At 72.2% G+C, this 115343-nt stretch carries 97 protein-coding genes (2 of these 97 cut by a window edge); 54 read left to right on the top strand and 43 right to left on the bottom strand.

Annotation, left to right across the window (positions count from 1 at the left end):
* Positions 1 to 604, top strand: partial view of an acyltransferase gene (locus tag N3K63_RS13590; protein ID WP_261580731.1) — the final stretch only. 1058 nt of this gene lie to the left of the window's left edge; only the last 604 of its 1662 coding nucleotides appear in the window; its start codon lies beyond the left edge, outside the window; the stop codon is at positions 602 to 604.
* Between the two features lie 651 nt (positions 605 to 1255).
* On the opposite strand, the gene N3K63_RS13585 is transcribed toward N3K63_RS13590, so the two are convergent.
* The 7 genes from N3K63_RS13585 to N3K63_RS13555 all read right to left on the bottom strand — a co-directional run bounded on the left by N3K63_RS13585 (position 1256) and on the right by N3K63_RS13555 (position 8787).
* Positions 1256 to 2233 (bottom strand): Gfo/Idh/MocA family protein, encoded by a 978-nt coding sequence (locus N3K63_RS13585; protein ID WP_261580730.1) that lies wholly within the window; start codon positions 2231 to 2233, stop codon positions 1256 to 1258.
* On the bottom strand, positions 2233 to 3687 hold the full coding sequence (locus tag N3K63_RS13580; protein WP_261580728.1) for an HAAS signaling domain-containing protein: 1455 nt from the start codon (positions 3685 to 3687) through the stop codon (positions 2233 to 2235). The genes N3K63_RS13585 and N3K63_RS13580 overlap by 1 nt, the downstream gene beginning before the upstream one ends.
* Positions 3684 to 4043, bottom strand: a complete 360-nt coding sequence (locus N3K63_RS13575) for a PadR family transcriptional regulator (RefSeq protein WP_261580727.1) — start codon at positions 4041 to 4043, stop codon at positions 3684 to 3686. The genes N3K63_RS13580 and N3K63_RS13575 overlap by 4 nt, the downstream gene beginning before the upstream one ends.
* A gap of 59 nt (positions 4044 to 4102) precedes the next feature.
* Positions 4103 to 5254: a cystathionine gamma-synthase gene (locus N3K63_RS13570; RefSeq protein ID WP_261580726.1), complete on the bottom strand. Its 1152-nt coding sequence runs from the start codon at positions 5252 to 5254 to the stop codon at positions 4103 to 4105.
* A gap of 1 nt (position 5255) precedes the next feature.
* Positions 5256 to 6233, bottom strand: coding sequence for a PLP-dependent cysteine synthase family protein (locus tag N3K63_RS13565; protein ID WP_261580725.1), 978 nt, complete (start codon positions 6231 to 6233; stop codon positions 5256 to 5258).
* A 147-nt stretch (positions 6234 to 6380) separates the two neighbouring features.
* The gene (locus tag N3K63_RS13560; protein ID WP_261580724.1) at positions 6381 to 7814 is read right to left on the bottom strand and encodes an O-acetylhomoserine aminocarboxypropyltransferase/cysteine synthase family protein; all 1434 of its coding nucleotides are present in this window, start codon (positions 7812 to 7814) and stop codon (positions 6381 to 6383) included.
* Positions 7815 to 7929: 115 nt separating this feature from the next.
* Positions 7930 to 8787: a sulfurtransferase gene (locus N3K63_RS13555; RefSeq protein ID WP_261580723.1), complete on the bottom strand. Its 858-nt coding sequence runs from the start codon at positions 8785 to 8787 to the stop codon at positions 7930 to 7932.
* Between the two features lie 140 nt (positions 8788 to 8927).
* Between N3K63_RS13555 and N3K63_RS13550 the strand changes: the two genes are divergently transcribed.
* Positions 8928 to 9497 (top strand): flavin reductase family protein, encoded by a 570-nt coding sequence (locus N3K63_RS13550; protein WP_261580722.1) that lies wholly within the window; start codon positions 8928 to 8930, stop codon positions 9495 to 9497.
* 63 nt (positions 9498 to 9560) lie between these two features.
* Entirely contained in the window at positions 9561 to 10265 is a 705-nt protein-coding gene (locus tag N3K63_RS13545) for a GTP pyrophosphokinase (RefSeq protein ID WP_261580869.1), read from the top strand.
* 139 nt (positions 10266 to 10404) lie between these two features.
* Here N3K63_RS13545 and xylB read toward each other — a convergent pair whose 3' ends face one another.
* Together xylB and xylA are read right to left on the bottom strand one after the other, a co-directional pair.
* On the bottom strand, positions 10405 to 11688 hold the full coding sequence (xylB, locus tag N3K63_RS13540; RefSeq protein ID WP_261580721.1) for a xylulokinase: 1284 nt from the start codon (positions 11686 to 11688) through the stop codon (positions 10405 to 10407).
* Between the two features lie 135 nt (positions 11689 to 11823).
* A complete protein-coding gene (xylA, locus tag N3K63_RS13535) occupies positions 11824 to 13011 on the bottom strand; it encodes a xylose isomerase (protein WP_261580720.1) in 1188 nt (395 codons plus the stop codon).
* 59 nt (positions 13012 to 13070) lie between these two features.
* On the opposite strand from xylA, the gene N3K63_RS13530 reads away from it, so the two are divergent.
* Positions 13071 to 14225, top strand: a complete 1155-nt coding sequence (locus N3K63_RS13530) for an ROK family transcriptional regulator (protein WP_261580719.1) — start codon at positions 13071 to 13073, stop codon at positions 14223 to 14225.
* Positions 14226 to 14288: 63 nt separating this feature from the next.
* On the opposite strand, the gene N3K63_RS13525 is transcribed toward N3K63_RS13530, so the two are convergent.
* Positions 14289 to 15296, bottom strand: coding sequence for a LacI family DNA-binding transcriptional regulator (locus N3K63_RS13525; RefSeq protein ID WP_261580718.1), 1008 nt, complete (start codon positions 15294 to 15296; stop codon positions 14289 to 14291).
* 176 nt (positions 15297 to 15472) lie between these two features.
* On the opposite strand from N3K63_RS13525, the gene N3K63_RS13520 reads away from it, so the two are divergent.
* The 5 genes from N3K63_RS13520 (at position 15473) to N3K63_RS13500 (ending at position 22241) form a co-directional block, all read left to right on the top strand.
* Positions 15473 to 16762 (top strand): ABC transporter substrate-binding protein, encoded by a 1290-nt coding sequence (locus N3K63_RS13520; protein ID WP_261580717.1) that lies wholly within the window; start codon positions 15473 to 15475, stop codon positions 16760 to 16762.
* Positions 16763 to 16770: 8 nt separating this feature from the next.
* Complete coding sequence (locus N3K63_RS13515; protein ID WP_261580716.1) at positions 16771 to 17793, top strand: carbohydrate ABC transporter permease; 1023 nt, start codon at positions 16771 to 16773, stop codon at positions 17791 to 17793.
* A complete protein-coding gene (locus N3K63_RS13510; protein WP_261580715.1) occupies positions 17790 to 18677 on the top strand; it encodes a carbohydrate ABC transporter permease in 888 nt (295 codons plus the stop codon). Before N3K63_RS13515 ends, N3K63_RS13510 begins: the two co-directional genes overlap by 4 nt.
* Entirely contained in the window at positions 18674 to 20953 is a 2280-nt protein-coding gene (locus N3K63_RS13505; RefSeq protein ID WP_261580714.1) for a beta-xylosidase/alpha-l-arabinosidase, read from the top strand. Before N3K63_RS13510 ends, N3K63_RS13505 begins: the two co-directional genes overlap by 4 nt.
* A gap of 106 nt (positions 20954 to 21059) precedes the next feature.
* Positions 21060 to 22241, top strand: a complete 1182-nt coding sequence (locus N3K63_RS13500; protein WP_261580713.1) for a sensor histidine kinase — start codon at positions 21060 to 21062, stop codon at positions 22239 to 22241.
* 200 nt (positions 22242 to 22441) lie between these two features.
* On the opposite strand, the gene N3K63_RS13495 is transcribed toward N3K63_RS13500, so the two are convergent.
* From N3K63_RS13495 to N3K63_RS13485, 3 genes are read right to left on the bottom strand one after another with little or no spacing between them, the layout of a single operon-like run.
* A complete protein-coding gene (locus tag N3K63_RS13495) occupies positions 22442 to 24937 on the bottom strand; it encodes a glycoside hydrolase family 3 C-terminal domain-containing protein (protein ID WP_261580712.1) in 2496 nt (831 codons plus the stop codon).
* Positions 24934 to 27222, bottom strand: a complete 2289-nt coding sequence (gene yicI / locus N3K63_RS13490) for an alpha-xylosidase (protein WP_261580711.1) — start codon at positions 27220 to 27222, stop codon at positions 24934 to 24936. The genes N3K63_RS13495 and yicI overlap by 4 nt, the downstream gene beginning before the upstream one ends.
* Positions 27219 to 29285 carry a beta-galactosidase gene (locus tag N3K63_RS13485; protein WP_261580710.1) on the bottom strand — a complete coding sequence of 689 codons (2067 nt, stop codon included), beginning with the start codon at positions 29283 to 29285 and terminating at the stop codon, positions 27219 to 27221. Before N3K63_RS13485 ends, yicI begins: the two co-directional genes overlap by 4 nt.
* A gap of 186 nt (positions 29286 to 29471) precedes the next feature.
* Between N3K63_RS13485 and N3K63_RS13480 the strand changes: the two genes are divergently transcribed.
* From N3K63_RS13480 to N3K63_RS13470, 3 genes are read left to right on the top strand one after another with little or no spacing between them, the layout of a single operon-like run.
* Complete coding sequence (locus N3K63_RS13480) at positions 29472 to 31937, top strand: glycoside hydrolase family 95 protein (RefSeq protein ID WP_261580708.1); 2466 nt, start codon at positions 29472 to 29474, stop codon at positions 31935 to 31937.
* Positions 31934 to 32935: a LacI family DNA-binding transcriptional regulator gene (locus tag N3K63_RS13475; protein WP_261580707.1), complete on the top strand. Its 1002-nt coding sequence runs from the start codon at positions 31934 to 31936 to the stop codon at positions 32933 to 32935. The genes N3K63_RS13480 and N3K63_RS13475 overlap by 4 nt, the downstream gene beginning before the upstream one ends.
* Positions 32936 to 32937: 2 nt before the next feature.
* Positions 32938 to 33582 carry a YesL family protein gene (locus tag N3K63_RS13470; RefSeq protein ID WP_261580706.1) on the top strand — a complete coding sequence of 215 codons (645 nt, stop codon included), beginning with the start codon at positions 32938 to 32940 and terminating at the stop codon, positions 33580 to 33582.
* 1508 nt (positions 33583 to 35090) lie between these two features.
* Here the strand turns inward: N3K63_RS13470 and N3K63_RS13465 are convergent.
* The 4 genes from N3K63_RS13465 to N3K63_RS13450 form a co-directional block, all read right to left on the bottom strand.
* Positions 35091 to 36845 (bottom strand): ABC transporter substrate-binding protein, encoded by a 1755-nt coding sequence (locus N3K63_RS13465; protein WP_261580705.1) that lies wholly within the window; start codon positions 36843 to 36845, stop codon positions 35091 to 35093.
* Between the two features lie 34 nt (positions 36846 to 36879).
* Positions 36880 to 37800: a carbohydrate ABC transporter permease gene (locus N3K63_RS13460; protein WP_261580704.1), complete on the bottom strand. Its 921-nt coding sequence runs from the start codon at positions 37798 to 37800 to the stop codon at positions 36880 to 36882.
* A gap of 10 nt (positions 37801 to 37810) precedes the next feature.
* Entirely contained in the window at positions 37811 to 38806 is a 996-nt protein-coding gene (locus N3K63_RS13455) for an ABC transporter permease (protein WP_261580703.1), read from the bottom strand.
* Positions 38807 to 39004: 198 nt separating this feature from the next.
* Entirely contained in the window at positions 39005 to 40522 is a 1518-nt protein-coding gene (locus tag N3K63_RS13450) for a glycoside hydrolase family 43 protein (protein WP_261580702.1), read from the bottom strand.
* Between the two features lie 272 nt (positions 40523 to 40794).
* Here N3K63_RS13450 and N3K63_RS13445 point away from each other — a divergent pair, with 272 nt between their 5' ends.
* From N3K63_RS13445 to N3K63_RS13415, 7 genes are all read left to right on the top strand, one after another.
* Positions 40795 to 41982 (top strand): ABC transporter ATP-binding protein, encoded by a 1188-nt coding sequence (locus tag N3K63_RS13445; RefSeq protein ID WP_261580701.1) that lies wholly within the window; start codon positions 40795 to 40797, stop codon positions 41980 to 41982.
* 114 nt (positions 41983 to 42096) lie between these two features.
* Complete coding sequence (locus tag N3K63_RS13440; RefSeq protein WP_261580700.1) at positions 42097 to 43281, top strand: polyamine ABC transporter substrate-binding protein; 1185 nt, start codon at positions 42097 to 42099, stop codon at positions 43279 to 43281.
* Positions 43274 to 44272, top strand: a complete 999-nt coding sequence (locus N3K63_RS13435) for an ABC transporter permease (protein WP_261580698.1) — start codon at positions 43274 to 43276, stop codon at positions 44270 to 44272. The genes N3K63_RS13440 and N3K63_RS13435 overlap by 8 nt, the downstream gene beginning before the upstream one ends.
* A gap of 44 nt (positions 44273 to 44316) precedes the next feature.
* Positions 44317 to 45177 carry an ABC transporter permease gene (locus N3K63_RS13430; protein ID WP_390895273.1) on the top strand — a complete coding sequence of 287 codons (861 nt, stop codon included), beginning with the start codon at positions 44317 to 44319 and terminating at the stop codon, positions 45175 to 45177.
* Between the two features lie 132 nt (positions 45178 to 45309).
* Positions 45310 to 46974, top strand: coding sequence for an amidohydrolase (locus tag N3K63_RS13425; RefSeq protein ID WP_261580696.1), 1665 nt, complete (start codon positions 45310 to 45312; stop codon positions 46972 to 46974).
* 173 nt (positions 46975 to 47147) lie between these two features.
* A complete protein-coding gene (locus tag N3K63_RS13420; protein WP_261580695.1) occupies positions 47148 to 48578 on the top strand; it encodes an NAD(P)/FAD-dependent oxidoreductase in 1431 nt (476 codons plus the stop codon).
* A gap of 5 nt (positions 48579 to 48583) precedes the next feature.
* On the top strand, positions 48584 to 48916 hold the full coding sequence (locus N3K63_RS13415; protein WP_261580868.1) for a cupin domain-containing protein: 333 nt from the start codon (positions 48584 to 48586) through the stop codon (positions 48914 to 48916).
* Positions 48917 to 48974: 58 nt separating this feature from the next.
* Here the strand turns inward: N3K63_RS13415 and N3K63_RS13410 are convergent, their stop codons facing one another.
* The gene (locus tag N3K63_RS13410; protein WP_261580694.1) at positions 48975 to 50519 is read right to left on the bottom strand and encodes a PucR family transcriptional regulator; all 1545 of its coding nucleotides are present in this window, start codon (positions 50517 to 50519) and stop codon (positions 48975 to 48977) included.
* Positions 50520 to 50690: 171 nt separating this feature from the next.
* Here N3K63_RS13410 and N3K63_RS13405 point away from each other — a divergent pair, with 171 nt between their 5' ends.
* The 8 genes from N3K63_RS13405 (at position 50691) to N3K63_RS13370 (ending at position 60729) form a co-directional block, all read left to right on the top strand.
* The gene (locus tag N3K63_RS13405) at positions 50691 to 52178 is read left to right on the top strand and encodes a CoA-acylating methylmalonate-semialdehyde dehydrogenase (protein ID WP_261580693.1); all 1488 of its coding nucleotides are present in this window, start codon (positions 50691 to 50693) and stop codon (positions 52176 to 52178) included.
* 8 nt (positions 52179 to 52186) lie between these two features.
* Positions 52187 to 53572 (top strand): aspartate aminotransferase family protein, encoded by a 1386-nt coding sequence (locus tag N3K63_RS13400; protein WP_261580692.1) that lies wholly within the window; start codon positions 52187 to 52189, stop codon positions 53570 to 53572.
* Positions 53569 to 55005, top strand: coding sequence for an aminobutyraldehyde dehydrogenase (locus tag N3K63_RS13395; RefSeq protein WP_261580691.1), 1437 nt, complete (start codon positions 53569 to 53571; stop codon positions 55003 to 55005). Before N3K63_RS13400 ends, N3K63_RS13395 begins: the two co-directional genes overlap by 4 nt.
* Positions 55002 to 56366: an NAD(P)/FAD-dependent oxidoreductase gene (locus N3K63_RS13390; protein WP_261580690.1), complete on the top strand. Its 1365-nt coding sequence runs from the start codon at positions 55002 to 55004 to the stop codon at positions 56364 to 56366. The genes N3K63_RS13395 and N3K63_RS13390 overlap by 4 nt, the downstream gene beginning before the upstream one ends.
* A gap of 72 nt (positions 56367 to 56438) precedes the next feature.
* The gene (locus N3K63_RS13385; RefSeq protein ID WP_261580689.1) at positions 56439 to 57821 is read left to right on the top strand and encodes an aspartate aminotransferase family protein; all 1383 of its coding nucleotides are present in this window, start codon (positions 56439 to 56441) and stop codon (positions 57819 to 57821) included.
* A 45-nt stretch (positions 57822 to 57866) separates the two neighbouring features.
* Positions 57867 to 58880 (top strand): aldo/keto reductase, encoded by a 1014-nt coding sequence (locus tag N3K63_RS13380; protein ID WP_261580688.1) that lies wholly within the window; start codon positions 57867 to 57869, stop codon positions 58878 to 58880.
* Positions 58877 to 60064, top strand: coding sequence for a sensor histidine kinase (locus N3K63_RS13375; RefSeq protein ID WP_261580687.1), 1188 nt, complete (start codon positions 58877 to 58879; stop codon positions 60062 to 60064). Before N3K63_RS13380 ends, N3K63_RS13375 begins: the two co-directional genes overlap by 4 nt.
* Entirely contained in the window at positions 60052 to 60729 is a 678-nt protein-coding gene (locus N3K63_RS13370; protein ID WP_261580686.1) for a response regulator, read from the top strand. Before N3K63_RS13375 ends, N3K63_RS13370 begins: the two co-directional genes overlap by 13 nt.
* Here the strand turns inward: N3K63_RS13370 and N3K63_RS13365 are convergent, their stop codons facing one another.
* Positions 60730 to 61674, bottom strand: coding sequence for a hypothetical protein (locus N3K63_RS13365; protein WP_261580685.1), 945 nt, complete (start codon positions 61672 to 61674; stop codon positions 60730 to 60732).
* 168 nt (positions 61675 to 61842) lie between these two features.
* Between N3K63_RS13365 and N3K63_RS13360 the strand changes: the two genes are divergently transcribed.
* Both N3K63_RS13360 and N3K63_RS13355 read left to right on the top strand, forming a co-directional pair.
* Positions 61843 to 62655, top strand: a complete 813-nt coding sequence (locus N3K63_RS13360; RefSeq protein WP_261580684.1) for a CPBP family intramembrane glutamic endopeptidase — start codon at positions 61843 to 61845, stop codon at positions 62653 to 62655.
* A gap of 175 nt (positions 62656 to 62830) precedes the next feature.
* Positions 62831 to 63559 carry an HAD-IA family hydrolase gene (locus N3K63_RS13355; RefSeq protein ID WP_261580683.1) on the top strand — a complete coding sequence of 243 codons (729 nt, stop codon included), beginning with the start codon at positions 62831 to 62833 and terminating at the stop codon, positions 63557 to 63559.
* 10 nt (positions 63560 to 63569) lie between these two features.
* On the opposite strand, the gene N3K63_RS13350 is transcribed toward N3K63_RS13355, so the two are convergent.
* Together N3K63_RS13350 and N3K63_RS13345 are read right to left on the bottom strand one after the other, a co-directional pair.
* Positions 63570 to 63878, bottom strand: a complete 309-nt coding sequence (locus tag N3K63_RS13350) for a hypothetical protein (RefSeq protein WP_261580682.1) — start codon at positions 63876 to 63878, stop codon at positions 63570 to 63572.
* Between the two features lie 77 nt (positions 63879 to 63955).
* Positions 63956 to 65062 (bottom strand): PQQ-dependent sugar dehydrogenase, encoded by a 1107-nt coding sequence (locus tag N3K63_RS13345; protein ID WP_261580681.1) that lies wholly within the window; start codon positions 65060 to 65062, stop codon positions 63956 to 63958.
* Between the two features lie 177 nt (positions 65063 to 65239).
* Between N3K63_RS13345 and N3K63_RS13340 the strand changes: the two genes are divergently transcribed.
* Both N3K63_RS13340 and N3K63_RS13335 read left to right on the top strand, forming a co-directional pair.
* On the top strand, positions 65240 to 65410 hold the full coding sequence (locus N3K63_RS13340) for a CsbD family protein (RefSeq protein WP_261580680.1): 171 nt from the start codon (positions 65240 to 65242) through the stop codon (positions 65408 to 65410).
* Between the two features lie 11 nt (positions 65411 to 65421).
* Positions 65422 to 65616, top strand: a complete 195-nt coding sequence (locus N3K63_RS13335; RefSeq protein ID WP_261580679.1) for a hypothetical protein — start codon at positions 65422 to 65424, stop codon at positions 65614 to 65616.
* A gap of 63 nt (positions 65617 to 65679) precedes the next feature.
* Here N3K63_RS13335 and N3K63_RS13330 read toward each other — a convergent pair whose 3' ends face one another.
* A complete protein-coding gene (locus N3K63_RS13330; protein WP_261580678.1) occupies positions 65680 to 66006 on the bottom strand; it encodes a DUF7882 family protein in 327 nt (108 codons plus the stop codon).
* A 96-nt stretch (positions 66007 to 66102) separates the two neighbouring features.
* On the opposite strand from N3K63_RS13330, the gene N3K63_RS13325 reads away from it, so the two are divergent.
* Complete coding sequence (locus N3K63_RS13325; RefSeq protein ID WP_261580677.1) at positions 66103 to 66480, top strand: protein-L-isoaspartate carboxylmethyltransferase; 378 nt, start codon at positions 66103 to 66105, stop codon at positions 66478 to 66480.
* Here N3K63_RS13325 and N3K63_RS13320 read toward each other — a convergent pair.
* Together N3K63_RS13320 and N3K63_RS13315 are read right to left on the bottom strand one after the other, a co-directional pair.
* On the bottom strand, positions 66443 to 66814 hold the full coding sequence (locus N3K63_RS13320) for a peptide ABC transporter permease (RefSeq protein WP_261580676.1): 372 nt from the start codon (positions 66812 to 66814) through the stop codon (positions 66443 to 66445). The genes N3K63_RS13325 and N3K63_RS13320 overlap by 38 nt on opposite strands.
* On the bottom strand, positions 66811 to 67155 hold the full coding sequence (locus N3K63_RS13315; protein WP_449288830.1) for a DUF7882 family protein: 345 nt from the start codon (positions 67153 to 67155) through the stop codon (positions 66811 to 66813). Before N3K63_RS13315 ends, N3K63_RS13320 begins: the two co-directional genes overlap by 4 nt.
* A gap of 183 nt (positions 67156 to 67338) precedes the next feature.
* Between N3K63_RS13315 and N3K63_RS13310 the strand changes: the two genes are divergently transcribed.
* Positions 67339 to 67827, top strand: a complete 489-nt coding sequence (locus N3K63_RS13310) for a MarR family winged helix-turn-helix transcriptional regulator (protein WP_261580674.1) — start codon at positions 67339 to 67341, stop codon at positions 67825 to 67827.
* An 18-nt stretch (positions 67828 to 67845) separates the two neighbouring features.
* On the opposite strand, the gene N3K63_RS13305 is transcribed toward N3K63_RS13310, so the two are convergent.
* On the bottom strand, positions 67846 to 68331 hold the full coding sequence (locus N3K63_RS13305) for a MarR family winged helix-turn-helix transcriptional regulator (RefSeq protein ID WP_261580673.1): 486 nt from the start codon (positions 68329 to 68331) through the stop codon (positions 67846 to 67848).
* Here N3K63_RS13305 and N3K63_RS13300 point away from each other — a divergent pair.
* The 6 genes from N3K63_RS13300 to N3K63_RS13275 all read left to right on the top strand — a co-directional run bounded on the left by N3K63_RS13300 (position 68238) and on the right by N3K63_RS13275 (position 74830).
* Complete coding sequence (locus tag N3K63_RS13300; protein ID WP_315943096.1) at positions 68238 to 69821, top strand: flavin monoamine oxidase family protein; 1584 nt, start codon at positions 68238 to 68240, stop codon at positions 69819 to 69821. The genes N3K63_RS13305 and N3K63_RS13300 overlap by 94 nt on opposite strands.
* 102 nt (positions 69822 to 69923) lie before the next feature.
* The gene (locus N3K63_RS13295; protein WP_261580672.1) at positions 69924 to 70781 is read left to right on the top strand and encodes a pyruvate, water dikinase regulatory protein; all 858 of its coding nucleotides are present in this window, start codon (positions 69924 to 69926) and stop codon (positions 70779 to 70781) included.
* 35 nt (positions 70782 to 70816) lie between these two features.
* Positions 70817 to 73201, top strand: a complete 2385-nt coding sequence (ppsA, locus tag N3K63_RS13290; protein WP_261580671.1) for a phosphoenolpyruvate synthase — start codon at positions 70817 to 70819, stop codon at positions 73199 to 73201.
* A 130-nt stretch (positions 73202 to 73331) separates the two neighbouring features.
* Entirely contained in the window at positions 73332 to 73700 is a 369-nt protein-coding gene (locus tag N3K63_RS13285) for a YidH family protein (protein ID WP_261580670.1), read from the top strand.
* Positions 73697 to 74041 carry a DUF202 domain-containing protein gene (locus N3K63_RS13280; protein ID WP_261580669.1) on the top strand — a complete coding sequence of 115 codons (345 nt, stop codon included), beginning with the start codon at positions 73697 to 73699 and terminating at the stop codon, positions 74039 to 74041. Before N3K63_RS13285 ends, N3K63_RS13280 begins: the two co-directional genes overlap by 4 nt.
* Before the next feature lie 66 nt (positions 74042 to 74107).
* Positions 74108 to 74830, top strand: a complete 723-nt coding sequence (locus tag N3K63_RS13275) for an L-ribulose-5-phosphate 4-epimerase (RefSeq protein WP_261580668.1) — start codon at positions 74108 to 74110, stop codon at positions 74828 to 74830.
* Positions 74831 to 74987: 157 nt separating this feature from the next.
* Here N3K63_RS13275 and N3K63_RS13270 read toward each other — a convergent pair whose 3' ends face one another.
* On the bottom strand, positions 74988 to 76742 hold the full coding sequence (locus N3K63_RS13270) for an FAD-binding protein (RefSeq protein WP_261580667.1): 1755 nt from the start codon (positions 76740 to 76742) through the stop codon (positions 74988 to 74990).
* A gap of 73 nt (positions 76743 to 76815) precedes the next feature.
* Between N3K63_RS13270 and N3K63_RS13265 the strand changes: the two genes are divergently transcribed.
* Positions 76816 to 77445, top strand: coding sequence for a TetR/AcrR family transcriptional regulator (locus N3K63_RS13265; protein ID WP_261580666.1), 630 nt, complete (start codon positions 76816 to 76818; stop codon positions 77443 to 77445).
* On the opposite strand, the gene N3K63_RS13260 is transcribed toward N3K63_RS13265, so the two are convergent.
* Entirely contained in the window at positions 77421 to 78284 is an 864-nt protein-coding gene (locus N3K63_RS13260; RefSeq protein WP_261580665.1) for a GTP-binding protein LepA, read from the bottom strand. The two genes, N3K63_RS13265 and N3K63_RS13260, sit on opposite strands and share 25 nt — an antisense overlap.
* Positions 78285 to 78499: 215 nt before the next feature.
* Here N3K63_RS13260 and N3K63_RS13255 point away from each other — a divergent pair, with 215 nt between their 5' ends.
* A complete protein-coding gene (locus tag N3K63_RS13255; protein ID WP_261580664.1) occupies positions 78500 to 80152 on the top strand; it encodes a thiamine pyrophosphate-binding protein in 1653 nt (550 codons plus the stop codon).
* 488 nt (positions 80153 to 80640) lie between these two features.
* Here the strand turns inward: N3K63_RS13255 and N3K63_RS13250 are convergent, their stop codons facing one another.
* A complete protein-coding gene (locus tag N3K63_RS13250; RefSeq protein WP_261580663.1) occupies positions 80641 to 82533 on the bottom strand; it encodes an FAD-dependent monooxygenase in 1893 nt (630 codons plus the stop codon).
* A 61-nt stretch (positions 82534 to 82594) separates the two neighbouring features.
* Positions 82595 to 83989, bottom strand: a complete 1395-nt coding sequence (locus N3K63_RS13245) for an MFS transporter (RefSeq protein WP_261580662.1) — start codon at positions 83987 to 83989, stop codon at positions 82595 to 82597.
* Positions 83990 to 84124: 135 nt separating this feature from the next.
* On the opposite strand from N3K63_RS13245, the gene N3K63_RS13240 reads away from it, so the two are divergent.
* From N3K63_RS13240 to N3K63_RS13210, 7 genes are all read left to right on the top strand, one after another.
* Positions 84125 to 85651 (top strand): fumarylacetoacetate hydrolase family protein, encoded by a 1527-nt coding sequence (locus N3K63_RS13240; protein WP_261580661.1) that lies wholly within the window; start codon positions 84125 to 84127, stop codon positions 85649 to 85651.
* The gene (locus tag N3K63_RS13235) at positions 85648 to 86373 is read left to right on the top strand and encodes a GntR family transcriptional regulator (RefSeq protein WP_261580660.1); all 726 of its coding nucleotides are present in this window, start codon (positions 85648 to 85650) and stop codon (positions 86371 to 86373) included. Before N3K63_RS13240 ends, N3K63_RS13235 begins: the two co-directional genes overlap by 4 nt.
* Entirely contained in the window at positions 86370 to 87899 is a 1530-nt protein-coding gene (gene hpaE, locus N3K63_RS13230; RefSeq protein ID WP_261580659.1) for a 5-carboxymethyl-2-hydroxymuconate semialdehyde dehydrogenase, read from the top strand. Before N3K63_RS13235 ends, hpaE begins: the two co-directional genes overlap by 4 nt.
* A 392-nt stretch (positions 87900 to 88291) precedes the next feature.
* Complete coding sequence (hpaD, locus tag N3K63_RS13225; RefSeq protein ID WP_261580658.1) at positions 88292 to 89482, top strand: 3,4-dihydroxyphenylacetate 2,3-dioxygenase; 1191 nt, start codon at positions 88292 to 88294, stop codon at positions 89480 to 89482.
* Positions 89479 to 90267, top strand: coding sequence for a 2-keto-4-pentenoate hydratase (locus N3K63_RS13220; protein WP_261580657.1), 789 nt, complete (start codon positions 89479 to 89481; stop codon positions 90265 to 90267). Before hpaD ends, N3K63_RS13220 begins: the two co-directional genes overlap by 4 nt.
* The gene (locus N3K63_RS13215; protein ID WP_261580656.1) at positions 90252 to 91055 is read left to right on the top strand and encodes an HpcH/HpaI aldolase family protein; all 804 of its coding nucleotides are present in this window, start codon (positions 90252 to 90254) and stop codon (positions 91053 to 91055) included. The genes N3K63_RS13220 and N3K63_RS13215 overlap by 16 nt, the downstream gene beginning before the upstream one ends.
* Before the next feature lie 422 nt (positions 91056 to 91477).
* Entirely contained in the window at positions 91478 to 92083 is a 606-nt protein-coding gene (locus N3K63_RS13210) for a TetR/AcrR family transcriptional regulator (RefSeq protein ID WP_261580655.1), read from the top strand.
* A 139-nt stretch (positions 92084 to 92222) separates the two neighbouring features.
* Here the strand turns inward: N3K63_RS13210 and N3K63_RS13205 are convergent, their stop codons facing one another.
* From N3K63_RS13205 to N3K63_RS13190, 4 genes are all read right to left on the bottom strand, one after another.
* A complete protein-coding gene (locus N3K63_RS13205; RefSeq protein ID WP_261580654.1) occupies positions 92223 to 93347 on the bottom strand; it encodes a Gfo/Idh/MocA family protein in 1125 nt (374 codons plus the stop codon).
* Positions 93344 to 94108, bottom strand: coding sequence for a sugar phosphate isomerase/epimerase family protein (locus tag N3K63_RS13200; protein WP_261580866.1), 765 nt, complete (start codon positions 94106 to 94108; stop codon positions 93344 to 93346). Before N3K63_RS13200 ends, N3K63_RS13205 begins: the two co-directional genes overlap by 4 nt.
* A 179-nt stretch (positions 94109 to 94287) precedes the next feature.
* Entirely contained in the window at positions 94288 to 94584 is a 297-nt protein-coding gene (locus tag N3K63_RS13195) for a Dabb family protein (protein WP_261580653.1), read from the bottom strand.
* A 39-nt stretch (positions 94585 to 94623) separates the two neighbouring features.
* On the bottom strand, positions 94624 to 95262 hold the full coding sequence (locus N3K63_RS13190; protein WP_261580652.1) for a DUF1684 domain-containing protein: 639 nt from the start codon (positions 95260 to 95262) through the stop codon (positions 94624 to 94626).
* A 243-nt stretch (positions 95263 to 95505) separates the two neighbouring features.
* Between N3K63_RS13190 and N3K63_RS13185 the strand changes: the two genes are divergently transcribed.
* A complete protein-coding gene (locus N3K63_RS13185; protein WP_261580865.1) occupies positions 95506 to 96384 on the top strand; it encodes a helix-turn-helix transcriptional regulator in 879 nt (292 codons plus the stop codon).
* A gap of 350 nt (positions 96385 to 96734) precedes the next feature.
* On the opposite strand, the gene N3K63_RS13180 is transcribed toward N3K63_RS13185, so the two are convergent.
* The 9 genes from N3K63_RS13180 to N3K63_RS13140 form a co-directional block, all read right to left on the bottom strand.
* Positions 96735 to 98060, bottom strand: a complete 1326-nt coding sequence (locus N3K63_RS13180) for an ATP-binding protein (RefSeq protein WP_261580651.1) — start codon at positions 98058 to 98060, stop codon at positions 96735 to 96737.
* Positions 98057 to 98779 carry a LytR/AlgR family response regulator transcription factor gene (locus tag N3K63_RS13175; protein WP_261580650.1) on the bottom strand — a complete coding sequence of 241 codons (723 nt, stop codon included), beginning with the start codon at positions 98777 to 98779 and terminating at the stop codon, positions 98057 to 98059. Before N3K63_RS13175 ends, N3K63_RS13180 begins: the two co-directional genes overlap by 4 nt.
* Positions 98780 to 98798: 19 nt before the next feature.
* Positions 98799 to 99854: a glycosyltransferase family 2 protein gene (locus N3K63_RS13170; RefSeq protein WP_261580649.1), complete on the bottom strand. Its 1056-nt coding sequence runs from the start codon at positions 99852 to 99854 to the stop codon at positions 98799 to 98801.
* A complete protein-coding gene (locus N3K63_RS13165; RefSeq protein ID WP_261580648.1) occupies positions 99851 to 100486 on the bottom strand; it encodes a hypothetical protein in 636 nt (211 codons plus the stop codon). Before N3K63_RS13165 ends, N3K63_RS13170 begins: the two co-directional genes overlap by 4 nt.
* Positions 100486 to 102996 (bottom strand): glycoside hydrolase family 3 C-terminal domain-containing protein, encoded by a 2511-nt coding sequence (locus N3K63_RS13160; protein ID WP_261580647.1) that lies wholly within the window; start codon positions 102994 to 102996, stop codon positions 100486 to 100488. The genes N3K63_RS13165 and N3K63_RS13160 overlap by 1 nt, the downstream gene beginning before the upstream one ends.
* A 223-nt stretch (positions 102997 to 103219) precedes the next feature.
* A complete protein-coding gene (locus N3K63_RS13155; protein WP_261580646.1) occupies positions 103220 to 106177 on the bottom strand; it encodes a glycoside hydrolase family 3 protein in 2958 nt (985 codons plus the stop codon).
* A gap of 97 nt (positions 106178 to 106274) precedes the next feature.
* Complete coding sequence (locus N3K63_RS13150) at positions 106275 to 106703, bottom strand: hypothetical protein (protein ID WP_261580645.1); 429 nt, start codon at positions 106701 to 106703, stop codon at positions 106275 to 106277.
* Positions 106704 to 106842: 139 nt separating this feature from the next.
* Entirely contained in the window at positions 106843 to 109557 is a 2715-nt protein-coding gene (adhE, locus tag N3K63_RS13145; protein WP_261580644.1) for a bifunctional acetaldehyde-CoA/alcohol dehydrogenase, read from the bottom strand.
* A gap of 169 nt (positions 109558 to 109726) precedes the next feature.
* Positions 109727 to 110764 (bottom strand): FUSC family protein, encoded by a 1038-nt coding sequence (locus N3K63_RS13140; protein ID WP_261580643.1) that lies wholly within the window; start codon positions 110762 to 110764, stop codon positions 109727 to 109729.
* A gap of 149 nt (positions 110765 to 110913) precedes the next feature.
* Between N3K63_RS13140 and N3K63_RS13135 the strand changes: the two genes are divergently transcribed.
* A complete protein-coding gene (locus N3K63_RS13135) occupies positions 110914 to 112053 on the top strand; it encodes an alpha/beta fold hydrolase (protein WP_261580642.1) in 1140 nt (379 codons plus the stop codon).
* Between the two features lie 46 nt (positions 112054 to 112099).
* Here the strand turns inward: N3K63_RS13135 and nrdI are convergent, their stop codons facing one another.
* Positions 112100 to 112588: a class Ib ribonucleoside-diphosphate reductase assembly flavoprotein NrdI gene (nrdI, locus tag N3K63_RS13130; RefSeq protein ID WP_261580641.1), complete on the bottom strand. Its 489-nt coding sequence runs from the start codon at positions 112586 to 112588 to the stop codon at positions 112100 to 112102.
* A gap of 159 nt (positions 112589 to 112747) precedes the next feature.
* Here nrdI and N3K63_RS13125 point away from each other — a divergent pair, with 159 nt between their 5' ends.
* The 4 genes from N3K63_RS13125 to N3K63_RS13110 all read left to right on the top strand — a co-directional run.
* Complete coding sequence (locus N3K63_RS13125; RefSeq protein WP_261580640.1) at positions 112748 to 113128, top strand: hypothetical protein; 381 nt, start codon at positions 112748 to 112750, stop codon at positions 113126 to 113128.
* A complete protein-coding gene (locus N3K63_RS13120) occupies positions 113125 to 113694 on the top strand; it encodes a hypothetical protein (protein WP_261580639.1) in 570 nt (189 codons plus the stop codon). The genes N3K63_RS13125 and N3K63_RS13120 overlap by 4 nt, the downstream gene beginning before the upstream one ends.
* Positions 113691 to 115145: a carboxylesterase/lipase family protein gene (locus tag N3K63_RS13115; RefSeq protein WP_261580638.1), complete on the top strand. Its 1455-nt coding sequence runs from the start codon at positions 113691 to 113693 to the stop codon at positions 115143 to 115145. The genes N3K63_RS13120 and N3K63_RS13115 overlap by 4 nt, the downstream gene beginning before the upstream one ends.
* Positions 115146 to 115213: 68 nt before the next feature.
* Positions 115214 to 115343: the 5' portion of a TfoX/Sxy family protein gene (locus N3K63_RS13110; RefSeq protein ID WP_261580637.1), read on the top strand. Its footprint extends 209 nt past the window's final position; the window shows 130 of its 339 coding nt (coding positions 1–130); its start codon is at positions 115214 to 115216; its stop codon lies beyond the right edge, outside the window.

Raw genomic sequence — 115343 nt, 5'->3', positions numbered from 1 at the left:
CGCGTGGAACGCCGGGCACTGGGTGGATGCCGTCGGCACCGCGCTCCTGTGGACCCGTCGCCGCGGCGACGCCGTGCCGGCCGGGGTGCCCGAGGCGCTCGTCGGGTGGCTGGCCACCCGCGTCGACCCGCGCACGGGGCTGTGGGGCTCGGCCGCGCCGGGAGAGGGCGACCTCGAACCGGTCAACGGGTTCTATCGCGCCAGCCGCGGCACGCTCGCCCAGTTCGGCCTTCCGGTGCCGCATCCGGAGCGCGTGATCGACACGGTGCTCGCGCACGCCCGCGACCCGCGGTGGTTCACCGACGACCGGCTCGACGCGTGCAACGTGCTCGACATCGCGCATCCGCTCTGGCTCACCCGCGCCTCCGGCCACCGCGCCGACGAGGTGCGCACCCTGGCGACCGCCCACCTCGACGGAGCGCTCCGCCGCTGGGTCGACGGCGCCGGCTTCGCCTTCCGCGTCGGCGGCGATCCCGGGCTGCAGGGCACCGAGATGTGGCTGGCGATCATCTGGTACCTCGCCGACCTGCTCGGCCACGCCCCCGCCCTCGGCTACCGCCCCCGCGGCGTCCACCGCCCCTCCCCCGCCGACACCCTCCCCTGAGGTGGGGCTGGGGTCTGGGGGTGAGGGGGCTGGGGTCCGGGGTCGGGGGCCCCGGTGCCGTATGCCCCGGGCTGCTCCGCCCCCCTGCGCCGACTGCACGGCTTACCGCCGAACGCACGGCCGCGAGCCCGCGCGTATGCCGTTCGCTCGGCGCTACCTCGTGCACTCGGCGCCCGGTGGCTGGCGGTCGGGGCCGGAGGGTGATGGCATCCGACGGCGCGGCCGCGGCCGGCCGCCAGCTCAGAGTACGTGGAGCGGCACGCGCACCCCGAGCCCCACCCCTCGCCGACTGCACGGCTTACCACCCAGCGCACGACCTTTGATCGGTGCGGATGCCGTTCACTCGGCGCTACCTCGTGCAGTCGGCGCGGGGGGGGGCGGGGGCGGGGCCGAGCAGGGTTGCGGGCGCGACGGCATGCGGGGCGCGGCACAGACCGGGCCGACAGCTCACCGCATCCGAAACGGCACGAACACGCCGAGCCCCACGCCGAGCCCTTCGCCGAGCCCTTCGCCGAGCCCTTCGCCGAGTGCACGGCTTACTGCCCGATGCACGACCTGAAGCGCGTGCGGATGCCGTTCACTCGGCTCTACCTCGTGCACTCGGCGCACAACGGGCACCGAGACCCAGCACCAGCACCAGCACCAGCACCCTCACCCCAGGGCGGCGCGCCAGTCGTCGAGGAGGCGGGCGATGGTGCGGGTCTGCGACCACGGGATCTCGGGGGCTTCGGTGCGGCCGTCGCGGAGCGCGCGGATCGTGGCGTCGGCTTCGGCGGCCATCGGGCTGACGGTGCCGGTGCGGACGGCCTCGGTCGAGCCGTCGGGGCGGCGGATCAGGGCCTCGTCGGCCGAGTCGGTGCGGCTGCCCCACACGTTCGGGATCTCGAGGTCGCCGGCGGTGCCGCGGATCACGACGCGGCGGGGCGTGTCGGCGGTGATCGCGCAGCGCACGCGCGCGCGGATGCCGTCGAGGTCGAGCACCGCGTCGGCCTGTTCGTCGACCTGGTCGACGACACCGTCGGCGGAGACGAGCCGGGCTTCGCCGGAGCGTCCGGCCCAGGCGGCGATGCCGACGGCGAGGGAGATCGGGTAGCAGCCGACGTCGAGGATCGCCCCACCGGCGGTCTCGGGGTCGAACAGGCGCCCGGTGCGCTCTCCGGCGCGGAAGCCGAGGCTCGCTTCGATCTCGGTCACCTCGCCGATCGCGCCCTCCGCCAGCAGCGCGCGCAGGCGGTCGGGGAACGGCCCGAACCGGTACTTGAACGCCTCGACGACGGGGAGGCCGACGCGGGCGGCGTGCTGCAGCACGGCATCCGTGTCGGCGGGGCTCGTGGTCAGCGGCTTCTCGCAGAGCACCGCCTTGCCGGCATCGAGCGCGGCGTGGGCGAGCTCGGCGTGGGTGGTGTGCACGGTGCCGATGTAGACGGCGTCGACGTCGTCGCGGGCGAGGATCTCGTCGTACGTGCCCGCGACGGGCGCGCCGTGCTCGTCGGCGAACGCGCGGGCACGGCCGGCATCGCGGCTGCCGACCGCGTGCAGCGCGCCGAGGCGGGCGAAGGGCAGCGCGGTGACGAAATCACCCGAGATGCCGCCGGGACCGAGAACCGCCCAGCGGGCTCCATCACTCATCACTCCACCGTATCGGGCTCGAACCGCACCAGCAGCCAGACCGCGACGACCACCTCGACGGCTGCGAACACGCCCCACGCGAGCGTCGCCTCGGGCCGCTCGAGGGTGCCGCCCGGCAGGAGCGGGTTGTCGCCGGCACCGGCCACGGCCAGCGGCGTGGTGAGGGGCACCGCGACGAGCAGGGGCAGGATGCCGCTGGCGAAGGCCCGGTCGATGACGGTCCACCCGGCGGTGCGCCACAGCAGCACGATGCCCGTCGCCCAGAGGGCGAGCGCCCCCAGCGCACCGAGAGCCCAGAGGGCTCCCGCCGGCTCGAAGCGGGCCATGAGCAGCAGCGGGAAGCCGAGCGCCCCGACCACGACGAGCAGCACCACTGCGAGCGCCTGCGGCCGCCGCATCCGCAGCGCCGCGTCTCGGCCCGGCGCGCGGAAGGCGACGGCGGCGACGACCGCGTGGGCGAGCAGCGCCGGGATCACCCCCTGGATGAGCAGCTGCGCCGCCGGCGGCGCCGCGATGCCGATGAACGGCTGATCGCACGCGTACGCCGTCGAGCTCGCCGTCGCGACGACCGAGCAGATGAACCCGCCGGGCGTGATGAGCACGGTGGCCAGCAGGGTCAGCGCGACCGCAACGCTCAGCAGCGTGCCGACGACGGATGCCGTGCGCGACCACCCCCGCGAGCGCCACTGCACGACGGCTCCGACAGTCAGGGCGATGGCCGCGGCGAGGATGCCGGTAAAGAAGGAGCGCGGCGCGGCGTTGAGCGCCCACGGCCCGAACGCGGCGACGGCCACGGTGGGAGCGGCGATCACGGTCACCAGCGCGGGTCGCCCGTCGATCCAGCCGCGCGCGCCGCCGCGCGTCGCACCCCCCGCGCCGACCCCCACGCCGACCCGCGCCCCCACCCCCGAGCGCGCGCCCGACAGCCCGCGCACGAGCAGCCAGATCCCGGCGATCACCGGCAGGATCAGGCTCACGACGATGAGCGCGTGCCCGGCGCCGACCACCCCGAGGGCGGGGGCGACGGCCACGCTCAGCAGGGTCGCCGGCCACACCGCCGTGCCGATGATCTTGTCGGCCCGGGTCCACCGGGTGGTGCTCCACAGCAGGATCATCGCGGCCGCCCAGCCGACGAGGGTGAAGACGAACGTGCCGATGGTCAGCAGCAGCACGGCCACGCCCACCGCGGCCGCGGAGTCGACGAACCGGCCGTGCGGCGGGGCGGCCGGCGCCGGTCGCGGCTCGACGGCCGCGGCGATCAGCGCGGGATCGCCGAGATCGGCGATGACCTCGTCGACCGCGCTGCCGTCGGCGACGGCCTCGCGCACGTGGTCGGCGACCCCCTGCAGCACGGCGTCGGCGGCGTCGGGGTCGACGGCGGCGACCTCGCGGTGCAGCTCGAGGAGGTAGGCGCGCACCCGCGGGTCGCGCAGCACCTGGTCGACGTCGGTCATGTCTGGGCCTCTTCCCCGTCTCGTGGCGCGCCGGCGAGGGCCTGGTCGACGGATGCCGAGACCTCGCGCCACGTGTGCTCGAACCCTGCCACCGCGTCGCGGCCGGCATCGGTGAGCCGGTAGTAGCGCCGCGGCGGACCGCTGGCCGACTCGACCCAGTGCGTCTGCACCCACCCCGACTCGCGCAGCCGCGACAGCAGCGGATACAGCGACCCCTCGCTGGCGAGCAGCCCCAGGGCGGTCAGCTGCCGGGCGAGGTCACGACCGTAGACGTCGCCGCCGCGCATCACCGCGAGCGCGCACCACTCGAGCACCCCCTTGCGGAGGTTGGTCTGCACGCGATCCGCCGGATACATGCATCACAAGGTACCCGGCGATCCCTTCTAGCTCAATGCCCGGGAACCACGGGCGTCGGTCACACCCGCAGCGCCTGCTCCACATCGTCGAGCAGGTCGGCGGCGTCTTCGACGCCCACCGACAGGCGCACGATCTCGACGGGCACGGCCGCTTCGGTGCCGCGCACCGAGGCGTGGGTCATGGCGTCGGGATAGTTCACGAGCGACTCCACGCCCCCCAGCGACTCGGCCAGCTGGAACACCCGCGTGGCTTCGGCGAAGCGGCGCGCCGCCGCGCCCGACTCGAGCGCGACGGTCACGATGCCGCCGAAGCCCGACATCTGCCGCGCGGCCAGCTCGTGCCCCGCGTGCGAGGCGAGCCCCGGGTAGTAGACGCGGGCGACGCGTTCATGCCCTTCGAGGAATGCGGCGACGGCGGCGGCGTTCTCGCTGTGCCGCTGCATCCGCACCGCCAGGGTCTTGATGCCGCGCGTGGTGAGCCACGCGTCGAGCGGGCCCGACACCGCCCCCACGGCGAACTGCAGGAAGCCGACCTTCTCGGCGAGGGCGTCGTCGCGCAGCACCAGCGCACCGCCGACCACGTCGGAGTGGCCGCCGAGGTACTTCGTGGTCGAGTGCACGACGACGTCGGCGCCCAGGGCGAGGGGCTGCTGCAGCGCGGGGGTGGCGAAGGTGTTGTCGACGACGACCAGGGCGCCGGCGGCGTGGCCGAGCTCGGCGAGACCGGCGATGTCGGTGATGCGCAGCAGCGGGTTCGACGGGGTCTCGACCCACAGGATGCGGGGCGGCCGGGCCGCGATCGCCGCACGCACGGCATCCGGGTCGCTCATGTCGACGACCCGCAGCTTCACGCCCCACGGGCCGAGCACGCGCGAGAGCAGCCGGTGGGTGCCCCCGTAGACGTCGTTGCCCAGCAGCACCTCGTCGCCCGGCTGCAGCACGGCGCGCAGCAGGGTGTCTTCGGCGGCGAGGCCCGACGCGAACGAGAACGCGTGGGCGCCGCCTTCGATCGCGGCCAGCTGGGTCTGCAGCGCGGTGCGGGTGGGGTTGCCGCTGCGGCCGTACTCGTAGCCGCCGCGGAGGCCACCGATGCCGTCTTGGGCATATGTCGTGGAGAAGTGGACCGGGGGGATCACGGCGCCGGTGGCGGCGTCGGCATCCTGACCGGCGTGTACGGCGAGGCTCGCGAAGCGGTGGGCGGGAACGGTCATGTCAGGCTCCGGTCGAGGTGGTGTCGAGGGCGACGCCGCGGGCATGGAGCCACTCGTCGTCGTACAGCTTGGAGAGGTAGCCGCGGCCGTGGTCGGGCAGCACCACCACGACGACGGCGTCGTCGGGGAGGTCGCGGGCGGTGCGCAGCGCCGCGACGACCGCCATGCCGCTGGAGCCGCCGACGAACAGCCCCTCCTCGCGGGCGAGCCGGCGGGTCATCGTGAAGCTCTCGGCGTCGCCGACGCGCTCGTAGCGGTCGACGACGGCGGGGTCGAAGGTCGCGGGGTAGAAGTCCTCGCCGACGCCCTCCACCAGGTAGCCGTGCAGCGGGCCGCCCGAGTAGATGGAGCCCTCGGGGTCGGCGCCCACGACGACGACCTCACCGGCCGAGGCCTCTTTGAGGAAGCGCCCGGTGCCGCTGATGGTGCCGCCGGTGCCGATGCCGGCGACCAGGTGGGTGACCCGGCCGTCGGTGTCGCGCCAGATCTCGGGGCCGGTCGTCTCGTAGTGCCCGCGCGGGCCGTTGAGGTTCGCGAACTGGTTGGGCTTGAACGCCCCGGGGATCTCGCGGGCCAGGCGGTCCGAGACGCTGTAGTACGAGTCGGGGTGCTCGGGCGGCACGCTGGTGGGGGTGACGACGACCTCGGCACCGTAGGCGCGCAGCACGGCCATCTTCTCGCCGGCGAACTTGTCGGGCACGACGAAGACCATCCGGTAGCCGCGCTGCAGGGCCAGCAGCGCCAGGCCCACGCCGGTGTTGCCGCTGGTGGGCTCGACGATCGTGCCGCCGGGTTTCAGCAGCCCGTCACGCTCGGCGGCCTCGATGATGTTGCGGGCGATGCGGTCTTTGGCCGAGCCGCCCGGATTGAAGTACTCGACCTTGGCGAGCACCGTGGCCCGGATGCCGTCGGTGACGGCGCCGAGGCGGACGAGCGGGGTGTTGCCGACGAGGTCGGCGATGTGAGACGCGTAGCGCATGAAGGGTCCTGTGGGTGTGGCCGTGCACGCAGAGGCACGGCGGTCTGTCGGGGTCGTCGAAGGAGTGCGGGAGCACTCAGCGACAACAGCGACAGGTCAGGAACACACGGTTACGGTAACACAGCCCGGCCGGCGACGGCCGGGACCTCACGAGGTGATCTCGACGGGCGCCGGCGACGACGCGGGTGCGGCGGCCACGGCATCCGCCGGCACGGCCACCGCGCCCAGAGCCTGGGCGATGTCGGCGACGATGTCGGCGGGGTCTTCGAGACCGATCGAGAGGCGGATGGTCGTGGGCGAGATCCCTGCCTCGGCGAACTGCTGCGGGGTGAGGTGGCTGTGGGTCATCGACGCCGGGTGGGCCACCAGCGAGCGGGCGTCGCCGATGTTGGCGACGAGCTTCACCAGGCGCAGTCCGTCGACGAACCGGTGCACGCGGTCGCGGTCGGCGTCGGCGTCGCCGGTGGCGACGAGGTCGAACGAGAACACCGCCGGCGCACCGCGCGTCAGGTAGGTGCGCGCGGCGGCGGCACCGGGGTTGCCGGCGACGCCCGGGTGGTGAACGGCCGCGACGCCCGGATGGTCGGCGAGGTACTGCGCCACCTCGAGCGCCGAGGAGGTGTGCCGGGCGATGCGCAGGTCGAGCGTCTCGAGCCCCTGCAGCAGCTGGAAGGCGTTGAAGGGCGACAGCGACGGGCCGAGGTCGTGCACGTACTTGGTCTTGATGAGCACGGCCAGCGCCTGCCCCGAGGCCCCGAAGCTGTCCCACAGCACGACGTCCTTGATGCGCGCGTAGGGCTCGGTCAGCTGCGGCCAGCGCGCCGGCTCGGCGCCGAAGTCGAACGAACCGATGTCGACGATCACGCCGCCCATCGAGGTGCCGTGGCCCCCGAGGTACTTGGTGGCCGAGTGCACCACGATGTCGGCGCCGAAGGCGCCGGGCCGCTGCAGGTAGGGCGTGGCGACGGTGCTGTCGATGACGAGCGGCACCCCGGCGTCGTGGGCGACGTCGGCGACCGCGCGCACGTCCAGCACCAGCGCGGTGGGGTTGGTGACCGATTCGGCGAACAGGGCGCGGGTGGTCGGCCGCACGGCATCCCGCCACGCGTCGAGGTCGTCCTGGTCGACGAAGGTGACCTCGATGCCCCAGTCGGCGAAGGTTTCCTGGAACAGGTCGACGGTGCCGCCGTAGAGCTGCCGCGCCGCCACGATGTGCTCGCCGCTCTTGGCCAGCGCCAGCAGCGCCACCGCCACGGCGGCCTGCCCGGATGCCACGGCCACCGCCGCGCGGCCGCCTTCCAGCGCCGCGACGCGCTCTTCGAAGATCAGCTGCGTCGGGTTCGCGGCGCGGCTGTAGAGGTTGCCGACCTTGCGCAGCGCGAAGATGTCGGCGGCGTCCTGCAGCGACGCGAACTCGTACGCGGTCGTCTGGTAGATCGGGGGCGCGACCGCGTTCTGCGGGGTGCCGGGGATGTAGCCGCGCTGCACCTGGATCGAGGCGAAGCCGTCGGCGCGGCCGCGCGCCGGGTCGTGGGCGCCGTCGTGGGGGCGGTCGGCTGCGGGTTCGCCGGAGAAGGTCATGAAGACATTCCATCGGGCCGGGCGCCCGCGTGCCGCGTTGTTGCGGGATGTTGCGGCGCGGGGCCGGGTGGCGGGGCGTGCAGGCGGCGGTCGACCGCGGCGGCCGGGCCCCGGGTCAGACCGCGCCGATCACCTCGGCGGCGCCCGCGCCCACCGCCACCGGGCGGCCGGGGCTGCGCGCCCACTGGCTCCACGAGCCGACGAAGATCCGCGTGCCGATGCCGGCGGTGGCGAAGGCGAGCGCCGAGTGGGCCGACGGGATGCCGGAGCTGCAGTACAGCACGACGGGGGTGCCGGGCGTGATGCCGAAGCCCTCGAGGTTCGCCCGGATGTCGGCGGGCTCGCGCAGCCGCCCGTCGGCGCCGATGTGGCTGACGGTCGGGATGTTCACCGCCCCGGGGATGTGGCCCGAGACCGGGTCGAGTCCGGGCGCGTGACCGCGGTAGTGCTGCGGCGCGCGCACATCGACCAGCACGCCGGTGCGCGGCGCGACGGCGGCCTCGTCGATGGCGGCCGCCTCGTCGACGACGGCATCCGGAAGGGTGATGCGGCCGGTGCGGGGGGCGCGGTCGCTGTGCTCGAGGCGCAGCCCCGCGCGCACCCAGTCGCGGAAGCCGCCGTCGAGCACGCGCACGTCCACGCCGTGTCGGCGCAGCAGCCACCACGCGCGCGCGGCCGGCACCCCGTCGTTGTCGTCGTACACGACGACGCTGTCGCCGTCTTCGAGTCCCCAGCGCCGCGCGGCGAGGGTGAGGTCGTCGCGATCGGGCAGCGGATGCCGTCCCTCCTCGGGCCGGCCGGGCCGGGCCAGCTCGCGCTCGAGGTCGACGTAGACGGCGCCGGGAAGGTGCCCGGCGAGGTACTCGGGGCGCCCCTCGGGCCGGTCCAGTCGCCACCGCACATCCAGCAGGCGCACGCGGGCACCGGCCGTCAGCTCGGCCACGAGCGCATCGACAGGCACGACGTGAGACATGTCGCCATGCTGAACCGCGACGGCGGACAGCGCGCGGGGGGACGCAACACGGTGTCACGGTCGTGTCACATTCCTTCACGAACGGTCACGCAGTCACACACGCCGCGCCACGGGGTGCGATCGCGGCATACCGTCGATGCATGTCCACGAATCCCGTCTCCGCAGCCCACCCCGCCGGCGCGCACCGCTTCGCGTCGTCGCTGTCGGCGGAGGAGTTCAAGTCGCTGTTCCGCGGACACCCCGGCGGCGTCGCCGTCATCACCGCCGACGCGGGCGAGGGCCCCGTGGCCCTCACCGCCACCTCGGTCTCGAGTGTCAGCGCCGAGCCGCCGCTGCTCATCTTCTCCATCTCGGCGCTGTCGTCGGCGGCCCCGGTGCTCGAGCGCGCCGAGACGGTCGTCGTGCACCTGCTCGACGCGAACGACATCGACATCGCCAAGCTCGGCGCCACCAGCGGCATCGACCGCTTCGCCGAGACCCACCGCTGGTCGCGCCTGGTCACCGGCGAGCCGGTCTACAACGACGTGCGCGCCTGGGCGCGCTGCGCCGTGATCGGCCGCATGGATGCCGGCACATCGACGGTCATCGCCGCCCACGCGCTGCAGTCCAGCGTCGCGCGCGACGTCGAACCGGGCGCCGCCGGCGACGCGCTGGTCTACCACAACCGCACCTGGCACCGCCTCGGCGACCACTCGCGACTGGACGTGTGATCTTCCCAGCATCCGCGTAGCCGCCCCCGCTACCGTCGGAGCATGGACCCCCACCCGGCGCCGATGCTGTCCGTCATCACCGACGAGGGGCTGGCGACCTTCACCCCCGAGCAGCTGCGATCGATGCGCGACGAGTTCCAGCAGTTCGTGCTGCAGTACCAGTTCGGCCTGCGCGAGATCGAGACCAAGCTCGGCATCCTGCGCGACGAGTTCCAGCTCACCCACGACTACAACCCGATCGAGCACGTCTCGAGCCGCGTGAAGTCGGCCGACAGCCTCGTCGACAAGGTGCTGCGCAAGGGCGTGGCCGGCGACTTCGAGTCGGTGCGCGCGAACATCACCGACATCGCCGGGGTGCGGGTGACGTGCAGCTTCGTCAAAGACGCGTACCGCCTGTTCGACCTGCTCGCCGCGCAGGACGACATCACCGTGCTCGAGGTGAAGGACTACATCGCCACGCCCAAGCGCAACGGCTACAAGAGCCTGCACGCGATCCTCGCCGTGCCGGTGTTCCTGTCGACCGGACGGGTCGCGGTCACCGTCGAGGTGCAGTTCCGCACCATCGCCATGGACTTCTGGGCGAGCCTCGAGCACAAGATCTACTACAAGTACGCCGGCATCGTGCCCGACGGCCTCGTCGCCGAGCTCAAAGACGCCGCCGACTCGGCCGCCCTGCTCGATGCCCGCATGGAGCGTCTGCACGACGAGCTGCACGGCTCCCGCGCCACCCCGCTCCCCCCGGCCCCCGGCCGCCTGTCCGCGGTCTGAGCCCCACAGGTCGCCCCTCGCCCGCGAGAGAACATCTCAGCGCCGAGAGAACGGGTGGCACCCGCACCCTCGGCGCGCAGGTGTTCTCTCGCGGCCGGGTCGGGCCGGGGCGAGCCCGGGTCCGTCGGGGCGAGCCGGGTCAGACGAGCGCGGCGGCCTGGCGGGCGGCGCCGAGGGCGACGTACTCGGCGGGGGCGGGCACCTCGACGGGGATGCCGAGCACCTGCGGCGCGACGGCGCGCACCGCCTCCGATTGGGCGCCGCCGCCGATCAGCAGCGCCCGCTCCAGCGGCACGCCGAGCGCGCGCACCGCGTCGAGGCCGGCGGCCAGGCCGGACAGCATCCCCTCGACGGCGGCGCGGGCGAGGTTCTCGCGCGTGGTCGAGGCCAGCGTCAGCCCGGTGAGGGATGCCGTCGCGTCGGGCAGGTTGGGGGTGCGCTCGCCCTCGAAGTAGGGCACCAGCTGCACGCCGCCGGCGCCGGGCTCGGCGGCCAAGGCGAGCCGGCTGAGCTCGGCGTGGTCGACGCCCAGGAGGCCGCGGATCGCGTCGAGCACGCGCGAGGCGTTGAGGGTGCACACCAGCGGCAGGAAGTGCCCGTCGGCCGAGGCGAAGCCCGCGACGATCCCGGTCGGATCCGTCGTGCGCTCGGCGCTCACCGCGAACACCGTGCCGCTCGTGCCGATCGAGACGACCACGTCGCCCAGGCCCGCGCCCACCCCGAGCGCGGCGCCCGCGTTGTCGCCGGCGCCGGCGCCGACAGCCCGGCCGTCCGCATCCGTCACGCCCTCGCCCGCCGCCAGCACGCGCGGCAGCAGGGCGTCGTGACCGAGCGCCGCCACGAGCAGCTCGCGGTCGTAGGCGCCGGTGTCGGGGTTCCAGTAGCCCGTGCCGGAGGCGTCGGAGCGGTCGGTGACCAGCTCGTCGAGCACCGGGTGCTGCGGCCCGAAGCCGCGCAGCCGCCAGGTGAGCCAGTCGTGCGGCAGGGCCACCGCCGCCACCCGGGCGGCGTGCTCGGGCTCGGCATCGCGCAGCCAGCGCAGCTTGGTGATGGTGAAGGATGCCACCGGCACGAGGCCCGTGCGCCGGGCGAGCTCGTCGGCGCCGAACTCGGCCACCAGGTCGGCGGCGGCACCGGCCGATCGGGTGTCGTTCCACAGCAGCGCGTCGCGGACGACGCGGCCGTCGGCGTCGAGGGCGACCATGCCGTGCTGCTGCCCCCCGATGGCCCACGCCGCCACGTCGCCGAGGCCACCGGCATCCGCGATGGCCTGCTGTAGCGCGCGCCACCACGCCTCCGGGTCGACCGAGGTGCCGTCCGGGTGGGACGCGCGCCCCTCGCGCACGACCGCTCCGGTCGCGGTGTCGACGATCACGACCTTGCACGACTGGGTCGACGAGTCGACCCCCATCACCAGCGCCATGCCGGCATCCTCTCGTTCACGGCCCCACCGTCCGCGAGAGAACACCGCGGCGCCGAGAGCACGGGCGTCACCCGTACCCTCGGCGCCCGGTTGTTCTCTCGCGGACAGGGAGGAGGGGCGCAGCGGGTCAGCGGGTCAGCGGGCGCCGAGCAGGTGCTCGGTGGCCAGCTGCTGCAGGCGCACGAAGCCGAAGCCCTTGCCGCCCAGGTAGGCGTCGGCGTCGAAGTCCTCGTACGAGGCGCGGTCGGCGATGAAGTCGTCGTACGACTCGCCCTCGCCGAGGGTCGGCACGGCGAGCTCGGCGACCTTCGCGGCGGCCAGCGCCTCCTGCACCTCGGGGTCGGCGCGGAAGGCCGCGGCGCGCTCCTTGAGCAGCAGGTAGGTGCGCATGTTGGCCGATGCCGACTCCCACACGCCCGTCTCGTCCTCGGTGCGCGAGGGCTTGTAGTCGAAGTGCCGCGGGCCGGTGTAGGCGGGGGTGCCGCCGGGGCCGCCGTTCTCGAGCAGGTCGACCAGCGCGAACGCGTTGTGCAGGTCGCCGTGACCGAATACCAGGTCCTGGTCGTACTTGATGCCGCGCTGACCGTTGAGGTCGATGTGGAAGAGCTTGCCGTGGTAGAGCGCCTGGGCGATGCCGGCGGCGAAGTTCAGTCCTGCCATCTGCTCGTGGCCGACCTCGGGGTTCAGACCCACCAGCTCGGGACGCTCGAGCGACTCGATGAACGCGAGCGCGTGGCCGACCGTCGGCAGCAGGATGTCGCCGCGGGGCTCGTTGGGCTTGGGCTCGATCGCGAAGCGGATGCCGTAGCCCTTGTCGGTCACGTAGTCGCCCAGCAGGTTGACGGCCTCGCGGTAGCGCTCCAGCGCCTGGCGCACGTCCTTGGCCGCGTCGTACTCGGCGCCCTCGCGGCCGCCCCACATGACGAAGGTCTCGGCGCCGAGCTCGGCACCGAGGTCGAGCTGGCGGATCGCCTTGCGGATGGCGTAGCGGCGCACGTCGCGGTCGTTGGAGGTGAACCCGCCGTCCTTGAACACCGGCGCCGAGAAGAGGTTGGTGGTGACCATCGGCACGACCAGGCCGGTCGCCTCGAGCGCGCCCTTCAGGCGGTCGATCTGCGTCTGGCGCTCGGCGTCGGTGGAGCCGAACGCGAAGAGGTCGTCGTCGTGGAAGGTGAGGCCGTAGGCCCCGAGCTCGGCGAGTTTCTCGACCGCGTGAACGACGTCGAGAGGCTTGCGGGTCGGTCCGCCGAACGGATCGGTGCCGTTGTAGCCGATGGTCCAGAGACCGAAGGTGAACTTATCGGCGGGCGTGGGGGTGGGCATGTTGCTCCTTTGCGCGAGTGACCCAATTGTTGTTGGTCCCAACATACTACGATGAAGATGTGGAAGACAGCGTCCGACAGCGAAACCTCGCCCGCCTGCTGCGCAGCGTGCACCTCGGCGGCCCCCGGTCGCGCTCGGCGCTGACCGAAGAGACGGGCCTCAACCGCTCGACGATCGCCGACCTCGTCACCGAACTGGTCGACGGCGGGCTCGTCGAAGAGCACGCCCCCGGCTTCAGCGCCTCCGAGCGCCGCGTCGGTCGCCCGTCGCCCATCGTCTCGGCCCACCCGGGCATCGTCGCCATCGCGGCCAACCCCGAGGTGGATGCCGTCGAGATCGCCGCCGTCGGCCTCGACCGGCGCATCGTCGTGCGCGAGCGCCACGAGCAGACCGGACTCATCTCCCCCGACGACACCGCCGCCCTCATCGCCGCGCGCGTGGCAGCGTGGCGCGAGGGACCCCTGGCATCCGCCCGCATCGTGGGGATCGGCCTGGCCGTGCCGGGACTGGTGCGCGCCGACGACGGACTGGTGCGCCGCGCCCCGCACCTGGACTGGACCGACGCGCCGCTGCGCGACCTCGTCGGCGCTGCGACCGGGCTGCCGGTGGCCGTCGACAACGACGCGAGCCTCGGCGCCCTGGCCGAGCACCTGTTCGGCGCCGCGCACGGCATCGACGACGTCGTCTACCTCAACGGCGGCGCCTCGGGCATCGGCGGCGGGCTCATCGTGCACGGCATCCCCGTCACCGGAGCCCGCGGCTACGCCGGCGAGTTCGGGCAGAACCGCCCCGGCATCGCGGTCGAGGCCGATCGGAGCGCCCCCGACGGCGTGCTCGAAGACGAGGTCAGCCGCGCCCGGCTGCTGGCCGCCCTCGGCATCCCGGCCGTCGACGACGGCGGCCTGCGCGCCGCGCTGACCGCCTCGGCCGACCCGGCCGTGGCCGACGAGGTGGCCCGGCAGCGCCGCATCCTCGCCACCGCGCTCGCCAACGCGGTGAACGTGCTCAACCCCGAGGTGATCGTGCTCGGCGGGTTCCTCGCGCTGATCTCCGAGTTCAGCGGCTCCGACCTCGTCGACGCCGTGCGCGGCCAGGCGATGTCGGCCAACGGCGAGGGCCTGCGCATCCTCTCGGCCGGCCTCGCCGGCGACCGCCTGCTCATCGGCGCCGCCGAGATCGCCTTCGCCCCCCTCCTCCGGGCCCCGGTCGGCTGACCTCGAACCCCGCACCCCGCGCCGCGGGCTCCCCGGCGCGGGGCGCCCGCTCCGGCGGGCGGGTCAGCGGGTGGGCGGGGCGGTCGTGCCGCGGGGCACGAGACGGGTCGGCAGGCGCAGGTGCGACGGGGCGGCGTCGCCGCCGGGGGCATCGAGCAGTCCGAGCAGCATGGTCGCTGCGGCCGCGCCGATGCGCTTCATCGGCTGGCGCACGGTCGACAGCGCCGGGGTGGCCTGCGACGCCTCGGGCACGTCGTCGAAGCCGATCACCGAGAGATCCTCGGGCACCCGCAGTCCCAGTTCGCGCGCGACGTCGATGACCGCGAGCGCCGACATGTCGTTGGCGGCGAAGATCGCGGTCGGCCTGCCCGCGTGCGACAGCAGCGCCCGGGCGGCCTCACGGCCGGCCTCGGTGTCGTACCCGCCGATCGCGATCATGTCGGGGCGGAACGGGATGCCGGCATCGGCCAGCGCCCGGCGGTACCCGGCGTCGCGGGCGATCGAGGAGCGCAGGTCGCTGCGCCCCGCGACGAAGGCGATCCGCGTGTGCCCGAGCTCGATGAGGTAGCGCACCGCCTGCAGCGCGCCGCCGAAGCTGTCGGCCTCGACGGTCGGCAGGTCGGCGGGACCGGTGTGGGGGTCGACGGCGACGATCGGCACGTCGACGGGCACGTTCACGACGGTCGGCGTCACGATGATCGCCCCGTCGATGAGCGTGCCGCTCAGGCGGCTGAGCGAGCGCCGCTCCCACCCCGCGGCATCCGGCCCCTGCGACCCGCTGTAGGCGAGCAGGTCGAACGCGTGGCCCCGCAGCGCCGTGCTCACGCCCTTGAGCACCTCGGTGCTGAAGGGCTCGAAGTCGGCCACGAGCACGCCGATCACCCCCGTACGCGAGGAGCGCATGCTGCTCGCGATGAGGCTCGACGCGTAGCCGAGACGCTGCACCGAGGCGAGCACGCGCTCGACCGTCTCGGATGCCACGCCGTAGCGCCCGTTGACCGCTTTGGACACCGTGGAGACCGACACCCCGGCATCGCGGGCGACGTCGTGGATGGTCGGACGCAGGGCCATGGCACAGAAGGATAACGACTGGAAACCGTTTTCGAAAACGGTTGACACGAATTTGTGGTCACCGGAAACTAATCGGGACTTCGGGAGCGCCCGAAGCGCGGCGCCCCGCACCGGCTCCGCCCAGATGTGCCCACACCTCGATGGCCGAGGTGCGACTCGATGAAGAGGGGAATCACATGATCACTCGCAAGCTCCTCGCGGGCTCAGCGATCGCAGTGCTCGGCGCGCTCGCGCTGAGTGGCTGCAGCGGCGGCGGATCCGCCGAATCCGCAGACGGCGAGGTCGCCATGACGCTGTGGCAGAACTCCACCACCGGACCCGGACAGCAATACTGGGAAGACGCCATCGCCGCGTTCGAGAAGGAGAACCCGAACGTCACGATCGAGATGCAGTCCGTGCAGAACGAAGACATGGACGGCAAGCTCCAGACCGCGCTCAACGCCGGCGACCCGCCCGACATCTTCCTGCAGCGCGGCGGCGGCAAGATGACGGCCATGGCCTCCGCCGGCCAGCTCATGGACCTCACCGACAAGATCGCCGGTGAGGCGAAGGAGAACATCTCGGCCGGATCGTTCAAGGCCGAGACCTACCAGGACAAGATCTGGGCGATGCCGCTGTCAGTGCTGCCCGGCGGCATCTTCTACAGCAAGGACCTCTACCAGCAGGCGGGCGTCACCGAGACCCCGACGACCGTCGACGAGCTCGTCGCCGCCAACGACAAGCTCAAGTCGATCGGGGTGGCACCGCTGGCGCTCGGCGCCAAAGACGCGTGGCCGGCCGCGCACTGGTTCTACTGGTTCGCGATCCGCGAGTGCTCCCCGAAGACGATGGAGGCCACCGGCGACTCGAAGGACTTCAGCGACGGATGCTGGGTGAAGGCGGCTGAAGACCTCGACGCCTTCGCGAAGACCGAGCCGTTCAACGAGGGCTTCCTCACCACCTCCGCCCAGCAGGGCGCGGGCAGCTCGGCCGGTCTCGTGGCCAACCACAAGGCCGGCGGCGAGCTGATGGGCGCGTGGGACCCGGGCGTGATCGCCTCGCTCACCCCCGACCAGAAGCCGCTGCCCGACCTGGCCTGGTACCCGTTCCCGGAGGTCAGCGGCGGCGAGGGCGAGCCCGGCTCGATGATGGGCGGCGTCGACGGCTACTCGTGCGCCGCGCAGGCGCCGGCCGCGTGCGCCGACTTCCTCAACTTCATCGGATCGAACGAGCAGCAGATCGCCTACTACACGGCCTTCTCCTCCCCGCCGGTGAACACCGAGGCGCAGAAGGCGGTCACCGAGGACTATCTGCAGCAGATCCTCGAGTCGTACAACAAGGCGCCGTTCGTGTCGCAGTGGCTCGACACGATCCTCGGCCAGAGCGTCGGCAACGCGCTGAACGTGGCCGTCGTCGACATGCTCGCGGGCAAGAGCACGCCGCAGGAGCTCGTCGACGCCGCCAACCAGGCCGGCAAGAAGGGCTGATCAGGTTCATGCCAACCCGCGCGAACACCCTGACGACGCCCCCGTCGTCGGCGGAGGTCGCACCGCAGGACGGGGGCGCGCCCACGCCGCCCCCGTCCTCGCCGCGCCGACGCCCGCGGGCCTCCTCCCGGTGGCCCGCCCGCCTCGAGATCGCCCTGCTCGTGGGCCCCGCCGCCCTCTTCTTCGTCGGGTTCGTCATCTTCCCGGTGGCGATGGCGGCGTATTACGGCTTCTTCCGCTGGAGCGGCTACGGCCCCGCCACCGACTTCGTCGGCCTGCAGAACTACGTCGTCATCCTCACCGACCCGCAGTTTCAGGAGGCGCTCGGCCACAACGCGTTCATCGTGGTGGCCTCCCTCGTGCTGCAGGGGCCGGCGGCGATCCTGCTCGCGCTGCTGCTCAACCGCCGGATGCGGGGGCAATCGCTCATCCGGGTGCTGATCTTCGTGCCGTACGTGATCTCCGAGGTGGTCGTGGGCACCGGGCTGAGCCTCATGCTGCAGACGCAGGGCGCGCTCAACGGCATGCTCGAGAGCCTGGGCCTGGGCACCCTCGCGCAGGACTGGCTCGCCGACCCCGACATCGCCATCTGGACGCTGATGGCCATCCTCACCTGGAAGTACATCGGCTTCGCCGTCATCCTCTTCCTCGCCGGCCTCCAGGGCATCCCCGAAGAGCTCTACGAGGCGGCCGCCCTCGACGGCGCCTCGTTCTGGCAGATCCAGCGCCGCATCGCACTGCCGCTGCTGGCCCCCACGCTGCGCATCTGGGCGTTCCTGTCGATCATCGGCGCCCTGCAGCTGTTCGACCTGGTCTACATCATCTGGGGGCAGTACATCGCCTCCACCGCGGGCACCTCCACGATGGTCACCTACATGGTCGCCAACGGCCGCAACGCGGGAGCGTTCGGCTACGGCAACGCCGTCGCGGTGGTGCTGTTCCTCATCTCCCTCGTCGTCGCCCTGATCTATCAGCGCTACGTGCTGCGCCGCGACACCGACGGCGCCCTCACCGACAGGCCCACCCGATGACCGCCCTCGCCGCCTCCCCCCGCTCCGCGCCCGAGCGCTCCGCCCCGCCCCGGCGCGGGCCCCGCCCCATCCGGTGGTCGACGCCCGTCGTGGGGTTCGTCGCCCTGCTGGTGATCGCGCTGATGCTCGCCCCGATCCTCTACATCGTGATCGGCGGCTTCCGCACCAACGCGCAGATCACCGTCGACCCGGCGGGCTGGCCCGACCCGTGGGTGGGCAAGAACTACCTCGACGTGCTCGCCGGGCCGGTCTTCTGGCGCGAGGTGCTCAACTCCACCATCGCCGCCGTGGCGACCACGGTCGGCGTGGTCGTGCTGGGGCTGATGGCCGCCTACCCCCTCGCCCGCTACCGCTTCCGCGGCCGCGGCGCCCTGTATGCCCTCTTCGCCGCGGGCCTCATGTTCCCGCTGACCGTCGCGATCACCCCGCTGTACATCGTCGTGCGCTCGCTCGGTCTGATGAACTCGCTCACCGGCGTGATCCTGCCCCAGATCGCCTTCGCGCTGCCGACGACGATCATCATCCTGGTACCGTTCCTGCGGTCCATCCCCGCCGAGATCCAGGAGGCCGCCTTCATCGACGGATGCAGTCGCCTCGGGTTCTTCTGGCGGATGGTGCTGCCGCTCGCGCTGCCCGGTGTCATCACCGTCGGCATCCTCGCCTTCATCGGCAGCTGGAACAGCTACCTGCTGCCGCTGTACATCCTCAACGACCAGTCCACCTTCACCCTGCCGCTCGGTGTGCAGGCGTTCTCGTCGCAGTACTCCGTCGACACCGCCAAGGTGTTGGCGTTCACATCTCTGTCGATGATCCCCGCGCTCGTGTTCTTCAGCGTCTTCGAGCGGCGGATCGTCGGCGGGCTGACCGGAGCGGTGAAGGGATGAACGTGTCGGAACGCGTCGAAGCGATCGTGTCGGGGATGAGCCGAGAGGAGAAGCTCGCCCAGCTGGTGGGCTACTGGGTCGATCAAGACGGCGTGGTGGTCGCCCCGATGGCGGGCGAGATGGTCAGCAGCACGCGCTACGAGGATGCCACCGTCCACGGCATCGGACACCTCACGCGCGTCTACGGCACCCGCCCCGTCGACCCCGTCGAACGCGCCGGGTGGCTGTGGGCCGAGCAACGTCGACTGCGCACGCGCACGCGCGCCGGCATCCCCGCGATCGTCCACGAGGAGTGCCTCACGGGGCTGGCGGCGTGGAAGGCGGCGACCTTCCCGACCCCGTTGGCGTGGGGCGCCGCTTTCGACGCCGACCTCGTCGAGGAGATGGGGCGGGCGATCGGCGCGTCGATGCGCGAGCTCGGCATCCACCAGGGGCTCGCCCCCGTGCTGGACGTGGTGCGCGACCCCCGGTGGGGGCGGGTCGACGAGTGCATCGCCGAAGACCCGTACGTCGTCGGCACCATCGGCACCGCCTACGTGCGCGGACTGCAGGACGGCGGCGTGCACGCCACCCTCAAGCACTTCGTCGGCTACTCGGCCTCGCAGGCCGGGCGCAACCACGCCCCCGTGCACGCCGGGCCGCGCGAGATCGCCGACGTGTTCCTGCCGCCGTTCGAGATGGCGGTGCGCGACGGCGGCGCGCGCAGCGTGATGAACTCGTACACCGACATCGACGGCATCCCGGTGGCCTCCTCGCGCGAGCTGCTGACCGACCTGCTGCGCGGGGAGTGGGGATTCGACGGCGTCGTGGTCTCGGACTACTTCGCCGTCAACTTCCTGCACACCACGCACGGCATCGCCGCCGACCTCGGCGAGGCGGCGGTGCTGGCCCTTGAGGCCGGGGTGGATGTGGAGCTGCCCACCGGCGACGCCTTCGCCGGCCCGCTGCGGGCGGCGATCGAGCAGGGCCGGATCGACGAGCAGCTGATCGACACCGCGGTGCGACGGGTGATCGCCCAGAAGGAGGAGCTCGGCCTGCTCGATGAGACCTTCGAGACGCCGCCGACCCGCATCGACCTCGACAGCCCCGTGCACCGGGGCATCGCCCGCCGCCTGGCCGAGCAATCGGTCGTGCTGCTCACCAACGACGGCATCCTGCCCCTCGGCGGGGAGGACGGTCGGCGTCTGGCCGTGATCGGCCCCAACGCCGCGGCGGCCGAGGCGCTGATGGGGTGCTACTCGTTCGCCAACCACGTGCTCGCCCACCACCCGGGGCATCCGATGGGGTTCGAGATCCCCGATGTGCTCACGGCGCTGCGCGGCGAGATGCCGCGCGCCGGCATCACCGTGCACCCCGGATGCGACGTCGAAGGGGCCGACCGCTCCGGCATCCCGGATGCCGTCGAGGCGGCCGCGTCGGCCGATGCGGCCATCGTGGTGGTCGGCGACCGCGCCGGCCTGTTCGGCCGCGGCACCGTCGGCGAGGGCAACGACGTCGAGAGCCTCGAACTGCCCGGCGTGCAGCGGGACCTCGTCGAGGCGGTGGTCGCCACGGGGACGCCGGTGGTGCTGGTCGTGCTGTCGGGCCGCCCCTACACAATCGACTGGGCCATCGAGGGTCCGCATCGCCCCGCCGCCGTGGTGCAGGCCTTCTTCCCCGGCGAGGAGGGCGGGGCCGCCATCGCCGGAGTGCTGTCGGGGCGGCTGTGCCCCTCGGGGCACCTGCCGGTCTCCCTCCCCCGGTCGGCCGGCGCGCAGCCCTACTCCTACCTGCACCCGCTGCTCGGCGGGTCGTCGGGGGTGACGAGCGCCCACAGCACGCCGACGCTGCCCTTCGGGCACGGCCTGTCGTACACGACGTTCGCGCGCACCGACCTGACGGCGCCGGCCGAGGCCGACACGGGTGCGACGTTCACGGCATCCGTCGAGGTGACCAACACCGGCGACCGGGCCGGGGTCGACCTCGTGCAGCTCTACGCCCGCGACGTGCACGCGAGCGTCGTGCGCCCCGTCGCGCAGCTGGTGGCCTACCAGCGCGTGGCCCTGCAGCCGGGAGAGTCGGCGATCGTCGAGTTCGCCGTGCCGCCCACGCGGTTCGCCTTCACCGGCCGCGCCGGGGCGCGCATCGTCGAGCCCGGCGACATCGAGCTGTGGGTCGGCGGCTCGTGCGCCGACCGCGAGACCGAGACGACCGTCACCCTGACCGGGCCGGTGTACACCCCGACGCCCGCCGACGCCCGCCTGGCCCCCGCCGCCATCCGCACCCGCGTCAGCTGACCTTGGCCGGATCCGGGGCCCGGCGGGCGTGGCCGGGTTCCGGGGCCCGGCGGGCGTGCGGCACGGATAGTCTGATCAGGCTGAATACGTCTATGGGGAGTCCGGTGTGACGACGACGATCGAAGAACGGGTGCGCGTCGAGGCGATCGCGCGCTACGACGTGCTGACCGGACCGGCCGAGCCCGACCTCGAAGGCCTCGTGCAGCTGGCCGCCAGCCTGTGCGCCGTGCCGAAGGCCGTGATCAACATCATCGACGAGCGCCACCAGCACCAGGTGGCCGCCGTCGGCTTCGAACCCGACGTGTGCTCCCGCGAAGACTCCATGTGCACCGTCGTGCTGACCGAGAAGCGCCCCATCTCAGTCTCCGACGCGCGCATCGACGCGCGCTTCGCATCGAACCCGTTCGTCACCGGCGAGATCGCGCACGTGCGCTTCTACGCCTCGAGCCCGCTGCGCACGCCCGAGGGCGTCATCATCGGCACGCTGTGCGTGTTCGACGACGAGACCGGCGAGCTCGCCCCGTCGCAGAGCGAGGGACTCAACCTGCTCGCCCACCAGGTGGTCGACGTGCTCGAGCTGCGCCGGCTCACCCGCGAGCTCGGCCGCTCCAACGAGCAGCTCGCCTCGTTCGCGGGCCGCGTGAGCCACGACCTCCGCAATCCGCTCACCGCGCTGGTCGGCTACCTCGAGATCGCCGCCGACAGCCCCGACATGGCCGCCGCCCCCGGCGCCGCGCGCGCGATCGCCCAGGCCGAGGGGGCCGCGGGACGCATGACCGACATGGTCACCGACCTGCTCGACTACGCCCGCGTCGGCGGCGCCCACCCCAAGCGCACCGAGGTCGCGCTGTCCGAGATCCTCGGCGGCGCGCTCGGCGACCTGGATGCCGCGATCCGCGCGGCAGGCGCCACCATCGTCGTCGACGCGGATGCCACGGTCACCGGCGACCCGACGCTGTTGCGGGTGCTGTTCCAGAATCTCCTCGCCAACGCGCTCAAGTTCGCCCCGGCCGCCGGCGCCGCCCCGTTCATCGAGGTCACCGCCGAGTCCGACCCGCTGGGCTGGCGCATCACGGTCGACGACAACGGACCGGGCGTGCCCGAGGCCGAGCGCGAGAGCGTGTTCGATCTGCTCACCCGGGGCAGCGACACCGCGGCCCCCGGCCTCGGCATCGGCCTGTCGACATGCCGTCACATCGTGCACGCGCACGGCGGCCACATCGGCATCGAGGAGTCCCCCGCCGGCGGCGCCCGCGTGTGGATCCTCCTCCCCCACACCCCCGCCTGACCGCCGCTCCCCCTCCCGGATGCCGCGGCATCCGCCCCGTCACGCCGCGCCCCGTCGCGCCCCGTCGCGCCCCGCCCCGTCACGCCCCGTCGGCCCCGCCCCGTCGCCGAGAGAACACCTGGGCGCCGAGGGAACGGTCGACACCCGTTCTCTCGGCGCCCCGTTGTTCTCTCGCGGCCGCGCCACCCGCGCCGGACCCGTCAGGCGACCGACAGCGGGGCGGTGACCACCAGCTCGTCGGCGGAGGGGCCGGCGGCGATCTCGTAGGTGCCGGGCTGCACGCGCAGCGCGCCCTCGTGCAGCCAGTCGGCGGGGGCGCCCGGCAGGCGCAGCGCCCCGTCCCACACGGCCAGCCGCTCCACGGCGAACGGCACCGCGACTGCGCGGGCCTCGCCGGGCTCCAGCCGCACGCGCGCGTAGCCGAGCAGCAGGCGGCGCGGGGCGGCGATCGGCAGCTCGGGCGCGAGCGCGTACACCTGCACGAGCTCGTCGACGGCACGATCGCCAGTGTTGCGCACCGACACCGTCGCGGTGACGACGTGCTCGTCGGGGCGGGCGGCGAGCGCCGGATGCCGGTGCGTCGGGGCGGGGGCGGGCACCGAGTCCGCGTCGAGCGCGACTGCCTCGTAGGTCACCTCGCCGTAGGTGAGGCCGTGCCCGAACGCGAACGCGTAGGGCTCGGGCTGGTGCCGGTAGGTGGCCTGCTGGCGCTGCGTGTCGTAGTCGAACAGGTCGCCGGCCTGGTCGGGGTCGGCGGGCCACGACTGGGCGAGGCGGCCGACCGGCTCGCGGTCGCCCGAGAGCACGTCGGCCACGCCGTGGCCGAGCTCCTGCCCGCCGTGGCTCGACCAGACGACCGTCTCGGCGCCCCCGGCCTCGGCCAGCACGTACGGGAAGCTCGAGACGATCGTGAGGATGCTGCGCGGGTTGACCCCGCGGGCGGCCCGCCACACGTCGGTGAGCGCGGTGGGCAGCAGCAGGTGCGGGCGGTCGGCGGTCTCGCGCCCCGACAGGTGCGGGTCGTTGCCGACGGCGACGATCACGACGTCGGCGGCGGTGGCGGCGGTGGCGACGACCTCGAGCCCCGTGGTGACGGTCTCGGCCTCGAAGCGTGCGGCGTCGTCGAGGGTGACAGCCTCGGCCACCAGCAGCCCCACCTCGCGCACCACGCGCACCCAGCGCCCGGAGCCCAGGTGCAGCAGCGACCAGGTGCCGTCGGCGTGCACGTGCCGGCGGAAGCTCTCCTGCACGACCCAGCCGCCGACGCGGTCGGCATCGGCCCGCATGGGCCAGGCGCCGCCGGTGAGCAGGCGGCCGCTCGCGCCGGAGCGGAGGGTGAGGATGCCGTCGCCCCAGTCGGTCACGTCGAACAGGGTCGCCGCGGTGCGCTCGGCGGCGACCGCGTCGACGCGGGCACCGTCGGCGCTGGCGGCGACGTAGCCCGACGCGGCGCGCAGGGCCACGGTGTCGGCGCCGGTGACGACCTCGACACGCGCCTGCGGGTAGCGCTCGGCGATGCCCTGGGCGATGCCGACCATGTAGGGCGGGGTGCCCGAGTACCAGTCGGTGAGCACGAGGTCGGCCATCGGCCCCACCACCGCGATCGAGGCGGGCTCTGTCAGCGGCAGCACGGCGGCGTCGTTGCGCAGCACGACCACCTGCCGGGCCACGGCCTCGCGGGCGAGCTCGCGGGCGGCGGGGGTGTCGAGGTCGGCGGCGACGATGCCGGCGTAGGGGTCGGCGTCGCCGTCGAACTCGCCGGTGCGCACCCGCATCTCCAGCAGCCGCTGCACGGCCTGGTCGACCTCTGCCTCGGAGAGCAGGCCCTGCGCCAGCGCGGCGGTGACGTAGTCGATCGTCGGCTGGGCGTTCTGGTCGTTGTCGGTGAACGAGTCCATGCCCGAGCGCACGAGCGCGGCGGCGCCGTGCACCTGGTCGGGCTGGGCGCCCTGGATGGTGACGAGGAACGTGGGCGCACCGGCATCCGACACGATCGCGATCGACTCGTCGGTCCACGTGCGCGCCTCGGCGACGAGCTCGGGCTGGGTGTGGGCGGGCACGCCGTTGACCTGGTTGTAGGCGAGCATCATGCTGCCGGCGACCTTCTGCTCGATCGCGTCGCGGAAAGCGGGCAGCTCTTCTTCGTGCAGGGTGCGCAGCGACATCTCCGACGAGGTCGCCGAGCGGTCGGTCTCGTTGCTGTACCCGAGGAAGTGCTTGAGCGAGGGCACCGTCTTCCACACCCGCTCGTGGTCGCCGCGCAGCCCCCGACTGTAGGCGGCGCCGAGCTGGCCGGTGTAGTGCGGATCTTCGGAGTAGCCCTCTTCGTTGCGTCCCCAGAGCGGATGCCGGAGCGTGTTGACCACCGGCGCCCAGACGTTGAGTCCGACGTTGGCGCCGTCGGCGCGCTTGGCGCGCACCTCGGTGGCCACGACCTCGGCGACCTGCGTGACGAGCTCGGGGTCCCACGCGGCGGCCAGGCCCACCGGCTGCGGGAACACCGTGGCGGTGCCCACCCACGCCAGGCCGTGCAGCGCCTCGCAGCCGGTGTGGAACCGCGCGATGCCGAGGCGGTCGATGGCCGGCATGGCCTGGTGCAGCAGCGCGATGCGCTCCTCGCGGCTGAGCCGGCCGAGCAGGTCTTCGGCCCGCGCGGCGACGGGCAGGTCGGTGCGCCGGAAGGCCTCGCCGCTCATGCGCCGGCCTCCCCCGCGACCTCGATCGAGATCTCGCCGGCGCCGTCGGCGGTGGCGACCGCGTCGCCGGCCTGCAGGCTCCAGCCGGCGTGGGCGTCGGTGGAGGATGCCGTGATGCGACCCCCCTCGCGCCGCACGCGGAACGTGGTGGCGGGCGCGCCGTCGAGGCCGGGGACGACCGTCTCGGCGTCGTAGCCGTCGGGCAGCTCGAAGCAGCGCAGCGTCACCCCGTCGGCCCAGTCGTAGTCGGGCCGCGCCTCGGAGGCGCCCCACGGCAGCACCGTGCCGGGCCGCACCCGCAGCGGCACCGAGTCGTAGCCGTGCTGCTCGCTCACCCAGCGGCGGCCGTCGGCGACGTCGCCGTGCAGCAGCGAGGTCCACCGGCCCTCGGGCAGGTAGTACTCCACCGACCCGTCGGCGGTGAACACCGGCGCGACCAGCAGGCTGTCGCCCAGCAGGTACTGCACGTCGGCGTCGTGGGTCGTGCGGTCGCCCGGGAACTCGAGCACGAGCGGACGCATCATCGGGATGCCGTCGGTGTGGGCCTCTTCGGCCACGCGGGCCAGGTACGGCATGAGGCGCAGCTTGAGCGTCGTGAACCGGCGCGTGACCTCGACGGCCTCGTCGTCGAAGGCCCACGGCACCCGGACGGTGCCCGAGCCGTGCAGGCGCGAGTGCGAGGAGAGCAGACCGAAGGCCAGCCAGCGCTTGAACACCCCGGCATCCGGGGTGCCCTCGAAGCCGCCGATGTCGTGGCTCCAGTAGCCGAAGCCGCTCATCGCCAGCGACAGGCCGCCGCGCAGGGTCTCGGCCATCGACAACAGCGTGGAGTCGTTGTCGCCGCCCCAGTGCACCGGGAACTGCTGACCGCCCGCGGTGGCCGACCGCGCGTACAGCACGGCCTGCCCGGCACCGAGCTCCTCCTCGAGTACGCGGAAGACGACCTCGTTGTACAGCTGCGGGTAGTAGTTGTGCATGCGCTGCGGGTCGGAGCCGTCGTGCCAGGCGACGCCCTCGGTGGGGATGCGCTCGCCGAAGTCGGTCTTGAAGCTGTCGACGCCCTGCGCCACGAGGGCGCGCAGGTGCCCGGCGTACCACTCGCACGCGTCGGGGTTCGTGAAGTCGACGATGCCCATGCCGGCCTGCCACATGTCCCACTGCCAGACGCCGCCGACGGTGGTCTTCAGCAGGTAGCCCTTCTCGGCCGCCTCGGCGAACAGCCCCGAGCGCTGCGCGATGTAGGGGTTGATCCACGCCGAGATCTTCAGGCCGCGCTCGTGCAGCCGCGCGAGCTGGCCGTCGGGGTCGGGGAAGGTGCGCTCGTCCCAGGTGAAGTCGGTCCACTGGTACTCGCGCATCCAGAAGCAGTCGAAGTGGAACACCGACAGCGGCAGGTCGCGCTCGGCCATGCCGTCGACGAACTCGGTGACCGACTGCTCGTCGTACGCGGCGGTGAACGACGTGGTCAGCCACAGGCCGAACGACCACGCCGGCACGCGGGCGGGGCGACCGGTGAGGGCGGTGTAGCGGCGCAGCACGTCTTTGGGGGCGGGGCCGGCGATGACGTAGTAGTCGAGGGTCTCGCCGGGCACCGAGAACTGCACGCGCGAGTTGACCTCCGAGCCGACCTCGAACGAGACCGCGTCGGGGCTGTCGACGAACACGCCGTAGCCGCGGCTGGTGAGGTAGAACGGCACCGACTTGTAGGCCTGCTCGCTCGAGGTGCCGCCGTCGGCGTTCCAGGTCTCGACGGTCTGGCCGTTCTTCGTGAACGCGCCGAAGCGTTCGCCGAAGCCGTAGACCCGTTCGCCCGGCTCGATCGACAGCTGCTGGTGCACCCAGCTCTGCCCGTCCCCGGTCATGTGGCCGACCGACCGCGGCAGCGAGGTGGTGAGCACCCGGTCGCCCTGCTCGAAGGCCACGTGCCACGCGCCGCCGCGGGTGACGCGCACCCGCAGGTCGCCGGCATCCAGCACGCCCTCCGACGCGTCGGCGGTGACGGCGGGCACGAAGCCCTCCTCGCCGGTGACGGCGAAGTCGGGGCCGCGGTGCACGGCGCCGGCGTGGCGCTGCACGCGCACCTTGACCACGCCCGGCGCGGGCGCCGAGAAGGTCGTGGTGATCATCGGCCGGTTGAGCGTGTCGCCGCGGTGGCGGATGGTGGCCGTCGGCGCGTAGACGGTGAGGGTGCCGGCGTCGGCGTCGGCGCGGATGTCGTCGACCTCGGCTGCGTACAGCGGGGTGATGCCGGGGCGGGTGAGCCAGTAGCCGTCGGTGAACTTCACGAGTGGTGCCTTTCCATCAGTACTCGCGCGTCCCAGGGGGCGATCGTCACGAGGTTGTCCGTCGTCTCGTCGGTGAGCAGGTCGACCCACTCGCCGGGCACCCGCACCTGGGCGGGTGTGTCGCCGCGGTTGAGGAGGAACAGCGCGTCGCCGCGCCGCACCGCCTCGACGGCTGCCGTGGCAGCCTCGGCGGAAGGTTCGGGCCGGATGCCGTCGACGCCGGCCGCGGCGAGGGCCTCGGCCAGCACGGCATCCAGCAGGTCGTCGCCGAGCACGGCGCCCACATACCAGGCGGAGCCCGCGCCGGCGGCGTTGCGGGTGACGACGGGGCGACCGGCGAGGTCGCCGTCGGCGAAGCTCGCGAGCACCTCGGCGCCGTCGCTGCGGAGCTTCTCGGCGAGGATGCCGGCGGTGGCCGCCCCGGCGACGGTGAGACCGGCGAGATCGACGGCCGCACCGGCATCCGGCAGACCCGCCCACTCCTCGCCGCTGGCGCCGACCAGGCCCCGCAGCTGCACGGGCGAGCGCCCCTGCAGGATGTGGCCGTTGACGTCGGCGACGCCGCTGAAGGGTCCGATGACCACCTGCGCGCCGTGCTCGGCGGCGGCGATGAGCGCCGCGGCGGCGGGGGGTTCGAGCACGTAGCTGTGCGGCACGACGACGAGGTCGTAGCCGGTGAGGTCGGCGCCGTGGGCCACGACGTCGACCGGTACGTTGCGCCGCCACAGCGACCGGTACCAGCGCTGCACCTGCTCGAGGGTCGTCAGGCGCGTGGTGGGGCGGGCGGGCTCGTCGGCGGCCCACCACGACGACCAGTCGAACAGCAGCGCGGTGCGCGCGGCGACCCGGCTGCCGACGACCGGGCGCAGCCGCTGCAGGTCGGCGCCCTGCCGGCACACACCGGCGAACACCTCGGTGTCGGCCCCGGCGTGCGGCAGCATGCCGGAGTGGAAGCGCTCGGCGCCGGCCCGGGACTGGCGCCACTGGAAGAAGCTGATGCCGTCGGCGCCGCGGGCGACCGCCTGCAGCGAGTCGAGACGGGCGCGGGCGGGGGTCTTGGGGAGGTTGTGGCCGCGCCACTGCACGGCGCTGATGGCCTGCTCCATGAGCACCCACGGCGCCCCGCCGCCGAGGCCCCGCATGAGGTCCTGCGCGAACGCGATGTCGGCGGGGGCGTCGGGGTCGGCCGGGTCGGGGTACTGGTCGTCGCTGATGACGTCGACCTCGTCCGCCCACGACCAGTAGTCGGCGTGATGGAACGGCCCCATGAAGTTGGTGGTGATCGGCTGGTGGGCGCCGGTGTCGCGGATGGCGTCGCGCAGCTCGAGGTAGCACGCGCGCAGCTCGTCGGAGGTGTAGCGGCGGAAGTCGAGCGACTGCGTGGGGTTGATCAGGTAGGGCGCCCGGCGCGGCGGCAGGATCTCGTCGAAGTCGGCGTAGCGCTGCGACCAGAACGCCGTCGCCCACGCCTCGTTGAGGGCCTCGATGGTGCCGTAGCGCGCGCTCAGCCAGTCGCGGAACGCGCGGGCCGCCTCGTCGCCGTAGTCGAGCTGGCCGAACTCGTTGCCCACGTGCCACATGCGCACGGCGGGGTGGTCGCGGTAGCGCTCGGCGAGGTCGCGGGTGATGGCCAGCGCGGCCTCGCGGTAGACGCGCGAGGCGGGGGCGAACTGGTTGCGGGAGCCGGCGACGAGCCGCACGCCGTCGGGGTCGACGGGGAGGGTCTCGGGGTGGCGCACCCCCAGCCACGGCGGCGGCGAGGCGGTGGGCGTGGCGAGGTCGACCGAGATGCCGCCGGCGTGCAGCAGGTCGAGCACCTCGTCGAGCCAGCCGAACTCGCGCGCACCGGGGGTGGGCTCGAGCATCGCCCAGCTGAACACGCCGACGGTGACCACGTTGACGCCCGCGCGCTGCATGAGCTCGACGTCTTCGCGCCAGGTGTCGCGCGGCCACTGCTCGGGGTTGTAGTCGCCGCCAAAGAGGATGCCGCGCTCGGCCGTCAGGGCGTCGAACGCGCGCGCGCCGGCGGGGCGCTCACCGGGGGTGCGGGGGCTGTCTGGCATGAAACGTCCGGCCTTGGTCGTATCCGAGTGCGCCGCAGTGCTCTCCGCCGAGCCGTGCTCATCGTCGGGCATTGTCGAAGCGCTTCAACAATTTCACCATATACTAGCCACAACGACACCGCCGGTGGGGACCGCCGGCACATCTGGCACGGCGCCTTCCCGCCGACGCACCGAAGGAGGACGAGGATGTCCGCGCAGTCCACATCCGCCCTCCACACGCTGCGTTTCCGCGGCCCCGCCGAGCGCTGGACCGACGCGTTGCCGGTGGGCAACGGCATCCGCGCCGCGATGTGCGAAGGGCGCCGGGGCGGCGAGCGCCTCTGGCTCAACGACCTGGCCGCCTGGTCGGGGCGACCGGATGCCGACGCGCTGGCGACCATCGACGACCGCGACCGCGGACCGGCCGCCCTCGCCGCCATCCGTGCGGCGATCGACGCCGGCGACATCGCCACGGCCGAGCGGCTCATCCAGCGCCAGCAGGCGCCGTGGGCGCAGGCCTACCTGCCCCTCGGCTGGCTCGACCTCGAGGTGACCGGCGCCGGCGCCGGCGGCGACCACGTGCGGGCGCTCGACCTCGGCACGGCCGTCGCCCTCCATCTCTACGGCGCCGACGGCGACGGCGTGCGCCACGAGACCTGGGCCGACCGCGTCAGCGGCGCGATCGTGCACCGCATCACCGCCGACCGGCCGGTGCGCGTGCGGGTGCGGGTCGGCAGTCTGCTGCGTGCCGCGGCTGACGAGTCGGCGGCGACGGGTCCGGTGCTCGTCGGGCGCTGGATGCTACCGGTCGACGTCGCGCCCGGCCACGAGCAGCCGCCCGAGCCGGTGCGCTACGACCCGGCCGCCTCCCGCTTCGGGGCCATCGCCGTCACGGCATCCACCCCGCACACGATCACGGGCGGCACGCTCGAGACGGCCCCGGCGACCGTGCACGTCGTCACGGTCGGCACCGGCGTCTCGCCCTCGCTCCCCGGCGACCCCGACGACGGCGCGGATGCCGCGGCGCGCGCCCGCGCGATCGCCGCCGCCCCCGTCGACATGCCCGCCCACCTGGCCGCCCACCGCGCGCAGTACCTGCGGTGCACGCTGGAGGTGCCCGTCACCCCCGAGGAGGCGGCGCAGGATACCGACGAGCGGATCGCGCGCGCCGACGGGTCGCCGTCGCCGGCGCTGGCGGCGCTCGCGTTCCACTACGGCCGCTATCTGCTCATGGCCTCGTCGCAGCCGGGCGGCCTGCCGCTGAACCTGCAGGGCATCTGGAACGCCGAGCTGCCCGGCCCCTGGTCGAGCGCGTACACCAGCAACATCAACCTGCAGATGGCCTACTGGCCGGCCGAGGTCACCGGCCTCGGCGAGTGCCACGAGCCGCTGCTGCGGTTCGTGCGCCGCGTGGCGGCCACCACCGGCCCCGAGATCGCGCAGACCCTGCACGGCGTCGACGGGTGGGCGATGCACCACAACTCCGACGCGTGGGGCTTCGCGGCCCCGGTGGGCGCCGGTCACGGCGACCCCGCCTGGGCGTTCTGGCCGTGGGGCGGGGTGTGGCTCGTGCTCCACCACGCCGATGCGTTCGCGTTCCGCGGCGACCTCGACGAACTGCGCGCGGCCTGGCCGGCGCTGGCGGGCGCGGCCCGGTTCGTGCTGTCGTGGGTGGGCACCGACGGCGAGCGCGCGTGGACGAGCCCGTCGACCTCGCCCGAGAACAGCTACCTCGACGCCGACGGCACCCCGCGGGCCGTCGCGGTGTCGTCGACGATGGACGTCGCGCTGGTGCGCGAGCTCGCCCGCGTGTGCGCGGAGGCGGCGGTCGCGCTGGGCCTGCGGGGCGACGGTGCGGCGGGCGGGGCGGATGCCGTGGGTGCGGGCACCGACGCGGGTGCGGGTTCTGGCGCCGCCGCTGGCTCTGATGTCGGCGCCGGCTCTGATGCCGGAGCGGACTCCACCGACACGGCGTGGATCGACGAGCTGGCCGCGGTCGCGGCGCGGCTGCCCGGTCCGCAGATCGACGACGCCGGGAGGGTGCAGGAGTGGGACCGGCCGCGCCGCGAGGCCGAGCCGGAGCACCGCCACCTGTCGCACCTGATCGGCCTGTACCCGTTCGCCCAGATCACCCGCGAGTCGACGCCCGAGCTGGCGGATGCCGCCGCGGCATCCATTCTCGGGAGGGGACCGGAATCGACCGGGTGGGCGCTCGCCTGGCGGGCGGCCATGTGGGCGCGGCTGCGCGACGGCGCCCGCGTCGCCGAGCTCGTCGGCCGGGCCCTGCGGCCCGTGCCCACGGCGGGCGAGGCCGGCGGCGAGCACCGCGGCGGGGTGTACCGCAACCTGTTCGCCGCGCATCCGCCGTTCCAGATCGACGGCAACCTGGGGCTCACCGCCGCGATCGCCGAGGCCCTCGTGCAGTCGCACGACGGCACCCTGCGGCTGCTGCCAGCCCTGCCCCCCGCGTGGACCGAGGGCCGGGTCACCGGCATCCGGGCCCGCGGCGGGTACACCGTGGATGTGGAATGGGCCGCGGGAGCCGTCGTGCGTGCACGCGTGCACGCCACACGCCGGGGTACGGTCGAAGTGACCGGGCCCGGCATCGACAACGTCCGGCACGACGTGCATCCGCACGAGCCGACGATCATCGAAGCCAAGGAGGCCGGATGACCACGATCGCCGATGTCGCCCACGCGGCAGGGGTCTCGATCTCGACCGTCTCGTATGTCATGAGCGGCAAGCGCACCATCTCGCAGGAGACGCGCCTGCGCGTGGAGCAGGCCATCGCCGAGCTGTCGTACAGCCCGCATGCCAGCGCGCGGTCGCTCGCCTCGCGGGCGACGAACGTCATCGGCCTGCAGGCGCCGCTGCGCTCCGGCGTCGACGTGAACGTCGTGATGCAGATCGTCGCCGGGATCGTGCGCGAGGCGCGCGCGTTCCAGTACGACATCCTGCTGCTCACCAGCGACGACGCCGCCGGCCTCGAGCGCGCCGCCCGCGCCTCGGCGGTGGACGCGCTGCTGGTGATGGACATCGAGTCGCACGACCCGCGTCTGTCGTCGCTGGGCGCCCTGGCGACCCCGAGCGTGCTCATCGGACTGCCCGACGGCGCCGGCGCGGTGCCGTGCGTCGACTTCGACTTCGAGAGCGCCGGACGTCTGGCCGCGCACCGGCTCGCCGAGCTCGGCCACACCCGCATCGCTCTGCTGGGCGCGCCCGCCGAGGTGCTCGAGCGGCACACGTCCTACGCCGAGCGCCTCACCCGGGGCTTCCTCGCCGGCTGCGCCGAGCGCGGCATCACCGGCACGGTGCACGCCACCCCCAGCTCGGGTGCGAGCGTCGACGTCGTGCAGCAGGTCGCCGCCGACGCCGAGGTCACCGCGTTCTTCGTGCACAACGAGGCCGCCCTCCCCCACGTCATGGGACGCCTCGCGCGCATCGGACGCGAGCGCGGCACCCACGCCGACGTCATCGCCCTGGCCCCCGCCGACCTCGCCCAGTCGGTCAGCGGACTCACCGACGCCATCGACATCCCCGCCGAAGAGCTCGGCCGGGCCGCCGCCCGCGTCGTGCAGGAGCTGCTGGCCGGCGGCGAGACGCCGCGCGTGCAGCTGCTGCCGCCGCGGCTCGCCTCGGCATCCGACTCCCCCCTCGGCGTGCCGGCCTGATCATGCAGATCAACGTCTACGGCCGCACCTACGGCGGGCTCTCGGCCTTCATCGCCTTCGTCGCCCTCAACCTGATGTACATCGTCACCTGCATCCCGCTGGTCACGATCCCCGCCGCCACGAGCGCGCTCTACGAGGTGACGATTCGCTACTCCGACGACGAGAGCGGACGCCCCGTCGCCGACTACTTCCCCGCCTTGGTGCGCAACTTCCCGCGCGCGACGCTGCTCGGACTGTCGCTGCTCATCCCGTTCGTGCTGCTCGCGTTCTCGACGGCGTTCTGGGCGGCCAGCCCCGAACCCCTCGCGATCGGAGCCGTCATCGTCTCGGCCGCCGGCGCCCTCTACTTCTTCGCGGCGTTCCTGCACGCGATGGCCCTCACCGCGAAGTTCCGCAACAGCTTCCGCCAGACCCTCAAGAACGCGCTGCTGCTGCCCGCCGCCGAGCCCGTCCGCACCTTCGGCATCCTCATCATCCCGGCGACCGTCTTCGCGATCACCGTGCTGTTCCCGGTGTTCTGGGTGATCGTCGTCACCATCGCCTTCTCGGTGGGCGCCTACGCCACCGCGTTCCTGTTCCGCTCCGTCTACGCCCGCTACGACGCCGCCGTCGTCGACGAGGACATCACCGGCGCCGAGCGGGAGTAGGTCGGGCGGGGGTGGGGGGCGGGTCTGGGTCTGGTCGGGGTCTGAGGTCGCGTCGGCGGGGCGGGTCCCGCAGACAGCGGGTGCGGCGCCCGGAACCCACCAGTCGCGTGACGCGGCCCGAGGGCGTGTCCCGCAAGTAGCTGGTGCGAGGCCCTCAAACCACCGTTTGCGTGACCTGCCCCAGAGCGCGTCCCACAAACGGCGGGTGCGAGGCCCTGAACCCACCGGTTGCGTGACGCGACCTAAACGCATGTCCCACAGAATGCGGATGCGACAGCCCCAACCCACAGGTTGCGTGACCCGCCCCAACACCACGTCCCACAAACGGCGGGTGCGAAGGCCCCAAGCCACAGGTCGCGTGACCTGCCCCAACACCACGTCCCACAAACGGCGGATGCGACGGCTCGAAGCGCAGGTTGCGTGACCGCCCGGGGAGTATGTCCCGCACAGGGCGACTGCGGGGGCCGGACCCACCGATCGCGTGACGCGCCCCAAGAGCACGTCCCACAAATGGCGGATGCGACGGCCTCAACCCACCGGTCGCGTGACCCGCCCCGACACCACGTCCCGCAGCATGCGGATGCGAGGGCCTCGACGCGCAGGTTGCGTGACCCGCCTGGAGGTCATGTCCCAAAGATGGCGAATGCGAGGCCCGAACCCACCGGTTGTGCATCCGCCCCGACAGCACGTCCCACAAACGGCGGATGCGGCGGCCTCAACCCACCGGTCGCGTGACCCGCCCCGACACCACGTCCCGCAGCATGCGAATGCGACGGCCTCGACGCGCAGGTTGCGCGACCCGCCTGGAGAGCATGTCCCGCAAGTGGCGACTGGGTGGGCCTCAACCCACCGGTCGCGTGACCCGCCCCGACGCCGTGTCCCACAAACGGCGAATGCGACGGCCTCGACGCGCAGGTTGCGCGACCCGCCTGGAGAGCATGTCCCGCAAGTGGCGACTGCATGGGCCTCAACCCACCGGACGCGTGACCCGCCCCGACACCGTGTCCCACAGAATGCGGATGCGAGGGCCTGTAGCCACCGATTGCGGGACGCATCGGCGCCATCCGCCACCGCGGGCCCACCGCTCCCGGCATCCGCGGCTCAGACCACCCCTCGGAGGCGGCGACCGCGGCGGGGGCCGCGCGCCGACGGCATCCGCAGTCTGTGCGACCCCGCCCGCCGGACCGTCCCGCAAACGACGGATGCGGCAGCCCGAGCCCGCAGTTCGCGGGACCCGCCCACGCACCATGTCCCCCAAACAGCGCCCCGCAGCCTCAGCACCCGCAGATCGCGGGACCCACCCCTCTCTCCCGTCCCGCAAACGGCACCCCACCCACCCGAGCACCCGCACTCTCCGGGACCCGCCCCGACCCCGCGTCCCGCAAACCGCAAACCGCAAACCGCAAACCGCGCGCCAACGAAACACCCCCCGAACACCCCGAAGGGCCCGGAGCCGAAGCCCCGGACCCTCCGGATGTGCAGCCGACCCGCGGGTCAGCTCACCACTGTCACTCGCCGCCGAACTCCGCAGCGATGGCGACGCGGGCGTCGTTCTGCTCCTTGGCGTTGGCCATGTCGACCTCGAGCACCTTGTCGTAGCCGAGGCCCGACGCGGTGTCCTGCATCTCCTTGAGCAGCGACTCGAACTGGGCGTCGCTGGTGGCGAAGACCATCTGCCACGAGTACTGCACGATGACGGCCTTGACCTGGTTGCGCAGCGTCTCGATCTCCGACGTGTCGGCGGGGGCCGCGTAGCTGGCACCCGGGGCGACGGTCAGCTGGTCGCTGTTCTTCAGGTACTCCATCGTCGAGGTGGCGCCGCCCATCTGGGCCGACCAGTCCTCGGAGAGGGCGTTGGCCGTGGCCTCCTGGTACGACGGCCAGAAGGTGTAGCTGTACGGGTAGCCGGTGTCGGGGTCGACCGACACGGGGAGCACCGACGGGGCGTTGAGGGCCGAGACGCCGTCGGCGTAGTCGCCGCCGCCCCACTCCTCGGGCACGTTGGCCCCACCCTGCAGGAAGACCTCGTTGCCGAAGTCGGTCAGCTGCGGCTCACCGTCGGCGTTGAGCTCCCACGTGAGGCCCTCGGGCCCGGCCGAGCCCTGCGTCTGCGCACTGTTGGCGTAGGCGCCCTCCGACGAGTACAGCCAGTCGATGAACGCGGCGATGCGCTCCGGGTCCTCGGCCTTGGAGCCGATGGCGAAGACCTGCTTGCCGCCGTACGCCTCGGCACCGTAGGAGAAGATCTTCTGGTCGGCGACGGGGGCGATCTCGAAGCCCTTGCCGGCGGCCATGTTCTCTTCGGTGTTGTAGGCGGTCTGACCCAGCCACGGCCACCACGAGAACATGACCTGGCCGTTCTGGAACTTCGAGTACAGCGTGTCGTAGTTCTGCGTGGTCGATTCGGGGTCGACGAGGCCGAGCTTGTTGGCCTCGAAGTAGAGGCGCAGGCTGCGCACGTAGCCGCTGTCGGAGTCGAGGATCGACTGGTAGTCGGAGCCGTCGGCCTGCGCGAGGGCGAAGCCCATCTCGTCGTAGCCGTAGAACGTCGCGGGCTGCTTCGCGTTGTTCATCATGTTGCCGTCCCAGTCCTTGAACAGGGAGAAGGCGTAGGTGGGCTTGCCGTTGGGGGCGGTGGGCTCCAGGTCGTGCATCTGCTGGAGAACCGGGATGAGGTCCTCGAGCGTGCCGAGCTCCGGGTAGCCGAGCTGCTTGTAGAGGTCCCAGCGGATGAACGGGCCGAACGTCGGGTTCAGACCCTCCGACGCCTCGGTGGGCTTGAGCGAGGAGACCGAGGTCGGGAAGGCGTAGACGCCGCCCGTGTCGCCGGCGAGGTTCTGCACGGCGGCGTCGTAGGTCTCGGCGTTCTTCATGGCCGGGTAGATGTCCTTGACATCCATGACCAGGCCACCCTTGATCAGCTCGTCGAGCTTCTGACCCTTGTCGGTGATGATCATGTCGCCGAGGTCGCCGGCGGCGACGCGCGTGTTGTACAGGGTGTCTCCACCACCGGCCACGTTGGGCGCGATGATGTTGAGCTTCATGTTGAACTTGTCCTTGACGATCTTGGCGAACCAGCCCTGCTGGACCCCCATGTAGTTCGCCAGCCCGTCGAACACGTCGATCGTGATCTCGTTGTCCCACTTGTCGGGGAACTCGCTGATCGCGGTGCGGGTCGGGGCGGCAGTGCCCGAGCAGGAGGCCAAGGAGCCGGCGGTGACGATCGCTGCGACCGTCAGCACCACCTTCCGAGTGAGCTTCATTGCATTTCCTTTCTTGGTGGCCTGCGGCGGTCCGTCAACCCTTGACGGCGCCGAGCATGATGCCCTTCACGAAGAAGCGCTGGAAGAGCGGGTAGACGAAGATGATCGGCAGCACGACGAGCACCGACACCGTCATCCGGATGGACGTGGGGGTCTGCGAGGTGGCGGCCCCGGCGATCGCGCCGAGGTTGCCCCCGGCATCCTGCGCGGCTTGCGCCAGCGACGAGGCCTGGTTGATGAACATGTACAGCAGGTACTGCAGCGTGTACAGCGACTGATCGGTGACGTAGATCAGGGTGTCCTGGAACATGTTCCACTGCATGACGGCCGAGAAGATGGCCACCGTCGCGAGGATCGGCGTCATGTTCGGCAGATAGATGCGGAAGAAGATCTGCAGGATGTTGGCCCCGTCGACCTCGGCCGCCTCCTGCAGGGATGCCGGCATCGACTCGACGAACGTCTTCACGAGGATGATGTTGAACGGCTGCACGATGAACGGCAGCACGTACACCCAGAAGTTGTTGGTCAGACCCAGGGTCTTCATGATGATGAAGATCGGGATGAGGCCGGCCGAGAAGTACATCGTGATGATGATGAAGCGGTACCAGAACTTCCGGCCCCACATGCGCGACTGGGTGAACATGAACCCGAGGAACGCGGATGCCAGCACGGTGGCGACCGTGCCGATCACGGTGCGCCCGATGGAGACGAGCGTGGCCATCGGCAGGCCCGGCAGCTGGAACACCTTCTCGTAGTTGGAGAAGTGCACGTCGACGGGCCAGATGCGCACGTCGCCGAGCGCGGAGACGTCGTTGGCACTGATCGAGTTGATGATCAGGTAGTAGAACGGGTAGGCGCACAGCACGGCCATGAGGATGAAGACCGTGTAGTTGATCATCGTGAACACGACGTCGCCCGCGGTGCGGGTCTTCGCGTGGTGGGTCAGAGATGACATGTCGGGAACCTCAGACGATCGACTGGCCGCGCACGCGCTTGGCGATGGCGTTGACGGTGAGCAGGAGGATGACGGAGATGATCGACTTCAACATGCCGATCGCCGTCGCCATCGACAGGCTGTTGCCGGTCATGCCGATGTTGTAGACGTACAGGTCGAGCACCTGGATGTACTCCTTGTTGAACGCGTTCTGGAACACGTAGTACTGCTCCATGCCGTTGTTGAGCAGATTGGCGATCGACAGCAGCAGCAGCACCAGGTAGGTCGGCATCAGCTGCGGCAGCGTGATGAACCACATCTTCTGGAACCGGCCCGCGCCGTCGATCTCGGCCGACTCGTAGAGCGACTGGTCGATGCCGCTGATGGCGGCGAGGTAGATGATGGCCCCCCAGCCCAGGCCCTTCCAGATCGACCACAGCGTCATGGTGAGCCAGACGTTCTCGTCGGTGTCGAGGAACTTGATCGGCGCGGTGATGAGCCCCCAGTCGCCCAGGACGTTGTTCACCAGACCCGACGACGAGAACAGCGAGAACGCGATCATGTAGACCAGCACCCACGAGATGAAGTTCGGGAGCGTGGTGAGGGTCTGCACCGAGTTGCGGAACCACGGCGCCTTGACCTCGTTGAGGAACATCGCGAAGGCCAGCGGCAGCACCGAGGTGGCGATGCCGAGGAAGCTGATGGCGAGGGTGTTGATCAGCACCTGGCCGATCTGCTGCATCTGCGTCGGCGAGCTCACCAGCAGCTCGAACCACTGCAGACCGACGAACTCCGACCCCTCCAGCCCGAGGGCCGGCTTGTAGTCGTAGAGGGAGTAGATCCACCCGTACAGCGGGAAGTACGCGAACAGGAACACCAGCACGATGAACGGCAGGATGCACAGGAACATCACGAACGACTTCTTGCCGCCCGCCTCGCGGGGCGAACGCCCGCGCCGCTTCTTCTTCTCCGCGCCTTCTTCGATGGTGGACGCCGCCACCTCCGTCAGGACGGCCTGCGACGTCATGCCGCCACCGCCTGTGCGGGAGACATCTCGTGCGTGCTACGCCGATTCATGTCACTCCTTTGTGCAATCGAACGGTCGTCGTTCGATTTGTTTGCGGTCGCAACAATCGAACCGCTTCGACGAAGATAACCCCCGGCCTCCCGATTCGTCAAACGAAACCGGGTAACACGCCGATAACGCTTGGGAGCGCTCTCGCACTCACGCATCCGACGCTCCCGCCGCGCCCGCCACCGCCCCGCCGGAGGCCGGCGCCGAGGTGTAGGAGAACGAGCGCACGACGACCTCGCCGCTCACCGCGCGCACCCCCACGACGCGGCCCGTGAACAGCCCCGCGACCTCGGTGGACAGGTAGCGGCCGTCGGCGGATGCCAGCACCGTCTCGGCCCCGTCGGCGCCGACCACGACGAGGTCGACGAGGTCGGGCTGCGGCTCGCCCCACGGCGAGGTCGGCTCGGGCAGGCGCACCCGCACGCGCACGGTCGCGTCGGGGCCGGTGGCCACCGACCCCAGCATCGCCACGGCGGGCCCGATCGTCAGCACCGCCGACACGGCGGCGCCGTCGTGCACGAGGGCGTAGGTGTGGGCGTCGTCGATGCGCACCTCGAGCGCGGCGACGCCCGCCTCGGTGTGCAGGCGCGCGTCGACCGTCCACTCCTCGTCGACGGGGCGCACGCACAGCAGCGGGATGCCGGGCCCTCGCCCGGCCGCCACGGTCAGTCCCCCGCCGCGGGCGGGCGCGGTGAAGGTCGCCGGGAACATGCCGGTGCCGAGCCAGCGGCCGTGCAGCTGCGGGGCGGAGAAGTCGTCGACGAACGAGGCGTCCTGGCGCACCGCGATGAAGCGCTCCTCGTCGACGACCGGCCAGCCGTCCTCCCAGTCGACCCCGACCAGGAAGGTCTCGCGGCCGTTGACGTGGAAGCCGGGCGTCGCGCCCCGGGGGCGCACGCCGAGGTGCACCATCGCCCACGACCCGTCGGCGAGCTGCACGAGGTCGCCGTGGCCGGCGTTCTGCACCGGGTGCGGCAGGCCGCGGTGGGTGAGGATCGGGTTGTGCGGGGCGGCTTCGAACGGTCCGTCGAGCGTGCGCGCCCGCGCGATGGTCACGGCGTGCCCGCGCTCGGTGCCGCCCTCGGCGGCCAGCAGGTACCACCAGCCGTCGATGCGGTACAGGTGCGGCCCCTCGGGGTTGGCCCCGCCGGTGCCCGCCCACAGCAGCTTGGGCTCGCCCAGCATCCGCCCGGTCTCGGGATCGATCGGCACGGTGCCCAGGGGATGCAGGTGCGGCGCGTGCGGCGCCCAGGTGAGGTGGCACACCCCGTTTTCGTCCCAGCACAGGTCGGGGTCGATGCCGACGGTGCCGGGCACCTCGATCGGATCCGACCACGGCCCGGCGACGTCGTCGGCGTGGATGAGGTACTGGCCGATGCCCTCGCCGTGGCGGTTGGTGTCGGTCCACACGATCCAGAAGCGACCGTCGTGGTGGCGGATCGTCGGCGCGTAGACCGAACCGCTCGGGTTGCCGCGGTGCTCGCGGATCTGGCTCGGGCGCGTGAGCGCATTGCCGGCGAAGCGCCAGGTGACCAGGTCGGTGCTCTCGTGGATCGGCAGCCCCGGCAGGTACTCGAAGCTCGAGTTCACGACGTAGTACGTGTCACCCACCCGGCAGATGGACGGGTCGGGGTAGAAGCCCGGGATGATCGGTCGGACGTCGGACACGCGTGCCTCCTCGGTGAGGGATGGGGTTCGTCGAAGCGCTACGACAGACACCCGACGACCGACAGCCTGCCATGCACGGGCGCGGGTCGCGGGTGTTACGCGCACGTGAAACGGCACCGGACAAAGTGTCAGGCTGAGCCGTCCGGCGGACGGTATCGTCCGAGATCCCTGCCGGGATGCCACCATTCGAGCCGAAAGCGTTGCCCCGCTCGCATCCGGACGTATTGAATGACCGCACGTGTTCCAGGGCGGAACATCAGAGTGGAGAACTTGTGACGTCGGCACCCGAGACGACGATCGACAGCGCACCCGAACTCGACGTCGTTCGCGGCGACGTCACGCTCACCGGCGTGACGAAGCGCTACGGCGATCAGGTCGCCGTCGACGACCTCACCCTGCGCATCCGGCCCGGCGAGTTCCTCTCGCTGCTGGGCCCCTCGGGGTGCGGCAAGACCACCACCCTGCGCATGATCGCCGGGTTCGAGCATCCGGATGCCGGCGAGATCCGCATCTCGGGCGCGAACGTGCTGGGCACCGCGCCGTTCAAGCGCGACGTCAACACCGTGTTCCAGGCCTACGCCCTCTTCCCGCACATGAGCGTCGCCGGGAACGTCGCCTACGGCCTGCAGCAGCGCCGGAGCGGACGCGCCGCGGTGCGCAAGGCGGAGGTGGCCGAGCGGGTGTCGGCGGCGCTGGACCTCGTGCAGATGCGCCGGTTCGCCGACCGCAAGCCCACCCAGCTTTCCGGCGGCCAGCAGCAGCGCATAGCCCTGGCGCGCGCGCTGGTCAACCGCCCGTCGGTGCTGCTGCTCGACGAGCCGCTCGGCGCGCTCGACCGTCAGCTGCGCGAAGAGATGCAGCTGGAGCTGAAGCTGCTGCAGGCGCGCCTGGGCATCACCTTCGTCTTCGTCACCCACGACCAGGGCGAGGCCCTGTCGATGAGCGATCGCATCGCGATCATGCGGGCCGGGCGCATCGAGCAGCTCGCCGACCCGCACACCGTCTACGCCCGCCCGGCGTCGGCCTACGTGGCCGCGTTCGTCGGACAGCAGAACTTCTTCCGCGGCGCCGTCGTCGAGCACGGCACGGCCGTCGAGACCGCGCGCGGTCTCGTGCGCTCGGCCGGCGACCCCCTCACCAGCACCCGCGGCGAGGCGGCGGTGCGCCCCGAGAACGTGCGCATCGACGGCTACGCCGGGGGCGAGGTGCCGGCATCCAACGCCGTCGTCGGCGACCTGATCGGCCTCTCGCACCTTGGCGAGACGATGCAGTACCTCGTGCGCCTGCGCGGCGACGAGGGCGCCCCCGACCAGAGCCTCATCTCGCGCCGCCCGACCCCCGAGGCCCCCGACCTGCGCGTCGGCGACGCGGTGGTCTGCAGCTGGTCGCCGGCCCACGTGCTGCTCTTCCCCGCCGACGACTCCGCCGCCGAGGGCGGCTACATCGCCCCGCCCACCTGACCGTCGCACCCGACAGCCCGACACCCGCCCGACAGCTCGACCCGCACGCTCCGCCTGATCGCCCGACCCGCCGTACCCGACACCGCTCGTCCCGATATCGCCCTGGAGGCCACGATGCCCGAGTCCCGCAATCCGATCCGCGTCCTCGCCCACGAGAGCGCCGTGCCGGTCATCGCCAAGGAGCTCTCACGCCGACGGTTCCTCTCGTTCGCCGCCGCCGCCGGCGGCGCGGCCCTGCTGGCCGCGTGCACGCCCGCCGGCGGATCGAGCCCGTCGACGCAGGCCACCGGCGGCGCGCTGGAGAGCGGCCTGTCGGTGTACACGTGGGGCGACTACGACTCGCCCGACGTCGTCGCGAACTTCACCAGCGAGCTCGGCCCCAAGGTGACCCTCGACTCCTACAGCTCCAACGAGGAGCTGATCGCGAAGCTCGTCGCCGCCAAGGGCACCTCCGGCTACGACATCGTCGTGCCGACCGGGGTGTTCATCCCGCAGATGATCGAGAACGGGCTGCTCACCAAGTTCAACAAGGACCTGCTCCCCAACCTCGCCAACATGGACCCGGCCTACCTCGGGCGCGCGTGGGACCCGGGCAACGACTACTCGGTCTGCAAGGCGTGGGGCACCACCGGCTTCGTCTACGACAAGACCGTCATCACCCGGGAGCTGGCGACCTGGGACGACTTCTTCGACGCCGCACAGAACGAGGCCAGCGGCAAGACCAGCATGTCCGACGACCCGGCCGGCATCATCGGCGCCTACTTCTGGGCGCGCGGGGCCGACTGGAACACCACCGACGAGGCCGAGCTCGCCGCCTGCCGCGACTTCCTCGTCAACGAGCTCGCGCCGCACATCGCCGCCTTCGACTCCTACCCCGGCACCAACGCCATCCCCCAGGGCACCCAGGTGCTCATGCAGGCGTGGAACGGCGATGCCCGACTGGGCCTGCTCGAGGCCGGCGACCCCGACCGCTGGCAGTGGGTGCTGCCCGGCCCCGACACCGAGCTGTGGATGGACAACTGGGCCATCGCCGCCGGCGCCCCCAACCCCGAGGCCGCGCACGCCTTCATCGACTTCTCGCTGGCGCCCGAGAACCTCATGCTCAACCTCGACTACATCGGGTACCACGTCGGCGGCAAGGACATGGAGGCCGAGGCGGCTGCCGAGGGCCTCGAGATGCCCGAGCTCATCTTCTTCAGCGACGAGCAGCTGGCCACCATGCACGAGCAGGAGCTCAACGACTCGCAGACCACCCGCGTGGAGATCTGGAACGAGATGAAGGCCGCCGCGGGTGCCTGAGACCACCGCACCGCGCCGCTCGTGGGGCGGCGCCCTGGCCGTGCCCGCGTGGGTGTGGCTGCTGCTGTTCTTCGTGGCCCCCGTGGGCATGGTGGTGTGGTTCAGCTTCGGCTACAAGCCGGGGGTGTTCGGCACGCACGCCAACGATGTGCTGAGTTTCGACCGCTACGTCGAGGCCTTCTCGCCCACGTTTCTGGCCACCTTCCAGAACACCCTGTGGGTCGGCGTGCTCGGCACCGTGCTGTGCTTCCTCATCGGCGCCCCGGTCGCCTACTGGATGGCCTTCAAAGTGCGCCCCGAGCGCCGCGGGCTGCTGATCGCGCTCGTGCTCATCCCCTTCTGGACGAACTTCCTCATCCGCACGATCGGCTGGCAGGTGATCCTCGCCCCCGAGGGCTGGCTGTCGACGACGCTGCAGGCGGCGGGGCTGCTGGGCGGCCCCCTCGACCTGCTCTACACCCGCCAGGCGGTGCTGCTGGGCGTCGTCTACAACTACCTGCCGCTCATGATCCTGCCGCTGTTCGTCGCCTTCGACCGGGTCGGCCCGGCACTGCGGGAGGCCTCGAAAGACCTCGGCGCGGGCAAGGTGGCGACGTTCTTCCGCGTCACGCTGCCGCTGTCGCGACCCGGTGTCATCGCGGGCGTGCTGCTGGTGTTCATCCCCCTGATGGGCGACTACATCACCGCGACCGTGCTCGGCGGGGCCAAGGGCAACATGATCGGCCAGCTCGTGGCCAGCCAGTTCCAGACCGCGCAGAACTGGGCGCTGGGCTCGGCGATGGCCGTCGTCCTCATGCTCGTGATCAGCCTCACCATCGGCGTGGCCGCCCTGCTGCTGTGGCTGATCGCACTGCCGCTGCGCCACCGCAACCGGGTGGAGCTTCCGCCCGTCGCCACCGAGGGCGCAGCCCCGGGCGCGCCCTCGGCCGCCGGGGGCCCGGTGGCACCGGCATCCGATGAGAATCGCCCCCGCGAGGAGGTCGCCCGATGAGCGTCACCAAGACCGAGACGATCCTGCGTCAGCGCGACGGCTCGATGCTCGGCAGCGGCCGCCGCTCGCACCGCTCGTGGACCGACGTCGCCCTGAACGTGTGGGGCGTGCTCGTGCTGCTGTTCCTGTTCGCGCCGATCCTCGTGATCGTCATCTACTCGTTCAACACTGGGCGCCTGCTGGTGTCGTTCGACGCGTTCGGGTTCGACGCGTTCGCGACGATCCTCGACAAGCCCGCGGTGCAGAACGCGGTGCGGGTCTCGCTGATCACGGCGCTCATCTCGGCGATCATCGCCACCGCGATCGGCACCCTCGCCGGCATCGCCATGGCCCGCTACCCGGGCAAGTGGGTGTGGTGGTTCCTGGGTCTGCTGCTGCTGGTGTCGGTGACGCCGGAGATCGTGGATGCCGTCGCCCTGCTGCCCTGGTTCGTCTGGCTGGGCCAGGACCTCGGCCTCACGATGTTCAACGACGGCATCGTGCGCCTGTCGATCGGCTCGTCGCTGTTCGCCACGGCGGTCGTGTCGTACATCGTGCGGGCGCGGCTGGTGGGTCAGGACGCGAACCTCGAAGAGGCCTCGAGCGACCTCTACGCCAAGCCCGCGACGACCTTCCGCCGGGTGACGCTGGCGCTGGCCCTCCCGGCGGTGCTGGCCGGATTCCTGCTGGCGTTCACCCTCAGCCTCGACAACACGATCGTCGCCGCCTTCGTGCAGGTGTCGGGCACGACGCCCTGGCCGGTGTACGTGCTGTCGGCCGTGCGCTCGGGGCTGCGCCCCGAGGTGGCTGCGGTGTCGACGGTCATGCTGATCCTCACCCTCATCGCCCTGGCCGTGGTAGCGGTCGTGCTCAAGCGCGCCGGCGACTCCGCGACCGACATCGCCCGCACGATGGCCGGTGGTTGACATGTCCCGTGCGACCTCCCCCGCCCGTCCGGCCCGTGCCCCGGCGTCGAGAGAACATCTCGCCGCCGAGGGCACGGGTGGCGCCCGTTCCCTCGGCGCCCCGTTGTTCTCTCGCGGGCGGGAGGGGGCGCGGTGAGGGGCGCTGACCTCGTGTTCGTGGGCGGGGCCGTGTTCACGGGCGACACCGTGCGGTCGCGGGCGGATGCGGTGGCGGTGCGGGACGGACGCATCATCGCGGTCGGCCGCGGCCACGACGACGGCATCCGCGATCTCATCGACGCGCGCGCCGAGGTCGTCGACCTCGCCGGGCGGATGCTGGTGCCCGGCTTCCAAGACGCGCACGTGCACCCGGTGTGGGGCGGCCTCGACATGCTGCGCTGCAACCTCGCCGACGACGCCACCCGCGAGCAGTACCTCGCCCGCATCGCCGCCTACGCGGCCGCCCACGACGACGAGTGGATCCTCGGCGGCGGCTGGCAGATGTCGGCCTTCCCCGGCGGCACGCCCACCGCGGCCGACCTCGACGCCATCGTGCCCGATCGGCCGGTGTTCCTCACCAACCGCGACGGGCACGGGGCCTGGGTCAACTCGCGGGCGCTCGAGCGCGCCGGCATCCGCGACGACACCCCCGACCCCGCCGACGGCCGCATCGAACGGCTGCCCGGCGGCGCGCCCTCGGGCACCCTGCACGAAGGCGCGATGACCCTCGTCAACCGCCTGCTGCCCGAAGACTCCGCCGACCGCATGCTCGAGGCGCTGCTGCTCGGCCAGCGCTACCTGCACTCGTTCGGCATCACCGCGTGGCAGGACGCGATCGTCGGCTCCGAGTACGGCGACGCCGCCGACCCGGCGCCCAGCTACGTGCGCGCCGAGCGCGAGGGGCTGCTGACCGGACGCGTCGTGGGGTCGCTGTGGTTCGACCGCACCCGCGGCATCGAGCAGATCCCCGACCTCGTCGCCGCCCGCGAGCGGTTCACCGGCGAGCGCTTCCGCGCCACGACGATCAAGGTCATGCAAGACGGTGTCGCCGAGAACTTCACCGCCGCCATGCTCGAGCCCTACGGCGACGGCCACGGCCACCCCACCGACAACTCCGGCATCTCGTTCGTGCCGCCCGAGGTGCTCTCCGACGCGGTGCCGCGGCTGGACGCCCTCGGGTTCCAGGTGCACTTCCACGCCATCGGCGACCGGGCCGTGCGCGAGTGCCTGGATGCCGTCGAGCAGGCGATCGTCCGCAACGGGCGCAGCGACAACCGGCATCACATCGCGCACATCCAGGTCGTGCACCCCGACGACATCGCGCGCTTCCGCCGGCTCGGCGTCGCCGCCAACATGCAGTCGCTGTGGGCCACGCTCGAACCGCAGATGGTCGAGCTGACCCTGCCGTTCCTCGGCGCGCCGCGCAGCGCGTGGCAGTACCCGTTCGGCGACCTGATGCGCGCCGGGACGGTGCTGGCGGCCGGCTCGGACTGGTCGGTGAGCTCGCCCGATCCGCTGGCCGCGATCCACACCGCCGTCAACCGTCAGGCCGCGCCCGGCCACGAGGAGGGCGACTACGAGCCGTTCCTCCCCGAGCAGGCCATCGACCTGGCCACCTCACTCACCGCCTACACGGCCGGGTCGGCGTGGGTGAACCACCTCGACGGGGACACGGGCACGATCGAGGTCGGCAAGCTCGCCGACCTCGCGGTGCTCGACCGCGACCCCTTCGACGGCCCCATCGACCGCATCGGGGCCACGCGAGTGCTGCAGACCTTCGTCGACGGGGCGCGCGTGTACGCCGCCGACGACGCCTAGCCTGTCGCCACGGCGCATAACTCAGGCAGAATCGCCCGCACGGGCGCCGAAAGCCGCCCGCACCGCCGTTCTGCCTGAGTTATGACCCCCGGCGCCGCACGACCGGGCACCCCGACACCCCGACACCACCCATCCACCACCCCGAAGCAACACCCCGATAGGAAGTGATACCCGTGGGAACCACCGTCTTCGAAAGACGCGTGCCCTCGGCATCCGTCATCAGCCACAGCCTCGAGCAGACGCGCAGCGGCGCGTTCTGGATCGACGACCTCCCGGCGTCGCTGCGCCCCGACCGGCCGCCGCTGCGCGGCACGGTCGCCGCCGACCTCGTGGTCGTCGGGGCCGGCTACACCGGGCTGTGGACGGCCCTGCTGGCCAAGACGCGCGACCCCGAGCGGCGCGTGGTCGTGGTCGAGGCCAACCGCACCGGGTGGGCGGCGTCGGGCCGCAACGGCGGGTTCTGCGAGTCGAGCCTCACCCACGGGCACGAGAACGGCGTCAACCGCTGGCCCGACGAGATGCCGCAGCTCGACCGGCTCGGCCGCGCCAACCTGGATGCCATCGAGGCCAGCGAAGCCGAGTACGGCATGGACTTCCAGTTCGAGCGCACCGGGCAGCTGGCCCCCGCCGTCGAACCGCACGAGGTGGCGTGGCTGGAGGAGTGGGCCGCCGAGGGCGACCCCGACGTCGTCTTCCTCGACCAGGAGGCGGCGCAGCGCGCCGTGGCCTCGCCCACCTACCTCGCCGCCGTCTGGGAGAAGGCCACGTGCGGGCTGGTGCATCCGGCGCGGCTGGCGGCCGAGCTCGCACGCGTGGCCGAGGAGCGCGGCGTCGAGATCTTCGAGCGTTCGCGGGTGCGGGCGCTCGACACCTCGGGCACCGGGGTGAGCGTGGTCACCGAGCACGGCCGCGTCGAGGCGGCGCAGGCGGTGCTGGCCACCAACGTGTTCCCGTCGCTGCTGCGCCGCAACCGCCTGATGACGGTGCCGGTCTACGACTACGCCCTGATGACCGAGCCGCTGACGGCCGCGCAACTCGCGTCGATCGGCTGGCACGACCGGCAGGGCATCGGCGACATGGCCAACCAGTTCCACTACTACCGCCTGTCGCAGGACGGCCGCATCCTGTTCGGCGGCTACGACGCGCTGTACCACTACGGCCGGCGCGTCGACCCCGGCTACGAGCACCGGCCCGATGTCTGGGCGAAGCTCGCGAGCCACTTCTTCACGACGTTCCCGCAGCTGGAGGGTCTGCGCTTCTCGCACCAGTGGGCCGGCGCGATCGACACGTCGACGCAGTTCACGGCGTTCTTCGGCACCGCCCGCGCCGGCCGGGTGGCCTACGCGGCCGGGTTCACCGGGCTCGGGGTGGGCTCGACCCGGTTCGCCGCCGATGTCATGCTCGACCTGCTCGCCGGCCGGTCCACCGAGAGGACGCAGCTCGAGATGGTGCGGCGGCGCCCGCTCCCCTTCCCGCCCGAGCCGGCGGCGGCGATCGGCATCACCGCGACTCGGTGGTCGCTCGACCGCGCCGACCACAACCAGGGGCGGCGTAACCTGCTGCTGAAGACGCTGGACCGACTGGGATTGGGGTTCGATTCGTGAGCGACATGGATCCGGGGGTCGCCGTCGCGGCGCTGCAGGTGCAGGTGCCGCTGACGGCGGTGCCCGCCGCGCAGGTGGTGGCCGGGTCCCCGGCGACGGGCAGCGTCGACCTCGATGAGGACATGGGCGTGGGCGTCTGGGAGATGACCCCGGGAGCGATGACCGACACCGAGATCGACGAGGTCTTCGTCGTCGTCGCCGGCAGCGCCACGGTGGAGTTCACCGACCCGCCGCAGCCGGCGATCGAGCTCGCCGTCGGCGACGTCGTGCGCCTGGAGTCGGGCATGCGCACCGTGTGGACGGTGCGCGAGACCCTGCGCAAGGTCTACCTGGCCTGACCGCCGGCGCCCCGCCCGCCCGCCCGCCCAGCGAGCCCAGCCCGCCCCACCCGCGCGGTCAGCGCGCGGTGGAGCGCCGTACGAGCAGCGCGAGGTGCAGCGCCGCCTGCACCTCGCCGTCGTCGAGGTCGACCCCCAGCAGCTCCTGGATGAGCGCGATGCGCTGGTAGAACACCGACCGCGACAGATGGGATGCCGTGGCCGCCGCCGTTCGGTTGCCCGGGTGGGCGAGCATGGCGCCGAGCACGTCGAGCAGGTCGCCACCGCGCGCCAGGTCGTATTCGATGAGCGGCGACAGCATCCGCTCGCCGTGGTCGAGCAGGCGGTGGTCGTCGCGCAGCGCGGTGACGAACCGGGCCAGCGGCCGGTTCTCGACGCGGCGGATCTGCGGCCCGCGTCCGGCGCGGTCGCCGGCGCTGCGCGACAGGTCGATGGCCTCCTGCAGCGAGGCCAGCGCCCCGTCGAGGCTCTGGGCGGCGGCGCCCACCGACAGCACGGTGCGCTCGGCGTGCGGGGTGAGGGCGCGGGCGAAGCGTCGGGCGGCGTCGTCGTCGAAGCGCACCCGCTGCGGCAGCGACAGCAGCACCGCCGCCCCGGGGGTGCCGCCGGGGATCGCCCCCGCCAGCGCCCGGCCGCCCAGGGCCCGCGCGGCCGGGTCGGCGGCGTCGGCGCGCACCTCGACCCCCGACGAGACCACGCCGAACAGCTGCGCGCCGTCCATCGGCAGGCCCGCCGCCTCGACGCGGGCGGTGGCGCCGGCCTGCCCGGTGAAACGCCCCGCCAGCAGTCCGTCGATCAGCTGACGGCGGCCCACCCGCGCCCACTCGTCGCCCTCGGCGTCGGTGAGCCGGCCGAGCGCCAGGGCGATCGCGCCCTGCTCGAGCACCGCGGCGCGCCCGGCGGGATGGTCGGGTCCGGGCAGGGCCACCAGATACCCCCAGCGGATGCCGCGTGCTTCGACCGGCACGATCAGCCAGTCGCGCTCGGGGGCGGGGTCACGGTGGGCGATGCGGGAGCGCACCTCCCAGCGGGTGAAGACCTCTTCCTCGAGGGCGGGCGGCGCGTCGGCGACGACGACGTCGTGCCCGAGGCTCTCGAGCACGACGGGGGCCTGCAGGGTCTGGGCGAGCTGGCCCACGATGAAGTCGGCGGGCGAACCGCGCAGCGCGAGCGCGGTGAAGCGGGTGCGCACCTCTTCGCGGGCGCGCAGGGCCGCCGACTGGTCGTCGATGATGCGGCGGTGCACGTGCTCGGTGAGGGTGACGAACTTCACCTCGCGGTGGAGCGCGACCAGCGCCAGGCCCCGCTCGCGCGCGGCGGTCAGCACCACGGCGGGCACGTACCGGTAGTGGGTGCCCAGTTCCAGCACCAGGCACGACAGTCCGGCGTCGGCGAGCTCGCCGATGAAGGCGCGCAGCTCGGCGGGTTCAGCGGGCCACGACGACCCCGTCGACAGCAGCAGCTCGCCGCCGTCGAGCAGCCGGGCGACCCCGGCACTGTCGGAGACGTGCACCCAGCGCACCGGGGCGTCGAGGGCCGCGTCGCCGCCGAAGACCTCGGGCATGCCGGCGGCGAAGGCGTCGAGCTCGAGCACTTCGCGCACCGTCGGCAGGCTGCCCTGGCTGGTCGGACGATCCGTCCGGAATGCCGATTCTTCGCGACGTTCGGGCACCTGTATCGCTCCTTGCGCTCTGGAACACTGGGGTTCAGATCAGCTTAGGCGCGGTCGGTCGATCTGTCCGGTCTCGCTCACTCCCCTCCGAAGGACTCCCCCATGGCCCTCATCCGCCACCACATCGCCGGCACCGCGACCGGCGACGACACGCGCACCGGCGTCGTCTACGACCCCGCCACCGGCGCGGTGCAGCACCAGGTCGTGCTGGCCTCGGCCGACGAGACCGCCGCCGCTGTCGCCGCCGCGGCCGCCGCCCTCCCGGGCTGGCGGGCGACGAGCCTCATCAAGCGCGCCGACGTGTTCTTCCGCCTGCGGCAGCTGCTGGTCGAGCGCAGCGACGACCTGGCGGCCATCATCACCAGCGAGCACGGCAAGGTGCTCTCCGACGCGAAGGGCGAGATCAGCCGCGGCATCGAGAACGTCGAGTTCGCCGCCGGCCTCGTGCACCTGCTCAAGGGCGAGCACGCCGAGCAGGTCTCGCGCGGGGTCGACGTGCACTCGGTGAAGCAGCCGGTGGGCGTGGTGGCGTGCATCACCCCGTTCAACTTCCCCGTCATGGTGCCGCTGTGGATGACGGCCTCGGCCATCGCCTGCGGCAACACCGTGGTGCTCAAGCCGAGCGAGAAAGACCCGTCGGCCGCCCTGTTCCTGGCGCGGCTCTACGAAGAGGCGGGACTGCCGGCCGGCGTGCTCAACGTCGTGCAGGGCGACAAGGTCGCCGTCGACGCGCTGCTCGAGGCGCCCGAGGTGCGCGCGGTGAGCTTCGTCGGCTCGACGCCGATCGCCCAGTCGATCTATGAGCGGGCCGCCGCCCACGGCAAGCGGGTGCAGGCGCTCGGTGGCGCGAAGAACCACATGGTCGTGATGCCGGATGCCGATCTCGACGGCGCTGCGGATGCCGCGGTGTCGGCGGCCTACGGCTCTGCCGGCGAGCGCTGCATGGCCGTGTCGGTGCTGGTCGCCGTGGGCGACGAGGTGGCCGACGCGCTGGTGGCCAAGGTCGCCGAGCGCGTCGCGGGGCTCACGATCGGGGCGGGCACCGACGCCGCCAGCGAGATGGGTCCGCTCATCACCGGCGAGCACCGCGACAAGGTGGCCTCCTACGTCACCGGCGCCGCCGCCGAGGGGGCGACGGTGGTCGTCGACGGCACCCGGCAGGACTTCCCCGGTGACGGCTTCTTCCTCGGGGTCTCGCTCGTGGACCACGTGCGCCCCGGCATGAAGGTCTACGACGACGAGATCTTCGGCCCGGTGCTCTCGGTGGTGCGCGTGGCCTCGTACGAGGAGGCGGTGGAGCTGGTCAACACCAGCCCGTTCGCCAACGGCACCGCCGTGTTCACCCGTGACGGCGGCACCGCCCGGCAGTTCGAGTACGACATCGAGGTCGGGATGGTCGGCGTCAACGTGCCGATCCCGGTGCCGGTGGGCGCGTTCTCGTTCGGCGGCTGGCGCAGTTCGCTGTTCGGCGACTCGCACATCTACGGCCCCGAGTCGTTCCACTTCTACACGCGCTCCAAGGTCGTCACCAGCCGCTGGCCCGACCCGAGCGAGAGCCAGATCAGCCTCGGCTTCCCGAGCAACCACTAGGACCCGCCATGACCTCCGCCCCCTCCCTCGCCGCCGCCACCGACGCGCAGGTGCGCGCCGACGACCGCGGCCACGTCTTCCACTCCTGGAGCGCGCAGGCGCTCATCGACCCGCTGCCGGTGGCCGGCGGCGAGGGCGCGAGCTTCTGGGATCACCAGGGCAACGCCTACCTCGACTTCTCGAGCCAGCTGGTGAACCTGAACCTCGGCCACCAGCATCCCGATCTGGTCGCGGCCATCCAGCAGCAGGCGGGGCGCCTGGCCACGATCCAGCCGTCGATGGCCAACGACGTGCGGGGCGTGCTCGCCCGCGAGATCGCCGGGGTCGCGCCGGCGGGCATGAACAAGGTGTTCTTCACCAACGGCGGGGCCGACGCCAACGAGAACGCCGTGCGCATGGCGCGCATCGTCACCGGCAAGCGCAAGGTGCTGGCGATGTACCGCAGCTACCACGGCAACACCTCGACGGCCATCACCCTCACCGGCGACCCCCGCCGCTGGCCCAACGAGCCCGCCGACGGCTCGGTCGCCCACTTCTTCGGCCCCTACGCCTACCGCTCGCCGTTCCACTCCACCAGCCCCGAGCAGGAGAGCGCGCGGGCGCTGGAGCACCTCGAGCAGACGATCATCCTCGAGGGGGCCTCGACGATCGGCGCCATCATCATCGAGACGGTCGTGGGCACCAACGGCGTGCTGGTGCCGCCGCCGGGCTACCTGCCGGGGGTGCGGGCGCTGTGCGACAAGTACGGCATCGTCTTCATCGCCGACGAGGTGATGGTCGGCTTCGGCCGCATCGGCGAGTGGTTCGCGTTCCAGGCCTTCGACGTCGTGCCCGACCTCATCACCTTCGCCAAGGGCGTCAACTCCGGCTATGTGCCGCTGGGCGGTGTGGTGATCTCGGATGCCATCGCCGCGCACTTCGACACCGTGGCCTTCCCCGGCGGCCTCACCTACTCGGGGCACCCGCTGGCGTGCGCCGCGGGGGTGGCGACGTTCGAGGTGTTCCGCCGGGACGGCATCCTCGAGCGCGTGCGTGATTTGGGCGAGCGGGTGGTGGGTCCGCGGCTGGCCGCGATGGCCGAGCGCCACCCCGCCGTGGGCGAGGTGCGCGGGCGCGGACTGTTCTGGGGGATCGAGCTGGTCGCCGACCGCGAGACCCGCGAGCCGCTCGTGCCGTTCAACGCCGCCGGGGCCGACGCCGCACCGATGGCCGCCGTCGCCGCCGCGTGCAAGAAGGCGGGACTGTGGCCGTTCACGCACTTCAATCGGATGCATGTGGCGCCGCCGCTGGTGATCTCGGAGGACGACCTGGTGCGCGGCCTCGACATCATCGACCGCGCGCTCGACGTCGCCGACGAGTACACCACCGCCGCCGACACCGCGGGACGGCGATGACCTCGGCGCCGCGGACCCTGCACAACGTCATCGACGGGCGCCGGGTGGCGCCCTCCGGCCCGACGCTCGATCTCGTGAGCCCGGTGACCGGCGAGGTGTACGGGCAGGCGCACACCTCTACCGCCGCCGACGTCGACGCGGCGTTCGCGGCGGCGGAGGCCGCCTTCCCGGCCTGGCGCGCGGCCACCCCTGCGCAGCGGCAGCGGGCGCTGCTGCGCCTCGCCGACGCCCTCGAGGCGCACGCCGACGAGTTCGCCGACCTCGAATCGCAAGACACCGGCAAGCCGCGGGCGAGCCTCGTCGCCGACGAGATCGACCAGTCGGTCGACCAGCTGCGCTTCTTCGCCGGCGCCGCCCGCGACCTCGACGGCCGGGCCGCCGCCGAGTACGCCGAGGGCTTCACGTCGTTCGTGCGCCGCGAGCCGATCGGCGTGGTCGCGCAGGTGACGCCGTGGAACTACCCGCTGAACATGGCGGTCTGGAAGATCGCACCGGCACTGGCCGCCGGCAACACCGTCGTGCTCAAGCCCAGCGAGACGACACCGCAGACGACGGTGCGGCTGGCCGAGCTCGCCGCCGAGATCCTGCCGGCGGGCGTGTTCAACGTCGTTCTCGGCGACCGCGAGACCGGGCGCCTGCTCGTGGAGCACCCCACCCCGCAGCTGGTCGCCATCACCGGTTCGGTGCGTGCCGGCATCGAGGTGGCCGCCTCGGCCGCGCGCGCCCTGAAGCGCGTGCACCTCGAACTCGGCGGCAAGGCGCCGGCGCTCGTGTTCGCCGACGCCGACCTGGATGCCGCCGCCGAGGGCATCGTCAGCGCCGCGTTCTTCAACGCGGGTCAGGACTGCACCGCCGCCACCCGGGTGATCGTGGCCCGCGAGGTGCACGACGCCCTCGTGGAGCGCCTGGTCGCCCGCACCCGCACTCACGCGCGCACCGGCGCACCCGACGACCCCGACGCCTTCTTCGGGCCGCTCAACAACGCCGACCAGCTGGCGCGGGTGGCGGGCTTCCTCGAGCGCCTCCCCGCCCACGCCGCCGTCGCCGTCGGCGGGGCCCGCCAGGGCGAGCACGGATGCTTCTTCGAGGCCACCATCGTCACCGGCGTGCGGCAGGACGACGAGCTCGTGCAGCAGGAGGTGTTCGGGCCGGTGCTCACGGTGCAGGCCGCCGACACCGACGCCGAGATGCTGGCCCTGGCCAACGGCGTGCCCTACGCCCTGGCATCCTCGGTGTGGACCCGCGATCACGGCCGCGCGATGCGCTTCAGCCGCGACCTCGACTTCGGGTGCGTGTGGGTCAACGCGCACCTGCCGTTCGTCTCCGACATGCCCCACGGCGGCTTCAAGCACTCCGGCTACGGCAAAGACCTGTCGGTCTACGGTTTCGAGGACTACACCCGCATCAAGCACGTCATGGCGAGCCTGACGTGACCGGCAACGGGGGCGTCTCGTTCTGGTGGCAGCAGCTCGGCCTGCCCGCTGCGCGGGCGCCCCTGCCCGGCGACCTCGATGTCGACGTGGCGATCGTCGGCGCCGGCTACACCGGACTGTGGGCGGCGTACTACCTGAAGACGCTGCAGCCCGACCTGCGGGTCGCCGTGCTCGAGCGGCGGTTCGCCGGGTTCGGCGCGTCGGGGCGCAACGGCGGCTGGCTCACCAATTCGGTCACCGGCGGGCGCGAGCAGTACGGCCCCGAGGGCGGCGCCCGCCAGCAGCGGGCCATGAACGAGACCGTCGCCGAGGTGGTGAGGGTCGCCGCGGCGGAGGGCATCGACGCCGACATCCGGCTCGGGGGTGAGCTGAACGTCGCCCGCACCCCCGCGCAGCAGGCGCGGCTCGCGGCGTGGTTCCGCGCCGAGTCGGCCCAGCCGCACACCGACGTCGAGCTGTGGGGCCCGCGGCAGACCGCCGAGCACGTGCGCGTGGCCGGGGCCACCGGCGGCATCTGGCATCCGCACTGCGCGCGCATCCACCCCGCCAAGCTCGTGCGCGGTCTCGCCGCGGCCGTCGAACGGCTGGGCGTGCCGATCTACGAGCAGACGACGGTCACGGCCGTCGAGGCGGGGCGCGCCGTCACCGACCGCGGGGTGGTGCGCGCGGCCGCGGTGCTGCGCGCCACCGAGGGCTTCACCGCCGACCTGCGCGGCGAGCACCGCACCTGGCTGCCGATGAACTCGTCGCTGGTGGTCACCGCCCCGCTCCCGGCGGCGGTGTGGGACGAGATCGGGTGGGCGGATGCCGCGACGCTCGGCGACCTCGCACACGTCTACATGTACGCCCAGCGCACGGCCGACGACCGCATCGCCTTCGGCGGGCGGGGCGTGCCCTACCGGTACGGCTCGCGCGTCGACGGCGACGGGCGCACCCCCGAGCGCACCGTGCGGGCGCTGACGAAGCTGCTGCGCGAGTTCTTCCCCGGCGCCGCGCAGGTGCCGGTGGAGCACGCGTGGTCGGGGGTGCTGGGGGTGCCGCGCGACTGGGCGGCCACCGTCGGCTTCGACCGCGCGACGGGCCTCGGCTGGGCGGGCGGCTACGTCGGCACCGGGGTGGCCACGACCAACCTCGCCGGCCGCACCCTCGCCGATCTCGTGCTCGGGCGCGACACCGACCTCGTGCACCTGCCGTGGGTGGGGCATCGGGCGCGCGCCTGGGAGCCCGAGCCGCTGCGCTGGCTGGCCGTGCAGGGCCTCTACGGCGCCTACCACCTGGCCGACCGGCAGGAGGCGCGCGGGCGGGCGGGCACCTCGCCGGTGGCGCGGATCGCCGACCGCATCTCCGGGCGCGCGCACTGACCGACCCGACCCCGACCCTGACCCCGAGACAGACCACCGCACCCGCAGTACCGTGACAACGAGGAGGACGACATGACCCGTACCGATGCCGAGCTGCAGGAGATGGCCCGCGACCACCTGTGGATGCACTTCGCCCGCCAGTCCGTGATGACCGAAGGGCCCGGCGTGCCCATCATCGTCAAGGGCGAGGGCCACCACATCTGGGACTCCACCGGTAAGAAGTACATCGACGGCCTGGCGGGGCTGTTCGTGGTCAACGCCGGTCACGGCCGCCGGCGACTCGCGCAGGCCGCCGCGAAGCAGGCCGAAGAGCTCGCCTTCTTCCCGATCTGGTCGTACGCGCACCCGGCCGCGATCGAGCTGGCCGACCGCATCGCGGACCTGGCCCCCGGCGACCTGAACCACGTGTTCTTCTCCACCGGCGGCGGCGAGGCCGTCGAGACCGCGTTCAAGCTCGCCAAGCACTACTGGAAGCTGCAGGGACAGCCCACCAAGCACAAGGTCATCTCGCGCTTCATCGCCTATCACGGCACCCCGCAGGGCGCCCTGGCGATCACCGGCCTGCCGGGCATGAAGTCGATGTTCGAGCCGGTCACCCCGGGCGGGTTCCGGGTGCCCAACACGAACTATTACCGCGCCACCGAGCAGGGCTTCGCGGGCGGCACCGAAGAGCAGTTCGGCGTGTGGGCGGCCGACCGCATCGAGGAGATGATCCAGTTCGAGGGGCCCGACACCGTCGCCGCCGTCTTCCTCGAGCCGGTGCAGAACTCGGGCGGATGCTTCCCCCCGCCCCCCGGCTACTTCCAGCGCGTGCGCGAGATCTGCGACCGCTACGACGTGCTGCTGGTCTCGGACGAGGTCATCTGCGCGTTCGGACGCCTGGGCACCTACTTCGGCGCCGACGCCTACGGCTATCAGCCCGACATGATCACCTTCGCCAAGGCGGTCACCAGCGGCTACTCGCCGCTGGGCGGCACGATCGTCAGCGACCGCGTCTACGAGCCGTTCGCGCACGGCACGGCATCCTTCCCCCACGGCTACACGTTCGGCGGCCACCCGGTGTCGTCGGCGGTGGCGCTGGAGAACCTCGACATCTTCGAGGAGGAGGGCCTCGTCGAGAACGTGCGCACGAACTCGCCCGTCTTCCGCCGCACCCTCGAGAAGCTCACCGACCTGCCGATCGTCGGCGACGTGCGCGGCGACGGCTACTTCTTCGGCATCGAGCTGGTCAAAGACAAGGCGACGAAGGTGACCTTCGACGACGCCGAGTCGGAGCGGCTGCTGCGCGGGTTCCTCTCCAAGGCCCTCTTCGACGCGGGCCTGTACTGCCGCGCCGACGACCGCGGCGATCCCGTCATCCAGCTCGCCCCGCCGCTGACGATCGGCCCCGCCGAGTTCGACGAGATCGAGCAGATCCTCCGCGGGGTGCTGAGCGAGGCCTGGACCCGGCTCTGACCCTTCTCGCCGCCCCGGCGCCCGCGCGGCGATAGGGTCGGCGGCATGGAGTACCGACCGCTGGGACGCACCGGCGTCCGTGTGAGCCCGCTGTGCCTGGGCACGATGATGCTCGGCCCGTGGGGCAACGACGACGAGCAGGATGCCGTGCGCATCGTGCACGCCGCGCTGGATGCCGGGATCAACTTCGTCGACACCGCCGACATCTACTCCGACGGCAGGTCGGAGGAGATCGTGGGCGCGGCGCTGAAGGGGCGCCGCGACGACGTGGTGCTGGCCACCAAGTTCTTCAACCCGATGGGCGAGGACCCCAACTCCCGCGGCGGGTCGCGGCGGTGGATCATGCGCGCCGTCGAAGACTCGCTGCGCCGGCTCGGCACCGACTACATCGACCTCTTCCAGGTGCACCGGCCGAGCCCCGACACCGACATCGCCGAGACGCTCGGCGCGCTCAGCGACCTGGTGCACCAGGGCAAGGTGCGCCTCATCGGCTCGTCGTCGTTCGCCGCCAGCGGCATCGTCGAGGCGCAGGCCGTCTCGCGCGAGCGGGGCCTGGAGCGGTTCACCACCGAGCAGCCGCCGTACTCCCTGCTGGTGCGCGGCATCGAAGCCGACGTGCTGCCCACCGCCGGGCGCCACGGGATGGGCGTCATCACCTACAGCCCGCTGTGCGCGGGCTGGCTGTCGGGCAAGTGGGGCGGCGGCACCGCGCCGACTTCGCGCTCGCGCGCGGCCAACCGGTTCGACATGTCGGTCCCCGCCAACCAGCGCAAGCTCGAGGCGGTCGACCGGCTGCAGCAGGTCGCCGACGACGCCGGGCTGACGATGCCCGAACTGGCCGTCGCCTTCGTCCTCCGGCATCCGGCGGTCACCTCGGCCATCGTCGGCCCCCGCACCATGGCGCACCTCGAGACGGCGCTGCCCGCGCTCGACGTGCACCTCTCCGACGAGACGCTCGACCTGATCGATGAGATCGTCGCGCCGGGCGTGACGCTGAACCCCGACGACGACAGCTACGGCGAGGCCGAGCTCACCCGCACCGCCCGCCGCCGCCCGTGACCGCCGCGCCCGCCCCCGCGCGTCCCCGCCGCCCCGTGGGGGCGGTGATCGGCCGCGCGCTGTTCGCACTGGTGGTCGGCGGGGCGCTGTGGGCGCTGCACCTGACCTCGGCGGCGACCTACCCCGAGTTCCTGCAGCTGTGGTTCCTGCTCATCGACCCGCTGCTGGGGGTCGCGGCGGTCGTGGTCGTGCTCGCCTGGGGCCCCCGGCATCCGCTGGCCGTCGCCCTGGGTGCGGCCGCCGTCGCACTCGTCTCGGAGACGGCGGTCGGTGCCTCCTTCCTGGCGCTGGTGGCCGTCGCCGCCGGCCAGCGCTGGCGGCACATCGTCGTGGCGTCGGTGGCGAACGTGCTGGCCCTGCACTACGCGGGGCTGCTCTACCCGGGCGCCACCAGCGCGCGGTTCGAATGGTGGGTGGGCGTCGGGGTGAGCGCCCTGATCGTCGGCGTCGTCGTCGCCACCGGTGTCGCCATGGGGCAGCGCCGCGCCGTGCTGGCGGGCCTGCGCGAGCGCGCCGAGGCCGCCGAGCGCGAGCAGGCGGTGCGCGAGCAGGCCGCCCGCGTCGCCGAGCGCAACCGCATCGCCCACGACATGCACGACGTGCTCGCCCACCGCATCTCGCTGGTCGCCCTGCACGCCGGCGCCGTCGGCTACCGCACCGACCTCACCGACGCCGAACGCGCCGCCGCGATCACCGCCATCGAGCAGAACGCCCGCGCCGCGCTCACCGAACTGCGCGACGTGCTGGGGGTGCTGCGCTCCCCCGACCAGCAGCCGGGTGCGCCCGAGCCGCCCCAGCCGGGCATCGGCGACATCGCGGGCCTCGTCGACGAGGGCCGGGCCGCGGGCATGCGCATCGAGCTGGTGCACGAGGTCGAAGGCGTGCCGCCGCTGATCGTGTCGCAGGCGGCGTACCGCATCGTGCGCGAGGCCCTCAGCAACGCCCGCAAGCACGCGCCGGATGCCGCCGTGACGGTGTCGCTGGCCGGCGAAGACGGCGAGGGGCTCGCCGTGCTCGTCGAGAACACCGCGCCGGTCGCGCCGCCGACCGATCCGCTGCCGGGCGCCGGGCTGGGCCTGGTGGGACTCGCCGAGCGGGTCGAGGCCACCGGCGGGCGGTTCCGCAGCGGCCCCCGCGCGGGCGGCGGCTACGCGTTGAGCGCCTGGCTACCATGGTCGACGTGACAGCCCCCATCCGCCTCGTGCTCGTCGACGACGATCCGCTCGTGCGCGCGGGGCTCTCGCTCATCCTCGGTGGGGCGGAGGGCATCGACATCGTCGGTCAGGCCGCCGATGGGCAGGAGGCGGTCGACGTCGTCGCCGAGCTCGCGCCCGACGTGGTGCTCATGGACATCCGGATGCCGGTGCGCGACGGCCTCAGCGCCACCGCGGCCATCGTCGCCGCGCCGGCCCCGCCGCGCGTGGTCGTGCTCACGACGTTCGACAACGACCAGATGGTGGTGCGGGCGCTGCGCGCCGGGGCCGCCGGGTTCCTGCTCAAAGACGCCCCGCCGCAGCGGCTGGTCGACGCGGTGCGGGCGGCGGCGGCCGGCGAGCCGGTGCTCTCGCCCCGCATCGCCGCGCAGCTGATCGCGGCGGCCGCCTCCGACGGACGCGCCCGCGAAGACGATGCGCGGGTCCGCGCCCGCGAGCGCCTCTCGGCGCTGACCGACCGCGAGCTCGAGGTCGCCCGGGCCGTGGGGAAGGGCCAGAGCAACGCCGAGATCGCGGCCGAGTTGTTCATGTCGATCGCCACGGTGAAGGCCCACGTGGGGCGGGCCCTCACGAAGATCGCCGGCGACAACCGGGTGCAGCTGGCGATCCTCGTGCACGACGCCGACTTCGACTGATCAGCCCCGGTCGGCGGCCTTCGCGCCGCGACGACGCGAGACGGCGAGCAGTGCCAGGCCACCGGCGAGCGCGCCCGCACCGACGATCGGCCACACCAGGTCGACCGATCCGCCCGTGATCGCCAGGGTGTTCTTGTGCGCCGCCTCGCTCTGAGCGGTGACGGCAGGGGTGACGGCGGCCGCGGCGGGGGTCGTCGTGGTCGCGAGGGGCGCGACGGTCGGCGCATCGGTCGCCACGGTGTCCGTGTTCTCAGCGGGGTCGGTCGCGGGGTCTTCGGACGCGCCCGGGAGCGCACGCGGGGTGGGCGTCGTCGCGGTCGGCGTCGCCGTCGGGGTGGGCGTCAGCACGGGACGCGGCGTCGGCACCAGGTCCGCCTTCGGCGTCGGCGTCGCCGTCGGGGTCGGCGTCAGCACGGGACGCGGCGTCGGCACCAGGTCCGCCTTCGGCGTCGGCGTGGCGATGGGGGTCGGGGTCACGACGGGCAGCGGCACCGGAGGGGTCCAGCGCTCGATGACGGTCACGGCCTCGTCGAGCTGCTTCTCCTCACGACCGCCGATCGCGCGCATCTCGAACGGGCGCACCACCACGCCGTCGGCGCGCTCGCCCGCTGACATCGGCAGGTCGACCGTGCAGGTGAACTCGTCGCCGGCGGCGAGGTAGTACTCGTTGCGGCAGTCGGGGTTCGCGGCGGTGCCGGGAACGTCGACCGACAGGCCGCCCATCCCCTCGTCGGAGATGTTGCGCACGTGCAGCAGGAACTCCACCGTGCCGTCGGGCTGCAGTGCGCCGGGGTCGGCGGTGAGGTTCCACCACGGGGAGGCGTCGGCGGCCGATACCGGGATCGGCGCCGCGAAGGCCGCCGCGGGAAGCGCGACGGCAGCGGCGGCGGCCAGGGCCACGACGGAGGCTGCGAGGGGGATGCGGACTCGTGAGGTGCAGGACATGCTTCCACGCTCTCTGCTCTCCCTCGCGCGCGAATCTGCCTTTCGTCGTCGGCCGCCTACGACTTTGGTCTACAGTCCGCGGCGCCGGTGGTATCGACCGCGCGGACTTCGGTATCGGCCCGGCCCCGACCCTTCCGCCACCGCCCGGGCCGGGGCGATGCTCGATCCATGACCACCGCACCCGCCGCCCCCGCCGCCGCCATCACGCTGCCCGAGGCGCCCCGTCTCGGGCGCTTCTTCGAGCGCCGCGGCAGCGACGACCTCCCCTTCTACGACGACCAGCCCATCCACATCGCCACCTGGAAGTGGCTTGTGATCATCGCCAGCTGCGTCGCCGGCTTCTTCGTGCTCACGCTCACCCCCGAGCCCAACGACATCGGCTCACTGCTGCCGCGCACCCTGTTCATGGCGCTGCCGCTGGCGACCCTCATCGTGTTCACCGGCCGCTACTGGACCCGCCTGTTCCGCCGGTTCACGTGGCGCGACGCGGGCACCGCCGTGTTCTTCGCCTTCGCCAACACCGCCGTCACTGCGGCGATCGCCATCGTCGTGCGCACCTTCTTCGGATCGACGGCCAACAGCGCCCCCCTCGGCGTGCTCGACGGCGGCCCCGCGGGCGTCGTCGCCTTCTACGTCGGCACCGGCCTGCAGCTGGTGGGCGAGGAGCTGTTCACGATCCTGCCGTTCCTGGCGATCGTGTACTGGCTGTTCAGCAAGGCCGGCCTCAGCCGCAACAGCGCGATCATCATCGCGTGGCTGGCAACCGCGGTCTGGTTCGGCGCCGCGCACCTGCCCACCTACGGCTGGAACTTCGCCCAGGCGCTCCTGGTCATCGGCTCCGCCCGCCTCGTGCTGACGCTGGCCTACCTGCGCACGAAGAACCTCGGCGTCTCGATCGCCGCGCACATCCTCAACGACTGGATGCAGTTCACCTTCGTCATCGTCGGCACCGCCGCTGCGGGCGCCGTCGCCCTGTTCTGATCCCCCGCGGATCCCACCGACCGGACGGGTTCCGGCGCCTCGCCCCCACGACGCGCCGGGACCCGTCCCCTTTCCGTGCCGAGCGGGCCCCGCCCCGGCGATAGCGTGGCTGTGACCGCGCACCGCACGGCGTGCGGCCCCGGCGCCCTGCCGGCCTGCACCCCGAGGAGACGACGTGACGCTCGACCTGACCGCCTTCGACGCCCTGAGCTTCGACTGCTACGGCACCCTCATCGACTGGGAGGCGGGCATCGCCGCCGTGCTGGGCCCGTGGGCCCGCCGCGCCGACGCGGCGATCACCGACGAGCAGGTGCTCGTCGCCTACGCCGAGCACGAGGCCGCCGTCGAGCGCGAGGCCCCGGCCACCCTCTACCCCGACGTGCTCCGCGCGGCGTTCCGTCGCACCGGCGACGCGCTCGGCATTCCGGTCTCAGCCGCCGACGCCGACGCGCTGGGCACCTCGGTGCCCGACTGGCCCGCCTTCCCCGACTCGGTCGACGCGCTCACGCGGCTGCAGCGCCACTACGCGCTGATCATCCTGTCCAACGTCGACCGCGAGAGCTTCGCCGGCAGCAACCGGCGCCTGGGCGTGATCTTCGACGAGATCCTCACCGCGCAGGACATCGGCTCCTACAAGCCGTCGGCGGCGAACTTCGCCGCCCTGCAGCAGCGCGTCGCCGAGCGCGGGTCGACCGGCCGCCTGCTGCACGTGGCGCAGTCGCTGTTCCACGACCACGTGCCCGCTCGCGCGGCAGGGCTGCCGGGCGTCTGGATCCACCGCCGTCACGCGCAGCCCGGCTGGGGCGCCACTCCCGACCCGGGGGTGACGGTGACGCCCGACCTGACGTTCCCGTCGATGGCGGCCTTCGCGGATGCCGCCGACGCGGCCTTCGCCGCCCGCTGACGGGCCCCGCTCACCCGGGCGGCGGCAGGTGACGGATGCGCAGGGGGCGCACCGGCCCGCGCGATGCGCCGCCACCGAGCCTCCGGCCCGCGGCCGTCATGACCGACGACCACCGCGGGAAGATCTGACGGCGACGCGGGCCCGAGAGCCAGACGACCTCGTACCCCGCCGCGCACGGCTCGACATAGGCGATCACGTGCCCGGCATCCGAACGGTCGACGAGTTCGTCGCACAGGCGCCATCCGCCGCATTCCAGATCTTCGACCAGCAGGCCCTCGATTTCCGTCTCGCGATCCTCGTCATCGAGAACTCCCGACATGGAACCCACCTCCGTGAAAATGATGCCTCGCGGGGGCGCTGCGCGCGAGGGGCTTGACTTCCTCGCCCCGGTGAGCCTCACCGGGTGGTGAGCGGGAGGCGCAGCATCCGGTCGTCGCTGGCACCGGGATCGCCCCGGCCGTCGGTGTTGCCCGTGAGCACCAGCAGCGCCCCGTCCGGGGCGAGCACGACATCCCGCAGCCGCCCGAACGCGCCCAGGTGGTGGTCGACCGTGCGTGACGGGTCGGCCAGCGAGACGGCGCGCAGCACTTCGCCGCGCAGGTTGGCGAGGAACAGCGTGCCCTGCGCGATCGCGATGCCGCTGGGACTAGCCGTCTCGGGCGCCCACTGCGCCACCGGGTCGACGAAGCGCGCATCGCCGGCGGCGCCCTCCACCTCGGGCCAGCCGTAGTTGCCGCCCGCGCGGATGACGTTGAGCTCGTCCCAGGTGTTCTGGCCGAACTCGGCGGCGTACATCGTGCCGTCGGCGTCCCACGCGATGCCCTGCGGGTTGCGGTGCCCGAGGGTGTAGACGAGCGATCCGGGGAACGGGTTGTCGGCCGGCACCCCGCCGTCGGGGGTCATCCGCAAGATCTTGCCCGCGAGGCTCTGCGGGTCTTGCGCGGCGGTGCGGTCCCCCGCATCGCCGGTGGTCAGGTACAGCATCCCGTCGGGGCCGAACGCGAGGCGCCCGCCGTCGTGCACGCGCGCGGCGGGGATGCCGTCGAGCACCGTCTCGGCCGGCCCGAGGCCGAACGACCCGGGCGACCCGGTGAGCGTGAAGCGCTGCACGCGGTTGCCGTCCTCCCCCGTCGAGGCGGCGTAGAGGCGCCCGTCGCCGTCGACGGCGAGGCCCAGCAGGCCCGCCTCGCCCCCGTGCGCCACCCCCGGCACCATCCCCACGACGCGCGTGGAGTCGCCGACGACCTCGACGATCTGGCCGCCATCGCGCGAACTCACCAGCACCCCGCCGTCGACGGCGACCACCGACCAGGGGCTCGCCAGGCCGGTCGCGATCTCGTCGACCTCGCCGGTGGGCGCCGTCTCGACCGGCGCGGAGGGCGACGTCGCCGGCAGACCGGCCGCCGGGGTCGCGGTCGGCGATGCGGATGCCGTCGCCCCGGCATCCGGGCCCGCCGCGGTGCAGCCGGCGAGGGTCACGATCGCCGCTGCGGCCAGCGACACCGCCGCGACCACGGTCTGCCGCGGTCGGCGGGAGGGGGATGGCGGGCGTGCGATCTCGATCGCTCCAGCGGAACAGCCGGCCTCTGATCTGTCAAGGGGGTCGGCCCCCGCGTCCGGGGCGCTTAGCGTCGAAGACATGACGCCGGCACTGCGCCGGCTTTGTCGAAGGGAGAACACATGGGTTTCGACGACAAGGTGAAGAACGCGGCTGAGAACCTCGGCGGCAAGGCCAAGGAGGCCGCCGGCAAGGCGACCGACAACGAGCGCCTCGAGGCCGAGGGCCAGGCCGACCAGACCAAGGCCGATCTCAAGCAGGCCGGCGAGAAGGCGAAGGACGCCTTCAAGTGACCAGCGGCCCGATGGGCGACCCGATCGTCCCGTTCCCGCCGTTGGCGGACGGTGACGACGGGAACACCGCATCCGATGCGGTGCGCGACGAGGACGTCACCGTCGAGATCGACGGGGATCGAGTGATCGATCCGGACGTGGACGACGCGCTCATCGACAGTGCCGCCGCCGACAGGATCGCCGCCGAAGAAGGCGACGCGCCCTGAGGCGAGCACCGGCCCCGAAACAGAACGCCCCCTCCGACTCGAGGGGGCGTTCTCTTCGTGCGATCAGTCGTCTTCGACGAGGCTCGTGGGGCCGCCGGTGGGCTCGGGAACGACGTACAGCCCCGACGGCGAGTTCGCGGTGTCGGCCAGGGCGTCCACCCATGCCGCGTTCAGGCGGGGGGCGCGCGAGCCGAAGTACTTGAACACCAGCGAGGAGCGCGGATTGAGCCAGATGCTCATGCGTCCGTCGCCGAGGCTCTGGTCGGTGCGCCAGCTGAAGTAGAAGGCCTCGCCGCGGCGCAGCTTCGACCCGATCACCACCTGCAGGTGCGCGAGGACCCGATCATCGAAGTCGGCTTTGACCGACTGCTCGTAGGTCAGGGTTCCCATTCGAATACTTCTCCTTGTCGTTGGACGATGCGCACAGCGGCGCGCGGTAAAGTGTGGACGGTGCTGCCAAGCACTCTTCCGTCTTTGTGAGGTGTCATGCCGTACCGCGACCAGGCCACGGTGCAGTCCTGGGTATCCGAGTTCGTGGACACCCAGCAGTCGATCGCGCCCGACGTTTCCGTCCTCGAACAGAATTACATCTCCGGACCCGATTCGGGTCTCGTCGTGGTCTCGCTGCGCACGGCTTCCACCGTCACCTACATCCAGCCGGTCGTCGAGAACGACATCCCGCGCTGGGTGGTCACCTTCGAGCCGCGGTCGGAGGCGTTCGATCTGGATGCCGTCGGCGTCGCCAAGCTCTCGACCGATCTGCGCACGCTCGCCGACCTGTGCGAGTTCTTGCAGCGGAAGACCGACGACGCGCGACGCGCGCGACTCAGAGCAGTGGAGCCAGCAGGCCCGCCGTCACGGTGAGCCCGACCGCGACGACCGCCGAGACGGTCGCCGTGGGCAACAGCGCCCGGTCGAAGGCGATGCGGCGCGCACGCTGAGCGGGAGGCTCCCAGGCCTCCACCGCCGACTGCGCGGCGGCGCGGCTGTCGAACCGGCCGATCGGGGTCGACGTGCCGTCGAAGGCGACGAACGACCCCGCTTCGGTGGCGTAGACGGAGCCGACGAACTCGCCGTCGGTGCTCGCGACGTGGAACCCGGTGTCGACCGTGGCCCACGTCACGCGACGCGTCGCGGTGAGGTCGAGTCCGGCGGCGCGCGCGCCCGAGGCGTCTCTGCGATCGGCGGTGAGGCTCATGCCGCACGCACCAGCGCAGCGGGGGCGGCGATGTCGCACGCGTCGGCGGTGTCGAGGTCGACCACGATGCCGCCCGACGAGTTCGCGGCCTTGGCCAGCTCGTTCAGGTAGGCGCGGTCGATGGCGCCGGCGGCTTCGCTGGACACCTCGAAGCGGAGCGGGATGGCGCAGTGCAGCCACAGGGTGGAGCGCTCGCCATCGAGGCTCGACGACCGCTCCCAGGACAGCGAGAAGCTCTCCGAGCGGCGCAGCTTGGTCGAGATCACGACCTTCAGGTGGGCCAGGATCCGATCGGGCAGTTCGATCGGGTCAGGCATGCTCCCGTAGTACAGACGTCCCATCGGTCGATCCCTTCGTGAATTGCAGTGAGGTGCAACGAGTGCAGTCAAGTGCTGTAGTGCGCCGTGCGAGGGGTGGTGATCCCCGTCGCACTTTGCGATGGTGGAAACGTTACTCACACGACAACTAGTTAGTCAAACTACATTTCCATCTGCTATCGTGGTGACACCGACGAGGACACATTCATGGACGACGACATCACCAGCGACGACATAGAACAGCGCGTGACGGCTGCCCTGGCGCGATACCGCGCAGCGGACGCCGCGATGCACACGCGTGCCCGTCAGGCCAGCGGCATGACCGACAACGAGTTGCGCATCGTGCAATTCCTCATGAGCGAGAACGACAGCGAGCGGGCTGTGACCCCGACGCTGATCGCCCGCCATCTCGGCATCACGTCCGCATCGACCACGGCCCTGCTCGACCGATTGGAGCGCAGCGGCGTCGTGCAGCGCGCACGGCACCCTTCCGATCGCCGCAGCCTGCACATCCAGATGACGCCGCGCGGCTACGACACCGTCGACACCTCGCTCGAGGTGTTCGCCGACGCCCTGCGCCGCGTGTCATCGGAGCTCTCCGCCAGCGAGCGGCGCACCGTGGTCGGGTTCTTCGACCGGCTCACCGCCGAAGCCGAGGCCATCGGCGAGATGCAGCCGATCCGCCGTATCGGCTGATCCGCCTCGCGGCGTCGGTCAGGCGTCGACCTCGTCGACGGCGTCCCGCATGGCGTCGAGGAACGCGATGACGGCATCCCGTTCGGTCTCATCCATGTGGCGCACGACCGCCATCATGCGCTCGTGCATACCGCCCAGGGTGTGACGGATCTCGGCATCCGACTTCTCGCTCACGGTGATCAGCACGCTGCGCCGGTCGGTGGGGTTGGGCGTGCGCTGCACGTGCCCCGAGTTCTCGAGCCGGTCGATGAGGGCCGTCGTCGACGCCGAGGTGATGCCGAGGTAGCGGCTGAGGTGCATCGGGGTGACCGGCTCGTCACGCAGCTGCGCGCGGGTGAGGAACCGCAGTACCAGCAGCTCGTTCTCGCCCATGTCCATCGAACGCTGCGTGCGTCGCCGCATGGCGACCTCTGCGGCACGGTACAGCCGCAGGGCCTCCATCACGGTGGTCGAGCGCTTCTCGTCATCCGAGTCGCCGAACCAGTAGGACGCGTCACTCCCCATTCGGGCGAATCTACCAGTGTCGACGCGCCGACACGCTGGCTACGCTGATCGCGGGCGGCGCGTCGCCCTCCCGACCATCGCGCGCCGCAGGGAGCACCGTGGACATCACCGCAGAGAACACCGTCGCGCACACCGCCGGGGAGGCCGACGGCGAGCCCGCTGAGCGGGTCGACGTGGTCGTCGTGGGAGCAGGGGTCGCGGGCCTGGCCGCCGCCCGACTGCTCGCCGCACGCGGCCGGCGGGTGGTGGTGCTCGAGGCCCGTGACCGCATCGGAGGGCGCACCTGCACCGACCGCACCGACGGGCGCATCACCGACCTCGGCGCCTCGTGGATCCACGGCGTCGACGACAGCCCCGTCGCCGCGGCGGCCGCCGCGTTCGGCATGGCGACGCGCGAGTTCACCGTCGGCAGCTACCAGCCCGACAGCCGGCCGATCGCCTACTACGCACCCGACGACCGCCGACTGTCCGACGCCGACGCGCGACGCTTCACCGACGATGTGCACACCGCCGACGCGGCACTGGCCGACGCGATCGCCGCCGCCCCGGCGGGAAGCTCCTACGACGACGCGGCCGAGACCGCGCTGGCGACTCTCGGCTGGGACGGCGAGCGCACCGAGCGGGTGCGCGAGTTCCTGCGGCACCGCAGCGAGGAGCAGTACGGCGTGCACAGCACGCGGCTCGACGCCCACGGCCTCGACGACGACGCGGTCGACGGCGACGAGGTCGTCTTCCCCGACGGTTACGACCGGCTGGCGGCGCACCTGGCCGACGACCTCGACGTGCGCCTGCAGCACGTGGTCACCGAGGTGCGGTGGCACGCCTCCGGCGTGCGCGTGACCGGCGATCGCGGCACCCTCGCCGGCGCGCAGGCGGTGGTCACGGTGCCGGTCGGGGTGCTCGCCGCCGGCGACCTCACCATCGACCCGCCCCTCCCCGAGCCCGTCGCCGGTGCGCTGTCACGGCTCGAGATGAACGACTTCGAGAAGGTGTTCCTCCGCTTCGACGAGCGGTTCTGGGAGCCCGACGTCTACGCCATCCGCCGGCAGGGCCCCGGGGCGCACTGGTGGCACTCCTGGTACGACCTCACCGACCTGCACGGCACCCCGACCCTGCTCACCTTCGCGGCCGGGCCCGCCGCGATCGCCATCCGCGACTGGGAGCCCGAGCGGGTGGGCGACGCGGTGCTCGCCGAACTGCGACGCCTCTACGGGGATGCCGTGCCGGCGCCCACCCACGTGCAGGTCACCGCCTGGCGCGCCGACCCCTTCGCCCGGGGGTCGTACGCGTTCATGACCGTCGGCGCCCGACCGGCCGACCACGACCTGCTCGCCACCCCGGTCGGGGGCGTGCTGCACCTGGCCGGCGAGGCGACGTGGACCGACGATCCGGCGACCGTCACGGCCGCGCTGCGATCGGGGCACCGTGCCGCCGAGAACGTGCTCGGCGCCGACGTGCCCATCGACGAACTGTGGACGACGCGGGCCTGACCTCGGCGCCCGCCGCCCATCTTTGCCCGAGCGGCAAGAATCCCCGATCCTTCACCCCCTGAGGGGCGAAAGAACGCTGTGATGGCTCGCTAGCGTCGAGCCATGACCGCCGATCCTCTCGTCGACCGCGCCGCCGGTGCCGCCGCGCCGGTGGCGACGCGCGCCGCGTTCTTCGTCTCCGACAGCACCGGGATCACCGCCGAGACCCTGGGCCGGGCGCTGCTGGCGAACTTCCCCGGCTTCCGGTTCCAACGTCACACGATCCCCTTCGTCGACACGCCCGCCGGCGCCGCGCACGTCGTCTCCGACATCGCCGCCGCCGCGGCGTCCGGACTGCAGCCCATCGTCTTCACGACCATCAAGAACGCCGCCGTCGGCGCGGTGCTCGCCGGCGCACCGGCCACCCGCATCGACCTGCTCGGCGGGCACCTGACCGAACTGGAGCAGACGCTCGGCACGACGGCATCCGAGCAGCTCGGGCAGTTCCACACCCTCGGCGACACCGAGCACTACTTCGCGCGCATGCGGGCCGTCGAGTACGCGATCGAGCACGACGACGGGCAGAGCGCGCGCGCCCTCGACATCGCCGACGTGATCATCGTGGCCCCGAGCCGCTGCGGGAAGACCCCGACGACGATGTACCTCGCCCTGCAGTACGGGCTGCTGGTGGCCAACTACCCGCTCACCGACGACGACTTCCCCACCGACGCCCTGCCGCCGCTGGTGCAGAAGTACGCCGCGCGCTGCTTCGGCCTGACCACCACCCCGCTGCGTCTGAGCCAGGTGCGCCACGAACGGCGCCCCCACTCCACCTACGCGAGCCTCGCGCAGTGCACCCTCGAGCTCCGGCGCGCGGAAGACCTCTACCGCCGCAACCGCGTGCCGTTCCTGAACTCGTCGACCAAGAGCGTCGAAGAGATGTCCGCCGTCATCCTGCAAACCCTGAAACTCCGCTCCTGACCCGCACGACGGGCCCGCGAAGAAAAGAGAATCCCGTGACCAACATCCTCTGGTTCGAGAACATCGGCATGGCCGACCTTCCCCAGGTGGGCGGCAAGAACGCCTCGCTGGGCGAGATGGTCTCCCACCTCACCGACCTGGGCGTGCGCGTGCCGCGCGGGTTCGCCACCACCGCCGACGCGTTCCGCGCCTTCCTCGCCCACGACGGGCTCGAGGCGCGCATCGACGCGGCCGTCGCGCCGCTCGACGTCGACGACGTGGCCACCCTCACCACCGTGGGCACCGAGATCCGGCGCTGGATCGAAGAGCATCCGCTGCCCGCCGACCTCGAGCGCGACATCCGCGAGGCCTACGCGCGCCTGGTCGACACCGACCCCGAGCCCGACACCGTCACCTGGGCGGTGCGCTCCAGCGCCACCGCCGAAGACCTGCCCGATGCGTCGTTCGCCGGGCAGCAGGAGACGTTCCTCAACATCGGCGGCATCGACAACGTGCTGCTGGCGGTGCGCCGCGTGTTCGCCTCGCTCTACAACGACCGCGCCATCGCCTACCGGGTGCACCACGGGTTCGAGCACGCCGAGGTCGCCCTGTCGGCCGGGGTGCAGCGCATGGTGCGCTCTGACGTCGGGGCCTCGGGGGTCATGTTCACCGTCGACACCGAGTCGGGCTTCGACCAGGCCGTGTTCGTCACGAGCTCGTACGGGCTGGGCGAGGCGGTCGTGCAGGGTGCCGTGAACCCCGACGAGTTCTACGTCTCCAAGCCCGCGCTGCGCGCCGGCAAGGAAGCCATCCTCAAGCGCTCGGTCGGCGAGAAGGCCATCGCCATGCGCTACACCGACAGCCGTGAGGCCGGGGCGTCCACCGCGTTCGTCGACGTACCGGCATCCGATCGGGTGGTGTTCTCGATCACGGATGCCGAGATCGAGGAGCTCGCCCGTCACGCCCTCGTCATCGAAGACCACTACGGCCGCCCGATGGACATCGAGTGGGGCAAGGACGGCGTCGACGGCGCCCTCTACATTCTGCAGGCGCGGCCCGAGACCGTCGTGTCGCGGCAGTCGGCGGGCGTCATCCGCCGGTTCCGGCTGCGCGAGCAGGGCACCGTCGTCACCGCCGGTCGCGCGATCGGTCAGCGCATCGGGGCCGGCGCCGTGCGGGTGCTGGGCGACGTGTCGCAGATGGCCGACTTCCAGCCCGGCGACGTGCTCGTGGCCGACATGACCGACCCCGACTGGGAGCCGATCATGAAGCGCGCCGCCGCCATCGTCACCAACCGCGGCGGGCGCACCTGCCACGCCGCGATCATCGCCCGCGAGCTGGGCATCCCCGCCGTGGTCGGCACCGGAGACGCCACCCGCGCGCTGCGCGGCGGTCAGGAGGTCACCGTCTCGTGCGCCGAGGGCGATACCGGGTTCGTCTACGACGGCATCCTCGACTTCGCCGAGGACGAGACGCACCTGGATGCGATGCCCGCCTCGCCGGTGAAGATCATGATGAACGTCGGCACGCCCGATCAGGCGTTCTCGTTCTCGCGCCTGCCGCACCGCGGTGTCGGGCTGGCGCGCCTGGAGTTCATCATCAACCGGCAGATCGGCATCCACCCGCGCGCCCTCCTCGAGTTCGACTCCCTGCCCGCCGAGCTGAAGGCCGAGGTGTCGGAGCGCATCGCCGCCTACGCCTCGCCGCGCGACTACTTCGTGCGCCGCGTGGCCGAGGGCGTCGCGATGATCGCCGCGGCCTTCGCCCCCGAGCCGGTGATCGTGCGCCTGAGCGACTTCAAGTCCAACGAGTACGCCAACCTCATCGGCGGCCAGCTGTACGAGCCCGAAGAGGAGAACCCGATGATCGGCTACCGTGGCGCCGCGCGGTACATCTCCCCCGACTTCCGCGCCTGCTTCGAGATGGAGTGCGAGGCGCTGCGGCACGTGCGCGAGGCGATGGGCTTCACCAACGTGCAGGTCATGGTGCCGTTCGTGCGCACCGTCGGCGAGGGGCACGCCGTGGTGGAGCTGCTCGCCGAGAACGGCCTGCGCCGCGGCGAGAACGACCTCAAGGTCATCATGATGTGCGAGCTGCCGACCAACGCCCTGCTGGCCGACGACTACCTCGAGTTCTTCGACGGGTTCTCGATCGGCTCCAACGACATGACCCAGCTCACCCTCGGACTCGACCGCGACAGCTCGCTCGTGGCCGACACCTTCGACGAGCGCGACCCGGCCGTGCTGAAGCTGCTGTCGATGGCCATCGAGGCGTGCCGGCGCCGAGGGAAGTACGTCGGCATCTGCGGGCAGGGGCCGAGCGATCACCCCGACCTCGCCGAGTGGCTCGTCGCGCAGGGCATCGAGTCGGTGTCACTGAACCCCGACACGGTCGTCGACACCTGGCTGCGACTGGCGAAGACCTCGGCCACGCCCGTCTGAGCGGAGCGCGGCGCGCGCGGGTGCGCGGGTGCGGGCGCGCCGGTGCGGGCGCGCGGGTGCGGGCGCGGGCGCGCGGAGTTGTGGCGGGCGCTCGCGCGGCGCGAGGATGGGGGCGAGCGGAGGAGCACGCATGAGCAGAACCCCCGAGCGGTTCCCCGCGTCGGTGTACACCCGCGGCGACGAGCCCGACGCCCGGTTCTCGCTCGCGAACGAGCGCACCTTCCTCGCCTGGATCCGCACGGCCCTGGCCCTGCTGGCCGGCGGGGTGGCGCTCGAGGTGCTGGGGCTCGATCTGCATCCGGGGCTGCGACTCGCGGCATCCCTCGTGCTGGTGATCGCGGCGCTGGCGACCTCGGCCCTCGCCTGGACCAACTGGGCGCGCACCGAACGTGCCCTGCGGCTGGGAACGCCGCTGCCCGCCTCGCTGATGGGCCCGCTGCTGGGGGTCGCCGTGACCGCCGCCGGCGTGCTCGTGCTGCTGTCGGTGCTGCTGCGGTGAGCGCGCTGTTCGACCCGGGGCTGCAGCCCGAGCGCACCGAGCTGGCCTGGCGGCGCACCGCGCTGGCGCTGGGGGTGGGCGCCATCGTGAGCATGCGGATGCTGCCGCTGGCCTTCGGCGACCCGTGGTGGATCGTCGTCGGCATGGTCGGGCTGCTCGTGGCGGCCGCGATGTGGCTGGGGGCACGGCGCCGCTACCGCGTCGGCACCCGTCTGCTGCTGAACGACGGCGATCGGGCCCGGATGCCGGGGGCCGGGCTCCTGGCGCTGACGGCGGCCGTCGCCGGGGGCGCCGCGGCGCTGGGTGTCGCCGTCGTGGTCGTCAGCGCCGTGAGGGGCTGACCGCCGGCATCCGGTCGCCGGCCCGGCCTCTCGCGCCGGCATCCTGTTACCGGTAACATGTCGGCCATGGATCACCGCAGCGCCGCCGCCGACCTTGCCCGCACCGAGGTTGCGATTGCGCGGACGCGGGCTGAGGTGGCGGGGCTGCATGCGGAGTTGGTGCGGTACGGGCTGGTGGTGTGGACCGGGGGGAACGTGTCGGGCCGGGTGCCGGATGCGGATCTGTTCGTGATCAAGCCGTCGGGTGTCTCGTACGACGATCTCGCGCCGGAGAACATGATCCTGTGCGATCTGGACGGGAATGTCGTGGCGGGAACGCCCGGCAGTGACCGGTCGCCGTCGTCGGATACCGCGGCGCACGCGTATGTGTACCGGAACATGCCGGAGGTCGGCGGGGTGGTGCACACGCACTCGGATTATGCGGTGGCGTGGGCGGCGCGGGGTGAGGAGATCCCGTGTGTGATCACGGCGATGGCCGATGAGTTCGGGGGTCCGATCCCGGTGGGTCCGTTCGCGATCATCGGCGATGATTCGATCGGTCGGGGCATCGTGGACACGTTGACCGGGCACCGGTCGCGGGCGGTGTTGATGCGCAACCACGGGCCGTTCACGATCGGGGCGACGGCGAAGGATGCCGTGAAGGCCGCGGTGATGCTCGAAGACGTCGCGCGCACCGTCCACCTCGCCCGGCAGGGCGGCGAGCTCGTCCCGATCCCTCAGGAATCGATCGACGCCCTCTACAACCGGTACCAGAACGTCTACGGCCAGACCACCGACGACCGCCGGTGACCCGCGCTTCGCTCCCCGCGGCCGCCTGAGGCTCTGCCCCGCACCACCGCCACCGCACGCCGAGTGCACGACCTCCCGCCGAGAACACCGGATGCCGGCGCTCCCGAGGCCGTTCGCTCGGCGTCACCTCGTGCACTCGGCATCCGCGGGGGGGGTGTCAGCGGGCCATGTGGCGGGCGGCGATGAGGCCGAAGACGCTCGCGGGGCCGAGGGTGGAGCCGGGGCCGGGATAGGTGTGCCCCATGACCGCGGCGGAGTTGTTGCCCGCCGAGTAGAGGCCCTCGATCACCGAGCCGTCGGCGCGCAGCGCCCGCGCGTGCGCATCGGTGACGACGCCGCCCTTCGTGCCGAGGTCGCCGATGACGACCTCGTAGGCGGTGAACGGTCCGCGTTGGAGGGGAGCGAGGTTGTTGTTCGGGTGGATGGTGGGGTCGCCGTAGTAGCGGTCGTACGCGGAGTCGCCGCGGTGGAAGTCCTGGTCGCGTCCGGTGCGCGCATACCCGTTGAACGTGTCGACCTCGGCGAGGAACACCGCCCGGTCGACGCCGATCTTCGCCGCGAGCTCGTCGAGGGTCGGAGCGGTCACCTTGATGCCCTGCGCGGCCATCTTCTTCGCCGCGCCGGGCTCGGCCGCGAAGGTGAGGAAGTACCGCTTCGTGTAACGGCGGTCGAGGATGAACCAGTACGGGCCGACGGCGCCGTCGTGTTCGAGCATGTGGTGGCCGAGGTCGACGTACGACTCCGACTCGTTCGCGAAGCGGCGCCCCTCCTTGTCGACGATGATCGAGTACGGCATCGACCGCTCCCCCACGATGAACGAGCTGAGCCCGCCCTCGACCGGCCGCACCGTGGCGCCCCACCACGCGTCGTCCATGTACTCCAGCGCCGCGCCGACCTCGACGGCCATGTCGATGCCACCGCCGAGCGCACCCGGTGAGCCGGCCGGATTCCCCTCGACGCCCTGCAGCCGCTTGCGCCGCTCCTTGTCGCGGTCGAACCCGCCCGCCGCCAGCATCACGCCACGCCGCGCCCGCACGGTGACGGTCTCACCGCCGCGCTCGACCTCGACGCCGACGACGCGGTCGCCCTCGACGACCAGCCGGCGTGCGGGGGCGTTGAGCCACAGCGGCACCTTGCCGTCGACCACGACGACTTTCGCCAGCGCCGCGGCCAGCGCGCCGCCCATGCCCAGCAGCATCCGCCCGCGCACGAGTCCGCCCAGCGTGCGGAACACCAGCCGCACCCCCTGCCAGAAGCCCGACCAGGTCGACCATGCCCGGCCGAGCCGGTACATGTCGCTGTTGAGCATCGGGAACGGCAGCAGCGCCCGCGACTTCTTGCGCCAGTGGCCGATCAGCTTCGCGTCGAACGGTCGCAGCTCGATCGAACGACCGATCTTGCCGCCGGGCGCCTCGGGGTAGTAGTCGGGGTAGGCGGCCGCGCGAATCCACTCGAACCCGTAGCGCTCGGTCGTGAGCACGAAGTCGGCGACGCCGTCGACGAAGGCCTCTTTGCGCGCCCGGTTCGACGAGACGCCCGGCTCGCCCACAGTCGCGTCGAGATAGCGCAGCGCCTCTTCGCGGGAATCGCGGGCGCCCTCGCGCTGCATCACGGGGCTGTGGGGCAGCCACAGCCCACCGCCCGACATCGCAGTGTTGCCCCCGAAGCGGTCGGTGCTCTCGACCATCAGCACGCTCAGGCCCTCATCCAGCGCACCGAGCGCGCAGGCGAAGGCGGCCGCGCCCGATCCCACGACGACCACGTCGTACTCGAGGGCGGATGCCGACGGCCCGGGGGCCGCCGCGGGGGCGGGCGCGGCTGCGGGAGCGTGGGCCTCGGCGGCAGCGGGCGCGGCGGGGGCCGCGGGGGCGGACGGGGACGCGGCGTCGGGTACGGCGTCGGAAGCGGCCATGAATCCTCCTTGATCGATGACGCCCTCATATTACGTAACGGACCGTTCCGTGAATATTGCTACCGTCGGCGACATGGCAGGGCAGGCGGCGACGGGGCGCGGACGCGGGGCCGTGCGCAGCGAGGCGGCCCGCATGGCGATCCTGGCGGCCACGGCATCCCAGCTCGCCGAACGCGGGTGGGATCAGCTCACCATCGAGGGGATCGCCGCGGCAGCCGGCGTCGGCAAGCCGACCATCTACCGGTGGTGGCCCTCCAAGAGCGCCCTGGTCGCCGAGGCGCTGCTCGAGGGGCTGCTCACCCCGTTCGAGCCCGAACCCGTCGACACCGGCGACCTGCGACACGACCTGATCGCCTGGCTCGAGCCCGTGCTCGCCCTCGCCCCCGAAGAGACCGCGCTCACCCGCTACATGATCGCCGCGGCGGCCGAAGATGCGGTCATCGGTCGGCGCCTCGACGCCGCCCTGCCCGGTCAGCGCATGCTCACGGAGTGGCTCGTGCGGGCGCGGGAACGCGGGGCGCTGCCCCCGCACACCGACATCGACGCGGCCGTCGACGCGCTCGTCGGTGTCGTGGTCATCCGCGTGCTGCGTCGCACGCCGCCGGCGCCGGGAGCCACGGCATCCCTCGTCGACACGGTGCTGCCGCACCTGGCGGGGAACGCGGGCGCGGCGCCGGATCAGTCGAAGCCGCGCTCGCGGTAGAGGTCGATGCTCTCGCGCAGGGCGGCCAGCACATAGGGCGGGAACGCCATGCCGCGCTCGTGCGCCCACAGCAGCTGGGCCTCGATGCGCCCCACCTCGCGCGCATAGCGGTCGAGGTCGGCGTCGAAGCCGAGCGCGGTGACCACCCCGCCCATCTGGGCGCGGTAGCGGTCGTGCCCGTTGACGCCGACGAGGTTGTAGGTCCTCTCCCGCAGCACGCGCGCCAGGTACAGCTGCCAGGGCCGCAGCGCCCCCGACTGCACCAGCTGCGTCGCACTCATCCGGTAGAACGCGAAGTGCCCGGGCTCCTGGCGGCGGATCGGGGCGATGATCGTCTCGGCGATCGCCGTCTCGCCGAGCCCCGTCATCCCGTCGTGGATGATGTTGTAGGCCAGCACCGCCTGCCGCTCGGTGCTCGCACCGGTGAGGTAGTAGAGCAGCCGGGCGATGTCCTGGATGGCCGAGAAGTGGGCCAGCGCGCCCATCACCTTCATCTTCGCCGACACCTCCAGCTCGGGGGTCGCCGCCGGCCGCCCGAGGTCCTGCTGCAGCCGGTCGAGGATGAGCCCGTGCTGGATCTCCTGCGGCTGCCACACATCGGCGTAGAACATCCGGTCGACCTCGCTGACGTCGGGCAGCAGCACGAGCAGCTCGAGCACGTTGCGGTCGACTTCCAGCTCGACCCGCGCGAGGTAGTCGATGACGTGCCCGTAGCGGGCGGCGACGGCGGCGGGGTCGTGCACCTCGCGGTCGACCGAGGCCAGCGCGAGGGGCGGATGCTGCTCGCCCAGGCGCTGCACGTGCTCGAGAATCCGCTGCGTCGTGATCGGCTCCGACATGCCCCCATGATGCCCGCGATCCGACCGGGCGGGGGCCGCGGTCGCGGCATGTGATCGTATACGATGCCCGCGACGGCGGGCTATACTCGGCCCTGTCCGGCGACGACGACCGTCACCGGTGCTCGCAAAAGGGGCACGCAGCCGCCCGCCGCAGTGACGCGGGGCGCGCGAGACACATACGGCATCCCTTCCTCGATCCCGTCTTCGGAGCCTCCATGCCCACCGTGTCCGCGCACGTCGCCCTCACCCTCGCCCGCCACATCGACCACGTCTTCGGGGTCATGGGAAACGGCAACGCCCACTTCCTCGACGCACTCGAACGCGCCACCGACGTGCACTACACGGCCGTGCGGCACGAAGCCGGCGGGGTCGTGGCCGCCGACGCCCACTTCCGCGCCGGGGGCGGGCTCGCCGCGGCCACCGCCACCTACGGCGCCGGGTTCACCAACACGCTCACGGCGCTGGCCGAGGCGGTGCAGGCGCACGTGCCGCTGATCCTCGTCGTCGGCGACGAACCGACCTCGGGGCCGCGCCCGTGGGACGTCGACCAGATCGCACTGGCCTCGGCCGTCGGCGCGCGCACCTACACGGTGGGGCGGGCCGATGCCGCGGCCACGACCGTCATCGCCATCGAACACGCCCTGTCGTACCGGGTGCCCACGGTCCTCGCCATCCCCTACGACGTCGCGAAGCTCGACGCCGGGCCGGTGCCCGAGGCCCCGGATCCGCGGCTTCCGGCGCCGCTGGCACCCGCGGGTGCGTTCGCCGCGGCGACCCTCGCCTCGATCGCCGACGCCCTCGCGGGCGCGGAGCGTCCCCTGCTGCTGGCCGGCCGCGGCGCCTGGCTGGCGGGGGCCGGCGCCGCGCTCGACGACCTCGCCGCGGCCACCGGCGCCGTCACCGCGACCACGGCGCTCGGCCGCGGGGTCTTCTCGCACCCCGAGCACGACCTCGGGGTGACCGGCGGTTTCGGCGCGGAACCGGCCATGGACCTCATCGGCCAGGCCGATGTGGCCGTCGTGTTCGGCGCCTCCCTCAACCAGTTCACGATGCGCTTCGGGGCCCTCTTCTCCCCCGGCACCCGCATCGTGCAGGTCGATACCGCTCCCGCCGCCACCCACCCGCACGTGGGCACCTACCTCCGCGCCGACGCCGCCGTCGCCGCCCGCGCTCTCGTCGACGCCCTCGCCGGCCGGCCCGCGCGCGGGGCCGGGTGGCGCGACCGCGTCGACGCGGCGGGGCTGCGCACCTACGCGCGCGGCGACGGAACGGCATCCGACGGTCGCCTCGACCCGCGCACGGCGGCCGCCCGCATCGGCGAGCTGCTGCCCGCCGATCGCGTGGTGGTCTCGGACGGCGGGCACTTCATCGGCTGGGCGAACATGTACTGGCCGGTGGCCGCGCCCGACCGGATGATGATGGTCGGCACCGCCTACCAGTCGATCGGGCTCGGGTTCCCCTCGGTCGCCGGCGCGGCCCTCGCCCGGCCCGACGCGACCGTCGTGCTCACCACGGGCGACGGCGGCGGGCTCATGGCACTCGCCGACCTCGAGACCGCGGTGCGCGTCGCCGCCGGCCGGGGCGTCGCGGTGGTGTGGAACGACAACGCCTACGGCGCCGAGATCCACCTGTACGGCGTGCAGGGCCTGGCCCGGGCCCCGATGATGATCCCCGAGGTCGACTTCGCCGGCCTCGCCGCCGCCGTCGGCGCCGAGGGCGTGGTCGTGCGCACCCTCGACGACCTCGACGCGCTCGCGCGCTGGGCGGCGACCCCCGTCGCCGACCGGCGCTTCCTGCTGCTCGACCTGCGGATCTCCGGCGCCGTGCGCGCCCCCTACCAAGACGAGATCCTGCGCGTGAACTCCTGACCTCCTGGTCTCCGGGGTCGGGCTCGGCGCCCCTCCCGCGAAACTCCTCCATTCCGGGCGGCCCTGCGCACACCGCCCGCGTGATTCCGCAGGCGCCGCGAGCCGCGGCCCGCGGATTGGAGGAGTTTCGCGGCGGGCGGGCGGCGCGGCGCGGGACCGGAGCGTGCGCCCGTAGGGCCGGCCGCGCCGAGCACCGTCGCTCCATGCCCAGGCACACCGGCGCGGGCCACCCGTCCGTCGCCGATCACCGCCGTCCTGTCCGCGAAACTCCTCCATTCCGGGCGCCCACGCGCCCACCGCCCGCGTGATTCCGCGGGCGCCGCGAGCCGCGGCCCGCAGACTGGAGGAGTTTCGCGGCGGGCGGGCGGCGCGGGACCGGAGCCGGCGCCCGTAGGGCGCGGCGCGCGCCGCGGACCACGCGGCAGACCGGTGACGGGTAGGGCCGGTCCCACGAACTGAAGGCGTTTCGCGGCGGGCCCGCGGGCGGGTCAGGGGGTGGGGCGGAGGGCGCGGGCGAAGAATGCGGCGAGGTCGGCGGTGGCCTCCAGCGGCAGCACGGCGGCGACGTACTGGTCGGGGCGCACCACGACGACGACCCCGTCGCGCGAGAGGCCGCGCTCGTCGAAGATGTCCACCGGGTTCCAGGCGCTGGGCGCCGCGGCGAAGACCTTCTCGGCGTCGACGAGCCCGAGCGGTCCGCTGCGCGGGCGGAAGAGCCCGGGCACCCGCGCGACGTCGACGTCTTCGTGGGCCTGCTGGTAGACGACCTTCACGTCGAAGACCGCGTCGAGATCGGCGCCGGCGGGGGTGTGCACGGCGATCGGGCCCGCCGGCCCGGCTGCCCAGTGCGCCCACGCGGCCAAGGCCGAGGGCTCCCCCGCGGCGGGCGCGTCGGCGAAGGCGTACACCCGCCAGCGGCCGTCGGCCCGGGCGTGGTGTCCCAGGTGCACGACGTTGCCGTCGGCGACCAGCGAGACGGGGGCGCTGTGGAACCGCTTGCCGACGGGGAAGCCGGCGGCGAGCTGCTGGTGCGCGGCATCGGCGACGATCGTCGACGGCCCGTACTGCGTCATGAACCCCGACGGGAACTCGGCCGTGGCCAGGTAGTAGGTGGCCAGCTCTGCGGGGTCGGAGATCTCTTCGGGCTTGCGCGCCATGAGCGTCGACCACTCGCGGTCGAAGTCGATGAGCTGCTGCGCGACGGGGCGCCGCTCGCTGGCGTAGGTGGCCAGCAGCTGCGGGTCGGCGAGCCCGGTGAGCACATGCCCGAGCTTCCAGCCCAGGTTGAAGCCGTCCTGCATCGACACGTTCATGCCCTGTCCGGCTTTGGCGCTGTGGGTGTGGCAGGCGTCGCCGGTGAGGAAGACGCGCGGCGGCCGGTCGCCGCCCGCCTCGACGTCGTCGAACCCGTCGGTCACGCGGTGGCCGACCTCGTACACGCTGTGCCAGACGACCTCCTTCACGTCGATGGCATACGGATGCAGGATGGCGTTGGCCTTCCGGATGACCTCCTCGAGCGGCGTCTCGCGCACGCGGTGCGCGTCGTCCTCGGCGACGGCGCCGAGGTCGATGTACATCCGGCTGAGGTACCCGCCCTCGCGCGGGATGTGCAGGATGTTCCCCGCCGACGAGTTGATGGCGCACTTGACGCGCCAGTCGGGGAAGTCGGTGTCGACGAGCACGTCCATGACGCCCCAGGCATGCAGGGCGGCGCTGCCGGTGTGCACGCGTCCGATCGCCTCGCGCACCCCGCTGCGGGCGCCGTCGCACCCGGCGACGTAGCGGGCGCGCACGGTGCGCTCCTCGCCGGCGCGGGGCCCGGTGAGGTGCCGCACCCGCACCTCGACGGGGTGGGACCCGGTCTCGTGCACGGTCAGCGAGACGAACTCCACGCCGTAGTCGGGCGCGATGCGTCCGGGGCCGTGCGCGGCGGCTTCCGCGAAGTAGTCGAGCACCCGCGCCTGGTTGACGATGAGGTGCGGGAACTCGCTGATCTGCAGCGCGTAGTCCTCGGTGCGCGCCGTGCGCACGATGTTCTCCGGCGCCGCCGGGTCGGGCCCCCAGAAGTTCATGTAGGCGATGTTGTAGGCCTCGGCGACGATGCGCTCGGCGAACCCGAACGCCTGGAAGGTCTCGACGCTGCGCGGCTGGATGCCGTCGGCCTGGCCGCGGACGAGTCGCCCGTCCCGTCGCTCGATGATGCGCGTGGTGACGGCGGGGAACTGCGAGAGCTGCGCGGCCAGCAGCATCCCCGCCGGCCCCGACCCGACGATGAGCACGTCCATCTCGTCGGGGAGGTCGTCGGGGCGGTCGATGCCGCTGCCGGCGGCGGGGAGCACCCGAGGGTCTCCCGACACGTAGCCGTGGTGGTGGAACTGCATGCTCGTCGATCCCTTCGCGACCGGTGACGCTGCGGCGTCCGGGTTCTCCGCAGTCGGGGCCTCAGGCCTTGGCCAGGCCGTAGATGGGGCTGTGGGCCTGCTCGGCCTCGTGATCGGGGCCGAGCGGGATGCCGCTGCGGTCGCGCAGCAGCAGCGTGGCGATGAGTCCGAGCAGGGTCATGCCGGCGAGGTACCAGGTGACGCCCTGCGTCGAGCCGGTGCTCTGCACGATGGCCGTGGCGATGGTCGGGGCGAACGCGCCGCCGAGGATGGCGCCGATGGCGTAGGAGATCGAGACCCCCGAGAAGCGGATGGAGGCCGGGAACAGCTCGGCGTAGAGCGCGGCCTGCGGGCCGTAGGTGAATCCGAGCCCGACGGTGAGGATGACCAGGCCCAGGGTGAGGTTCGCGAGCGAGCCGCTGTCGACGAGCGGGAACAGCAGGATCACGCCGGCCAGCTGCAGCACCCACCCGATGAGGTAGGTGGTGCGGCGGCCGATGCGGTCGGACAGCCAGCCGGCGATCCAGGTGAACACCAGCCACGACACCGCCGACAGCGTGACGGCGCCGAGCACGTCGGAGGTCGCCAGGCCCACGGGACCCTCGGGGTCGGTCGCGTAGCGCTGGATGTATCCGCCCGTCGTCATGTACCCGACCGCGTTGTTGCCGGCGAAGACGAATGCGGCGATCACGACCAGCAGCGCGTGGCCGCGGAACAGCTGCACGATCGGCATCCGCGTCTCTTCTTTGCGCGCGGCGAGTTCGGTGAACACGGGGCTCTCTTCGACACGGCGGCGGATGTAGTAGCCGACGAGGATCAGCACGACCGAGAGCAGGAACGGCACGCGCCACCCCCACTCGAGGAACGCGTCACCGGGGGCGATCAGCGCCATGAGGCCCATGACGCCGGATGCCAGGAGCAGACCGAGCGGCACGCCGATCTGCGGCGAGGCGCCGAACATGCCGCGCTTGGTCTTGGGCGCGTGCTCGACGGCCATGAGCACCGCACCGCCCCACTCGCCGCCCGCCGAGATGCCCTGCAGGATGCGCAGGAAGATCAGCAGGATCGGCGCGGCGATGCCGATCGCGGCATATGTGGGCAGGAGGCCGACGAGCGTGGTCGCGACGCCCATGAGGATGAGGGTGAGCATGAGCACCAAGCGGCGCCCGTACTTGTCGCCGAGGTGCCCGGCCAGGAACGCGCCGAGCGGGCGGAAGAGGAAGCTGATGCCGACGGTGAGGAACGACAGGATCTGCGCGATGCCGTCGCCGGCGGGGCCGAAGAACAGCTGGCCGAACACGAGCCCGGCCGCCGAGGCGTAGATGAAGAAGTCGTACCACTCGACGGTGGTGCCCACGACGGTGGCGAAGACGACCCGGCGGCGGTCGGCGTGGGTGGCGATGGTGCCGGTGGGCGTGAAGCCCTCGGGCGTGCGGCGGGAGGCGGGTGCGCTCATGGTCATTGACTCCTGTGTCAATTCGACGTCGTTGTCGGCCGGGCGAGGGGGCGCTGTGCGCGGAGCCCGTGGATGCTTGCCCGGTCGAGAGTGATCATATACGATTTGAGATACGACGCAAGAGCGAGGGAGCTCATGACCACGGATCACACCAGCGCCGACCCGCGCTTCGCCGGCCTGCCGGCACGCCCCGGCAAGATCGTCGCGGTGCACCTGAGCTACGAGTCGCGCGCCGCCCAGCGGGGCCGGCGGCCGGCAGCCCCGTCGTACTTCTTCAAGCCGTCGAGCTCGGTGGCCGCCTCGGGGGGCACCGTCGAGCGCCCCGCCGGCACCGAGCTGCTGGCCTTCGAGGGCGAGATCGCCCTGGTGATCGGTCGGCCCGCCCGCCGCGTGCCGGCGCACGAGGCGTGGGAGCACGTGGCGTGGGTGACGGCATCCGACGATCTCGGGCTCTACGACCTGCGCGCGGCCGACAAGGGCTCCAACGTGCGCTCGAAGGGCGGCGACGGCTTCACCCCGATCGGTCCCGACCTCATCGACGCACGCACGGTCGACCCGGCGGCGCTGCGCGTGCGCACGTGGGTGAACGGCGCCCTCGCGCAGGAGGGCACCACCGACGGGCTGCTGTTCCCCCTCGCCCAGATCGTCGCCGACCTCTCGCAGCACATGACCCTCGAGACCGGCGACGTCATCCTCACCGGCACACCGGCCGGATCGTCGGTGGTCGCCCCGGGCGACGTGATCGAGGTCGAGGTCGACGCCCCCGCCACCGGCGCCCGCAGCGGCCGCCTGGTCACCACCGTCGTCGCGGGGCCCGACATCGCCTTCGACCCGGCGCTGGGCGCGCTGCCCGCCGTCGACGACACCCAGCGCAGCGAGGCCTGGGGCACCCCGGCGGATGCCATGGCGACACCGGCCGACGACACCTCGGCCCCGGCCGATGCCGCCTCGACACCTGCGGATGCCGGAGCACTCACGCCAGAACTGCGCGCCAAGCTGCTCGACGCACCCGTCGCTGCGCTCTCGCAGCAGCTGCGCAAGCGCGGGCTCGACAACGTCTCCATCGACGGGGTGCGCCCCCTGCATCCGGGGGCGAAGCTCGTCGGCACCGCCCGCACCCTGCGGTTCGTGCCGAACCGCGAAGACCTCTTCGCCGGCCACGGCGGCGGGCAGAACGCGCAGAAGCGCACGTTCGATGCCGTCGGCGCCGGCGAGGTGATCGTGATCGAGGCGCGGGGCGAGACGGGCTCGGGCACCCTCGGCGACATCCTCGCCATCCGCGCCCACGCCCGTGGTGCGGCGGGCATCGTCACCGACGGCGGCGTGCGCGACATCGACGCCGTGACCGCCGTCGGCCTGCCCGTCTACGCCGCCGGCGCCCACCCCGCCGTGCTCGGGCGCCGCCACGTGCCGTGGGACCACGACCTCACCATCTCGTGCGGCGGGGCGACCGTGCAGCCGGGCGACATCATGGTCGGCGACGCCGACGGCGTGATCGTCGTGCCACCTGCACTGGCGGCCGAGATCGCCGACGCGGCGCTCGCGCAGGAGACCGAGGACGCCTGGATCGCCGCGCGCGTGGCCGAGGGCCACCCGATCGCGGGCCTGTTCCCCATGGATGCCACCTGGCGCGCCCGCTACGACGAGGAGACCGCCCGATGACCGACGTCGAGACCGCCACCGGCACCGCCACCGCCACCGCCACCGGCACCGCCACCGGCAGCAAGTCGCAGGCCGCGTACGAGTGGATCCGCGAGCGCATCGCCCGCCACGAGTACACGCCCGGTTACCGGCTCGTGCTCGGGGCGATCGCCGCCGAGCTCGACATGAGCGTGGTGCCGGTGCGCGAGGCGATCCGGCGCCTCGAGGCCGAGCATCTCGTCACGTTCGAGAAGAACGTCGGGGCCCGCGTCTCGGTCGTCGACGAAGACGAGTACGTGCACACGATGCAGACGCTCGGGCTCCTCGAGGGCTACGCCACCCGCCTGGCCGCGCCGCACATCACCGCCGACGACCTCGCGCACGCCGCCGAGATCAACGCGCGCATGCACCGCCTGCTCGACGACTTCGACGCGCACGTCTACACCCAGCTCAACCAGCGCTTCCACGCGGTGCTGTTCGACCGCTGCCCCAACCCCGACGTGCGCGATCTCGTGCAGCGCACCTGGGGTCGCCTGTCGGGGCTCCGCGACACGTCGTTCTCCCTCATCCCCCACCGCCCCCGGCACTCGGTCGAGGAGCACGACCACATCCTCGACCTCATCCGCACCGGCGGCGACCCGACCGAGCTCGAACTGACCACCCGCAACCACCGGCTCCGCACGCTCGACGCGTTCCTCGACGCGCGGCATCCGGAGACCCCCCACCGATCGGAGCTGTCATGACCGGCGCACGCACCACCCCGGCCCCCGCCCTCGACCGCCGACACGTTCCGGCGGATCTGCCCGACCGCATCCGCCACTACATCGACGGCGCCTTCGTCGACTCGGTCGACGGCGCCACCTTCGACGTGCTCGAACCGGTCTCGAACGAGGTCTACGTGCAGGCCGCCGCCGGCGGCGCCGCCGACATCGACCGGGCCGTCGCCGCCGCCACCCGCGCCTTCGACGAGGGGCCGTGGCCGTGGATGCTGCCGCGCGAGCGCTCGCGGGTGCTGCACCGCATCGCCGACATCGTCGAGTCGCGCGATGCCCGCCTGGCCGAGCTCGAGTCGTTCGACTCGGGCCTGCCGATCACCCAGGCCCTCGGACAGGCCCGCCGCGCCGCCGAGAACTTCCGGTTCTTCGCCGACCTGATCGTCGCCCAGTCCGACGACACCTTCAAGGTGCCCGGCCGCCAGATCAACTACGTCAACCGCAAGCCGATCGGGGTGGCCGGGCTCATCACCCCCTGGAACACGCCGTTCATGCTCGAGTCGTGGAAGCTCGGCCCGGCACTGGCCACCGGCAACACCGTCGTGCTCAAGCCCGCCGAGTTCACGCCGCTGTCGGCGTCGCTGTGGGCGGGCATCTTCGAAGAGGCGGGGCTCCCGCAGGGCGTGTTCAACCTCGTGCACGGGCTGGGCGAGGATGCCGGCGACGCCCTGGTGAAGCATCCGGGGGTGCCGCTCATCTCGTTCACCGGCGAGAGCGGCACCGGCCGGCTCATCTTCGCCAACGCCGCCCCCTTCCTGAAGGGGCTGTCGATGGAGCTCGGCGGCAAGTCGCCGGCGATCGTGTTCGCGGATGCCGACCTGGAGGCCGCCGTCGACGCGACGATCTTCGGGGTGTTCTCGCTCAACGGCGAGCGCTGCACCGCGGGCAGCCGCATCCTCGTGCAGCGGGACGTCTACGACGCGTTCGTCGAGCGCTACGCCGCCCAGGCGCGCCGGGTGCGGGTGGGCTACCCCCACGACCCGGCCACCGAGGTGGGCGCGCTCGTGCACCCCGAGCACTTCGCGAAGGTCATGGGCTACGTGGAGATCGGCAAGACCGAGGGGCGTCTGGTCGCCGGCGGCGGACAGCCCGAGGGCTTCGCCTTCGGCAACTTCGTCGCCCCCACGGTGTTCGCCGACGTCGCCCCCGAGGCCCGCATCTTCCAGGAGGAGATCTTCGGCCCGGTGGTGGCCATCACCCCCTTCGACACCGACGAGGAGGCCCTCGCCCTCGCCAACGACACGAGATACGGCCTCGCCGCGTACGTCTGGACGAACGACCTGAAACGCGCCCACACCTTCGCCCAGGCCATCGACTCGGGCATGGTGTGGCTCAACTCGAACAACGTGCGCGACCTGCGCACCCCGTTCGGCGGGGTCAAGGCCTCCGGACTCGGCCACGAGGGCGGCTACCGCTCCATCGACTTCTACACGCACCAGCAGGCGGTGCACATCACCCTCGGCGAGGTCCACAACCCCACTTTCGGCCGCACCTGACCCGGTGGGCCGGGGACTCCGGGGCTCGGGGGCTCGGGGGCTCGGGGGCTCGGGGAGGGTTCGGGGCCCGGGGGCTCAGGGGCTCCGGGGCTCCGGCGCTCGGGTCCGCTCCCCGCCCCACCCGGGCCCGCCCCACCGGCCGCCGAGTGTCCAAGACACGCGGCACGACGGCATCCGACACCGCGTGTCTTGGACACTCGGCACGTCGGGGACACCCGGGGCACAGAGGCACCGAGGCCCCCGCACCTCGGGCACACCCGGGGCACCGAACACCCGGGACACCGGACACCCGGGGCACCGGACACCCGGGGCACCGGACACCCGGAGCACCGAGCACCGCACACCCGGGGCACCGCACAGACAGCACGACTCACGAAAGCAAGGACGCTGACATGACCGCACACCGCGACCAGATGACCCTGACGTCATCGGGGTTCTACGTCTCGCAGGAGGCGCCGATCCACTCCGACAACCCGGTGACCACGCCGCAGGCCACCCCGCCCGACATCCTGCGCTGCGCCTACATGGAGCTCGTCGTCACCGATCTCGCCGCGTCGCGCGAGTTCTACGTCGACGTCCTCGGTCTCTACGTGACCGCCGAGGACGACGAGGCGATCTACCTGCGCTCGACCGAGGAGTTCATCCACCACAACCTGGTGCTGCGGCGCGGCCCGATCGCCGCCGTCGCCGCCTTCTCGTACCGGGTGCGCAGCGCCGACGACCTCGACCGCGCCGTCGCGTTCTACACCGAACTCGGATGCCGCGTCGAGCGGCGCCCCGAGGGCTTCGTCACCGGCATCGGCGACTCGGTGCGCGTCGAAGACCCCCTCGGCTTCCCCTACGAGTTCTTCTTCGAGACCACCCACGTCGAGCGCCTCAGCTGGCGCTACGACCTGCACACCCCCGGCGAGCTCGTGCGCCTCGACCACTTCAACCAGGTGACCCCCGACGTTCCCCGGGCGGTGCGGCACTACCAGGACCTCGGCTTCCGGGTGACCGAAGACATCCAGGACGAGGCGGGCACCGTCTACGCCGCCTGGATGCGCCGCAAGCCCACGGTGCACGACACCGCGGCCACGGGCGGCGACGGCCCGCGCATGCACCACGTCGCGTTCGCGACGCACGAGAAGCACAACATCCTCGCCATCTGCGACAAGCTGGGCGCCCTGCGACGCTCGGATGCCATCGAGCGCGGCCCCGGCCGCCACGGCGTCAGCAACGCGTTCTACCTCTACCTGCGCGACCCCGACGGGCACCGCGTGGAGATCTACACGCAGGACTACTACACCGGCGACCCCGACAATCCGGTGGTCACGTGGGACGTGCACGACAACCAGCGCCGCGACTGGTGGGGCAACCCCGTCGTGCCCAGTTGGTACACCGAGGCGTCGCTCGTGCTCGATCTCGACGGCAACCCGCAGCCGGTCGTCACGCGCACCGAGTCGTCGGAGATGGCGGTGACCATCGGCGCCGACGGCTTCAGCTACACGCGGCGCGACGACGCCGCGGGTGCCGGCACGGGGACTCGCGGCGAATCGGGGCCGGGCACGGGCGGCGAGTTCAAGCTCGGGAACCAGCTGTGACCCTCCCCGCCGCGACAATCGCGCGGCTGGCCGACGAGCTGGCCGCGGCCGACCGCGCGCACAGTGTCATCCCGCGCATCACCGCGCGGCATCCGGATGCCACGGTGGAGGACTCGTACGCCATCCAGGCCGTCTGGCGCGACCGGATGGTGGCCGCGGGACGGCGGCTCGTGGGCCGGAAGATCGGCCTCACCTCGAAGGCGATGCAGCAGGCCACCGGCATCACCGAGCCCGATTACGGTGTGATGTTCGACGACACCGTGCACGAGGACGGCGCCGAGATCGCCGTGGACCTGTTCTCGAACGTGCGCGTCGAGGTCGAGCTGGCCTTCGTGCTCGCCCGGCCGCTGGAGGGGCCGGACTGCACCCTCGCCGACGTGCTCGCCGCGGTCGCCGAGGTGGTGCCGGCTCTCGAGGTGCTCAACTCCCACATCGAACTCGAGGGGCGCACGATCGTCGACACGATCAGCGACAACGCCGCCTACGGCGCGATGGTGCTCGGACGCACGCGCAAGCGCGTCGACGAGGTCGACCTGCCGTGGGTGCCCGGCGTGCTCAGCCGCAACGGCGAGATCGAGGAGACCGGCGTCGCCGCCGGGGTGCTCGGGCATCCCGCGAACGGCGTCGCGTGGCTCGCGAACAAACTGCACCAGCACGGTGACAGACTCGAGGCCGGGGAGATCATCCTCGCCGGATCGTTCACGCGGCCGATGTGGATCGCGCGGGGCGACCTCGTGCACTGCGACTACGGACCGATGGGGACCATCACATGCCGCTTCGTCTGACACCCACCTTCCGCGACGACCTCGCCGCCGCCGGCCGGCCCCTCGCCGGGGCCTGGGTGTGCGCCGGGTCGCCGCTGGTGACCGAGATCGTCGCCGGCGCGGGCCTTGACTGGATGCTCATCGACATGGAGCACTCCCCCAACGGCCTGGCATCCGTACTCGCGCAGCTGCAGGTCACCGCGGCCTACCCCACCACCCCGGTGGTGCGGGTGCCGATCGGCGACGTCGTCACCATCAAGCAGGTGCTCGACCTCGGCGCCCAGAATCTGCTGGTGCCGATGGTGTCGTCGGCCGCCGAGGCCGAGGCCGTCGTCGCGGCCGTGCACTACCCGCCGCGCGGGCGCCGCGGTGTCGGGTCGGCGCTGGCCCGCTCGGCGCGCTGGAACCGTGTCGAGCACTACCTCGAAGAGGCCGAGGACCACGTCTCGCTGTTCGTGCAGATCGAGACGGCGGAGGCCGTCGACAACGCGGCCGAGATCGCCGCCGTCGACGGGGTCGACGGCGTGTTCGTCGGCCCGAGCGACCTCGCCGCGTCGATGGGCCTCATCGGTGCGCAGACGCACCCCGACGTGACAGCAGCGGTGCTGCGCACGTTCGCCGCCGTGCGCGCGACCGGCACACCCGTCGGCGTGAACGCCTTCGACCCCGACGTGGCCCAGTCCTACATCGACGCCGGCGCGGACTTCGTGCTCGTCGGCGCCGACGTCGCCCTGCTCGCCCGCGCGACCGAGCAACTCGCCGCACGGTGGGTGCCGGCATCCGACGGGCGCAGCCCCGCCTCCTACTGAGCGGCCGGGGCGGCGGGGGCAGGTCGGCGGGGTCGGGTCGGGTCGGGTCGGGTCGGGTGACCATCCGTCGGACCGGTGGTGCTGGTGTCACCTCCCGAGTCCCACCAGGCGACACAGGACCCACCGCTCCGACGGATGGTGCCGTGGGCCCGGAAGAGGCCGGCGCCGACGACAATCTTGGGCTCGTTGAGGCGCCCGTCGCTTCCCTGGGCACCGCCGCCCGGCGGTCGCCGACTCCGTGAGCGCAGTCGTCCGGCATCCGCCGCGTCAGGCGCCCATCCGTCGGACCGGTGGTGCTGGTGTCACCTCCCGAGCCCCACCAGGTGACACCGGACCCACCGCTCCGACGGATGGTGCAGCGCACGCCTCATCGGAGACATCTCCACCCGGAGGTTTTCGCTCCGGGTCGGTAGGATCGCGTCATGAGCGGCGATCATCCCGAGCCGGCGCGCCCGCGCGGCAGCTACGCGAAGGGCGTCGCGCGCCGTCAGGAGATCCTCGACCGGGCGATCGAGGTGTTCGCCCAGCGCGGCGGTCAGCAGACCAGCCTGCGCGCCATCGCGCGCGAGGTCGGTGTGACCCACGCCGCCCTCACCCACTACTTCGGATCCCTCGAAGAGCTGCTGGTCGCCGTCTACCGCGAACCCGAGCAGCGCAGCGACGCCACCCCCGCCCCGCCCGAGGTGAGCCCCGCCGAGATGATGCGCGTCTCGGCCGAGGAGAACCGCGCCGTGCCGGGGCTCGTGCAGCTGTACTCGACCCTGGTGGCGATGGCCGTCGACGGCACACACCCCGTCGCCCAGGAGTTCGCCACCGCACGCTTCGCCCGCCTCCGCGCCGAGCTGACCGAGCGCGTGCGGAGCCTGCAGGCCACCGGCGCGCTGCGCGCCGACCTGGATGCCGAACTGGTCGCGGCGCTCGTCATCGCGGCATCCGACGGCTTGCAGACCCAATGGCTGCTCGACGCCTCGGTCGACCACGAGGCCGCGCTCGCCATGCTCGACCGCCTGCTCGCACCCCCGCGCTGACCCGCGCCCCCACCCCCACCCGCCCCGACCCGCCCCGCCCCCACCCGCCCCGCGAGAGAACAACACGGCGCCGAGGGAACGGGTGTCAACCGTTCCCTCGGCGCGCAGGTGTTCTCTCGGCGACCGGGGGGAGACCGGGTCAGAGGGTGGCGGCGAAGGGGTCGAAGTCTTCGGGCAGCAGCGGCACGGGGGCCACGGTGCTGGCGATGGCGACGGTCTGGCCGGTGGCGGCGGACTCCTCGGCCGACAGCAGCACGTCGAGCACGTGGAAGCCCAGCTCGCCCGACGCGACGTGCGGGCGGCCCGCGGCGATCGCGCGCACCATGTCGAGGGCGCCGAGCCCGCGGCCCACCTCGATGTCGTCGTGCTCGATCTCGACCCAGGTCTGCTCGAACGACATCCCGTCGCGCAGCACGCCCAGCGGCGCGACGACGGCGATGCGACCCGCGAACTGGTTAGGGTCGGGGATCACGATGGTGCCCTCGGTGCCGTGGATCTCGACGATCCCGTGGCGCTCGAGCGCCGAGTCGAAGCTCAGCAGGCTCTGCGACTGGGCGCCCGACTCGAACGCGGCGATCACCTGCATCGTCGAGGGGACCTCGACGGGGAAGGTGGTCCCGGCGTTCGGACCGGTGTGGATCTCCCGCTCCTCGCGCGCCTTCGTGCCGAACGCCGACACCCGGGCGACCGGGCCGAACAGGCTCACGAGCGCCGAGAAGTAGTAGGGCCCCATGTCCAGCAGCGGGCCCGCGCCCTGCGCGAACAAGAAGCCGGGGTTCGGATGCCACAGGTCGGGGCCCTGCGTCTGGAACACCGTCTGGGCGAACAGCGGGCGCCCGATCCGGCCCTCTGCGATGGCGCGGCGCGCGGCCTGGAAGCCCGGGCCGAGCAGGGTGTCGGGGGCCGAGCCGACGCGCACGCCGGCCGCCTCCGCCTCGCGCAGCAGAAGTGCGGCGCCCTCGCGGTCGAGCCCGAGCGGCTTCTCCGACCAGACGTGCTTGCCAGCGGCGACCGCACGGCGCGAGACCTCGATGTGCGCGGCGGGGATGGTGAGGTTGATGACGAGGGCGACGTCCGGGTGGGCGAGCACGTCGTCGGCGCTGCCGAAGGCCGGCACCCCGTGCTTCTCGGCCTGGGCGCGCGCCCGGTCGAGGTCGAGGTCGCCGACGATCAGCACCTCGGTGTCGGGGAAGGCGGCGAGGTTCTCGAGGTACGTGTCGCTGATGACGCCGACGCCGATGACGCCGATTCCGACCGCGGTCACCGGACGAACCCGCCCTCGGTGAGGAACGCGTAGCTGGCGGCGATGTCGGCGAAGACCTCACCGGGCGCGTTGTCGTACTCGATGACCGCGTACTTCACGGCGGTACCGGCGCGCAGCGCCTCGGCGAGGGGCACGTCGCCCTCGCCCGGACGACGCTGGTCGAGGCTCGCCGAGCCGAACTCCGCGGCATCCGGCCCGAACGGGTTGACGGCGGGGGCGATGCCGTCCTTCACGTGCACGGCCACGAGGCGGTCGCCCAGCAGCGAGACGAGGCCCGTGGCATCCTGGCCGCCGACGATCGCCCAGTAGAGGTCGAGCTCGACCGCGACGCGCTCGTCGGTGAGCGCGACGAAGCGCTCGAAGGCGGTCTTGCCGTCGAAGTCGGCGACGAACTCCTGGGCGTGGTTGTGGTAGCCCACGCTGAGGCCGAAGCCGGCGGCGACGTCGATGAGACGGTTGAGACGGTCGGCGATGTCGGCGACGCCGTCGGCCGTGAACCAGCGCTCGGGCGCGACGAACGGGTCGATGACGGTCGTCATGCCGATCTTCGCGGCGGCCTCGAAGACCACCTCGGGCGCGGGGGTCGGGATGGAGCCGTCGGGCGTCCAGAGCTCGTCGGACAGCAGCGGGGCGTGCCCGGTGGGCGAGGCCAGACCCGAGGCGTCGAGCGCCGCGCGGATCTCGTCGGGACGCCGCACGAAGTCGAACGCCTCGACGTTGCGCAGCCCGATCGCTGCGAGCTTGTCGAGCGAGCCGCCCATGTCGGCCGTGAAGGCGTCGGCGAGGGTGTAGAGCTGGACGGATGCTTCCGGCCGGGGGTTTTCGGGCAGGGCCACGATGACCTTCCTTTCTGGCGTGCGCGAGGACACCGGTGGTGTCGCGGCCAGGATAGCAGAAACCTCCAGGTGGAAGTTTTACGTTTCGTGTCGGATGCGACGCGTCAGAGCGCGACGAAGTCGAGCTCCTGGAACTCCGCGACCTCGGGCACCCACCGCGTGCGGACGAACCCCACGTGGGCCGGGTGCTCGTTGTAGGCCTGGTAGGCCGTCTCGTCGGCGAAGGTCATCGAGAACTGGTGGGTGAGCGTGCTCTTGGGGCTCACCTGCCGACGGATCTCGAAGTCACCCACGCCGGGGATCGCGGTGAGGGCCTCGCGGCCGTCGCGCAGGAACGCCTCCGCCTCGGCCGAGCCGTCGGGGTGGATGAGCCGGAAGACCACGGTGTGCTGAATCGCCATGCATCCAGCGTAGACACGACCAGGCGTCCGGGGCCCGGATCAGGCGTGGGTGCCGCCCGGGGCGAGCTCGCCGACCGGCACCGCGGCCGTCAGCACGTTCTCGGGCGGCGCGAGCGGGCACGCCCACGCCGGGTCGTAGGCGCACGACGGGTTGTACGCGAAGTTGAGGTCGACGACGATCGTGCCCGTGGTGGGGTCGGCGCCGAGGTCGGCGCCCTTCACGGTGTCGAGGACGTAGCGGCCTCCGCCGTAGGTCCCGCCCGGGCGACCGGCGAGCGCGTCGCGCACCGGCAGGAACAGTCCGCCGCCGTACGACGCGAGGCGCCAGACATCGAGGGTGCCGACCTCGCCGAGGCGCACGGTGCCGATGCGCTCGAAGGGCACGATGCCGTCGGTGCCGGTGGGCACCTCCAGCATCCGCGGTTCGGCGGGCTCGATCCGGACCTCGAACCGCCATGCCGGGTCGTAGGGCGCGACGGGCAGACCCGCGAAGCCGGCCCGATCGTCGGGCAGGAGCGGCGACGCGGGGTGCGTCGCCAGCAGCGCGTCGCGTTCCCGCACCCAGTGGGCGTGACCCTCAGCGGGAGACGCGGCCGCCCGCACCTCGGCGTAGAGGGCGAACACCCGGCGGCGCCACTGCGCCACCTCCAGCGCGGTGCGGACTGTCGTGTCGGTCATCCTGCGAGGCTACGCCCGCGCCCCGGAGGCGGGGGCGGGGCGGGGGGTCAGGCTTGCCGCGCCATCCGTCGGAGCGGTGGGGCTGGTGACCACTCCGGCGGCACACGAGGCGACAGCAGCACCACCGGCCCGACGGATGGTGCGGCGGGCCTCCGCCGACAGGGCACGAGCCACCCGGGTACCGGCAGACCCTCCCACCCGCGGCGGGGGCGGCGTAGCGTCGGGGGCATGACTTCCGGCGGCATGGACCATCGCGCCGAGGTGCGCGAGTTTCTCTCCACGCGGCGCGCCCGCCTCACCCCCGACCGGGCCGGGCTTCCGGCGTTCGGCGGCAACCGCAGGGTGCCGGGTCTGCGCCGCGAAGAAGTCGCGCTGCTGGCCGGAGTGAGCGTCGATTACTACACGCGCCTCGAGCGCGGCGATCTTTCCGGCGCTTCCGAGAGCGTGCTCGACTCCCTCGCCCGCGCGCTGCAGCTCGACGAGGCCGAGACCGCGCACCTGTTCGATCTGGCCCGCACCGCCAGCGCATCCCCCTCGTCTCGCCGTCCGCGCCGAAAGACGGATGCCGTGCGGCCCAGCCTCCAGCGCCTGCTCGACGCGATGACCGAGGCGCCGGCGATCATCCGCAACAACTACTACGACTACGTCGCCGCCAATGCGCTCGCGCGCGCCCTCTACGCGCCCGTGTTCGCCGAGGCGGCCCCGAACAGCGCGCGGTTCGCGTTCCTGAACCCGGCGGCGCAGGAATTCTACCCCGAGTGGGAGAAGAACACCCAGGAGCTCGTCGCCTCGATGCGCGGTGAGGCGGGGCGCAACCCCTACGACCGGCGGCTCACCGACCTCGTCGGCGAGCTGTCGACCCGGTCGGATCGCTTCCGCACCCTGTGGGCCGCGCACAACGTGCGCTATCACCGCAGCGGGGTGAAAAAGCTCCACCACCCGGTCGTCGGCGATCTCGAGCTCACGTACGAGGCCTTCGAGCTGCCGGCCGACCCCGGGCTGACGCTCTCGACCTACACCGCCGAGCCCGGCACCGCGTCAGCCGACGCGCTCAAGGTGCTCGCCAGCTGGGCGGCCTCGACCGACCTGCCGGCACCGCGCTCGGGCATCCCGGCCGACTGACTCCCTGCCGCGCGGCCACTGCGGCGCATAACTCAGGCAATCCGAGCCGGTACCCGCCGCCGACCCCGGAATTCCGCGGGTCACGGCCGCCAGCCACCCAAACTGCCTGAGTTATGCGCCCTGGACACCGACCACCCCGGCCCGGACCCCGGTGCCGGGAGCCCGAACCCCGGACCAACCGGTGCGCCGCCACCGCCCACCACTGCGGCGCATAACTCAGGCAATCCGAGCCGGTACCCGCCGCACACCCCCGGAACTCCGCGGGTCACGGCGGCGAGCCACCCAAACTGCCTGAGTTATGCGCCCTGGACCCCGGACGCCCAGACCACCCCAACCCCCAACCCCCACCCTCACGCGGGGGCGAGGGCGGGTGTCGCGGGGAACAGCACGCACAGCGAGAACCAGCGGTCGTCGGTGGTCACCGACAGGGCGCCGCCGTAGGCGAGCGCGGCGGTCTCGATGTTGCGCAGCCCGTAGCCGTGGCCCTGGCCGCGCTGGCGGGTGACGATGCGGTCGCCGTCGCGCAGCAGCACGCCGTCGAAGGTGTTCTCGACGCGCACCATGGTGAAGTCGTCCTGCGAGAACACCGCCAGGCGGATGGTGCGCAGCTGCCCGGGCGGGAGCCGCGAGGCCCCTTCGATCGCGTTGTCGAGCGCGTTGCCGACGAGCGAGGTGAGCTCCATCGGCCGCATGAACGACAGCAGCCGGCCGTCGGCGACCACCGACACCTCGATGTCGCGTTCGCCGGCGCGGGCGAGCTTGGCGGTGACGATGGCGTCGAGCACGTGGTTGCCGGTGCGCACGACGGCGCCGTAGCGGCGGATCGAGTCCTCGAGGTCGTCGAGCATGCGCGAGCGCGTCGACGCGTCCTGCTCGGAGCGGATCGCGTCGAGGTGGTGCTTCATGTCGTGGTGCTTGCGGTTGACCTCGTCGATCGTGCGCCGGGTGATCTCGTACTGGTCGTGCTGGCTGCGCAGCAGCTGCGCCATGGCCTCGGCGTCGCGCCGCGCCACCGCCTCGTGGTGCACGCGCAGCTGCACGTGCAGGGCGATGTAGCCGCAGAGGTCGACGAGGGTGCGGATGTAGAGGATCTCGGTGCCGAAGCGGCCGCTGAAGGGGGTGTCGGCGCTCACGAAGCTGAGGTTGGAGATGCCGAAGGTGGCCACGGCGATGGCGACGGCGCCGATCAGCTGCGCCCCGCCCACGTCGAGGCGGGCCTGCCGGTTGAACTGCCGGTGCTCGGCGAAGGCGACCCCGGCGAAGATGGCGCCGTAGACCAGCAGCGCCGCCAGGGTCTGCACGACCGGGTCGACGCGGCCGCCGTAGTAGCGGTCGATCTGCCAGAACCCGGATGCCGCGAGCTCGGCGAGCACGAAGGTGCGGGCGGCGACGAATCCAGCGCCCCGGGCCGAGGTGTCCAGCGCCAGGTAGACGAAGGCGAACATGGTGGCGGCGGCCACGAGCATGCCGGGGATCCACCACCCGATCGACAGGGTGCCCGCCCACAGCTGCACGGCCAGCAGCGCCGCCAGGGCCACGATGCAGAGTGCGGCGGTGGTTCCCAGGTGGAAGCGGCGCCGGGCGATGACGACGTACACGACGCACGCGCCCCATTCGGCGATGGCGGTGAGGTAGCGGGGGATCTCGGCCAGCACGGGGCCGATGACGTCGGTCATGCCGAGATGCCGCGCGAGCCGATGTGCTCGGCGAGCGCCGCGTAGAACTCCCGTTTGCGCGGGCGACTGATGGGCAGGCGTCCGCCGCCGCGGATGCGGCAGTCGTTGCCGTCGATGCCGGTGACGTGCCGCAGGTTCACCAGCAGCCCGCTGTGGCAGCGCATGAAGCCGCTCTCGGCGAGCTGGGCCTCCATGGCCTTGACGGTCGTGGCGATGCTGAACATGCCGTCGAGGGTGTACAGGTCGATGCGGTGGCGCACCGATTCGATGTAGCGGATGTCGTCGACGGCGATGCGGTGGTGCGCGCCGTCGGTGGCGGTGAACAGCAGTTCGCGGCGCGGCCGGCGGCGCAGGCGCCCGAGGATGCGGGTCATCTCCTGCTCGAACGAGGCGTACGAGACGGGCTTGAGCAGGTAGCTCAGCGCGTCGACCTCGTAGCCGCTGACGGCGTAGTGCGGCGAGCTGGTGACGAAGACGATGATGACCTCGCTGTCGACCTCGCGGATGCGGCGGGCCGCGGTCATGCCGTCGACACGCGGCATCTGCACGTCGAGGAACAGCACGTCCCAGTCGGGGCGGTAGTCGGCGATCACGTCCGCGCCGTCGTGGAACGCGCCGACGTGGAAGCGCTCGTCGTGGGCGCGCTGGAAGCGGTCGAAGTGCGACAGCAGCCGTTCGATGGCTGTCGCGTCGTCCTCGACGATTCCGATGCGGATCATCCCGCGCCCTCCGTCTCTGTCAGCTGAAGCCGACCACTCTGCGTGCCACATGGTAGGCGAGGCTGGTCGCCCGGCGACCGGCCTGCCCGGGCAGGTTGCTCGTGGTTCCCAGGAGCGTGCGCCGCATGCGAGTGTAAAGCCACGGGCTCTCGGCCCTCACCTCGCGCCAGAAGCGATCGCGCTCGCGCAGGTGCGCGGCGGTGCCGCCGCGGGCGAGGGTGGCGCTGGTGACGGCGCAGACCCCTTCGAGGTGATGCAGCAGGGCGCGGTGGAGCTGCAGCGGCACCTCTCCGCCGGCGACCTGCTTCTGGGTGGGCAGGGCGGCCAGGGCGAGCCGGTTGACGCGCAGCTGCTGGTCGACCCGGCGCACCATCGTCTCGGGCGCGACCGACTGGCCTTCCCGCCCGATGAAGTAGCGGTACAGCGGGATGGGCAGGTACCGCATCCGGCGCACGAGCGACAGCGGGGTCATGACGAACAGGTTGTCGACGTAGAAGGTGTGCTCGGGCAGCTGCAGGCCGCTGTCGCGCAGCAGCTGCGTGCGGTAGACGATCGCGTGCATCATGAGCACCTGGCGCCGGCTGAAGCGCTCGGTCTCGTCCCACGTGAACACACGGTCGGCGGGGAAGACGGAGTCGAAGCGGGCGATCCGCGGGGTCTTGCCGGCACGCTCGTGCACGAAGTCGGTGAACACCGCGTCGACGTTCTCGCCGCGGCGCTCGAGGTCGGCGAGGTGGGCCAGCAGGGTGCGCAGCGAGGGGATGTCGAGCCAGTCGTCGGCGTCGAGCACCTTCAGGAAGGCGCCGCGCGCCACCGCGAGTCCCGCGTTGATCGCGCCGCCGTGGCCGCGGTTGCGCTGGTGGACGACGCGCACCGAGCGGGGGTTGCGCGCGGCCCACGCGTCGGCGAGGGTGCCGGTGCGGTCGGTGGAGCCGTCATCGACGATGACCACTTCGAGCCCGTCGACGGTGCCCAGCTCATCGAGCGAGCGTCCCAGGTACGCCTCGGCGTTGTACGCCGGGACGACGACGGTGAGAAGCGGCACGTCCTCCAGCCAACCCGATGACGAGATCACCGCGTCGCACCCTCGGCCGTGTTTTCGGCGATCTCGACGGTGACGGGCACCTGGCGGAAGATCACCTTGAAGATCGGGTAGAACACCCAGAACGAGATGGCCGAGTTGATGATCATCGTGATGACGTCGGCCACGACCGATCCGGTGGTGCCCCAGCCGAGCGTCTCCATGAAGAAGTCGTAGATGGGCGCCTTGTAGAAGCCCTGCGCGGCGGCGGCGAGGAAGGTGATCGCGATGTAGGCGATCGTGTACCAGAACGCGGCCGTCCACACCGAGGTGTTCGACTTGAACGTGATGTTGCGCTGCAGGAAGAAGTTGATCACCTGGGCGATCAGCAGCGTGATCTGCACCGCGAGGAAGTAGGCCAGGCCCCCGCCGCCGCCGGGGAGCGGACCGGCCGCGTAGTCGAACATGTAGTACTGACTGCCGTCGACGTTGGAGCCCAGCGGCAGCACCTGGAAGCCGACATCGGTGAGGTCGGTGAAGCTCGCGAAGCCCCAGCGGAAGATCGGCATGAGCGCCAGCTGCAGCACGGTGACACCGTTGGACAGCAGCAGGAACATGATGAACTTCGACAGTTCGGGGCGTCCGGTCTGGAAGCGGCCCCACCAGTTCTTGATCGCGGTGAACATCAGGCACTCCTGTTCGTGGCAGCGGCGTCGAACGCCTTCTTCGTCGCCTTCTCGTCACGGCGGCCCCCGAAGTAGGCGCTCACGACACGGCCGAGGCCGCGGAAGGTCTGGCCGTTCACGAGGGTGAGAACGGCCGCGGTGAGCCGGCTGGTGGCCAGTCCCCCGCTCATCTTGGAGATGACCCGGAACGGCCCGTTCAGCAGGAACAGGATGTTGAGGTCGGGGGCGCCGGCGGCTTCGGCCTTGCGTCGGCGGGAGTCGAGGATGCGGTAGGCACCGCGCGCGAGCGGGCTGCGCGCGGCCGAGAGGCGGTCCATCGGGTCGTTCTCGCCCAGCGGCCCGGCCGCCCAGGTCGAATCGGGCACGGGACGGCCCAGCAGCGCGGCGAACTCGGTGTCGTCGAGCCCGCCCGAGACGGCGCGGGCGGATGCCAGGTCGTCAGCCAGCGCCGGCAGGTCGACCCCGTCGCGGGTGACGGCGGCCCGCAGCGGCAGGTCGCGCACGTGCGAGCCGACCGCGACCTCGTAGGCGCCGGCTTCGACGCGCCAGCTGTCGCTGGGGACGTCGAAGAACCGGAAGGTGCGCGCCGAGAAGGGCAGCCGCACCCGCTGGGACTCGCCGGGCTCGAGGAGCACCTTGGCGTAGCCCTTCAGCTCGCGCGCCGGCCGCACCACGCCGCTGGCGTCGGTGCGGCCGATGTAGAGCTGCACGACCTCGCTGCCGGCGCGCGCGCCGGTGTTGGTCACGGTGACGGCCGCGCCGTCGCCGTCGACCTCGAGGTCGCGGTAGGCGAACGTGGTGTAGCTCAGCCCGAACCCGAACGGGAAGGCGACGGGCGCCTCGGCGGTCTCGTAGTGCCGGTAGCCGATGAACGGCCCCTCGCGGTACTCGGCGGTGCGGGCGAGACTCGGGAACCGCTCGGCGGCGGGGGTGTCGGCCAGGGAGACGGGCATCGTCTCGGCCAGGCGCCCGCCGGGGTTCACGACGCCGGTGAGCACGTCGGCGATGGCCTCGGCACCGGCTTGCCCGCCCAGGTAGGCGTGCAGCACGGCGGCGGCATCCGAGATCCACGGCGTCTCGACCGCGCCGCCCGCGCTCAGCACGACGACGGTGCGGGGGTTCACGCGGTGCACCTCGCGCAGCAGCCGCACCTGCTCGGCGGGCAGGGCGAGCGAGGCCCGGTCGAGGCCCTCCGACTCGGCGATCTCGGGAAGGCCGAGGGCGAGCACGGCGACGTCGGCGCGGCCCGCGAGGGCCACCGCCTCGCCCAGCAGGCCCTCGTCGGCGCGGCCGTCGCGGCGGAAGCCCTCGGCCACGCCCCGCACCTGCACGGTCGAGGCGCCGAGCGCCTCGACGAGGGTGGGCACGCGGGTGGCGTTGACCAGTGACGAGCCGGCGCCCTGGTAGCGGGGCGCGGTGGCGAATGCGCCGATGAGGGCGACCGAGGTGTCCGCGGCGAGCGGCAGCAGGTCGTCGTCGTTGCGCAGCAGCACCGCCGATTCGGCGGCGGCGCGACGGGCCAGGGCGTGGTGCGCGTCGAGGTCGACGGTGGCGGGCGCCGCCGCGGTCACGCGGCGCACCAGGTCGATGAACTCGGCCACGCGGGCGTCGAGGTCGGCGACGTCGAGCGCGCCGCTGTCGACGGCGGCGACGATGGCGCGCACCGAGTCGAAGCCGGGCGAGGGCATCTCGAGGGTGCCGCCGGCGGCGACGGCCGCGACGGCGTCGTTGCTGCCGCCCCAGTCCGAGACCACCGCGCCGTCGAAGCCCCACTCGCGCCGCAGGATGTCGACGAGCAGGTGCGCGTTCTCGTGGGCGTACGTGCCGTTGACCAGGTTGTACGACGACATGATGCCCCAGGGGGCGGCTTCGCGCACGACGATCTCGAAGGCGGTGAGGTAGATCTCCCGCAGCGTGCGCTCGTCGACCACCGAGTCGCTGACCATGCGGCGCAGCTCCTGGCTGTTGACGGCGAAGTGCTTGGGCGTGGCGGCCACGCCCTGCGACTGGATGCCGCGCACGTAGGCGGCGGCCAGACGGCCCGACAGCTCGGGGTCTTCGGAGAAGTACTCGAAGCTGCGGCCGCCCAGGGGGCTGCGCTTGATGTTCAGGCCGGGGCCGAGCAGCACGCCCACGCCCTGTGCCGACGCCTCGCGGCCGAGAGCGGTGCCGATCTCTTCGGCCAGCTCGTCGTCCCAGCTGCCGGCGACGGTGGCCGCGGTGGGGAAGCAGGTGGCCGGCTCCGAGCCGTTGATGCCGAGGTGGTCGGCCGAGCCGACCTGCTTGCGCACGCCGTGCGGGCCGTCGGCCAGCCAGACGGCCGGGATGCCGGCACGCTCGATGGCACGGGTCTGCCAGGTGTTCGCGCCGCTGAGCAGCGCCGCCTTCTCGAGGAGGCTGAGACTCGCGACGAGCTCGGTGGTGTCTTTCACGATGGGTCTTTCCTGGTGAAGGTCTTCGACGTCGATGTCGGCGAGGACCACTCCGCGCGCGGTGGGATCCGCACGCATCTTCATTCCATCCCGCGGGTGGCCGGACGGGACCGGCGGATGCGCAACCTGTCGCTTTGCGCGGTCATTCTGCGACACGGCGGGACCGGCCGCCGCGCGGGGCGCGGACAGGGTGCGCGCAGCTCATGACGAGGCCCCCGCGCCGCCTCCGGAGGGCGACGCGAGGGACTCGCGAGAAGTGGCTGCCGGGCCGGCGAGCAGACGTCCGCCCGGCAGCCACGGCTTACGCGGCGGCGGTGTTCCGCCCGCTGTGGCGACGCACCCGCAGCACCACCATCACGATCGCCGCGACGATGAGCAGACCCACCACCGAGGTGATGATGATCTGCCAGACCACCCACGCCGGCGGCGTGTAGTCCACCGTGGCGCCCGGGGCCAGTCCGTCCATCGCGTTGGAGTTCGCGACCGCGAACAGGATGTTGTGGGTCGCGTTGCGGATGTCGGTGACCGCCTTGGCCGACGACGAGTCGTTGAACGACTTCGACGGCTGGAAGGTGAGCATCAGGTCGGACCCCGCGTTGATGCCTTCGTTCGGGTTCATGTAGGGGTACAGGTTGAAGTCGGTGATCGCGAAGCCCTCGAAACCCCACTCTCCCCGCAGCACGGTGTCCATGAGGGCCACCGAGCCACCTGCCCAGGTCGCGCCGATGCGGTTGAACGAGCTCATGATGCCCGCCGCCCCGATCGTCGTGTCCGACACGGTGCCTTCGTCGTCGGAGAGGAACTTCACGTCCATGGTGATGTTCTTCACGCCCATCTCGAACGGCTTCAGGTAGATCTCGCGGATCGCCTGCTCGGTCGCCCAGGTCGCGATGCCGTTGTTGACGCGGTTGGTCTCCTGCTCGTTCATCGCGAAGTGCTTGAGCATCGTGTACACGCCCTTGGTGCCGATGCCGTTGGCGACGGCCGTGAGCATCTTGCCCGAGAGCACCGGGTCCTCCGAGTAGTACTCGAAGTTGCGGCCGCCGAAGGGCGAGCGGTGCAGGTTGGCCGCCGGGGCGTACCAGCCGTTGATGTTCTTGAAGATCGCCTCGTTGCCGAGCATGACGCCCATGGCCGTTCCGAGGTCCACATCCCACGTCTGCGCGATGAGCACCTCCGACGGGTAGGCGGTGCCGTTGATCGACGAGTTGATGAACGACGAGAAGCCGGCGGGACCGTCGGGCTCGAGCGTCTGGGGCTTGCCGATCGATCCGATCGCACCGGTCTGGTAGGCGCCGTTGAGCAGCATCCCCGACATGTCGCCGACGTTCAGCGAGTCGAGCAGCTCGTCCCACTTCGGGTCGTCCTTGGCCAGGCCCCGCATGTCGATGAGCGACAGGTCGGTGCCGGCACCGGTGGTGGGCATCTCCCCCTCGAACGCCTCGGCCGCGCCCTCGTGGTCCCACACGGCGAAGCCTTCGGCCACCGCGTCATCGGCGACGAGCAGGTCGCCGGTCGGCGCGGTCGGGAAGGTGCCCGCGAAGTCGGCACGCGACATCACCGGGATCTTGCCGGCTTCGCCCTCGGTCGTGAACTGCGCCGAGACGTCGTCGAACTGGTTGGTGACCTCTTCGAGGTCGGACGCCCGGTGGTCGTCGCCCGTGTAGACGACGTCGTCGGCCACCGCGTAGGTGAACGGCGCGGTGCCGGCGGCGACGGTGTGCGAGTCGCTGCGGAGGCTGAGCACGTAGTCGCCGGCTTCCAGCACGTAGGCCTGCTCGCCGAGGTAGTCGTACGAGGCCATGTCCTCGACGGCGATCTCGATGGTGACCTGCTCGGTCGCGCCCGGCTCGATCGTGCCGGTCTTGGCGAAGCCGCCCAGCACGACGGCCGACTTCTCGATGCCGCCCGGGGTGTAGGGGGCCGAGTAGTACAGCTGCACGACATCGCGGCCCGCGACGGCACCGGTGTTGGTGACGTCGACGGTGACGGCGATGGTGCCGTCCACGTCGCCGGTCTGGGTGCCGGCGACCGTCCACGAGAAGTCGGTGTAGCTCAGGCCGTAGCCGAACGGGTAGACCACGGCGTCGTCGTAGTCGATGAAGCCCTCGACGGCGGCCGTCTCGTAGTACCGGTACCCGTAGTAGATGCCCTCGGCGTAGTTGACGAACGGCGCCTCGTCGGTGACGGTCGCGTTCGACGTCGCGCTCTCGGTGACCGGCACCGGGTAGGACGGGTTGACGTTGTCGTACAGGAAGCCGCCGAAGTTGGCGAAGGTCGGGTCGGCGGTGAAATCGGCAGCCCACAGGTCGACGGTGCGACCCGACGGGTTGACCTCACCGGTGAGGATGCGGCCCAGCGCGTTGAACGCGGTGGCGCCGGGCGAGCCGGCCAGCAGCACGGCGTCGATCTCGGGGTCGGCCTGCAGGTCGCCCAGCTCGACGGTCGTCGAGGCGTTGACCACGACGACGACCTTCTCGAAGTTCGCCTCGACCAGGGCGAGCATGTCGCGCTCGTCCTTGTTGAGCTCCAGCTGGTGCTGACCGGGCTCGGCGTTCTCGTCCCAGCCGGTCATGTCCTGCGTGAGGTCGCCGCCTTCGCCGCCGGGACGGCCGATGAAGACCACCGCGGCGTCGCCGTACTCACCGAACGTGGATGCCTGTGCCTCATAGCCCGACACCGGCAGCTCGCCGATGTTGTAGGTCGACACGTCGGGCTTGTCCATCTCGATGTAGCCGCGCGGGTTCTCGGCGGCGAACGTCTCGATGGTCGTGTAGACGGCGTCGTTGACGGTGAAGCCCGCGTTCTCGAGACCCATCCGCGCCGTGACGGCGGAGTTGGTGTCGACCGATCCCGAGCCGGAACCGCCGTACACGGGGTCAGCTGCGGCGCGGCCGAACATCGTGACCGCTCCGCCGGATGCCAGCGGGAGTGCGGCCGCGTCGTTCTTGGCGAGCACGATGCCGCCGGCGCCGATCTGCTCGACCAGGTCGAGCGCGGCGGCGTCTACCTCGTCGAGGTCGGCGTAGTCGGCCGCGTAGTAGTCGGTGTCCCACCCCTCGGACTTCTCAGAGTTGGTGAAGGTGTAGGTGCCGGAGCCGAGCTGTGAGGCGATCCATCCGGTCGCGACGTTCATGGCGACGTTGGCCACGACGGTCACCACGGTGACCAGCGCGAGCACGGGGATCCAGATCGCGAGGTACTTCTTGTTGGACATCGGCGCCTTGGCGGCCTTGTCCCGGGTCTTGCGGGCGTTCACGTCTCGTCTCCTTCGGTGATGTGAATGCGTCGGGGTCTGGGTGGGCGTGGGGCCGCCCACCCGACACGGAAGGTCGGGCGGGCGGCGCGGCGCACGCCTACTCGGAGACCTGCGAGATCTTTCCGTCCTGATCGATCTGCCAGGTCTCGCCGGTGGCGGCGGACTCGGCCTCGATGACGTACTTGCCTCCGCTGATGTTCACGGTGCCGGTCACCCGGTCCGCGGCATCCGACTTCACGAACGGCATCACGAGGAGACCGTACTTCTGCGTGGGCTGCTTGACGTCGCCCGCCAGCATGACCTGGGTCCAGTCGGGGTTCTCGGCGAGGGCGTCCTCGACCGCCTGGCGGGCGGTCTCGAGGTCGGCGGCGACGTCGCTCGTCTCGGACTGCGTGCTGCTGTTGCTGCTTCCGCCGTTCGAAGAGGTCGAGTTCGCGGAGTCCGTCGCGCACCCGGCGAGGCCGAGGGCGCCGGCGCCGAAGAGGACGGCGGCGAGGACGCCGGCGCGGATCTTGTTGCTGTTCATGGTTCTGCTCCTTTTCATTCTCGGCGCGGATGCCGGTCCGCACCGAAACCGGTGGGCCCGGGGGTGGGGGGGGGGGGGGGGGGGGGGGGCGGCGAAGGGGCCGGGGATGCTCCCCCGGCCCCTTCGCGTGAGCGGCGCGTCAGGCCTTGGCCTTGGCGCGTCCCTTCGCGGTCTTCACCGTGGTCACGGTGCCGGTCGCGGCCTCGCTGTCGGCCTGCGTGCCCTTACGGGCGGCGCGCACCTCGTCGAACGAGGTGCCGTAGTACGCGGCCTCCATGATCGTCTCCATGTCGGCGATCATCGGCATGCGGGGGTTGGCCGGCGCGCACTGGTCGCCGTAGGCGGCCATCGCCAGGTCGTGCAGACCCGCGATGAACGTCGTCTCGTCGACCCCCTGCTCCTGGAACGACCGCTGGATGCCGACCCGGTCGCGCAGCTCCTCCACGGCGCGGGCGTAGCTCTCCACGCCCTCCTCGGGGGTGGATGCCGGCAGGCCGAGGTGCTGGGCGATCTCCTGGAAGCGCTCGGGCGCGATGTAGCGCTCGTATTTCGGCCAGCTCGTCAGCTTCGTGGGGATGCGCCCGTTGTAGCGGATGACGTGCGGCAGGTAGGTCGCGTTGGTGCGGCCGTGGGCCAGGTGGTAGGTCGCGCCGGTCACGTGCGACATCGCGTGCACGATCCCGAGGAACGCGTTGCCGAACGCCATGCCCGAGATGGATGCCGCGTTGTGCATCTTCTCGCGGGCCTTGATATCGGCGGCATCCGTCGAGTTCGGCTGCGCCTTGGCGGAGCGCTCGATGTTCTCGAAGATCAGCTTGATCGCGTGCAGGCACAGGCCGTCGGTGTAGTCGTTGGCGTAGACCGACACGAACGCCTCGGTGGCGTGGGTGAGCGCGTCGAACCCGGCGTCGGCGACGAGGAACCCGGGCAGCTGCGCGGTGAGCACCGGGTCGATGATCGCGACCGAGGCGGTCAGCGCGTAGTCGGCCAGCGGGTACTTCATGCCGGTCTCGTCGTCGGTGATGACGGCGAACGGGGTCATCTCCGAGCCGGTGCCGGACGTCGTCGGGATGCACACCAGCTTGGCGAGCTTGCCCAGCTCGGGGAACTTGAACGCGCGCTTGCGCACGTCGAAGAACTTCTCGCGCATGTCGGAGAACTCCACCTCGGGGTTCTCGTAGAGCAGCCACATCACCTTGGAGGCATCCATCGGCGAGCCACCGCCGAGGGCGATGATCGTGTCGGGCTGGAACTGACGCATCTGCTCGGCGCCCGCCTTGACCTCGGAGACCTTCGGCTCGGGGCGCACGGTGTTGATCAGCTGCACCTGCACGCGGTTGTCGCGACGGTTCAGCACGTCGACGATCTTGTCGACGTAGCCGAGCTTGGTCATCGTCTCGTCGGTGACGATCGTGACCCGCTCGACGCCGCGCATGTCCTGCAGGTAGCGCACGGCGTTCGGCTCGAAGTAGGTCTTGGCCGGCACCTTGAACCACTGCAGGTTGTTGTTGCGACGACCGATGCGCTTGACGTTCAAGAGGTTCACCGCCGAGACGTTGTTGGAGACCGAGTTGTGTCCGTACGAGCCGCAGCCCAGGGTGAGGCTCGGCATGAAGGCGTTGTAGATGTCGCCGATGCCACCGAGCGCCGACGGGCTGTTGGTGATGATGCGCACCGCCTTGACGACCTCGCCGAACTTCGCGATGAGCTCCTGGTCGTTGGAGTGGATGGCACCCGAGTGGCCGAGGCCGTCGAACTCCACCATCTGCCGGGCCAGCTCGATGCCCTCGGCGGGCGTCGCCGCGCGCAGCACGGCCAGCACGGGGGCCAGCTTCTCGCGGGTGAGCGGCTCGTGCGGGCCGACGCCGGTGACGTCGGCCAGGATGATCGAGGTGTCTTCGGGCACGGTGAAGCCGGCGTTCTCGGCGATCCACTGCGGCGACTGACCGACGACCTTCGGGTTGAGCTTCGCGCCGGCGCAGTTCTCGCTGTTGGCGGTCACCCCGAAGATGAACTCCTCCAGCATCCGCTTCTCGTCGGCGTTGGCACGGTAGGCGTGCAGCCGCTCGAACTCGGCGAGGGCCTCGTCGGCGATCGGGGCGTCGAGGATGACGGCCTGCTCGCTGGCGCACACCATGCCCATGTCGAACGACTTCGACAGGACGATGTCGTTGACGGCGCGGCCGACCTTGGCGGTGCGCTCGATGAAGGCGGGCACGTTGCCGGCGCCGACGCCGAGAGCGGGCTTGCCGCACGAGTAGGCGGCGCGCACCATGGCGTTGCCGCCGGTGGCGAGGATGAGCGCGACACCGGGGTGGTTCATGAGCTCACCCGAGGCCTCCATGGAGGGCTCTTCGATCCACTGGATGCAGCCCTCGGGGGCGCCGGCGGCGATCGCGGCGTCGCGGACGATGCGGGCGGCCTCCGACGAGCACTTCTGGGCGGAGGGGTGGAAGCCGAAGACGATGGGGTTGCGCGTCTTCAGCGCGAGCAGCGACTTGAAGATCGCCGTCGAGGTGGGGTTGGTGACCGGGGTGAGGGCGCAGATGACGCCCACCGGGTCGGCGATCTCGGTGATGCCGGTGATCTCGTCGTGCGCGATGACGCCGACGGTCTTCTGGTTGATGATCGAGTTGGTCACGTGCTCGCAGGCGAACATGTTCTTGACGGCCTTGTCTTCGAACAGGCCGCGACCGGTCTCTTCGACCGCCATGACGGCGAGATCGCCGTGGTGGTGGAGGGCTGCGACCGACGCCTTGCGGACGATGTGGTCGACGTGCTCCTGAGTGAAGTCCGCATACTCCGTCAGCGCGCGCTGCGCTTTTTCGACCAGAGCATTGATCGAGGTGGACATGGTCTGTGTCTCCTACCCGGGCCACGGTGCGCCGCGCCCTTCTCGGTTCGGTCGGGATGGGCTCCCGCCCTTCTGGCCCCATTATGCTCCCTGTGGTCAGACCATAGAGCCGGGAAAAACACCCGACTTCTGAGAGCCACAAAAAGACCAGGTCAGCGGCGAGAAGAAATCACGCGCGGCGGCGACGCAGCAAGGCGGATGCCACGGCGACGAGCGTGCCGACGGCGACCCCGATGACGGTGTCGAGCATCCGGTCGCGCAGCAGCACGACGGGGTCGGCGGGAACGGCGAGCTCGACCATCAGCAGCGCCAGCGGCGTGACGAAGAGCATCGTGATGCCGTAGTTGCGGCTGACGTAGAGCTCGGCGCCGGCCTGCAGCAGCACGGCGACGAGCACCGTGACCAGCGGCGGCAGGTGCAGAGCCAGCAGTCCTGCGGCCACCGCGATGCCCAGCACGGTGCCCAGCAGCCGCTGCACGCCGCGGATGACGCGGGCGTTGAGCTCCGCTCCCCCGAGCGCGGCGACGGCGGCCACCATCGCCCAGTACCAGTGGTTGCCGATGAGGAACAGTCCCGCCAGTCCCGCCAGCGCCGCGCCGATCGCGACGGTGAGTGCGACATCGACGCCCCGCGCGACGACGCCGGTCGCGGCGGCCGGATGCCGGGTGCCCCGCGGCGGGGCGATGCGCCACCCGCCGCGGGCCAAGGCGATCACGGTCGAGACGGCGACGCCGAACGCGGCCGAGGCTCCCCCGACGACGAGCACCACGAGGAAGGAGCCGGCGGTGGCGGGGAGGCTCGCACAGGCACCCGCGGCGAACACGGCGAACAGGCCGCCCGGCGGATGCCAGCGCCAGACGTGCGCGATGAGGGTGACGATCGCGGCGATGACGGCGACGATGCCCACGCGTGCGGCATCCGGCAGCCCTGCGAAGGAGACGAGGGTGCCGAGCATCATGCACGACAGCAGCGTGACGCCGGCGGCGGCCTGCATCCGGATGCGGTCGGCGTACGGATCGAAGCGCCCGTAGAGGCTCGCGAACGCGCCGAAGCTGGCGTAGACCGACAGGTCGAGCCTCCCGAGGGCCCAGAGCACGAGCAGCGGCACCGCCAGCGAGAATGCCGCGCGCAGCGCGACCCGGTGATCGCCGCGGTGCGGGGCGATGCGGATGAGGCCGGTCATGATCCGCCCCTGAGTCTCCGCCACCCTTCGATCGTACGCTCGGCGCCCTCGCGCCGGCGGCGCGGGCACGGCAGGATCACCGTATGGGGACACGCGCATCGGATCGGGATCGGAGTCGGTGGGCGCACCGGGGACGGTGGGGACGGTCGGGGTTCGCCCGCTACGTGGCCTTCATGCTCGCCGTGGCCGGCTGCCTCGTGCTCGCCGCCGAGGTGCGGCTGGTGGGCGACGCCGTCGAACGCATCGGCCTCACCGCGTTCTACGCGCAGCCCGCCGACGCCGCCGACGGCGAACCCGGCTCGATCGTGCGCCGCACCGAGCTCGAGGGCACCCCCGCCGACGCCCGGGCGTGGCGCCTCATGTACCGCACCACCGACCTGAACGGTGCGGCGGTGGTGGCCACCGGCATCCTCGTCGTGCCGCTGGATCCGCACCCCGGCCCTCGCACCGTCGTGGCCTGGGGCCATCCCACCACCGGCACCGATCCCGACTGCGCGCCGTCGCGCTCGTTCGACCCGTTCGAGCTGATCGAGGGGCTGCGGTTCCTGCTCGACCGCGGCTACACGGTGGTCGCCACCGACTACGTGGGCATGGGCACCGACGGCCCCGACTCGTACCTCGTCGGCGCGACGGCCGCCCACAGCATGCTCGACGCCGTGCGCGCCGCGCAGCACGTCGATGCGGCAGAGGCGGGCGATGAGGTGATCCTGTGGGGCCACTCCCAGGGCGGCCAGGCCGCCCTGTTCGCCGCCGAGACCGCCGGGGCCTACGCCCCCGAGCTCACGGTGACGGCGGTGGCGGTCGCCGCGCCCGCGGCCGACCTCACGGCGCTGATGGCCGACCACCTCGACGACATCTCGGGGGCGACGATCGGCTCCTACGCGTTCCGTGCGTTCAGCGAGGTCTATGCCGATCGGGGCGCCGACCTCGCGACGATCCTCACCCCGGATGCCGTCGCGATCCAGCCCGAGATGAATCGGCTGTGCCTGCTCACCGACCTCACCGAGCTGCACGCGCTCGCACAGCCCGTCGTCGGCCGGTTCACCGCCGCCGATCCGACGACGACGGAGCCGTGGAAGACCCTGCTGGCCGAGAACTCCGCCGGCGCGACGCCCTTCGGCGCCCCGCTGTTCATCGCGCAGGGCCTGTCGGACGAACTCGTGCTGCCGGCGGCCACCCGCGCGTTCGCCGCTCACGAGGCCGAACAGGGGATGGATGTGACGCTGCACGAGATCGATGGCGCCGTGCACGGCACGATCGCCTATCTCACGCTGCCCGCGCTCATGTCGTGGTTCGACGACATCGGCGTCTGACCCCGCCGCAGACGGCGTCGGGCCCGACTCAGGGCTCGGGTGTGGCTCAGGCCTCCGGGGCGGCAGACTCGCTCAGCGCGCGCTGCGCTTCGCGTTCGGCGCGCTCGGCGGCTCCCGCGGCGAGGCCCTCGTCGAGCGAGGTGAGAATCCGCACCGTCGCGGCGACGTCTTCGGGCGTGCCTGCCAGCTCGAACTCGTAGAGGATCGGCCGGTGCGAGACGCGCGCGAGCTCGCGCGCCGCGGCCTGGTAGTACTCGCCGAAGTTGCGGTTGCCCGATCCGAGGATGCCGATGAGGCGCCGCCGGTTGGTGGACGAGCGCAGGAACCGGCGCACCGGGGCCGGGAGCGTCGCCTCGGCCGCGTTGCCCGCCTTGTACGACGGCGTGAGCAGCACCCATGGGCCCGACACCTCGCCGGCGCGCACCTCGGCGTCGGCCAGATCGCGGATCGGCCGGCCCTGCCGAGCCAGGTGCTCGGCGAAGCGGCGCGTGAGGTTCGACACGGACGAGTAGTAGTAGACCGGAACCTTGCTCACGCCACCAGTGTGCGTCGTCGGGCCCGGCTGCGGGGCGGCCTATGACCGGGAAAACGACGTGGTCAGCGCGTGAGCGGCGCGCGATGCTTGCCCGCGCGCGCCCGTGTCTGCGACGCTGAGCGAGGCGACCGGGCGGCGCCGCCGCGGAGGGGGCACAGCGTGACACGGGAGTTCGAGTTCACGATCGACCTGAACGGCATCGAGCCACCGTTCCGCGTGGACGATCGGTTCGTGCTGGAGCCCACGGCATCCGCGGCGTCGCTGCTGCCGACCTGGCTGCCGCGGCTGTTCCCCGCTCCCACCGAGACCGCGCCGCCGCCGACCACCAATCCGATCCCGCTGCCGCGCACCGGGCCGGTGTTCCAGATCGTGCTCGACGGCGCCCACCACGGCGTGCTCCACACCGACGACGGCGACGTGGGCGTGGCGCTGCGCACGCTCGCCGCGGGCGAAGCCGCCGACGACGGCGTCTTCCGCGTCGTCTCCCTGTCGGCCGGTGCCGCCCGGGTGGTCTACGACGCAGGCGAGGACGCCCCGTGATCCGCCGAGCGGCCGCGTCGGGGTCGGGGTCGGTGCCCGTGCCCGCGACACCGGCCTCGACGGTGACCCTGCGGATGCTGGAGCGGGAGCTGGATGCCGCGCGGGCGGCGCGCGAGTCGTACATCACGCGCGGTGTGGCCGTGGTGACCACCGCGGGGGCCCTCGTGGCGATCTTCCTCGGCGTCGCCGGGCTCGTCGCCGGCGCCGCCGCACCCCAGGTGCCCGCGCCGGCGGCGCTGGAGCCGGCCACGCTGTCGCTCCTGGTGGCCGCGGTGATCGCCTTCGTGGCGAGCGGGCTGGTCACCACCGCGATGCTGTGGCCGCGGCCCGGCACGGCGCTCACCGACGACACGCTGCGCACGTACGCCGGGGAGGAGTTCCTTCGGGTGTCGTCGCTGCACATGGAGCAGCACCTCATCACCGCCACGCTCGACAGCGTGGTCGACACGCGGCGCACGAACGCCGTGCTGGCGTGGACGCTCATCTCGGGGCTCGCCCTGGAGACCCTCGGCGTGGTGCTCGCCGCCGTCGCGGTCGCCCTGCTCGTCGGAACGGTGTTCGCGTGACGGGCGCGGCATCCGCAGATCGTCGCGGCACCGCACCCGTGGCCACCCTGTCGACCGGTCGCGTGCGCGGAGCGACACTGGGTGGCGACGGCACCGCCGAGGTCGTGCGCTTCCTCGGCATCCCCTACGCGCAGCCGCCCGTCGGCGCGCGCCGGTTCGCGCTGCCGCTGCCGCCGGCGCCGTGGGAGGGCGAGCGCGACGGCACCGCGTTCGGGGCGACCTCGCCGCAGCGCCCCTACCCCGAGGCGACCGCGGCGCTGCTGTCGACGGTGGAGATCCCGGGCGAGGACACCCTGACGGTCAACGTGTGGGCAGCCGCCGATGCGGCCGATTCGCCCGTGGTGCTGTGGATCCACGGCGGGTCGCTCGAGCGGGGCACCGCCGCGCTGCCGGGCTACGACGGCGAGCGCTTCGCCCGCAACGGCATCGTGTTCGTCTCGCTCAACTACCGGCTCGGCGCCGAGGGCTTCTCGGTCTTCGACGACGCTCCGGCCGACCTGGGACTGCACGACGTCGCCGCCGGGCTGGAGTGGGTGCACCGTGAGATCGCCGCCTTCGGCGGCTCGCCCGCGCGCATCACCCTGATGGGCGAGTCGGCCGGCGGCGCGCTGGTGGCGGCACTGCTGAGCCGGCCCGACTCGCGCCCGCGGATCGCCGGTGCGATCATCCAGTCCGGTCCGCTCGAGGCCGTGACGCGCGAGCGCGCCGCGCGCGTCACCCGGCAGATGGCCGAGGTGCTGGGGGTGGAGCCCACGGCATCCGCGTTCCGTGCTCACTCCCCCGACGAGCTGCTCGATGCCCGCGCCCGGCAGTCGGCGGGCTCGACGCCTCTGAGCGGCACCCCGGGCTACACCCTCGCCGTCGACTCCGCGGCGCTTCCCGCCTCACCGCACGCGGCACTGGTCGACGCCGACGTGCCGATCCTCATCGGCACGAACACCGAGGAGTACCGGCTGTGGCTGGATCCCGACGCGCTGGCGGCCATCCGCCGCGTGAAGGCGTGGGCGGCGCGGCTGGCGCTGCGCATCCCGCGACGCGCCGTGCGCGGCGTGCGGGCGGCGTTCCCGCACGCCTCTCCCGGCGAGGTGCTCGGCCAGCTCGTCACCGACCGCCTGCTGCGCGCACCGGCCACCCGCCTGGCCCGCGCACGCCGCGCCGACACGTTCGTCTACGAGTTCGCGTGGCGCAGTCCGGTGCGCGCACTCGGCGCCGCGCATGCCGTCGAGATCGGCTTCGTCTTCGGCGACGTGACGAGCCCGGATGCCGTCGCCCTCGCCGGCGCGGACGCACCCGCGAGCCTCGCCGACGAGATGCACGGCGCCTGGGTCGCCTTCATCCGCGACGGCGCGCCGGGGTGGCCCGCCTACGGCGCCGAGCGCTGGACGCGCGTGTTCGACGAGGCGTCCGAGACGACCCGGCAGCGGCGCGCCGACGTCGTGGATGCGGTGTGAGGCGGGCCTGCACGTGCCGGGGCGTTGTGTCAGCGGGGTGAAGAGGGAGAGGTGAGGCGGCGATGGCGATGAGCGAAGCGCAGCGGGTGATGGCCGACCGGGTGCGCGCCGTGCTCTCGGACGAGCCCGCCCTCACCGAAAAGGCACTTTTCGGCACCCGGGCGTTCCTGCTGGACGAGCGCATCGTGGTCGCCGTGT

Origin of the sequence: Microbacterium festucae, from assembly GCF_025421715.1 — a bacterium.
Classification (GTDB): Bacteria; Actinomycetota; Actinomycetes; order Actinomycetales; family Microbacteriaceae; genus Microbacterium; species Microbacterium festucae.
Note: the sequence above shows the minus strand (reverse complement) of the source record. Positions and strands in the feature narration are given on the sequence as shown.

Coding starts and splice junctions, on each gene's coding strand:
- N3K63_RS13325 (WP_261580677.1), top strand. CDS start 66,103: ATGCCGTACCGCGACCAGGCCACGGTGCAGTCCTGGGTATCCGAGTTC.
- N3K63_RS13200 (WP_261580866.1), bottom strand. CDS start 94,108: ATGGGCGGCTCGCTCGACAAGCTCGCAGCGATCGGGCTGCGCAACGTC.
- N3K63_RS13240 (WP_261580661.1), top strand. CDS start 84,125: ATGACCACGGATCACACCAGCGCCGACCCGCGCTTCGCCGGCCTGCCG.
- N3K63_RS13195 (WP_261580653.1), bottom strand. CDS start 94,584: ATGGCGATTCAGCACACCGTGGTCTTCCGGCTCATCCACCCCGACGGC.
- N3K63_RS13150 (WP_261580645.1), bottom strand. CDS start 106,703: ATGAACAGCAACAAGATCCGCGCCGGCGTCCTCGCCGCCGTCCTCTTC.
- N3K63_RS13160 (WP_261580647.1), bottom strand. CDS start 102,996: ATGCGTGCGGATCCCACCGCGCGCGGAGTGGTCCTCGCCGACATCGAC.
- hpaE (WP_261580659.1), top strand. CDS start 86,370: ATGACCGGCGCACGCACCACCCCGGCCCCCGCCCTCGACCGCCGACAC.
- N3K63_RS13235 (WP_261580660.1), top strand. CDS start 85,648: ATGACCGACGTCGAGACCGCCACCGGCACCGCCACCGCCACCGCCACC.
- N3K63_RS13315 (WP_449288830.1), bottom strand. CDS start 67,155: ATGGGACGTCTGTACTACGGGAGCATGCCTGACCCGATCGAACTGCCC.
- N3K63_RS13250 (WP_261580663.1), bottom strand. CDS start 82,533: ATGCAGTTCCACCACCACGGCTACGTGTCGGGAGACCCTCGGGTGCTC.
- N3K63_RS13260 (WP_261580665.1), bottom strand. CDS start 78,284: ATGTCGGAGCCGATCACGACGCAGCGGATTCTCGAGCACGTGCAGCGC.
- N3K63_RS13430 (WP_390895273.1), top strand. CDS start 44,317: ATGCTCGGCAGCGGCCGCCGCTCGCACCGCTCGTGGACCGACGTCGCC.
- N3K63_RS13245 (WP_261580662.1), bottom strand. CDS start 83,989: ATGAGCGCACCCGCCTCCCGCCGCACGCCCGAGGGCTTCACGCCCACC.
- N3K63_RS13515 (WP_261580716.1), top strand. CDS start 16,771: ATGCCAACCCGCGCGAACACCCTGACGACGCCCCCGTCGTCGGCGGAG.
- N3K63_RS13505 (WP_261580714.1), top strand. CDS start 18,674: ATGAACGTGTCGGAACGCGTCGAAGCGATCGTGTCGGGGATGAGCCGA.
- N3K63_RS13310 (WP_261580674.1), top strand. CDS start 67,339: ATGGACGACGACATCACCAGCGACGACATAGAACAGCGCGTGACGGCT.
- N3K63_RS13165 (WP_261580648.1), bottom strand. CDS start 100,486: ATGTTCACCGCGATCAAGAACTGGTGGGGCCGCTTCCAGACCGGACGC.
- N3K63_RS13455 (WP_261580703.1), bottom strand. CDS start 38,806: ATGACGTCGCAGGCCGTCCTGACGGAGGTGGCGGCGTCCACCATCGAA.
- N3K63_RS13575 (WP_261580727.1), bottom strand. CDS start 4,043: ATGTATCCGGCGGATCGCGTGCAGACCAACCTCCGCAAGGGGGTGCTC.
- N3K63_RS13185 (WP_261580865.1), top strand. CDS start 95,506: ATGGACCATCGCGCCGAGGTGCGCGAGTTTCTCTCCACGCGGCGCGCC.
- N3K63_RS13135 (WP_261580642.1), top strand. CDS start 110,914: ATGCTCGCCGTGGCCGGCTGCCTCGTGCTCGCCGCCGAGGTGCGGCTG.
- N3K63_RS13405 (WP_261580693.1), top strand. CDS start 50,691: ATGGCCCTCATCCGCCACCACATCGCCGGCACCGCGACCGGCGACGAC.
- N3K63_RS13395 (WP_261580691.1), top strand. CDS start 53,569: ATGACCTCGGCGCCGCGGACCCTGCACAACGTCATCGACGGGCGCCGG.
- N3K63_RS13585 (WP_261580730.1), bottom strand. CDS start 2,233: ATGAGTGATGGAGCCCGCTGGGCGGTTCTCGGTCCCGGCGGCATCTCG.
- N3K63_RS13305 (WP_261580673.1), bottom strand. CDS start 68,331: ATGGGGAGTGACGCGTCCTACTGGTTCGGCGACTCGGATGACGAGAAG.
- N3K63_RS13460 (WP_261580704.1), bottom strand. CDS start 37,800: ATGTCATCTCTGACCCACCACGCGAAGACCCGCACCGCGGGCGACGTC.
- N3K63_RS13365 (WP_261580685.1), bottom strand. CDS start 61,674: ATGTCCTGCACCTCACGAGTCCGCATCCCCCTCGCAGCCTCCGTCGTG.
- N3K63_RS13180 (WP_261580651.1), bottom strand. CDS start 98,060: ATGACCGACGTCATCGGCCCCGTGCTGGCCGAGATCCCCCGCTACCTC.
- N3K63_RS13385 (WP_261580689.1), top strand. CDS start 56,439: ATGACCCGTACCGATGCCGAGCTGCAGGAGATGGCCCGCGACCACCTG.
- N3K63_RS13380 (WP_261580688.1), top strand. CDS start 57,867: ATGGAGTACCGACCGCTGGGACGCACCGGCGTCCGTGTGAGCCCGCTG.
- N3K63_RS13320 (WP_261580676.1), bottom strand. CDS start 66,814: ATGAGCCTCACCGCCGATCGCAGAGACGCCTCGGGCGCGCGCGCCGCC.
- N3K63_RS13340 (WP_261580680.1), top strand. CDS start 65,240: ATGGGTTTCGACGACAAGGTGAAGAACGCGGCTGAGAACCTCGGCGGC.
- N3K63_RS13360 (WP_261580684.1), top strand. CDS start 61,843: ATGACCACCGCACCCGCCGCCCCCGCCGCCGCCATCACGCTGCCCGAG.
- N3K63_RS13495 (WP_261580712.1), bottom strand. CDS start 24,937: ATGAGCGGCGAGGCCTTCCGGCGCACCGACCTGCCCGTCGCCGCGCGG.
- N3K63_RS13335 (WP_261580679.1), top strand. CDS start 65,422: ATGGGCGACCCGATCGTCCCGTTCCCGCCGTTGGCGGACGGTGACGAC.
- hpaD (WP_261580658.1), top strand. CDS start 88,292: ATGACCGCACACCGCGACCAGATGACCCTGACGTCATCGGGGTTCTAC.
- N3K63_RS13175 (WP_261580650.1), bottom strand. CDS start 98,779: ATGATCCGCATCGGAATCGTCGAGGACGACGCGACAGCCATCGAACGG.
- N3K63_RS13545 (WP_261580869.1), top strand. CDS start 9,561: ATGCTGTCCGTCATCACCGACGAGGGGCTGGCGACCTTCACCCCCGAG.
- N3K63_RS13565 (WP_261580725.1), bottom strand. CDS start 6,233: ATGCGCTACGCGTCTCACATCGCCGACCTCGTCGGCAACACCCCGCTC.
- xylA (WP_261580720.1), bottom strand. CDS start 13,011: ATGCCCACCCCCACGCCCGCCGATAAGTTCACCTTCGGTCTCTGGACC.
- xylB (WP_261580721.1), bottom strand. CDS start 11,688: ATGGCGCTGGTGATGGGGGTCGACTCGTCGACCCAGTCGTGCAAGGTC.
- N3K63_RS13415 (WP_261580868.1), top strand. CDS start 48,584: ATGGATCCGGGGGTCGCCGTCGCGGCGCTGCAGGTGCAGGTGCCGCTG.
- N3K63_RS13560 (WP_261580724.1), bottom strand. CDS start 7,814: ATGACCTTCTCCGGCGAACCCGCAGCCGACCGCCCCCACGACGGCGCC.
- N3K63_RS13400 (WP_261580692.1), top strand. CDS start 52,187: ATGACCTCCGCCCCCTCCCTCGCCGCCGCCACCGACGCGCAGGTGCGC.
- N3K63_RS13550 (WP_261580722.1), top strand. CDS start 8,928: ATGTCCACGAATCCCGTCTCCGCAGCCCACCCCGCCGGCGCGCACCGC.
- N3K63_RS13580 (WP_261580728.1), bottom strand. CDS start 3,687: ATGACCGACGTCGACCAGGTGCTGCGCGACCCGCGGGTGCGCGCCTAC.
- N3K63_RS13215 (WP_261580656.1), top strand. CDS start 90,252: ATGCCGCTTCGTCTGACACCCACCTTCCGCGACGACCTCGCCGCCGCC.
- N3K63_RS13270 (WP_261580667.1), bottom strand. CDS start 76,742: ATGGCCGCTTCCGACGCCGTACCCGACGCCGCGTCCCCGTCCGCCCCC.
- N3K63_RS13465 (WP_261580705.1), bottom strand. CDS start 36,845: ATGAAGCTCACTCGGAAGGTGGTGCTGACGGTCGCAGCGATCGTCACC.
- N3K63_RS13190 (WP_261580652.1), bottom strand. CDS start 95,262: ATGACCGACACGACAGTCCGCACCGCGCTGGAGGTGGCGCAGTGGCGC.
- N3K63_RS13510 (WP_261580715.1), top strand. CDS start 17,790: ATGACCGCCCTCGCCGCCTCCCCCCGCTCCGCGCCCGAGCGCTCCGCC.
- N3K63_RS13470 (WP_261580706.1), top strand. CDS start 32,938: ATGCAGATCAACGTCTACGGCCGCACCTACGGCGGGCTCTCGGCCTTC.
- N3K63_RS13475 (WP_261580707.1), top strand. CDS start 31,934: ATGACCACGATCGCCGATGTCGCCCACGCGGCAGGGGTCTCGATCTCG.
- N3K63_RS13485 (WP_261580710.1), bottom strand. CDS start 29,285: ATGCCAGACAGCCCCCGCACCCCCGGTGAGCGCCCCGCCGGCGCGCGC.
- N3K63_RS13255 (WP_261580664.1), top strand. CDS start 78,500: ATGCCCACCGTGTCCGCGCACGTCGCCCTCACCCTCGCCCGCCACATC.
- N3K63_RS13295 (WP_261580672.1), top strand. CDS start 69,924: ATGACCGCCGATCCTCTCGTCGACCGCGCCGCCGGTGCCGCCGCGCCG.
- N3K63_RS13440 (WP_261580700.1), top strand. CDS start 42,097: ATGCCCGAGTCCCGCAATCCGATCCGCGTCCTCGCCCACGAGAGCGCC.
- N3K63_RS13275 (WP_261580668.1), top strand. CDS start 74,108: ATGGATCACCGCAGCGCCGCCGCCGACCTTGCCCGCACCGAGGTTGCG.
- N3K63_RS13555 (WP_261580723.1), bottom strand. CDS start 8,787: ATGTCTCACGTCGTGCCTGTCGATGCGCTCGTGGCCGAGCTGACGGCC.
- N3K63_RS13350 (WP_261580682.1), bottom strand. CDS start 63,878: ATGTCGGGAGTTCTCGATGACGAGGATCGCGAGACGGAAATCGAGGGC.
- N3K63_RS13525 (WP_261580718.1), bottom strand. CDS start 15,296: ATGGCCCTGCGTCCGACCATCCACGACGTCGCCCGCGATGCCGGGGTG.
- N3K63_RS13520 (WP_261580717.1), top strand. CDS start 15,473: ATGATCACTCGCAAGCTCCTCGCGGGCTCAGCGATCGCAGTGCTCGGC.
- N3K63_RS13330 (WP_261580678.1), bottom strand. CDS start 66,006: ATGGGAACCCTGACCTACGAGCAGTCGGTCAAAGCCGACTTCGATGAT.
- N3K63_RS13265 (WP_261580666.1), top strand. CDS start 76,816: ATGGCAGGGCAGGCGGCGACGGGGCGCGGACGCGGGGCCGTGCGCAGC.
- N3K63_RS13370 (WP_261580686.1), top strand. CDS start 60,052: ATGGTCGACGTGACAGCCCCCATCCGCCTCGTGCTCGTCGACGACGAT.
- N3K63_RS13480 (WP_261580708.1), top strand. CDS start 29,472: ATGTCCGCGCAGTCCACATCCGCCCTCCACACGCTGCGTTTCCGCGGC.
- adhE (WP_261580644.1), bottom strand. CDS start 109,557: ATGTCCACCTCGATCAATGCTCTGGTCGAAAAAGCGCAGCGCGCGCTG.
- N3K63_RS13570 (WP_261580726.1), bottom strand. CDS start 5,254: ATGACCGTTCCCGCCCACCGCTTCGCGAGCCTCGCCGTACACGCCGGT.
- N3K63_RS13210 (WP_261580655.1), top strand. CDS start 91,478: ATGAGCGGCGATCATCCCGAGCCGGCGCGCCCGCGCGGCAGCTACGCG.
- N3K63_RS13285 (WP_261580670.1), top strand. CDS start 73,332: ATGAGCAGAACCCCCGAGCGGTTCCCCGCGTCGGTGTACACCCGCGGC.